Annotated in this window: 103 protein-coding genes (1 of these 103 cut by a window edge); 44 read left to right on the forward strand and 59 right to left on the reverse strand. The window is 63.3% G+C overall.

From position 1 onward, the window contains the following. From prpF to HWV67_RS29165, 5 genes are all read right to left on the reverse strand, one after another. Positions 1–1,115, reverse strand: a 1,115-nt coding sequence (gene prpF / locus HWV67_RS29145; protein WP_175653740.1) for a 2-methylaconitate cis-trans isomerase PrpF, incomplete at its 3' end; no start/stop codon positions are given. A 148-nt stretch (positions 1,116–1,263) separates the two neighbouring features. Further along, the gene (gene acnD, locus HWV67_RS29150; protein ID WP_175653741.1) at positions 1,264–3,849 is read right to left on the reverse strand and encodes a Fe/S-dependent 2-methylisocitrate dehydratase AcnD; all 2,586 of its coding nucleotides are present in this window, start codon (positions 3,847–3,849) and stop codon (positions 1,264–1,266) included. Positions 3,850–4,024: 175 nt separating this feature from the next. Beyond that, positions 4,025–5,152 (reverse strand): bifunctional 2-methylcitrate synthase/citrate synthase, encoded by a 1,128-nt coding sequence (prpC, locus tag HWV67_RS29155; protein WP_110972091.1) that lies wholly within the window; start codon positions 5,150–5,152, stop codon positions 4,025–4,027. 121 nt (positions 5,153–5,273) lie between these two features. After that, complete coding sequence (gene prpB / locus HWV67_RS29160; RefSeq protein WP_110972090.1) at positions 5,274–6,164, reverse strand: methylisocitrate lyase; 891 nt, start codon at positions 6,162–6,164, stop codon at positions 5,274–5,276. Next, entirely contained in the window at positions 6,161–6,871 is a 711-nt protein-coding gene (locus HWV67_RS29165; protein WP_110972089.1) for a GntR family transcriptional regulator, read from the reverse strand. Before HWV67_RS29165 ends, prpB begins: the two co-directional genes overlap by 4 nt. Before the next feature lie 285 nt (positions 6,872–7,156). Here HWV67_RS29165 and rloA point away from each other — a divergent pair, with 285 nt between their 5' ends. The 4 genes from rloA (at position 7,157) to pabB (ending at position 11,673) form a co-directional block, all read left to right on the forward strand. After that, on the forward strand, positions 7,157–7,693 hold the full coding sequence (rloA, locus tag HWV67_RS29170) for a retropepsin-like aspartic peptidase RloA (RefSeq protein ID WP_095157781.1): 537 nt from the start codon (positions 7,157–7,159) through the stop codon (positions 7,691–7,693). 5 nt (positions 7,694–7,698) lie between these two features. Next, positions 7,699–9,231: an osmotic stress tolerance membrane protein RloB gene (gene rloB / locus HWV67_RS29175; protein ID WP_095157782.1), complete on the forward strand. Its 1,533-nt coding sequence runs from the start codon at positions 7,699–7,701 to the stop codon at positions 9,229–9,231. Further along, on the forward strand, positions 9,231–10,211 hold the full coding sequence (locus HWV67_RS29180; protein ID WP_175653742.1) for an alpha-L-glutamate ligase-like protein: 981 nt from the start codon (positions 9,231–9,233) through the stop codon (positions 10,209–10,211). The genes rloB and HWV67_RS29180 overlap by 1 nt, the downstream gene beginning before the upstream one ends. A gap of 118 nt (positions 10,212–10,329) precedes the next feature. After that, positions 10,330–11,673 (forward strand): aminodeoxychorismate synthase component I, encoded by a 1,344-nt coding sequence (pabB, locus tag HWV67_RS29185; protein WP_175653743.1) that lies wholly within the window; start codon positions 10,330–10,332, stop codon positions 11,671–11,673. A 23-nt stretch (positions 11,674–11,696) separates the two neighbouring features. Here pabB and thrH read toward each other — a convergent pair whose 3' ends face one another. Further along, positions 11,697–12,314 carry a bifunctional phosphoserine phosphatase/homoserine phosphotransferase ThrH gene (gene thrH, locus HWV67_RS29190; RefSeq protein ID WP_095157788.1) on the reverse strand — a complete coding sequence of 206 codons (618 nt, stop codon included), beginning with the start codon at positions 12,312–12,314 and terminating at the stop codon, positions 11,697–11,699. Between the two features lie 146 nt (positions 12,315–12,460). On the opposite strand from thrH, the gene HWV67_RS29195 reads away from it, so the two are divergent. Beyond that, positions 12,461–13,195 (forward strand): phosphoadenylyl-sulfate reductase, encoded by a 735-nt coding sequence (locus HWV67_RS29195; protein WP_175653744.1) that lies wholly within the window; start codon positions 12,461–12,463, stop codon positions 13,193–13,195. A 159-nt stretch (positions 13,196–13,354) separates the two neighbouring features. On the opposite strand, the gene cysB is transcribed toward HWV67_RS29195, so the two are convergent. The 3 genes from cysB to HWV67_RS29210 all read right to left on the reverse strand — a co-directional run bounded on the left by cysB (position 13,355) and on the right by HWV67_RS29210 (position 15,941). Beyond that, positions 13,355–14,329 carry an HTH-type transcriptional regulator CysB gene (cysB, locus tag HWV67_RS29200; protein ID WP_009394496.1) on the reverse strand — a complete coding sequence of 325 codons (975 nt, stop codon included), beginning with the start codon at positions 14,327–14,329 and terminating at the stop codon, positions 13,355–13,357. Positions 14,330–14,450: 121 nt separating this feature from the next. Beyond that, entirely contained in the window at positions 14,451–14,948 is a 498-nt protein-coding gene (locus HWV67_RS29205) for a universal stress protein (protein ID WP_095157792.1), read from the reverse strand. A gap of 84 nt (positions 14,949–15,032) precedes the next feature. After that, a complete protein-coding gene (locus tag HWV67_RS29210; RefSeq protein WP_095157794.1) occupies positions 15,033–15,941 on the reverse strand; it encodes a 5'-nucleotidase in 909 nt (302 codons plus the stop codon). Between the two features lie 295 nt (positions 15,942–16,236). Here HWV67_RS29210 and HWV67_RS29215 point away from each other — a divergent pair, with 295 nt between their 5' ends. Then, complete coding sequence (locus HWV67_RS29215; protein ID WP_095157796.1) at positions 16,237–17,310, forward strand: 3-deoxy-7-phosphoheptulonate synthase; 1,074 nt, start codon at positions 16,237–16,239, stop codon at positions 17,308–17,310. A gap of 72 nt (positions 17,311–17,382) precedes the next feature. On the opposite strand, the gene HWV67_RS29220 is transcribed toward HWV67_RS29215, so the two are convergent. Then, the gene (locus HWV67_RS29220) at positions 17,383–17,664 is read right to left on the reverse strand and encodes a GNAT family N-acetyltransferase (RefSeq protein WP_175653745.1); all 282 of its coding nucleotides are present in this window, start codon (positions 17,662–17,664) and stop codon (positions 17,383–17,385) included. 513 nt (positions 17,665–18,177) lie between these two features. Here HWV67_RS29220 and oprI point away from each other — a divergent pair. Then, entirely contained in the window at positions 18,178–18,429 is a 252-nt protein-coding gene (oprI, locus tag HWV67_RS29225; protein WP_037058464.1) for an outer membrane lipoprotei OprI, read from the forward strand. A gap of 131 nt (positions 18,430–18,560) precedes the next feature. Here oprI and HWV67_RS29230 read toward each other — a convergent pair whose 3' ends face one another. The 3 genes from HWV67_RS29230 to HWV67_RS29240 all read right to left on the reverse strand — a co-directional run bounded on the left by HWV67_RS29230 (position 18,561) and on the right by HWV67_RS29240 (position 20,585). Then, positions 18,561–19,538 carry a L,D-transpeptidase family protein gene (locus tag HWV67_RS29230; RefSeq protein WP_095157800.1) on the reverse strand — a complete coding sequence of 326 codons (978 nt, stop codon included), beginning with the start codon at positions 19,536–19,538 and terminating at the stop codon, positions 18,561–18,563. A gap of 103 nt (positions 19,539–19,641) precedes the next feature. Beyond that, positions 19,642–19,923 carry a hypothetical protein gene (locus tag HWV67_RS29235; RefSeq protein WP_095157802.1) on the reverse strand — a complete coding sequence of 94 codons (282 nt, stop codon included), beginning with the start codon at positions 19,921–19,923 and terminating at the stop codon, positions 19,642–19,644. A gap of 56 nt (positions 19,924–19,979) precedes the next feature. Further along, positions 19,980–20,585, reverse strand: coding sequence for an arylesterase (locus tag HWV67_RS29240; protein ID WP_175653746.1), 606 nt, complete (start codon positions 20,583–20,585; stop codon positions 19,980–19,982). A gap of 10 nt (positions 20,586–20,595) precedes the next feature. Here HWV67_RS29240 and HWV67_RS29245 point away from each other — a divergent pair, with 10 nt between their 5' ends. The 3 genes from HWV67_RS29245 to greB all read left to right on the forward strand — a co-directional run bounded on the left by HWV67_RS29245 (position 20,596) and on the right by greB (position 24,352). After that, a complete protein-coding gene (locus HWV67_RS29245; protein WP_095157806.1) occupies positions 20,596–21,279 on the forward strand; it encodes an ABC transporter ATP-binding protein in 684 nt (227 codons plus the stop codon). Then, a complete protein-coding gene (locus HWV67_RS29250) occupies positions 21,280–23,787 on the forward strand; it encodes an ABC transporter permease (RefSeq protein ID WP_175653747.1) in 2,508 nt (835 codons plus the stop codon). 91 nt (positions 23,788–23,878) lie between these two features. After that, positions 23,879–24,352 (forward strand): transcription elongation factor GreB, encoded by a 474-nt coding sequence (gene greB / locus HWV67_RS29255; RefSeq protein ID WP_175653748.1) that lies wholly within the window; start codon positions 23,879–23,881, stop codon positions 24,350–24,352. Positions 24,353–24,376: 24 nt separating this feature from the next. Here the strand turns inward: greB and HWV67_RS29260 are convergent, their stop codons facing one another. The 3 genes from HWV67_RS29260 to HWV67_RS29270 form a co-directional block, all read right to left on the reverse strand. Further along, entirely contained in the window at positions 24,377–24,685 is a 309-nt protein-coding gene (locus HWV67_RS29260) for a hypothetical protein (protein ID WP_175653749.1), read from the reverse strand. A gap of 260 nt (positions 24,686–24,945) precedes the next feature. Continuing rightward, a complete protein-coding gene (locus tag HWV67_RS29265) occupies positions 24,946–25,380 on the reverse strand; it encodes a DoxX family protein (protein WP_175653750.1) in 435 nt (144 codons plus the stop codon). A 102-nt stretch (positions 25,381–25,482) separates the two neighbouring features. Further along, positions 25,483–26,907, reverse strand: coding sequence for a transglycosylase SLT domain-containing protein (locus HWV67_RS29270; protein ID WP_175653751.1), 1,425 nt, complete (start codon positions 26,905–26,907; stop codon positions 25,483–25,485). 165 nt (positions 26,908–27,072) lie between these two features. Here HWV67_RS29270 and HWV67_RS29275 point away from each other — a divergent pair, with 165 nt between their 5' ends. Together HWV67_RS29275 and HWV67_RS29280 are read left to right on the forward strand one after the other, a co-directional pair. Beyond that, positions 27,073–27,879, forward strand: a complete 807-nt coding sequence (locus HWV67_RS29275) for a TatD family hydrolase (RefSeq protein WP_175653752.1) — start codon at positions 27,073–27,075, stop codon at positions 27,877–27,879. 95 nt (positions 27,880–27,974) lie between these two features. Then, on the forward strand, positions 27,975–29,453 hold the full coding sequence (locus tag HWV67_RS29280) for a methyl-accepting chemotaxis protein (RefSeq protein WP_175653753.1): 1,479 nt from the start codon (positions 27,975–27,977) through the stop codon (positions 29,451–29,453). A gap of 403 nt (positions 29,454–29,856) precedes the next feature. Here the strand turns inward: HWV67_RS29280 and HWV67_RS29285 are convergent, their stop codons facing one another. The 3 genes from HWV67_RS29285 to HWV67_RS29295 form a co-directional block, all read right to left on the reverse strand. Further along, the gene (locus tag HWV67_RS29285) at positions 29,857–30,654 is read right to left on the reverse strand and encodes an acyl-CoA thioesterase (protein WP_175653754.1); all 798 of its coding nucleotides are present in this window, start codon (positions 30,652–30,654) and stop codon (positions 29,857–29,859) included. 84 nt (positions 30,655–30,738) lie between these two features. Continuing rightward, entirely contained in the window at positions 30,739–31,506 is a 768-nt protein-coding gene (locus tag HWV67_RS29290) for a CHAD domain-containing protein (RefSeq protein ID WP_175653755.1), read from the reverse strand. A gap of 14 nt (positions 31,507–31,520) precedes the next feature. After that, the gene (locus tag HWV67_RS29295; RefSeq protein ID WP_110972070.1) at positions 31,521–31,799 is read right to left on the reverse strand and encodes a hypothetical protein; all 279 of its coding nucleotides are present in this window, start codon (positions 31,797–31,799) and stop codon (positions 31,521–31,523) included. A gap of 165 nt (positions 31,800–31,964) precedes the next feature. On the opposite strand from HWV67_RS29295, the gene HWV67_RS29300 reads away from it, so the two are divergent. Further along, positions 31,965–33,029 (forward strand): patatin-like phospholipase family protein, encoded by a 1,065-nt coding sequence (locus HWV67_RS29300; RefSeq protein ID WP_175653756.1) that lies wholly within the window; start codon positions 31,965–31,967, stop codon positions 33,027–33,029. 12 nt (positions 33,030–33,041) lie between these two features. Here the strand turns inward: HWV67_RS29300 and HWV67_RS29305 are convergent, their stop codons facing one another. Genes HWV67_RS29305 through kdpF form a run of 6 tightly spaced genes read right to left on the reverse strand, consistent with a single transcriptional unit; the run spans position 33,042 to position 41,010 of the window. Then, entirely contained in the window at positions 33,042–33,740 is a 699-nt protein-coding gene (locus HWV67_RS29305) for a response regulator (protein ID WP_095157832.1), read from the reverse strand. Continuing rightward, positions 33,737–36,400 carry a sensor histidine kinase gene (locus HWV67_RS29310; protein WP_175653757.1) on the reverse strand — a complete coding sequence of 888 codons (2,664 nt, stop codon included), beginning with the start codon at positions 36,398–36,400 and terminating at the stop codon, positions 33,737–33,739. Before HWV67_RS29310 ends, HWV67_RS29305 begins: the two co-directional genes overlap by 4 nt. A 9-nt stretch (positions 36,401–36,409) precedes the next feature. After that, positions 36,410–36,970 (reverse strand): potassium-transporting ATPase subunit KdpC, encoded by a 561-nt coding sequence (kdpC, locus tag HWV67_RS29315; RefSeq protein WP_175653758.1) that lies wholly within the window; start codon positions 36,968–36,970, stop codon positions 36,410–36,412. A gap of 15 nt (positions 36,971–36,985) precedes the next feature. Next, entirely contained in the window at positions 36,986–39,040 is a 2,055-nt protein-coding gene (gene kdpB, locus HWV67_RS29320) for a potassium-transporting ATPase subunit KdpB (RefSeq protein ID WP_175653759.1), read from the reverse strand. After that, positions 39,037–40,746: a potassium-transporting ATPase subunit KdpA gene (kdpA, locus tag HWV67_RS29325; RefSeq protein WP_175653760.1), complete on the reverse strand. Its 1,710-nt coding sequence runs from the start codon at positions 40,744–40,746 to the stop codon at positions 39,037–39,039. Before kdpA ends, kdpB begins: the two co-directional genes overlap by 4 nt. Positions 40,747–40,755: 9 nt before the next feature. After that, a complete protein-coding gene (gene kdpF / locus HWV67_RS32325) occupies positions 40,756–41,010 on the reverse strand; it encodes a K(+)-transporting ATPase subunit F (RefSeq protein WP_371929356.1) in 255 nt (84 codons plus the stop codon). A gap of 109 nt (positions 41,011–41,119) precedes the next feature. Here kdpF and HWV67_RS29335 point away from each other — a divergent pair, with 109 nt between their 5' ends. Then, positions 41,120–41,905 (forward strand): sulfite exporter TauE/SafE family protein, encoded by a 786-nt coding sequence (locus HWV67_RS29335; protein WP_095157844.1) that lies wholly within the window; start codon positions 41,120–41,122, stop codon positions 41,903–41,905. Between the two features lie 314 nt (positions 41,906–42,219). Here the strand turns inward: HWV67_RS29335 and HWV67_RS29340 are convergent, their stop codons facing one another. From HWV67_RS29340 to HWV67_RS29350, 3 genes are all read right to left on the reverse strand, one after another. Continuing rightward, a complete protein-coding gene (locus HWV67_RS29340; protein ID WP_175653761.1) occupies positions 42,220–42,834 on the reverse strand; it encodes a hypothetical protein in 615 nt (204 codons plus the stop codon). Continuing rightward, complete coding sequence (locus HWV67_RS29345; protein ID WP_175653762.1) at positions 42,831–43,205, reverse strand: PAAR domain-containing protein; 375 nt, start codon at positions 43,203–43,205, stop codon at positions 42,831–42,833. The genes HWV67_RS29340 and HWV67_RS29345 overlap by 4 nt, the downstream gene beginning before the upstream one ends. A gap of 178 nt (positions 43,206–43,383) precedes the next feature. After that, positions 43,384–44,532: a DUF1624 domain-containing protein gene (locus HWV67_RS29350; RefSeq protein ID WP_175653763.1), complete on the reverse strand. Its 1,149-nt coding sequence runs from the start codon at positions 44,530–44,532 to the stop codon at positions 43,384–43,386. A gap of 142 nt (positions 44,533–44,674) precedes the next feature. Between HWV67_RS29350 and HWV67_RS29355 the strand changes: the two genes are divergently transcribed. Next, positions 44,675–45,961: an arsenic transporter gene (locus HWV67_RS29355; RefSeq protein WP_175653764.1), complete on the forward strand. Its 1,287-nt coding sequence runs from the start codon at positions 44,675–44,677 to the stop codon at positions 45,959–45,961. Here HWV67_RS29355 and HWV67_RS29360 read toward each other — a convergent pair. Continuing rightward, entirely contained in the window at positions 45,918–46,574 is a 657-nt protein-coding gene (locus HWV67_RS29360) for a DUF998 domain-containing protein (protein ID WP_175653765.1), read from the reverse strand. The genes HWV67_RS29355 and HWV67_RS29360 overlap by 44 nt on opposite strands. A gap of 128 nt (positions 46,575–46,702) precedes the next feature. Here HWV67_RS29360 and HWV67_RS29365 point away from each other — a divergent pair, with 128 nt between their 5' ends. The 3 genes from HWV67_RS29365 (at position 46,703) to HWV67_RS29375 (ending at position 48,791) form a co-directional block, all read left to right on the forward strand. After that, positions 46,703–47,590 (forward strand): LysR substrate-binding domain-containing protein, encoded by an 888-nt coding sequence (locus HWV67_RS29365; RefSeq protein ID WP_175653766.1) that lies wholly within the window; start codon positions 46,703–46,705, stop codon positions 47,588–47,590. A 2-nt stretch (positions 47,591–47,592) separates the two neighbouring features. Further along, positions 47,593–48,030, forward strand: coding sequence for an MAPEG family protein (locus HWV67_RS29370; protein ID WP_175653767.1), 438 nt, complete (start codon positions 47,593–47,595; stop codon positions 48,028–48,030). A 242-nt stretch (positions 48,031–48,272) separates the two neighbouring features. Then, positions 48,273–48,791, forward strand: coding sequence for a cysteine hydrolase family protein (locus HWV67_RS29375; protein ID WP_175653768.1), 519 nt, complete (start codon positions 48,273–48,275; stop codon positions 48,789–48,791). A gap of 39 nt (positions 48,792–48,830) precedes the next feature. On the opposite strand, the gene lysA is transcribed toward HWV67_RS29375, so the two are convergent. Beyond that, the gene (lysA, locus tag HWV67_RS29380; RefSeq protein WP_175653769.1) at positions 48,831–50,069 is read right to left on the reverse strand and encodes a diaminopimelate decarboxylase; all 1,239 of its coding nucleotides are present in this window, start codon (positions 50,067–50,069) and stop codon (positions 48,831–48,833) included. 128 nt (positions 50,070–50,197) lie between these two features. On the opposite strand from lysA, the gene HWV67_RS29385 reads away from it, so the two are divergent. The 4 genes from HWV67_RS29385 to HWV67_RS29400 all read left to right on the forward strand — a co-directional run bounded on the left by HWV67_RS29385 (position 50,198) and on the right by HWV67_RS29400 (position 54,853). Continuing rightward, positions 50,198–51,112 carry a LysR family transcriptional regulator gene (locus tag HWV67_RS29385; RefSeq protein WP_175653861.1) on the forward strand — a complete coding sequence of 305 codons (915 nt, stop codon included), beginning with the start codon at positions 50,198–50,200 and terminating at the stop codon, positions 51,110–51,112. 427 nt (positions 51,113–51,539) lie between these two features. Then, the gene (locus HWV67_RS29390) at positions 51,540–51,866 is read left to right on the forward strand and encodes a DUF485 domain-containing protein (RefSeq protein ID WP_175653770.1); all 327 of its coding nucleotides are present in this window, start codon (positions 51,540–51,542) and stop codon (positions 51,864–51,866) included. After that, positions 51,863–53,521, forward strand: coding sequence for a cation acetate symporter (locus HWV67_RS29395; protein ID WP_110973336.1), 1,659 nt, complete (start codon positions 51,863–51,865; stop codon positions 53,519–53,521). Before HWV67_RS29390 ends, HWV67_RS29395 begins: the two co-directional genes overlap by 4 nt. Before the next feature lie 87 nt (positions 53,522–53,608). Further along, a complete protein-coding gene (locus tag HWV67_RS29400) occupies positions 53,609–54,853 on the forward strand; it encodes an OprD family porin (protein ID WP_175653771.1) in 1,245 nt (414 codons plus the stop codon). Positions 54,854–54,907: 54 nt separating this feature from the next. Here the strand turns inward: HWV67_RS29400 and HWV67_RS29405 are convergent, their stop codons facing one another. Together HWV67_RS29405 and HWV67_RS29410 are read right to left on the reverse strand one after the other, a co-directional pair. Continuing rightward, a complete protein-coding gene (locus HWV67_RS29405; RefSeq protein WP_110973334.1) occupies positions 54,908–56,209 on the reverse strand; it encodes a cation:dicarboxylate symporter family transporter in 1,302 nt (433 codons plus the stop codon). 78 nt (positions 56,210–56,287) lie between these two features. After that, positions 56,288–57,643 (reverse strand): class-II fumarase/aspartase family protein, encoded by a 1,356-nt coding sequence (locus tag HWV67_RS29410; protein WP_175653772.1) that lies wholly within the window; start codon positions 57,641–57,643, stop codon positions 56,288–56,290. A 114-nt stretch (positions 57,644–57,757) separates the two neighbouring features. Here HWV67_RS29410 and HWV67_RS29415 point away from each other — a divergent pair, with 114 nt between their 5' ends. Continuing rightward, positions 57,758–58,489: a GntR family transcriptional regulator gene (locus HWV67_RS29415; protein WP_175653773.1), complete on the forward strand. Its 732-nt coding sequence runs from the start codon at positions 57,758–57,760 to the stop codon at positions 58,487–58,489. Between the two features lie 61 nt (positions 58,490–58,550). On the opposite strand, the gene HWV67_RS29420 is transcribed toward HWV67_RS29415, so the two are convergent. Further along, entirely contained in the window at positions 58,551–60,374 is a 1,824-nt protein-coding gene (locus HWV67_RS29420; protein ID WP_256680230.1) for a putative bifunctional diguanylate cyclase/phosphodiesterase, read from the reverse strand. 6 nt (positions 60,375–60,380) lie between these two features. Beyond that, on the reverse strand, positions 60,381–61,136 hold the full coding sequence (locus HWV67_RS31850; protein ID WP_256680231.1) for a PAS domain-containing protein: 756 nt from the start codon (positions 61,134–61,136) through the stop codon (positions 60,381–60,383). A gap of 389 nt (positions 61,137–61,525) precedes the next feature. On the opposite strand from HWV67_RS31850, the gene HWV67_RS29425 reads away from it, so the two are divergent. Beyond that, positions 61,526–63,145: a sensor domain-containing diguanylate cyclase gene (locus HWV67_RS29425; RefSeq protein ID WP_175653774.1), complete on the forward strand. Its 1,620-nt coding sequence runs from the start codon at positions 61,526–61,528 to the stop codon at positions 63,143–63,145. Positions 63,146–63,169: 24 nt separating this feature from the next. Here the strand turns inward: HWV67_RS29425 and HWV67_RS29430 are convergent, their stop codons facing one another. Then, on the reverse strand, positions 63,170–64,129 hold the full coding sequence (locus HWV67_RS29430) for a DMT family transporter (RefSeq protein WP_175653775.1): 960 nt from the start codon (positions 64,127–64,129) through the stop codon (positions 63,170–63,172). Positions 64,130–64,232: 103 nt separating this feature from the next. Here HWV67_RS29430 and HWV67_RS29435 point away from each other — a divergent pair, with 103 nt between their 5' ends. The 4 genes from HWV67_RS29435 (at position 64,233) to HWV67_RS29450 (ending at position 69,253) form a co-directional block, all read left to right on the forward strand. After that, positions 64,233–65,117, forward strand: a complete 885-nt coding sequence (locus HWV67_RS29435) for a LysR family transcriptional regulator (RefSeq protein ID WP_095157875.1) — start codon at positions 64,233–64,235, stop codon at positions 65,115–65,117. A gap of 88 nt (positions 65,118–65,205) precedes the next feature. Beyond that, positions 65,206–66,216, forward strand: coding sequence for a tRNA dihydrouridine(20/20a) synthase DusA (dusA, locus tag HWV67_RS29440; RefSeq protein ID WP_175653776.1), 1,011 nt, complete (start codon positions 65,206–65,208; stop codon positions 66,214–66,216). A 118-nt stretch (positions 66,217–66,334) separates the two neighbouring features. Then, positions 66,335–67,261, forward strand: a complete 927-nt coding sequence (gene tal / locus HWV67_RS29445; protein WP_175653777.1) for a transaldolase — start codon at positions 66,335–66,337, stop codon at positions 67,259–67,261. Positions 67,262–67,351: 90 nt separating this feature from the next. Further along, positions 67,352–69,253, forward strand: a complete 1,902-nt coding sequence (locus tag HWV67_RS29450) for an alkaline phosphatase D family protein (protein ID WP_175653778.1) — start codon at positions 67,352–67,354, stop codon at positions 69,251–69,253. A 36-nt stretch (positions 69,254–69,289) separates the two neighbouring features. Here the strand turns inward: HWV67_RS29450 and rssC are convergent, their stop codons facing one another. From rssC to HWV67_RS29465, 3 genes are all read right to left on the reverse strand, one after another. Continuing rightward, positions 69,290–69,772 (reverse strand): anti-sigma factor antagonist RssC, encoded by a 483-nt coding sequence (gene rssC / locus HWV67_RS29455; protein WP_095157885.1) that lies wholly within the window; start codon positions 69,770–69,772, stop codon positions 69,290–69,292. Further along, positions 69,769–70,953: a two-component system response regulator RssB gene (gene rssB / locus HWV67_RS29460; RefSeq protein WP_110972653.1), complete on the reverse strand. Its 1,185-nt coding sequence runs from the start codon at positions 70,951–70,953 to the stop codon at positions 69,769–69,771. The genes rssC and rssB overlap by 4 nt, the downstream gene beginning before the upstream one ends. 317 nt (positions 70,954–71,270) lie before the next feature. After that, the gene (locus HWV67_RS29465) at positions 71,271–71,975 is read right to left on the reverse strand and encodes an MlaA family lipoprotein (protein WP_175653779.1); all 705 of its coding nucleotides are present in this window, start codon (positions 71,973–71,975) and stop codon (positions 71,271–71,273) included. 169 nt (positions 71,976–72,144) lie between these two features. Here HWV67_RS29465 and HWV67_RS29470 point away from each other — a divergent pair, with 169 nt between their 5' ends. Together HWV67_RS29470 and HWV67_RS29475 are read left to right on the forward strand one after the other, a co-directional pair. After that, complete coding sequence (locus HWV67_RS29470; protein ID WP_110972655.1) at positions 72,145–72,735, forward strand: phosphonoacetaldehyde phosphonohydrolase-related protein; 591 nt, start codon at positions 72,145–72,147, stop codon at positions 72,733–72,735. A gap of 122 nt (positions 72,736–72,857) precedes the next feature. Then, positions 72,858–73,121 carry a DUF4404 family protein gene (locus HWV67_RS29475; protein ID WP_095157892.1) on the forward strand — a complete coding sequence of 88 codons (264 nt, stop codon included), beginning with the start codon at positions 72,858–72,860 and terminating at the stop codon, positions 73,119–73,121. 223 nt (positions 73,122–73,344) lie between these two features. Here HWV67_RS29475 and queF read toward each other — a convergent pair whose 3' ends face one another. After that, complete coding sequence (gene queF, locus HWV67_RS29480; RefSeq protein ID WP_175653780.1) at positions 73,345–74,175, reverse strand: NADPH-dependent 7-cyano-7-deazaguanine reductase QueF; 831 nt, start codon at positions 74,173–74,175, stop codon at positions 73,345–73,347. A gap of 57 nt (positions 74,176–74,232) precedes the next feature. Further along, complete coding sequence (locus HWV67_RS29485; protein WP_175653781.1) at positions 74,233–74,724, reverse strand: cupredoxin domain-containing protein; 492 nt, start codon at positions 74,722–74,724, stop codon at positions 74,233–74,235. A 153-nt stretch (positions 74,725–74,877) separates the two neighbouring features. Here HWV67_RS29485 and HWV67_RS29490 point away from each other — a divergent pair, with 153 nt between their 5' ends. Both HWV67_RS29490 and HWV67_RS29495 read left to right on the forward strand, forming a co-directional pair. Next, positions 74,878–75,558, forward strand: coding sequence for a heavy metal response regulator transcription factor (locus tag HWV67_RS29490; protein ID WP_175653782.1), 681 nt, complete (start codon positions 74,878–74,880; stop codon positions 75,556–75,558). Next, entirely contained in the window at positions 75,555–76,898 is a 1,344-nt protein-coding gene (locus HWV67_RS29495) for a heavy metal sensor histidine kinase (RefSeq protein WP_175653862.1), read from the forward strand. Before HWV67_RS29490 ends, HWV67_RS29495 begins: the two co-directional genes overlap by 4 nt. Before the next feature lie 9 nt (positions 76,899–76,907). Here HWV67_RS29495 and HWV67_RS29500 read toward each other — a convergent pair whose 3' ends face one another. The 3 genes from HWV67_RS29500 to HWV67_RS29510 form a co-directional block, all read right to left on the reverse strand. After that, entirely contained in the window at positions 76,908–78,152 is a 1,245-nt protein-coding gene (locus HWV67_RS29500) for a lipoprotein-releasing ABC transporter permease subunit (protein WP_175653783.1), read from the reverse strand. A 66-nt stretch (positions 78,153–78,218) separates the two neighbouring features. Next, on the reverse strand, positions 78,219–78,902 hold the full coding sequence (gene lolD / locus HWV67_RS29505; RefSeq protein WP_175653784.1) for a lipoprotein-releasing ABC transporter ATP-binding protein LolD: 684 nt from the start codon (positions 78,900–78,902) through the stop codon (positions 78,219–78,221). Positions 78,903–78,909: 7 nt separating this feature from the next. After that, positions 78,910–80,160, reverse strand: coding sequence for a lipoprotein-releasing ABC transporter permease subunit (locus HWV67_RS29510; protein WP_095157907.1), 1,251 nt, complete (start codon positions 80,158–80,160; stop codon positions 78,910–78,912). Between the two features lie 94 nt (positions 80,161–80,254). Between HWV67_RS29510 and HWV67_RS29515 the strand changes: the two genes are divergently transcribed. Both HWV67_RS29515 and HWV67_RS29520 read left to right on the forward strand, forming a co-directional pair. Further along, positions 80,255–80,842 (forward strand): PilZ domain-containing protein, encoded by a 588-nt coding sequence (locus tag HWV67_RS29515; RefSeq protein ID WP_095157909.1) that lies wholly within the window; start codon positions 80,255–80,257, stop codon positions 80,840–80,842. Between the two features lie 27 nt (positions 80,843–80,869). Next, entirely contained in the window at positions 80,870–81,592 is a 723-nt protein-coding gene (locus HWV67_RS29520; protein ID WP_095157911.1) for a glycerophosphodiester phosphodiesterase, read from the forward strand. A gap of 42 nt (positions 81,593–81,634) precedes the next feature. Here HWV67_RS29520 and sthA read toward each other — a convergent pair whose 3' ends face one another. The 3 genes from sthA to HWV67_RS29535 all read right to left on the reverse strand — a co-directional run bounded on the left by sthA (position 81,635) and on the right by HWV67_RS29535 (position 85,777). Beyond that, the gene (gene sthA / locus HWV67_RS29525; protein ID WP_095157913.1) at positions 81,635–83,029 is read right to left on the reverse strand and encodes a Si-specific NAD(P)(+) transhydrogenase; all 1,395 of its coding nucleotides are present in this window, start codon (positions 83,027–83,029) and stop codon (positions 81,635–81,637) included. 174 nt (positions 83,030–83,203) lie between these two features. Then, positions 83,204–84,226 (reverse strand): FAD:protein FMN transferase, encoded by a 1,023-nt coding sequence (locus HWV67_RS29530; RefSeq protein WP_256680232.1) that lies wholly within the window; start codon positions 84,224–84,226, stop codon positions 83,204–83,206. 87 nt (positions 84,227–84,313) lie between these two features. Continuing rightward, positions 84,314–85,777 carry a glyceraldehyde-3-phosphate dehydrogenase gene (locus HWV67_RS29535; protein ID WP_095157917.1) on the reverse strand — a complete coding sequence of 488 codons (1,464 nt, stop codon included), beginning with the start codon at positions 85,775–85,777 and terminating at the stop codon, positions 84,314–84,316. A gap of 169 nt (positions 85,778–85,946) precedes the next feature. Here HWV67_RS29535 and mfd point away from each other — a divergent pair, with 169 nt between their 5' ends. The 3 genes from mfd to HWV67_RS29550 are packed head-to-tail and all read left to right on the forward strand — an operon-like array spanning position 85,947 to position 93,280. Beyond that, complete coding sequence (gene mfd / locus HWV67_RS29540) at positions 85,947–89,396, forward strand: transcription-repair coupling factor (protein ID WP_175653785.1); 3,450 nt, start codon at positions 85,947–85,949, stop codon at positions 89,394–89,396. A gap of 10 nt (positions 89,397–89,406) precedes the next feature. Continuing rightward, positions 89,407–89,979, forward strand: a complete 573-nt coding sequence (locus HWV67_RS29545; RefSeq protein ID WP_175653786.1) for a CsiV family protein — start codon at positions 89,407–89,409, stop codon at positions 89,977–89,979. Positions 89,980–89,983: 4 nt separating this feature from the next. Beyond that, positions 89,984–93,280, forward strand: coding sequence for a DEAD/DEAH box helicase (locus HWV67_RS29550; protein ID WP_175653787.1), 3,297 nt, complete (start codon positions 89,984–89,986; stop codon positions 93,278–93,280). A gap of 46 nt (positions 93,281–93,326) precedes the next feature. On the opposite strand, the gene nagZ is transcribed toward HWV67_RS29550, so the two are convergent. From nagZ to HWV67_RS29565, 3 genes are read right to left on the reverse strand one after another with little or no spacing between them, the layout of a single operon-like run. Next, on the reverse strand, positions 93,327–94,325 hold the full coding sequence (nagZ, locus tag HWV67_RS29555; RefSeq protein ID WP_175653864.1) for a beta-N-acetylhexosaminidase: 999 nt from the start codon (positions 94,323–94,325) through the stop codon (positions 93,327–93,329). Between the two features lie 22 nt (positions 94,326–94,347). Continuing rightward, entirely contained in the window at positions 94,348–94,872 is a 525-nt protein-coding gene (locus tag HWV67_RS29560; RefSeq protein WP_175653788.1) for a L,D-transpeptidase, read from the reverse strand. 45 nt (positions 94,873–94,917) lie between these two features. Then, a complete protein-coding gene (locus HWV67_RS29565) occupies positions 94,918–95,631 on the reverse strand; it encodes a TetR/AcrR family transcriptional regulator (protein ID WP_095157929.1) in 714 nt (237 codons plus the stop codon). Positions 95,632–95,836: 205 nt separating this feature from the next. Between HWV67_RS29565 and lexA the strand changes: the two genes are divergently transcribed. Next, positions 95,837–96,451 (forward strand): transcriptional repressor LexA, encoded by a 615-nt coding sequence (lexA, locus tag HWV67_RS29570; protein WP_095157931.1) that lies wholly within the window; start codon positions 95,837–95,839, stop codon positions 96,449–96,451. A gap of 13 nt (positions 96,452–96,464) precedes the next feature. Next, positions 96,465–96,938, forward strand: coding sequence for an SOS-induced cell division inhibitor SulA (sulA, locus tag HWV67_RS29575; RefSeq protein ID WP_095157933.1), 474 nt, complete (start codon positions 96,465–96,467; stop codon positions 96,936–96,938). Positions 96,939–96,995: 57 nt separating this feature from the next. On the opposite strand, the gene HWV67_RS29580 is transcribed toward sulA, so the two are convergent. From HWV67_RS29580 to HWV67_RS29610, 7 genes are all read right to left on the reverse strand, one after another. Then, positions 96,996–97,229: a hypothetical protein gene (locus HWV67_RS29580; protein WP_095157935.1), complete on the reverse strand. Its 234-nt coding sequence runs from the start codon at positions 97,227–97,229 to the stop codon at positions 96,996–96,998. A gap of 51 nt (positions 97,230–97,280) precedes the next feature. Continuing rightward, positions 97,281–97,802, reverse strand: coding sequence for a DUF6586 family protein (locus HWV67_RS29585; protein ID WP_175653789.1), 522 nt, complete (start codon positions 97,800–97,802; stop codon positions 97,281–97,283). A 157-nt stretch (positions 97,803–97,959) separates the two neighbouring features. Further along, positions 97,960–100,569 carry a type I DNA topoisomerase gene (topA, locus tag HWV67_RS29590; RefSeq protein ID WP_110972672.1) on the reverse strand — a complete coding sequence of 870 codons (2,610 nt, stop codon included), beginning with the start codon at positions 100,567–100,569 and terminating at the stop codon, positions 97,960–97,962. A gap of 100 nt (positions 100,570–100,669) precedes the next feature. Then, the gene (locus HWV67_RS29595) at positions 100,670–100,921 is read right to left on the reverse strand and encodes a DUF1653 domain-containing protein (protein ID WP_175653790.1); all 252 of its coding nucleotides are present in this window, start codon (positions 100,919–100,921) and stop codon (positions 100,670–100,672) included. 77 nt (positions 100,922–100,998) lie between these two features. Further along, a complete protein-coding gene (fadA, locus tag HWV67_RS29600) occupies positions 100,999–102,174 on the reverse strand; it encodes an acetyl-CoA C-acyltransferase FadA (protein WP_095157943.1) in 1,176 nt (391 codons plus the stop codon). Between the two features lie 31 nt (positions 102,175–102,205). Then, positions 102,206–104,353 (reverse strand): fatty acid oxidation complex subunit alpha FadB, encoded by a 2,148-nt coding sequence (gene fadB / locus HWV67_RS29605; protein WP_175653791.1) that lies wholly within the window; start codon positions 104,351–104,353, stop codon positions 102,206–102,208. 503 nt (positions 104,354–104,856) lie between these two features. Then, the gene (locus HWV67_RS29610; RefSeq protein WP_175653792.1) at positions 104,857–105,294 is read right to left on the reverse strand and encodes a hypothetical protein; all 438 of its coding nucleotides are present in this window, start codon (positions 105,292–105,294) and stop codon (positions 104,857–104,859) included. 109 nt (positions 105,295–105,403) lie between these two features. Here HWV67_RS29610 and HWV67_RS29615 point away from each other — a divergent pair, with 109 nt between their 5' ends. Beyond that, positions 105,404–105,847, forward strand: coding sequence for a universal stress protein (locus HWV67_RS29615; RefSeq protein ID WP_095157951.1), 444 nt, complete (start codon positions 105,404–105,406; stop codon positions 105,845–105,847). A gap of 42 nt (positions 105,848–105,889) precedes the next feature. Here HWV67_RS29615 and HWV67_RS29620 read toward each other — a convergent pair whose 3' ends face one another. Next, the gene (locus tag HWV67_RS29620; protein WP_175653793.1) at positions 105,890–107,809 is read right to left on the reverse strand and encodes an ATP-binding cassette domain-containing protein; all 1,920 of its coding nucleotides are present in this window, start codon (positions 107,807–107,809) and stop codon (positions 105,890–105,892) included. 205 nt (positions 107,810–108,014) lie between these two features. Between HWV67_RS29620 and HWV67_RS29625 the strand changes: the two genes are divergently transcribed. Continuing rightward, positions 108,015–109,940: a transglycosylase SLT domain-containing protein gene (locus HWV67_RS29625; protein ID WP_371864317.1), complete on the forward strand. Its 1,926-nt coding sequence runs from the start codon at positions 108,015–108,017 to the stop codon at positions 109,938–109,940. Positions 109,941–109,969: 29 nt separating this feature from the next. Here the strand turns inward: HWV67_RS29625 and HWV67_RS29630 are convergent, their stop codons facing one another. After that, on the reverse strand, positions 109,970–110,773 hold the full coding sequence (locus HWV67_RS29630; protein WP_175653794.1) for an MOSC domain-containing protein: 804 nt from the start codon (positions 110,771–110,773) through the stop codon (positions 109,970–109,972). A 73-nt stretch (positions 110,774–110,846) separates the two neighbouring features. After that, positions 110,847–111,782 carry a chemotaxis protein CheV gene (locus tag HWV67_RS29635; protein WP_095157957.1) on the reverse strand — a complete coding sequence of 312 codons (936 nt, stop codon included), beginning with the start codon at positions 111,780–111,782 and terminating at the stop codon, positions 110,847–110,849. A gap of 384 nt (positions 111,783–112,166) precedes the next feature. On the opposite strand from HWV67_RS29635, the gene HWV67_RS29640 reads away from it, so the two are divergent. The 3 genes from HWV67_RS29640 to HWV67_RS29650 all read left to right on the forward strand — a co-directional run. After that, positions 112,167–112,604, forward strand: a complete 438-nt coding sequence (locus tag HWV67_RS29640) for a histidine kinase (protein ID WP_175653795.1) — start codon at positions 112,167–112,169, stop codon at positions 112,602–112,604. A gap of 517 nt (positions 112,605–113,121) precedes the next feature. Then, the gene (locus tag HWV67_RS29645; RefSeq protein WP_175653865.1) at positions 113,122–114,012 is read left to right on the forward strand and encodes a sensor histidine kinase; all 891 of its coding nucleotides are present in this window, start codon (positions 113,122–113,124) and stop codon (positions 114,010–114,012) included. Continuing rightward, a protein-coding gene (locus tag HWV67_RS29650) for a response regulator (protein ID WP_175653796.1) crosses the window boundary here: on the forward strand, positions 114,009–114,619 show its 5' portion. It continues 43 nt past the right edge of the window; 611 of the gene's 654 nt are visible here — the first part of the coding sequence; the start codon lies at positions 114,009–114,011; the stop codon falls past the right edge of the window. The genes HWV67_RS29645 and HWV67_RS29650 overlap by 4 nt, the downstream gene beginning before the upstream one ends.

Consider the following 114,619-nt stretch of genomic DNA (forward strand, 5'->3'; position numbering starts at 1 on the left):
ACGGTCCACTGCCCGTTCACCTGCTGCGCCTGCGCACCCACCCGCAACGTCCCGGAAGGATGCCCGAAGCGCACCGCTTCGCGCTCGCCACCACCAGCCGCAAGGTTGACCAGCGTTCCCGGAATCGCCGCCGCCGTACCAATCGCAACCGCCGCAGTGCCCATCATCGCGTGGTGCAGCTTGCCCATGGACAGCGCCCGCACCAGCAGGTCGATTTCAACGGCCTTCACCTGTTTGCCACTGGACGACAGGTAGTCCGCCGGCGGCGCCACGAAAGCGACTTTCGGCGTGTGCTGCCGACCCGCGGCTTCGTCGATGTGCTTGATCAGCCCCATGCGCACCGCACCATAGGCGCGGATGGTTTCGAAACGGGCGAGCGCCGCGTTATCGCCATTGATCGCATCCTGCAGCTCAGTGCCGGTGTAACCGATGGCCTCGGCGTTGACGAAGATGGTCGGGATACCGGCGTTGATCAAAGTCACTTCGAAGCTGCCGACACCCGGCACATCGAGTTGATCGACCAGGTTGCCAGTAGGGAACATCGCCCCGCCGCCGCCGTCTTCATCAGCCGCCGGATCGAGAAACTCCAGTTGCACCTCGGCTGCCGGGAAGGTCACGCCGTCGAGTTCGAAGTCACCGGTTTCCTGCACCTCGCCGTTGGTGACCGGCACGTGGGCAATGATGGTCTTGCCGATATTCGCCTGCCAGATCCGCACGGTGGCGACGCCATTGGCCGGCACGCGGGCCGGGTCGACCAGGCCAGCGCTGATGGCAAAGGAACCCACCGCTGCCGACAGGTTGCCGCAGTTGCCGCTCCAATCAACGAAGGCCTTGTCGATCGACACCTGACCGAACAGGTAATCGACGTCATGCTCCGGCTTGATGCTGCGGGACAGGATCACCGTCTTGCTGGTGCTGGACGTCGCCCCGCCCATGCCGTCGATCTGCTTGCCGTAGGGATCAGGGCTGCCGATCACCCGCAGCAGCAGCGCATCGCGGGCGGCGCCGGGCAGTTGCGCGGCTTCGGGAAGGTCCTGGAGATTGAAGAACACACCCTTGCTGGTACCGCCACGGATGTAGGTGGCGGGGATTTTGATCTGGGGTACATGCGCCATGGATTTGTCCTGTCAGTTCAATAGGTGAAACCCCAATCGCTGGCAACGCCAGCTCCCACAAAGTTCGGCGTTCACCGTACCTGTGGGAGCTGGCGTTGCCAGCGATAGGGCCCGGGCAGCCAACATCACTGCCGGGCCCCTGCCGATATCAGGCCGCGCCTTCCAGGAAGTCCTGGGCAAAGCGCTGCAACACACCACCGGCCTCGTAGATCGACACTTCTTCAGCGGTATCCAGGCGGCAGGTCACCGGCACCTCGACGCGCTCGCCGTTGCGGCGGGGAATGACCCGGGGCAGGGGCGCTCGCGGGGTACGCTCGCCGACCACGTCATACAGTTCGCTACCGTCCAGGCCCAGTGTCTTGCGATCGACGCCCGGCTTGAACTCCAGCGGCAGCACGCCCATGCCGACCAGGTTGGTGCGGTGGATACGCTCGAAACCTTCGGCGACGATGGCCTCGACACCCGCCAGCCGTACGCCTTTGGCCGCCCAGTCACGGGACGAGCCTTGGCCGTAGTCGGCACCGGCGACGATGATCAGCGGCTGCTTGCGCTCCATGTAGGTTTCGATCGCTTCCCACATGCGGGTGACCTTGCCTTCCGGCTCGACCCGGGCCAGCGAACCCTGCTTGACCTTGCCGTCTTCCAGCACCATCTCGTTGAACAGTTTCGGGTTGGCGAAGGTGGCGCGCTGGGCGGTCAGGTGGTCACCGCGGTGGGTCGCGTAGGAGTTGAAGTCCTCTTCCGGCAGGCCCATTTTCGCCAGGTACTCGCCCGCAGCGCTGTCCAGCATGATGGCGTTGGACGGCGACAGGTGGTCGGTGGTGATGTTGTCCGGCAGCACCGCCAGCGGGCGCATGCCAGTAAGCGTGCGCGCACCGGCCAGGGCGCCTTCCCAGTACGGTGGACGGCGAATGTAGGTGCTCATTTCGCGCCATTCATACAGCGGCGGAACCTTCGGCCCCTTGTCTTCCTCGATGGCGAACATCGGGATGTAGACCTGGCGGAACTGCTCCGGCTTCACCGAAGCGCGGACCACCGCGTCGATTTCGGCGTCGCTCGGCCAGATGTCTTTCAGGCGGATTTCCTTGCCGTCGACCACGCCCAGCACATCCTTCTCGATATCGAAGCGGATGGTGCCGGCAATGGCGTAGGCCACCACCAGTGGCGGCGAGGCGAGGAACGCCTGTTTGGCATACGGGTGGATACGCCCGTCGAAGTTGCGGTTACCCGACAACACGGCGGTGGCGTACAGGTCGCGATCAATGATTTCCTGCTGGATCTGCGGATCCAGCGCACCGGACATGCCGTTGCAGGTGGTGCAGGCGAAGGCGACGATGCCGAAGCCCAACTGCTCCAGCTCGTCGGTCAGGCCAGCTTCGTCCAGATACAGGGCGACGGTCTTCGAACCCGGCGCCAGGGACGACTTGACCCACGGCTTGCGGGCCAGGCCGAGCTTGTTGGCATTGCGCGCCAGCAGGCCGGCGGCGATGACGTTGCGCGGGTTGCTGGTGTTGGTGCAACTGGTGATGGCGGCGATGATCACCGCGCCGTCCGGCATCTGCCCCGGCACCTCTTCCCAGGCCCCGGCGATGCCCTTGGCCGCCAGGTCGCTGGTGGCAACGCGGGCATGCGGGTTGGACGGGCCGGCCATGTTGCGCACGACGCTGGACAGGTCGAAACGCAGCACGCGCTCGTATTCGGCATTGATCAGGCTGTCAGCCCACAGGCCGGCTTCGCGGGCGTAGGTCTCGACCAGCTTGACCTGCTCCTCTTCACGACCGGTCAGGCGCAGGTAGTCGATGGTCTGCGAGTCGATGGCGAACATCGCCGCAGTGGCGCCGTATTCCGGGGCCATGTTGGAGATGGTGGCGCGGTCACCGAGGGTCAGGGCACGGGCACCTTCGCCGTGGAATTCAAGGTAGGCGCCAACCACTTTCTGCTTGCGCAGGAATTCGGTCAGGGCCAGCACCACGTCAGTGGCGGTAATGCCCGGTTGCGGCTTGCCGGACAGCTCGACACCAACGATTTCCGGCAAGCGCATCCAGGACGCGCGACCGAGCATGACGTTCTCGGCTTCCAGGCCGCCGACGCCGATGGCGATCACGCCCAGGGCATCGACGTGCGGGGTGTGGCTGTCGGTGCCGACGCAGGTATCGGGGTAGACAACGCCGCGCTCGGAGTGGATCACCGGCGACATTTTCTCCAGGTTGATCTGGTGCATGATGCCGTTGCCGGGCTGGATCACGTCGACGTTCTTGAACGCCTTCTTGGTCCAGTTGATGAAGTGGAAACGGTCTTCGTTGCGACGGTCTTCGATGGCGCGGTTCTTCTCGAACGCTTGCGGGTCGAAACCGCCGCACTCCACGGCCAACGAGTGGTCGACGATCAACTGCACCGGCACCACCGGGTTGACCTGGGCCGGGTCGCCGCCTTTATCGGCAATGGCGTCACGCAGGCCGGCGAGGTCGACCAGGGCGGTCTGGCCAAGGATGTCGTGGCAGACCACACGCGCCGGGAACCACGGGAAGTCGAGGTCGCGCTTGCGCTCGATAAGCTGGCTCAGCGAGGCGTTGAGGGTCGCGGGATCGCAACGGCGCACCAGGTTTTCTGCCAGCACGCGGGAGGTATAGGGAAGCCGGTCGTAAGCGCCCGGCGCGATCGCGTCGACTGCCGCGCGGGCATCGAAATAGTCCAGGCCGGTGCCTGGCAGGGACTTGCGGAATTCGGTGTTCATGGTCAGGTCGGCTCGGTCACGGTGTTCGGTGGATAGACCCTGTCTGCCCTGCCCGGCCCTGTAGGAGCGAGCTTGCTCGCGATAGCGTCAGCGGGATCAACCCACTGACAGATTCATCGCCATCGCGAGCAAGCTCGCTCCTACAGAAACAGAGTCAGGTGCGGCGGGCTCTTTATCAGCGCTGTTCGATCGGCACGTACTTGCGCTGCTCAACGCCGGTGTATTCGGCGCTCGGACGGATGATGCGGTTGTTGGCGCGCTGCTCGAAGACGTGCGCAGCCCAGCCGGTCAGGCGCGAGCAGACGAAGATCGGGGTGAACAGCTTGGTCGGGATACCCATGAAGTGGTACGCCGAGGCATGGTAGAAGTCGGCGTTGGGGAACAGCTTCTTCTGCTCCCACATGGTCTTGTCGATGGCTTCGGAAACCGGGTACAGCACGGTGTCACCCACTTCATCGGCCAGCTTCTTGGCCCAGCCCTTGATCACTTCGTTGCGCGGGTCGGACTCTTTGTAGATGGCATGGCCGAAGCCCATGATCTTGTCCTTGCGCTCGAGCATTTTCAGCAGCTCGGTCACGGCTTCCTGCGGGCTCTGGAAGCGTTCGATCAGCTCCATCGCCGCTTCGTTGGCGCCGCCGTGCAGCGGGCCGCGCAGCGAACCGATGGCAGCGGTGACGCAGGAGTACAGGTCCGACAGGGTCGAGGCGCACACCCGTGCGGTGAAGGTCGAGGCGTTGAATTCGTGCTCCGCGTAGAGGATCAGCGAAACGTTCATCACCTTGACGTGCAGCTCGCTCGGCTTCTTGCCGTGCAGCAGGTGCAGGAAGTGGCCGCCGATGGTGTCTTCGTCGCTGGTGCAGTCGATACGCACGCCGTGGTGGCTGAAGCGGTACCAGTAGCACATCACCGCCGGGAACAGCGCCAACAGGCGGTCGGTCTTGTCACGCTGCTGGTCGAAGTTCAGCTCTTGCTCGAGGGTGCCGAGCACCGAGCAGCCGGTACGCATGACGTCCATCGGGTGGGCGTTGGCCGGAATCCGCTCCAGCACTTCTTTCAGCGCCTGCGGCAGGTCGCGCAGGGTTTTCAGGCGGGCCTGGTATTCGGCCAGTTGCGCCTGGTTCGGCAGTTCTCCGTAGAGCAGCAGGTAGGCGACTTCTTCGAACAGGGCGTTGGCCGCCAGGTCACGGACGTCATAGCCGCGGTAGGTCAGCCCGGCGCCCGCCTGACCGACTGTCGACAGTGCGGTCTGCCCGGCCACCTGGCCACGCAGGCCGGCTCCGCTGAGTACTTTTGCTTCGGCCATGGGATATCTCCTTTCTTGAATTTGTTATGGAAGCTTTGGCTAATCGTGTTTCGGATCCTGAGGACGCTGCGCCCTGGTTGGCGCCTTCGCGAGCAAGCTCGCTCCTACAGGATCATGTGAGTCAGGCTTTTTTCTGGGCGAACAGGGCGTCGAGGCTCTGTTCGAACGCGTGGTAGTTGATGGCGTCGTACAGTTCCATGCGGGTTTGCATGGTGTCGATCACGTTCTTCTGCGTGCCGTCGCGGCGCAGGGCGTTGTAGACGTTCTCGGCGGCCTTGTTCATGGCACGGAACGCGGACAGCGGGTACAGCGCCAGGGAGACGTCGGCGGACGCCAGTTCCTCGGTGGTGTACAGCGGGGTCGCGCCGAATTCGGTGATGTTGGCCAGGATCGGCGCACGCACGCGATCGGCGAAGGTCTTGTACATCGACAGTTCGGTGATGGCTTCCGGGAAGATCATGTCGGCGCCGGCTTCGATACAGGCGGCGGCACGATCCAGCGCGGCCTCCAGGCCTTCGACCGCCAGGGCGTCGGTACGCGCCATGATCACGAAGCTGTCATCGGTACGGGCATCGACGGCGGCCTTGATACGGTCGACCATCTCTTGCTGCGAGACGATTTCCTTGTTCGGGCGGTGGCCGCAACGCTTGGCGCCGACCTGGTCTTCGATATGGATAGCGGCGGCACCGAACTTGATCATCGACTTCACAGTACGGGCAACGTTGAACGCCGAGGAGCCGAAGCCGGTGTCGACATCCACCAGCAGCGGCAGGTCGCAGACGTCGGTGATGCGGCGCACGTCGGTGAGCACGTCATCCAGGCCAGTGATGCCCAGGTCCGGCAGGCCGAGGGAGCCGGCCGCGACACCGCCACCGGAGAGGTAGATGGCCTTGAACCCGGCACGCTTGGCCAGCAGCGCGTGGTTAGCGTTGATGGCGCCGACAACCTGCAACGGGTGCTCGGCAGCTACTGCATCGCGAAAACGCTGGCCGGGACTGCTTTTCTGACTCATGACTCACCTCGTGGGCTAGTGGCGTCCAGGTAGTGACGCTCGATGTTGCGTTTGGAAGCGCCGATGTGGCGGCGCATCAGGAGTTCCGCCAGTTCGCCGTCACGGTCGGCGATGGCGTCGAGAATCCGGTGGTGTTCGGTAAAGGCCTGGCGCGGCCGATTGGGCGTGGCCGAGAACTGGATGCGGTACATGCGCACCAGTTGATAAAGCTCGCCGCAGAGCATTTGCACCAGGGTGCGGTTGCCGCTGCCCTGGATGATCCGGTAGTGGAAGTCGAAGTCGCCTTCCTGCTGGTAATAGCCGACCCCGGCCTGGAACGCGGCGTCGCGCTCGTGGGTGTCGAGCACCCGGCGCAGCTCATCGATCTCGGCTACGCTCATACGCTCGGCGGCCAGGCGGCAGGCCATGCCTTCGAGGGATTCGCGGATCTCGTACAGCTCGATCAGTTCGGCATGGCTCAGTGACACCACCCGTGCGCCGACATGCGGCACCCGCACCAGCAGGCGCTGGCCTTCCAGGCGGTGGATGGCCTCACGCAGCGGTCCGCGGCTGATGCCGTAGGTGCGCGCCAGTTCCGGCTCGGAGATCTTGCTGCCCGGGGCGATCTCACCCTTGACGATCGCGGCCTGGATGCGCCGGAAGACGTTTTCGGAAAGGGTTTCCGAGTCATCCTGGGTTACGCCGGGTGCTTGAGCTGTGTCCAGCATGATTGTCGACACCTTGAAAATCCAATGCGCTGAAATTAGCTAAATACGCCATTGCAGTCAAAGACAAATTCAATATTGTCGACAATCGTCTAAGAACGAACTTCAAGGGACCGCGTGTTGTCTGAGTTGCGCCGCTGGCGCCGGAATACCAGCGTGATAGAATGCCGCCGCCTCTTTGGGGTATGGATAGTGTGTCTGTCATGTTTTTCTGTCAGACCAACGAGGAGCTTGCGCAGAACTGCCAGTGGCCTTGACCTGAACACCCACAGCATTGCGCCAGGATCTATGAGACTTTCGCCCCTTCTACTGTTGCTCAGCCTCTGTTTGCTACCGGCCCTGGGCCAGGCGGCGGGCAAGACCGTCTACGGCCTGAACGAATACGCCCGGCTTGCCGATATCAACCTGGAAGTCGCCGCCAAACTCGACACCGGGGCCAAGACCGCCTCCCTCAGCGCCCGCGACATCAAGCGTTTCAAGCGTAACGGCGAATCCTGGGTTCGCTTCTACCTGGCCATTGACGCCGCCCATTCCCACCCGATAGAACGCCCTCTGGCGCGCGTCAGCAAGATCAAGCGACGCGCCGGCGACTACAACCCGGACGAGGGCAAGGGCTACACCGCCCGTCCGGTGATCAGCCTGAATATCTGCATGGGCACCGCCCTGCGCAGCATCGAAGTGAACCTGACCGATCGCAGCGCCTTCCAGTACCCGTTGCTGATCGGCTCCGAGGCGCTCAAGCACTTCGATGCGCTGGTCGATCCAAGCCTTAAATACGCTGCCGGCAAACCCGCCTGCGCCACTGACGCTCACACCGCAGAGTAACCCCGATGCGCTCTCTTACCCTTCATCTGAAAGTCCTGATCACCGTACTGGTGCTGCTGGGTATCCTGATCACGGCTTATCAGATCTTCTTCCTGGGCATCCCGGTGACCGAGGACGAAACCGACGACCTATGGAACATCGACGCCAAGGTCGAGTTCGTCGCGAGTCCGAAAGACCCGGTCAAGGTCCAGATGTACGTGCCGCCGCTGAGCCGTGACTACGTCAGCCTCAACGAGAGCTTCATCTCCAACAACTATGGCGTGAGCGTCAACCGCGTCGACGGCAACCGCAAGGTGACCTGGTCGGCCCGTCGCGCCAGCGGCAACCAGACGCTCTACTACCGCCTGGTGCTGACCAAGCGCTACAGCACCGAGAAGCCCAAGATCAAGGGCCCAACCTTCCGCGACAGCCTGCCCGTGGAAGGCCCGGAGAAGATCGCCGCCGAAGCGCTGCTGGCGCCGATCCGCCAGCATTCGGCGGACGTCGAGACCTTCGTCGGCGAAACCATCAAGCGTGTCAACAATCTCAACGACGACAACGTCAAGCTGCTGCTGGCCGGTGACACCTCGGTGCAGAAGAAGGCCAAGGTCATCGACCTGCTGTTGTCCATCGCCCACGTTCCGCTCGAACGCGTGCAGACCATCCGCCTGGTGGCAGACCAGCCGCAAACCCCGGAACTCTGGCTGCGCAGCTTCAACGGCAACGACTGGCTGTACTTCAACCCGGATACCGGCGAGCAAGGCCTGCCGAGCGACCGCCTGCTGTGGTGGACCGGTGACGACAACCTGATCACCGTCGACGGCGGCAAGAAAGTCAGCGTCAGCTTCAGCCTGAACAACAGCGAGATGAACGCCATCCGTCTGGCCAAGCTGACCGACGAGAACACCGACGCCGACTTCCTCGAATACTCGCTCTACGGCCTGCCGCTGCAGACCCAGCAGACCTTCATGATCATGGTGATGATCCCAATCGGCGTGCTGGTGATCCTGATCCTGCGCAACCTGATCGGCGTGCAGACCCTCGGTACCTTCACCCCGGTACTGATCGCCCTGGCCTTCCGCGAAACGCAGTTGGGCTTCGGCATCATGCTGTTCACCGTGATCACCGCGCTGGGCCTGTCGCTACGCTCCTACCTCGAACACCTTAAGCTGCAGATGCTCCCGCGACTGTCGGTGGTACTGACCTTCGTCGTGGTACTGATCGCCGCCATCAGCCTGTTCAGCCACAAGCTGGGCCTGGAACGTGGTCTGTCGGTGGCGCTGTTCCCGATGGTGATCCTGACCATGACCATCGAACGCCTGTCGATCACCTGGGAAGAGCGCGGTGGTGGCCATGCGATGAAAGTCGCCATCGGCACCCTGTTCGCCGCCTCCCTGGCGCACCTGCTGATGACCGTGCCGGAACTGGTGTACTTCATCTTCACCTTCCCGGCGGTGCTGCTGATCCTGGTGGGCTTCATGCTGGCGATGGGTCGCTACCGCGGCTACCGCCTGACGGAGCTGGTTCGCTTCAAGGCTTTCGTGAAGGCTGACGCCTGATGTTCGGACTCTGGAAGACATGGAAGGCCCTGGAAGCCCGGGGCATCATGGGTATCAACCGGCGCAACGCGGACTATGTCCTCAAGTACAACAAGCGCCACCTGTACCCCATCGTCGACGACAAGATCATCACCAAGGAACGGGCGATCCAGGCCGGCATCCATGTGCCGGAGATGTACGGGATCATCTCCACCGAGAAAGAGATCGAGAAACTCGACCAGATCATCGGCGGGCGCAGCGACTTCGTCATCAAGCCGGCCCAGGGCGCCGGCGGTGACGGCATCCTGGTGATCGCCGACCGCTTCGAGAACCGCTACCGCACCGTCTCGGGCAAGATCATCAGCCACGAGGAAATCGAGCACCAGATTTCCAGCATCCTCACCGGCCTCTACTCCCTGGGCGGTCACCGCGACCGTGCACTGATCGAGTACCGGGTGACCCCGGACCAGATCTTCAAGAGCATCAGCTACGAAGGCGTGCCGGATATCCGCATCATCGTGCTGATGGGCTACCCGGTGATGGCCATGCTGCGCCTGCCGACCCGCCAGTCAGGCGGCAAGGCCAACCTGCACCAGGGCGCCATCGGCGTCGGCGTCGACCTCGCCACCGGCGTGACCCTGCGCGGCACCTGGCTGAACAACATCATCAGCAAGCACCCGGACACCACCAACGCGGTGGACGGCGTGCAACTGCCGAACTGGGACGGCTTCATGAAGCTGGCCGCCGGCTGCTATGAATTGTGCGGGCTGGGCTACATCGGTGTGGACATGGTGCTGGACCAGGACAAGGGCCCGTTGATCCTCGAACTCAACGCCCGCCCCGGCCTGAACATCCAGATCGCCAACGACTGCGGCCTTACCCAGCGCACCCATGCCATCGAGGCACACCTGGAAGCGCTGGCGAAAGACGGTGTCCAGGAAAGCGTCGAAGACCGCGTGCGTTTCGCCCAGAACCTGTTCGGCCACGTGCCGGCCCAGTGAACCTCGACCGCCCCGTCGCTTTTGCCGTCGGGGCGGTCGGTTTCTTCCTGTAGGACCTCTAGGAGCATTTCCTACACGGGTCTACAATGCCTCCCCCGCCTACAAGCCGTTCAAACGAATGCCAACCTGCACACTGCACCCCCTGCCCTACCAGGCCGACCCCGCCCGCTATTTCGATTGCATCCGCCACGCCCCCGGCGCCGTGCTGCTCGACAGTGCCCGTCCGGGTGCAGAACGTGGCCGTTTCGACCTGCTCAGCGCCTGGCCGCTGCGCAGCCTGGTGGTGCAAGCGGGTGAGTCGGGCGACCACTACCTGCAACGGCTGCGCGACAGCCTTGCCGAGTTGGGCCCAGCGGAGTTGCCGGAAGGCGTGGAGCTGCCCTTCGCCGGCGGCGTGATCGGCTACCTGAGCTACGACTTCGGCCGACGCCTGGAGCAATTGCCGGAACTGGCGCGGGACGACCTCGGTCTGCCGGACGCGACCCTCGGCCTGTATGCGTGGGCACTGATCAGCGACCACCAGCAAGGCACCAGCCAGTTGCTGTTCCACCCGACGCTGGCGCTGGCCGAGCGCCAGCGCCTGATCGCACAGTTCAGCCAGGTCTCGCCGAGCCGCAGCGAACCTTTCCACCTCGACGCGCCGATGCGCGGTGACATCAGCGCCGAGCAGTACCGCGAGGCCTTCGAACGGGTCCAGCAGTACATTCAGGCCGGTGACTGCTACCAGATCAACCTGACCCAGCGTTTCCGCGCGCCCTGCCAGGGCGATCCGTGGCACGCCTACCAGGCGCTGCGCGCGGCGTGCCCGACGCCCTTCTCCGGCTTCCAGACGCTGGACGACGGCAGCACCCTGCTGAGTTTCTCGCCCGAGCGCTTTATCCGGGTCAGCGCCGGCCAGGTGGAAACCCGCCCGATCAAAGGCACCCGCCCGCGCAGCGCCGATCCGCTGCAAGACCGCGCCAATGGCGAAGAACTGCTGGCCAGCAGCAAGGACCGCGCGGAAAATCTGATGATCGTCGATTTGCTGCGCAACGACCTCGGCCGCACCTGCGAGATCGGCTCGGTGCGGGTGCCGGAGCTGTTCAGTCTGGAGAGCTACCCGAACGTGCACCATATGGTCAGCGCAGTGACCGGGCGACTGGCGGCGGACAAGGACGCGCTGGACCTGATCGCCGGCAGCTTCCCTGGCGGCTCCATCACCGGCGCCCCGAAAATCCGCGCGATGCAGATCATCGACGAGCTGGAACCCAGACGTCGGGCGCTGTATTGCGGGTCATTGCTGTATGTGGACGTGCGCGGCGAGATGGACAGTTCCATCGCCATCCGCAGCCTGCTGGTGAAGGACGGGCAGGTCTGCTGCTGGGGTGGTGGCGCGGTGGTGGCGGACTCGGACTGGGAGTCGGAGTATCAGGAGTCGATTACCAAGGTGCGGGTGTTGCTGGAAACCTTGCAGGGTCTTTGAGAACCTCAAAGACCCAACATTTCTTACAGGCTCAACGAGCGATTCGAAGCCTTGATGAACTCTTTCTTCAACGCCTCGAAATCATGCACCGCCGGGAACTGCGGGAATTCGCGGATCACGTTTTCCGGCGCATGGAACAGGATGCCAGCATCCGCTTCGCCCAGCATGGTGGTGTCGTTGTATGAATCACCTGCTGCGATCACCCGGTAGTACAGGCTCTTGAAGGCCAGGACCGACTGACGCTTTGGATCTTTCTGACGCAGTTGGTAGCTCACCACGCGATCGGTCTCATCCGTGATCAGGCGATGGCACAACAGCGCGGGGAAGCCCAGTTGGCGCATCAGCGGCTGGGAAAACTCGTAGAAGGTGTCGGAGAGGATCACCACCTGGAAGCGCTCGCGCAGCCAGTTGACGAATTCGACAGCGCCGTCCAGCGGCTTGAGGGTGGCGATAACCGCCTGGATATCCGACAGCTTCAGGCCATGCTCATCGAGAATCCGCAGGCGCTGCTTCATCAGTACGTCATAGTCCGGAATATCGCGGGTGGTGGCCCGCAGCGATTCGATTCCGGTTTTCTCCGCGAAGGCGATCCAGATTTCCGGGACCAATACGCCTTCCAGATCGAGACAGGCAATTTCCACAACACACTCCTCGAACAACGCCAAAAAATGGGAGCTGCACTCTAGCAATGCTTGTCTGGCATTGCGACCCGTCTGGCCGGGCATTTTTTGGTAACATCTGCCCCACTACGAGCGCCAAGCGCCATTCAATGACCGGAAGCCGCCTGATGAGCCAATCCTTCGACGTCGCCGCACTGGCCGCGACTTACGCCAACAAGTCCCCCCAGGACATCCTCAAGCTCGCCTTCGAACACTTCGGCGATGACCTGTGGATTTCCTTCAGCGGCGCCGAAGACGTCGTGCTGGTGGACATGGCCTGGAGACTGAACAAGAACGTCAAGGTGTTCAGCCTCGACACCGGGCGCCTGCACCCCGAGACCTACCGCTTCATCGACCGGGTCCGCGAAGAGTACAAGCTGCCGATCGAGCTCCTTTCGCCGGATCGCGCAAAGCTCGACCCGTTCGTCAAGGACAAGGGCCTGTTCAGCTTCTACAAGGATGGTCATGGCGAATGCTGCGGCATCCGCAAGATCGAACCGCTGCGCCGCAAGCTGAGCACCGTGAGCGCCTGGGCCACCGGCCAGCGCCGCGACCAGAGCCCTGGCACCCGCAGCCAGGTGGCTGCGCTGGAAATCGACAGCGCCTTCTCCACCCCGGAGCGCACCCTGTACAAGTTCAACCCGCTGGCCCAGATGAGCAGCGCGGAAGTCTGGGGTTACATCCGCATGATGGAAATCCCCTACAACAGCCTGCACGAACGCGGCTTCATCAGCATCGGCTGCGAACCCTGCACCCGCCCGGTGCTGCCGAACCAGCACGAACGCGAAGGCCGCTGGTGGTGGGAAGAGTCGACCCAGAAGGAATGCGGGCTGCACGCCGGCAATCTCATTTCAAAAGGCTGACAGCTTTTTAGCTGCAAGCTTCAAGTGGCAAGCTACAAGTAGAAGCGGTCCTTATCAGGGCCGCTTTTTCTTTGCGGCTTTCAAAGGCCAAAAAAGAAAGCGGCCCGCATGCGGACCGCTTTTCTCTTGAAGCTTAAAGCTTACAACTTGGAGCTGCCGTCAATGGACAGGCAGTTCCACGCCCTCGAACAACTCCTCCAGCTCTTGCTTGTTGTGGCACTGGATCGCCTTGGCCATCACTTCGCGGGTCAGGTGCGGCGCGAACTTCTCGATGAAGTCGCACATGAAGCCGCGCAGGAAGGTGCCGCGACGGAAACCGATCTTGGTGATGCTGGATTCGAACAGTTCGCTGGCATCCAGAACCACCAGGTCGCTGTCCAGTTTCGGATCCACTGCCATCTTGGCGACGATGCCGACACCCAGGCCGAGGCGCACGTACGTCTTGATGACGTCGGCGTCGGCGGCGGTGAACACCACTTTCGGCGTCAGGCCGCGGTGGCTGAAGGCTTCGTCCAGCTTGGAACGGCCAGTGAAACCGAATACGTAAGTGACGATCGGGTATTCGGCCAGCACTTCCAGGGTCAGCTTCGGCAGCTTGGTCAGCGGGTGACCTTGCGGGACCACCACGCAACGGTTCCAGCGGTAGCACGGCATCATCACCAGGTCACCGAACAGCTCCAGCGCCTCAGTGGCGATGGCGAAGTCGACGGTGCCGTCAGCAGCCATCTCGGCGATCTGCATCGGCGAACCCTGATGCATGTGCAGGGCGACTTCCGGGTACTGCTTGATGAACGAGCTGATCACCGGCGGCAGCGCATAACGCGCCTGGGTGTGGGTGGTGGCGATCGACAGGGTACCCTTCTTCTCGTTGGAGAATTCCTGGGCAATCTGCTTGATGCTCTCGACCTTGCGCAGGATTTCGCCCGCGGTATTGATGATGCGTTCGCCCGCCGGGGTCACGCGGGTCAGGTGCTTGCCGCTACGGGCAAACACTTCCACGCCCAGCTCGTCTTCCAACAGGCGAATCTGCTTGCTGATCCCCGGTTGGGAGGTGTACAGGCTCTGCGCTGTCGCGGAAACGTTGAGGTCGTGGTGCGCCACTTCCCAGATGTAGCGCAATTGTTGAAGCTTCATAGGTATCCCTCAGATGCTGGGCGTCACCGGCAACAGCGACGAGTTATAACTATATTAGTGGTCAGGAGAATAAATCTAGAACAATTTCATCAGTTTTCTTACAAGCACCGCGGAAAATTCCTCAAACCTTTCTGCGACCGAGGTGCTGGGCGAGGGGCACCATGTACACAGGCACCGGGGACAACTGCAGAATGCGCACCGCCGTGCGCCCGATCGGAATCTCCACCCCGGCCCCGTGGGTGTGACTGCCGACGATGAGCAGATCGACACTCAACCGTTGGGCCTGCTCGAGAATCACCTGGGCCGGATCTCCCTGGCGCACCCGCACCGCGCGTATCAGCGCCAGATCTTCCTGGTCCCCCAACTCTTCGCGAAAGTTTTCCAGCACCCGCTGCTCGATATTGGCCATGACGGTGTTCACGCCCTGACTGTGCAATTGGTCGAGGGTTTGTTCATCCAGGTAACTCTGCAGCAGTGATTCGGCGAATTGCCCCATCGGCTCCACGGCATGGATCACATAGAGCTCCGCATTGAAAGTCCGCGCCAGGGCCAGCGCGTGTTGCATGACATAAGGCGCGTACACACCAAGGTCCGTGGCATACAGCATCGAACGGATCATTGAGCCTCCTCCGACTGCCGAAACGGCAGAGCAAGCTTCAGCTTAGCAGCGCCCTGTTGATGCGCAGGCCCCGTCCGGCGGGGCTCAGCCGGGCGTGCGTTCGTTGCTGATGCCGTGCGGAACATGGCCGGTAGCCACAACCCGACTGGCCCGGTCGCAGTGTCCGGCCTGGTCATCGAAGAACACATCCGCAGCGAAGGCTTCGAGGAACGCCGACTTGTCCAGGCCGCCGAGAAACAGCGATTCATCGAGGCGGATATCCCACTCGCGCAGGGTGCGGATGACCCGCTCGTGCGCCGGCGCCGAACGCGCGGTGACCAGCGCAGTGCGGATCGGGCAGGCGCCACTGGGAAACTCTTGCTGCAGTTGATTGAGTGCCGCCAGGAACGGCTTGAACGGCCCGCCGCGCAACGGGTCGCGGGCCGATTGCCGCTCGCTGGCCTGAAACGCTTCCAGACCACCCGACTGATAGACCCGCTCGGACTCATCGGAAAACAGCACGGCATCGCCGTCGAAGGCGATCCGCAGTTCGGTGATGGCATCCCGCCGGGCGCCGCCGGAAAGAATGGTGGCAGCAGCGAAGCCAGCCTCCAGGGCGCTGCGCACGTCATCGGCATCGGTGGACAGGAACAGGTGGCAACCAAACGCTGCCAGGTAAGGATACGGACTACGCCCGCCAGCGAACGCCGCGCGGGAAATACCCAGGCCGTAATGCTCGATGGAATTGAACACCCGAAGGCCCGTGTCGGCGCTGTTGCGCGACACCAGTATCACCTCGACCCGTTGCTGGCCGAGGGCGGCATTGAGGCCCAGCAGCTTTTCCACCAGCAGGAAAGCATCGCCTGGCTCAAGGTATTCGTCTTCATGCTCGATCTGGTATTGCCGATAAGCCTCGACGCCCTCGGCCAGGTACAGCCGGTGGCTCTCGCTGAGATCGAACAGCGCTCGCGAGGAAATCGCCACTACCAGTTTGTCACCCAACCCCTTGCTCATGACTCGCCCCCGCTACCTGTCATTACATCCACTGCACCAGGGCTGCCGCACAGACCCCATGGAACATTCGATTCGCACCCGATTATGCCTTCCATCGCAGGTCCAGCCACCCTCCAGCCACTTTAGTCGTAAAAAGGCGCACTCAAAGGCCCATCCCCTGCCGGAAACGGGCCCATACCCATTGTCGAGCCAAGGGTTTACGCGCTAAGGTTCCGCTCCCCGCTGAGCTCAATCATGCTGCTCCGCCGCACGGGGATCGCTGGCGGCCGGCATCCGTGACCTGACGAGTAACACGATGGCTGATTTACCGATCGACGACCTAAACGTTGCCTCCAACGAGACCCTGATCACGCCTGATCAGCTCAAGAAGGAGATTCCACTCAGCGCCACCGCGCTTCAGACCGTGACCGCGGGCCGTGAAGTGGTGCGCAATATCCTCGACGGCAAGGATCACCGCCTGTTTGTCGTGGTCGGCCCCTGCTCGATCCATGACATCAAGGCCGCGCATGAATATGCCGAGCGCCTCAAGGTTCTCGCTGCGGAAGTCTCCGACACTCTTTATCTGGTGATGCGCGTCTACTTCGAGAAGCCGCGTACCACCGTGGGCTGGAAAGGCCTGATCAACGACCCGTACCTGGACGACTCCTTCAAGATTCAGGACGGCCTGCACATCGGTCGCCAACTGCTGCTGGACCTGGCGGAAATGGGCCTGCCCACTGCCACCGAAGCTCTCGACCCGATCTCCCCGCAGTACCTGCAGGACCTGATCAGCTGGTCGGCCATCGGCGCCCGTACCACCGAATCCCAGACCCACCGCGAAATGGCCTCCGGCCTGTCTTCGGCGGTCGGCTTCAAGAACGGCACCGACGGCGGCCTGACCGTGGCCATCAACGCCCTGCAATCGGTTTCCAGCCCGCACCGTTTCCTCGGCATCAACCAGGAAGGTGGCGTGTCCATCGTCACCACCAAGGGCAACGCCTACGGTCACGTGGTGCTGCGCGGTGGCAACGGCAAGCCGAACTATGATTCGGTCAGCGTCGCCCTGTGCGAACAGGCGCTGAACAAGGCCAAGATCAAGCCGAACATCATGGTCGACTGCAGCCACGCCAACTCCAACAAGGACCCGGCCCTGCAGCCGCTGGTCATGGAGAACGTCGCCAACCAGATCCTCGAAGGCAACCAGTCGATCATCGGCCTGATGGTCGAAAGCCACCTGAACTGGGGCGCCCAGGCCATTCCGAAGGACCTGTGCGAATTGCAGTACGGCGTTTCCGTGACCGATGCCTGCATCGACTGGGACGCAACTGCCACCACCCTGCGCAACATGCGCACCAAGCTCAAGGACGTGCTGCCGAAGCGTCGCGGCTGATATACGCCACACACGAAAACGCCGGGCAATTGCCCGGCGTTTTCGTGTCTGTAGGGTGCAAGCCTGGAAAGGTCAGGCCTTGGAAGAATGCTTGTGGTGTCGTTCCATGTAACGTTCGACATAAGAGCAGGAAGGAATGACGGTGTAGCCACACTCTTCGGCGTAGGCCAGCGCCCGCTCGGTCAATGCCGCGGCAATACCGCGACCACGCAGGGCGTTGGGCACGAAGGTGCGATAGATATCCAGAGTCTGCTTACCCAGGTCCATGTAAGTCAGGTAAGCACGATGACCGTCCACATTGGTCTCGAACTGATGACCCTGTTGGTCATGGTGGATGGACAACGCCTCGCTCATCACTACTCCTCGCGGGTCTTGTAATAAAACCCTACCTTAACCGATGTTTGTCCGGCGAAGGAACCTCTACGCCACCCCGTGCCCCGTTGGACAGCGAGAAGAGCCTGATCGTTCTCGGGCAACTGAGCACGTAACAAATAGTAGGCGCCCAACGCGGGGATGCTCAAGGTACTGGTCGGAAAATTTCCGCACTTGAGACCGGCCGACGATGCCAGCGGGCAACGTCCTGAGAACAGCAACCGGATGATCTAGTGCTTATGACGCAACCTGACATTTAAAGTCACCATTAGTTCAAGAAAAACTACTTTTACAAGAATGCGTTACAGCCTCCAGACGCAACAATTGCACGGTTTTCGCGGCTCCTGACTGTCAAGAGCAAGCGCGGCGCAATTTTTTTCCAATTCTTGCGCTCAGTCAGTTTACTTACTACAAGTAATGGGTACTATGTACGCCGGCCAGTTTCTCTTTGTTGAGAGATGGCTCTTTAATAGAAAGTCCTTGAAGGGGAACACGATGAACAACGTTCTGAAATTCTCTGCTCTGGCTCTGGCCGCAGTTCTGGCTACCGGTTGCAGCAGCGTCTCCAAAGAAACCGAAGCTCGTCTGACTGCTACCGAAGACGCAGCAGCTCGTGCACAAGCTCGTGCTGACGAAGCGTATCGCAAAGCCGACGACGCTCTGGCTGCCGCTCAGAAGGCTCAGCAAACTGCTGACGAAGCCAACGAGCGCGCTCTGCGTATGCTGGAAAAAGCCAGCCGCAAGTAATAATCCTTCGGGGTTGTTATTTAGAAGCCGACCCACTTGTGGGTCGGCTTTTTTATTGCCGGCAAGATAACAACACCCTCAAACGACAAGGCCCGCCATTAAGGCGGGCCTTGGTGTAACACCGATGAAACTTACTGCTCTTGGTAAGGTGCGCTGGAAATGATTGGCACTTCGCCACCTACCCCGTTCGGTACGGCAATTTCAACCGGCATGCCATCTTCGGTCGCGACCACATCGCGAACCATGTCCCAGTTCATCTGTACGTTCTTGGCCAGGTCTTCACGCTTGAGCAGCGCGTTGATCACCGCGGTGTGCTTGTCCACCACCGACGGATCGCCCTTGTCGTCCAGCGGAGTGTGCGCCTCGAGGTAAACCTTGCCGCCACTCATGCCGAACTTGTACGGCTCGTTGATGATCCGCACTGGCGTACCCACTGGCGCCATCTTGGCCAGTTCCAGCACGTTGTTGTTGAACATGCGGAAGCAGCCGTGGCTGGTGCGCATGCCAATGCCGAACTTCTTGTTCGAGCCGTGGATCAGGTAGCCCGGCACGCCCAGGGTGAACTTGAACGGACCCAGCGGGTTATCCGGGCCGGCCGGCACCACGTTCGGCAGCGGGTCACCGTCAGCAGCGTGTTCGGCCTTGATCGAGGCCGGCGGGGTCCAGGTCGGGTTCGGCGTCTTGGCCGTCACCTTGGTCTGGGCGATGGGCGAACCCCAGCCTTCACGACCGATGCCCAGCGGGTAGGTATGCACCACGTTCTCCCCTTTCGGGAAGTAGTACAGGCGGTACTCGGCGAGGTTGATGACGATGCCTTCGCGCGGGCCCGGCGGCAGGATGAAGCGGGTCGGCAGGATGATCTCGGTGCCGGCGCCCGGCAACCAGGGGTCGACGCCCGGGTTGGCCGCGACCATTTCCAGGTAGCCCAGGTCACTGGCCGTGCCGATATCGGCGAAGGTGTCCTCGTACTTGGCCTTGATCACCTGGACCTGGCCAATGATGTCTTCGCCAGGTGGCGGCAGTGGGAACTCCAACGCGGCAACGGGACCTGCCGACAGCAGGGCGGCCAGGGACAGGCAACGGGTGACGGCGGGAAAGCGCGGCAACATCCGGGAAATCCTTCGCAAATTCGGGGTGAAGGCGGCAATTGTACACCTCTGCCGAAACAATCGGGAGGCATGGCCGCTGGATGGTGAGAGAGCGGATCGGTGCTTAAAGTTCCGGCCAGACAGGTCGCGTACCGCGGCGCTGGGCCTCGAGGATGGCCCGGCACAACGGGCACAGGCGGCGATCACGGTAAATCGTATTCGGCACCCCCGACCAGCGCGGCTGCGCCGGTAGCAGGGTGCCGCACAGGGTGCGGTCGGCCGAGCCCGCCAGTTCGAGTTGACGGGCGACCAGATGCACACGGATTTCCTGGCAGGCGAAGAGATCGAGCTGTTCGTCAGGTTCGATCAATTGATAGGCATACAGGGACCAGGCGGGACGCGGCATCGGGGGCTCCAAATCGGGGGCGCAACATTAGCCGAAAGCCGGTCACTATAAAAGCGTCAAAGCAGCGGTTTTATTGCCGGCCAGGCATTTTCCAGCAACCTGGACTGGCCCCCTTGCGCCGGATGGATGCCATCCGCCTGCATCAGTTCGGGAACACCCCCGACGCCCTCCAGGAAAAACGGCACCAGCGCGATGTTTTTCTGGGTAGCCACATCGGTATAGACCTGAGCGAAGGCCTTGGTGTAACGCTGGCCATAGTTGGGCGGCAGTTGCATGCCCAGCAGCACGACCTTGGCCCCAGCCTTGCGGGACTGGTCTACCATCGAAGCAAGATTTTGTTGCAATTGCGCAGGAAGCTGCCCGCGCAGGCCGTCATTGCCTCCCAGTTCCAGCACCACCAGGCTCGGCTTGTGCGCTGCAAGCAGCGCCGGCAGCCGCGCCTGGCCTCCGGCACTGGTATCACCGCTGATCGAGGCATTGACCACTTTGTCGCTGTAACCCTCGTTGCTGAGCCGCTGTTCCAGCAGCGCGACCCAGCCCTGTCGGGTATCCAGGCCAAAAGCGGCACTGATACTATCGCCGACGATCAATACCGTACCCGCCGTTGCGCTCTGCGCCATGCACAGCAAGGCCAGACCAGCACTCAATAACCACACTCGCATCGGATTCTCCATGGGCCCCAGCATTCTCACTGCGCGGAACCTTAGCAAAGTGGTTCCCAGCGCGGAAGGCAACCTCACCATCCTCCACGAACTGTCCCTGGACCTCAACGAAGGCGACAGCCTTGCCATCGTCGGCGCGTCCGGCTCGGGCAAGTCCACCTTGCTCGGACTGCTGGCCGGGCTCGACCAGCCCAGCGCAGGCTCGGTCACCCTGGCCGGCCACGACCTCGGGCCGCTGGACGAAGACCAGCGCGCCAAGGTGCGCGCCGAGCACGTCGGCTTCGTGTTCCAGTCGTTCCAGTTGCTCGACAGCCTCAACGCCCTGGAAAACGTCATGCTGCCGCTGGAGCTGGAAGGCCGCCGCGACGCCCGCGAGCACGCCCGCACCCTGCTGGAGCGCGTCGGCCTGGGCCAGCGCCTGAGCCACTCGCCGCGCCAGCTCTCTGGCGGCGAGCAGCAACGGGTGGCGATCGCCCGGGCCTTCGCCGCCGAGCCGGATGTGCTGTTCGCCGACGAACCCACCGGCAACCTCGACAGCCATACCGGTGAACGCATCAGCGACCTGCTGTTCGAACTGAACAAGGAGCGCGGCACCACCCTGGTGCTGGTGACCCACGACGAACGCCTGGCCCGGCGCTGCCGCCGCCAGATCCGCCTGGACGCCGGCCATCTGGTCAGCCCGATGGAGCCCTAGATGGCACGCCTGTCCTTTCTGCGCCTGTTCAATCTTGCCCTGCGCCAACTGCTGCGCGATGCCCGCGCCGGTGAACTGCGGGTGCTGTTCTTCGGCCTGCTGATCGCCGTGGCGGCGAGCACCGCCATCGGCTACTTCGGCGCTCGCCTCAACGGCGCCATGCTGCTGCGTGCGACCGAATTCCTCGGCGCCGACCTGGTGCTGCAAGGCAGCTCGCCGGCCAGCGCCGAGCAGATCGAGCGCGGTACAGCGCTGGGTCTGGCCCATGCGCGAGTGGTTGAATTCTCCAGCGTGATCGCCACCGACAACGGTATCCAGTTGTCCAGCGTCAAGGCCGCCGACGCCGCCTATCCATTGCGCGGCGAGCTGCGCAGCGCCCCCGAGCCCTACGCCGCCGAAACCACCGGCGGCGGCCCGGCCTCCGGCGAAGCCTGGGTCGAGCCACGCTTGCTGGCGGCCCTCGACCTGAAGATCGGCGACAGCGTCGACGTCGGCATGAAGACCCTGCGCCTGAGCCGGGTGCTGACCTACGAGCCGGACCGCGCCGGCAATTTCTACAGCCTGACCCCACGGGTGATGATCAACCTCGCCGACCTCGACGCCACCGGCGTGGTCCAGCCCGGCAGCCGGGTGACCTACCGCGAGCTGTGGCGCGGCGACAACCTGATACTCGCCGACTACCGCCAGGCGCTCGAAGCCACCTTGGCGCCCAACCAGCGCATCCGCGACGCCCGCGACGGCAACCAGCAGGTCGGCGGCGCCCTGGGCAAGGCCGAGCGTTACCTGAACATGGCCAGCCTGGTCGCGGTGTTGCTGGCCGGTGTGGCCGTGGCGCTGTCCGCCAGCCGCTTCGCCGTACGCCGCTTCGATGCCAGCGCCTTGCTGCGCTGCCTGGGCCTGTCGCGGCGCCAGGCGCTGAGCCTGTTTTGCCTGCAACTGGCGATCCTCGGCAGCCTCGCCGCCCTGGCCGGCGCCCTGCTCGGCTGGCTGGCGCAACTGGGCTTGTTCGCCCTGCTCGACGGTTTACTGCCAGCGGAGATTCCCGACGGAGGCATCACCCCGGCGCTCGCCGGGATCGCCACCGGCCTGGTCGCCCTCGCCGGCTTCGCCCTACCCCCGCTCGCCGCGCTGGGCCGGGTTCCGCCGCTGCGGGTGCTGCGCCGCGATCTACTGCCAGTGCCGGCGAGCAGTTGGCTGGTCTACGGCGCGGCAATCCTCGCCCTCGGCCTGATCATGTGGCGCCTGAGCCTCGACCTGCTGCTGACCTTCGCCCTGCTCGGTGGTGGCCTGATCGCCGCGCTGCTGCTCGGCGGCCTGCTCCTGCTCGGTTTGCGCAGCCTGCGCCGGTTGCTCGCCGGAGCGCCGCTGGCCTGGCGACTGGGCCTCGGGCAACTGCTGCGCCATCCGCTGGCGGCGGCCGGCCAATCGCTGGCATTCGGCCTGATCCTGTTGGCGATGGGCCTGATCACCCTGCTGCGCATCGAGTTGCTGGACACCTGGCACAACCAGTTGCCCGAAGATGCGCCCAACTATTTCGTGCTGAATATCCTGCCGGACGACAAGGCCAGCTTCGCCACTCAACTGGAAGGCTTCTCCAGCCACGCCGCGCCGCTCTATCCGGTGATCCCCGGCCGCCTCACACAAATCAACGACGAGGCGGTGAACCAGATCGTCAGCAAGGAATCCACCGGCGACCGCGCAGTACAGCGTGACTTGAGCCTGACCTGGGCCGCCGACCTGCCCGAAAGCAACAGCCTCAGCGCCGGGCAGTGGTGGCAGGGCCAACCGGCGGCGCACGCGCTGCCCGGTGTGTCGGTGGAGTCGGAGCTGGCCGAAAGCCTCAAGCTCAAGCTAGGCGACCGCCTGACCTTCGTCATCGGCGGCGAAGAGCGCGAGGCCCAGGTCAGCAGCCTGCGCACGGTCAACTGGGACAGCTTCCAGCCGAACTTCTACATGATCTTCCAGCCCGGCACCCTGCAGGGGCTGCCGACCACCTACCTGACCAGCTTCTACCTCGCACCGGGCAACGACCAGCAAGTGGTGGCCCTGTCCCGGGCCTTCCCGGCGACCACCATCCTTCCGGTCGATACCTTGCTGGAGCAACTGCGCAGCATCCTCGCGCAGGTCACCCTGGCGGTGCAGTACGTGCTGCTGTTCGTGCTCGCGGCGGGGCTGGCGGTGTTGTTCGCCGGCCTGCAGGCGACCCTCGACGAGCGCATCCGCCAAGGCGCCCTGTTACGGGCGCTGGGTGCTGGCCGGGCCTTGCTGGTCAAGGCGCGGCGGATCGAGTTCGGTTTGCTTGGCGCCGCCAGCGGCCTGCTCGCGGCGATCGGTTGCGAGCTGATCACCTGGGTGCTCTACCGCTTCGCCTTCGACCTGCACTGGAGCCCGCATCCGTCGCTGCTCCTGCTGCCGCTGGCCGGCGCGCTGCTGGTCGGCGGTGCCGGCGTGGTCGGCACCCGCCGCGCGCTCAACGCCAGCCCGCTGACGGTGCTGCGCGAAGGCTGAGCCCTGCGTGCCCGCCACCGGCAGCCTGTACCGCTGCCGGTTCGGCGGGTACTCTTTGCGGCCTGACGTATCGCCCGCCCAGGAGAAGGCATTGGCTACCAACATCATCACCCGAAAAGGCCACGAGGCGCTGAAGACGGAGCTGGACCACCTCTGGCGCGTGTACCGTCCCGAAATCACCCAGAAAGTCACCTGGGCCGCCTCCCTTGGCGACCGCAGCGAAAACGCCGACTACCAGTACAACAAGAAACTGCTGCGCGAAATCGACCGCCGCGTGCGCTACCTGCGCAAGCGCCTGGAAGACGTGAAAGTGGTGGACTACCGCGCAGAGCAGGAAGGCAAGGTGTTCTTCGGTGCCTGGGTGGAAATCGAGAACGATGCCGGCGAGCAGATGACCTTCCGCATCGTCGGCTATGACGAGATCTATGGCCGCAACGACTACATCTCGGTGGACTCGCCCATGGCCCGCGCCCTCCTGAAGAAAGAAGAAGGCGACGAGGTGGTGGTGCAGACGCCGAGTGGCGAGGCGGTCTGGTACGTGAACAGCATCAGCTATCCACAGTGACGCTTCGCCGCTGCGGGAACGGCCTCAGGCGCGGGTAATCAGCCCCTGGCGAGCGATGCGGGTCAGGTGGCCGATCATTTCGGCGGCGTCTTCGCGGGCTGGCGACTGCACCACGGCGAGGTCGAAACGGTCATTGGCGTAGTCGGCCAGCGACGCAACGTCATCGACGAACTGGATCAGCAAGGCGGTAGCGCGGCCTTTGCGACGAGGCCAGCCATCGAGCAAGCGAACGAGAGTGGGTTGGTGCGGGCCGATCAGCAGGACGCGCGGGGCGCGGGCCGACTGGCTGGAAGACAGGGGTGTCAGACAGACAATGGAACGTGGGCAACTCATGGAGTCATATTCTCCGCCTCGCAGATCCCGCTGGGCTGCGGTGGGAGGCATCACCGAACCAGCGTTTTAGCGGTATTCGGATCACCACGAAGGGCTCTCCTGCGCCCCGCAAGTAGCTGTTTAAATCGGCGCAAGTGCGAATCCTAGAGAAGCGGCTGGCGAACTGTCAACACGACCAATGGCAAAATCGCGAGCAAGCTCGCTCCTACAAGGTCCGTAGGAGCGAGCTTGTCGGGGCGCCGAACCGTCGCGATTTCCCCTCAACTCTTGGCGATGGCCGCATCCACCGAAGCCCGCCCTGCCCCTTCGAACAGCACCGCCACCGCGCCACCCAGCAACGCCAGGGCGAACTCGTAGCCGTTGTTCTGCATGAACAGGCCGTTGTGGATATGCACCGAGAAGATCGCCACCAGCAACAGGCCGATCAGTGCTACCGCCGCTGGCCGCGCCAACAGGCCGATCACCAGGGCCAGGCCACCGAAGAACTCGGCGCCACCCGACAGGGCCGCCATCAGGGTGCCGGGGGTCAGGCCGAGGCTTTCCATGAACTGCGCGGTGCCCGCCAGACCACCGCCGCCAAACCAGCCGAACAGCTTCTGCGAACCGTGAGCCATGAAGATGATGCCGACGATGATGCGCAGGACGGTCATACCCCAGCCAGCGCGGGTGGTCATTACGGAATGGAGGGCGTTCATGCTGTGTTCCTTACAAGGTGTGATGGTGTGTTGGCGCCATAATAATCATATTACTCAATATGAAAATCGCAATTAACCCATCATTAGAATCGAATAATTTGATTATTTGCGATTCGCCACCTTTTGCGTCCGGGAGGACTCCAGCGTTTCCCGCTCCCGGTCGAAGGCCAGAAAGTACTTGTTGACGCTATTAACATAGCTGACCGGCCCCATTCCCACCTGCTCAAGGGCCACCCGCTCCACCTGGAAGAACCACTGGTTGTGATTGAGGCCGCGGCGGCGGGCCTCGGCGCGCATCGCCTGGACCCGCTCGGGGCCAAGGTTGTAGGCCGCCAGCACGAAGGCCATGCGTTCACGCTCGTTAAGCTGGTTGCTGGCGAAGAACTTCCGGCGGATCAGCGCCAGGTAGCGGGCGCTGGCCTGGACATTGCCATCGACGCTGTTGATATCGCTGACCCCGACCCGCTGCGCGGCACCCGGAGTCATCTGCATCAGGCCGTGGGCACCACCGGCACCGCGGGCGGCGGGATTGAGCGAAGACTCTTTGAACGCCAGCGCGGCGAGATTGAGCCAGTCGAGGTTCTGCGCCTCGGCGTGCTTCTGCAGGACCGGACGCAGGTTGTCGAGGCGCTGGCGGTTGGCCTTGGCCAGCGGGTAGTGAACCTTGTACAGACGGCGGTAGATGCGCTCGAAGGCCACGTCCTGGTCCGCGGGCACGCGGTATTCCTGAAGGAAGCGGTCGATACTGGCGTGCAGCATCACCGCGTCGCGGCGCATGTACCAGTGCATGTTCTCCGGCGCGGTCAGGCTGACCCGACGCTGGATCTGCAACTTGGGCATGACCTTGCTCCAGCGCTCGGCGATCGGCTGCTCCACCACGGTGAGCGGCAGGATCCCGGCCTGGACCATCTCCAGCACGTCTTCGACCGCCAGGCTGGGGTCGATCCATTCCACCTTGATTGGCGCCAGCTTGCGCAGGGCCAGTTTCTGGTTGATCTCGTGCAAGGTGTCGCCGGCAGCGCTGGCACTGGGCAGGGCGATGCTGCGGCCGGCAAGCTGCTCGACCTTGCCGTACACCCGCTCGCCCTTGCGCCCCACCAGCACCAGCGGCACCTGGGTCATCACTGGGTCGCTGGAGCTGACGCCGCGGATCGACACCGGATCGAGCAGTTCACCCGGCGCGACCAGATCGCCTTCGCCGCGCTGCAGGGCGCTGATCAACTGGTCCTTGGCCTTGGGAATCAACTTCAGACGCAGTTCCTGGCCGTCACGGGCGCGGGCATTGAGGTAATGTTCGAAGGCGCGCAGGCGATGGTACTCGACGCCATAGGACTGGCCCTTGACCTCGCCGGAGCTGTTGCGGCTCTGATTGACCAGCACGCGCAGCTCGCGGCTGGCGCGGATTTGCGCGAGGTCGCGGGTCTTGTCGTTGCTGACCACCTGCGGCGGACCGGGCAGGCGCGCGCTGGCCGACCCTGGCAGCAGCAGTCCGGTACACAGCAGAATCATCAGTAACGCTCGCGTCATCCGGGCTCCGGCAACAGGCCGCGATGGGGTGTCGGGGGTCATACTCTGCAGCAGGTCCATGACAATTGACCGCAAAAGACCGTGACAACTCATTGAAGTTCTTGTGTTTATTGATATTTTTTGGCGCAACCAGCGCCCATCTGCGGCAAATTCCGAGGTAGCACCATGCAACTCATCGACATCGGCGTCAATCTGACCAACTCCAGTTTCGCCGGCAAACACCAGGCCATTCTCGAGCGCGCCGAGGCTGCGGGCGTGCGGCAAATGCTGCTGACCGGCACCAGCCTGGCGGGCAGCGAAGAGGCGCTGGAGCTGTGCCAGCAGCTGGACGAGAGCGGTCAGCGGCTGTTTTCCACTGCGGGTGTTCACCCCCACGACGCCAGCCACTGGGACGCCGAAAGCCCGCGCCGCTTGCGTCAGTTGCTGGAGCAACCGCGGGTGCAGGCGGTGGGCGAATGCGGACTGGATTTCAACCGCGATTTCTCGCCGCGCCCGCAACAGGAAAAAGCCCTCGAAGACCAACTGGCCCTGGCGGTCGAGCTGCAGATGCCGGTGTTCCTGCATGAGCGCGACGCCAGCGAGCGCCTGCTGCATATCCTCAAGGACTACCGCGACCACCTCACCGCCGCGGTGGTGCACTGCTTCACCGGCGAGCGCGAGGCGCTGTTCGGCTACCTCGACCTCGACCTGCACATCGGCATCACCGGCTGGATCTGCGACGAACGCCGCGGCACTCACCTGCATCCGCTGGTGGGCAGCATTCCCGAAGGCCGGCTGATGCTGGAAAGCGATGCGCCCTACCTGCTGCCGCGCAGCCTGCGGCCGAAGCCGAAAAGCGGGCGCAACGAACCGGCCTTCCTCCCGGAAGTACTGCGCGAAGTCGCCCTGCACCGGGGCGAGTCCGTGGAGCAGGTGGCAGCCCACACGACCCGCTGTGCACAGCGCTTTTTCAGCCTGCCCGAGCTGGCTTGACACATATCAAGATTTATTGCTGATTAGTCGAACAGAATGCTGGCACCTTGCCAAAAAACTTTCCGCTTAAACGCTTAACTCAGAGAAGACCTACCATGGGTGCCTGGCTTAGCAATATCTCCCTGAAGTACAAGTTCTGGGCTGTCAACGCGGTCGCTTTCGTCACCACGCTGTTCCTGGTGTTGTACGCGGTGTTCCTCGAACAGCAGGCGCGGGTGGAAGAAGTCCAGAGCCGGGCCGTCGCCGAAGCACGCTTGCTGGCCGCCTGGCCGGCGGGACAGGCGTTGCCGCAGAGTCCGCACGTCCTGACCTTCACCCCCGGTCAGGTGCCCAACTACCAGGGCAAGCCCCTCGAATCCGTGGCCAACGCCAGCGGTTGGGTGACGATCGAGCCCTATGCGGTCTTCGGCGATGATCCGCTGGCCGGTGCCCAGGTCATCAGCCGCGACGGTCAGCGGGTCGCCGTGCTGGCGCCTTCGCCGAGCTTTGTGCAGGTGTATGGCGACCGCTTCGGCAACTACGCGGTGTGCGTGCTGATCCTGATGCTGGCAATGCTCTGCGCCTCGCAGTTGCTGATCCGCTTCCTGCTGGCTCAGCTCAACATCCTCAAGGACGTGATGCTGCACGTCGAGAAGACCGGCGACCTGTCGGCGCGGGTGCCGCTGGCCTGCCACGACGAGATCGGGCAGATGGCCACGGCCTTCAACGCCATGCAGACCACCTACCACCGCGTGGTGAACACCGTCGCGCTGACTGCCGCGCAACTCGACTCCGGTGCCGCGCGCCTGGCCTCCAGCATGAGCGATGTGCGCCACGGCATGCTTGGCCAGCAGAGCGAAACCGACCAGGCGGCCACGGCGATCAACGAGATGTCCGCGACCGTCTACCACATCGCCCAGCATGCCGGCGCCACCCGCGACCTGTCGCAGACCGCCGACACCCTGGCCGGCAGCGGCCAGCAAGTGGTCAGCCGGGTACAGACTTCCATCGCCGGGCTGTCCAGCGGCGTGCAGCAGACCGCCGAGATGATTCGCCAACTGGCCGAGGACAGCCAGAAGATCAACGGCGTGGTCAATGTGATTCACAGCATCGCCGAACAGACCAACCTGCTCGCCCTCAACGCCGCCATCGAGGCCGCCCGCGCTGGCGACCTGGGCCGTGGTTTTGCGGTGGTGGCGGATGAAGTGCGCAACCTGGCCAAACGGGTGCAGAGCTCGACCGACGAAATCACCGACATGGTTTCCGCCTTGCAGGCCGGGACCCGCGACGCGGTGGAGTTCATGACCGAAAGCTCGTTCAAGGCCGACGATTGCGTCAAACAGGCACAGGAAGCCGGCGAAGCCTTGGCGGAAATCACCGCAGCGGTGGCGCAGATGCGCGAGAGCAACACCCAGATCGCCGCGGCGGCCGAAGAACAGAGCCATGTCGCCGAGGAAATGAACCGCGCCGTAGTGAGCATTCGTGACGTGACCGAGGACACCGTGCAACAGACGGTTTCGTCGGCGACCACCAGCGATGAACTGGCGACCCTGGCCGGGGAATTGAACAAGGTGATCGGGCAGTTGAAGTTGTAGAGCGTTCGAGGGCGTCACCGCCGGCAAGCCCAGAGCGTCAGGTCACCGCTAACTGTGGGAGCGGATTCACCGGACGCCGGACCGCCGCGAAGGGCCGCAAAGCGGCCCTAAATCCATCCAGCACCCTGTCTCTGGCTGGTCTGGATTTCACATTCAGGCATCACGAAGGTCGAAAGGAATATCAGGCATAGACAGCCACCTCGTGCGGGATGGTTTTAGGGCCGCTTTGCGGCCCTTCGCGGATAAATCCGCTCCCACTGGATCGCATGCGGCTGACGGTTTGCGATTGCCTGCGAGATGTGTAGACACCCATCCAGCGATGAGGCCGACCGGAACGACGGTGTTGCCGGGCCTGGCCCTATCGCTGACGCCGTGCATGGTGGCGCGCCACCGTCACTGACACTCAAGCGAACACAGTCACCGTCTGCCGACTGATCGCCAGCAGCTCGCCGCGCGCGTCCCACATAGCTGCGGCGGTGTGGCCGTAGCCATCGCGGGCGTGCTCGATGTCCGCGCAGTATTGGCACCAGTCCAAAGTGCTGAGGCTGGCCACCGGCTGGACGAATTCGATGGTCCAGGTCAAGGTGCTGCCCGCTGCCGGCTTGCTCAGGTGTGGCAATAATGCCGGCGGCCAGGCATCCACCAGCGCCAGCAGGTGTGCTTCGGTCACCGGCTCTTCCACCGCGTCCTTCAAACGCACCCAACCGCCCATGCTGCGCAGCGGCTTGTTGCTGAACGGCATGGCACCGATGCCCCAGCGCATGGACAGGTAGCGGATGTATTCCGGGGTCGCGCCGGGGATGTACGGCAGTTCCGGACTGGAGTCTTCCAGGCTTTTCATTTCCCTCGCCGGCAACGCCGGCACATCGATGACCGAGGTACGCCCGGCGCCGAAGCTGCCCTGGATCAGGGTCACGGTCTGGCCGTTCTGGACTGCCCGGCCCAGCAGCGAACTCACTGCGCGGCCCTCGCGGAGCATTTCCACTTCAAAACTGATGGGCACGCCCGGCTCGGCGGGGCCGACGAAGGTGATGGCCAGCGAACGCACCGGACGCTCCGGCGACACCTTGGCGTGCATGGCCTCGTAGACCAGCGCCGCCATCAGGCCGCCGAAACAGGCGCGACCTTGTGCCCACTCGGCGGGAATGACCACTTCCTGCGGGCGCTGACGGACAGCGGTGAGCAGTTGGGAAAAATTCATGCGGACCTCGCCTACGGAAAAGTCCCACGATCTTAAGAGGAGATAGCCCGCCCCAGCAGGCCGCATAACTGCCAATTCAGCGCATTATCGTTCGTCGATATGCTTCAGCAGGGCGTTCAGGGTCTTGTCCGCGCGCTGTTCGGCTTCGACAAGCTGCGCCTGCCACTGCGGCACGAGGGCGGCCAGGTCAGGCTGCTTTTCGGCCTGGGTCAGCCATTGCAGCAGGTCATGCCAGTGGCCGAGGTCATCCTGGGCGCGCTTGAGCGAGGCGCGCATCGAACGCTTCAGCCGCCCCAGTTGCGGGTAGGCTTCGGCGCCGTAACGCGAGCGCTTGATCAGCAGACGCAGGCGATGGCGGTCGTGGGCCGGGTCGTGCATGGCTTTGACGATGTTCTTCCATTGCTTGTCCAGGCGCGTCTCGATGCGCTTGCGCAGGTCCGGCACCAGCTTCTGATGTTCGATGGCGCGGAGGAAAGCCGGGAAGGCATCGATGATCGCCAGCAGTTTGTGCAACTGAGTGCTGGACGCCACGGCGGCGAAGGTCGCGCCCTCGCCCGCCAGACGCCGCTGCGCCGCATCCGGCTGCTGGCGTTCGAACAGTTGCTCGGCGAGCACTTCACGGTCGCGCAGCGGCGTGGTCATGTCGCCCACCGCCTTGGCCGCACTCTCCAGTTGATCGACTCCGGGCAAGCCGCGCAGCGGTCGCAGCAGGCTGCGCAGGCGTCGCACGTTGGTGCGTAGGTCGTGCAACGCTTCGCTGTCAGTGTTTTCCGCGAGGCGTGCCTGACAGGCCAGCAGATGAACGTGCAAGCCAAGCACCTGGGCAACGACATGATCGAACATCTGCGACATGGGGCCTTACCTCATCAACGTCCGGCGCGGGACTCACGGATATAGAAACGGGCTTTCTCGGCTTTCTTGGTGCAACCTTCGAAGGCTTCGAACTGCTGTTGGGTCTTGGCGCCGGTCAGCAGCGACAGGGCCTTGGAATAACTGACGGTGCCGGCGAAGCCCTCGGCCTTGGCCAGGTCGAGTTCCTTCCACGCGGCGTCGAGCTGGCTGCCGCAACTGTCGCGATAGGCCGTCTTGCCCGCGCAACCTGCCAGGGCCACAACAATCAGGGACAGGGTGATCAGGGCTTTCATCGGTGTTACCTCGAAGATGGGAAAAGTCGTGTCGGCATGTTCGACGGCGGGCGTACGCAAAAGTGCCCTGTTCAGCGTAGCCCAGCGCAGACGACGATTGAAGCGCAACCCGAAACAGGCGCATTCTCGGGTCATCAAAACGGCGATCGACCTAGGGGCGCAATCATGAAAAAGCGCGTAGCGCTGGTGTTGGGCTCGGGCGGTGCCCGGGGGTATGCGCATATCGGCGTGATCGAGGAAATCGAACGGCGCGGTTACGAGATTTCCTGTATCGCCGGTTGTTCCATGGGCGCGGTGGTTGGCGGGATCTACGCCGCCGGCAAGCTGGACGAATACCGCAACTGGATCGAGAGCCTGGACTACCTCGACGTGCTGCGCCTGGTGGACGTGAGTTTCCGCCTGGGCGCGATCCGTGGCGACAAGGTTTTCGGACAAATCCGCAAGATCGTCGGCGAAATCAATATCGAGCAGTTGCGCATTCCCTACACGGCGGTGGCCACGGACCTGACCAACCAGCAGGAAATCTGGTTTCAGGAAGGCTGCCTGCATCAGGCGATGCGCGCCTCTGCAGCGATTCCCAGCCTGTTCACCCCGGTGGTCCAGGGCAACCGCACGCTGGTCGATGGCGGCATTCTCAATCCGCTGCCGATCATCCCGGTGGTGTCCAGCCACAGTGACCTGATCATCGCGGTCAACCTCAACTCCACCAACCAGAAGCAGTACCAGTTGCCGGTGATCGAACGGCCGCCGGCGTTCAAGCTGCGCTTCGACAACCTGATCAGCTCGCTCGGCTCGCGCCTGCCGTTCCGGCGCAAGCAGGCCGAGGTGCTGCTGGGGCTGGAAAAGGAACTGGCGCAAGAGATGGAACAGGACCTGGCGATCGAAGCGACGCAGGTGCCCAATCCCTGGCTGGCAGACGCCGCCAGCCCCAAGGCCCAGCAACCCTCGGCGGCGCCGGAACGCGACGGCGCGCCGAAGTCGGCGACCGGCTCGTTCATTGTCGATAACGTCGGGCCAGCGTCATTGCTGGACCTGATCAACCAGAGTTTCGAGGTGATGCAGACCTCGCTGGCGCAATACAAGATCGCCGGGTATCCGCCAGATGTGCTGATTAACGTGCCGAAGCGGGTGTGCCGGTTTTTCGAGTTCTACAAAGCGCCGGAGCTGATCGCGCTGGGGCGGGAGATTGCGCGGGATACGCTGGATAACTATGAGGCGGAGCGGCGCTGAGGCCGCCAAGCCTCAAACCGGCTCCTGCCCTACCAACCGATACCCCACCCCCGGCTCGGTCACGATAAACCGCGGCGCCGTCGGGTCATCCCCGAGTTTCTGCCGCACATGGGCCACGACGATGCGCAGGTAATGCGTGTCGTCGACATGGGTCGGTCCCCAGATGTCCTTGAGCAACTGCTGCTGGGTGATGACCCGCCCCGGATGCCGTGCCAGTTGCGCCAGCAAGGCGTATTCCTTGCGGGTCAGCGCCACTTCTTCGCCGTCGAGGGTCACGCGCCGGTACGCCAAGTCCACGGTCAACGCGCCGAAACTGCACGCTGCCTGCGGCGCAGCCGCCTGGGGCACCTGGCGCAGCAGCGCGCGGACCCGGGCGAGAAACTCCTGGATGCCGAACGGCTTGGTCACGTAGTCATTGGCGCCGCTGTCCAGCGCCCGGACTTTCTCGCCCTCGCTGGCCCGCACCGACAACACCAGCACCGGCACCGCGCTCCATTCGCGCAGTTCGCGCAATACGTCCTGGCCGTCCATGTCCGGCAAGCCGAGGTCGAGCACCACCAGGTCCGGGCGGGACAGCGCCGCCTGGCTCAGGCCCTCGGCGCCGGTCCCCGCTTCGAGCACTTTGTAGCCCTGGGAGCTGAGGCTGATACGGAGGAATTTGCGGATCTGCGGTTCATCGTCGATGACCAGCAGGGTCGCGGTCTGGCTCATGGGGTCTCGCTGTCCAGTTCGGGTTGGGCCGGAAGCGGCAAGCATAGTGTGATGCAGGTGCCGTGACCATCGAGGCCGTCATCGACACGGATATGCCCGCCATGCGCGCCGATCATGCCCTGGCAGATGGCAAGCCCGAGCCCGGTGCCCTGCCCGCCGCGATCACCGCGGGCGGCGGTGTAGAACATGTCGAAGATGCGCTCGCGGTCCTGCGGGGCGATGCCCGGCCCTTCGTCGGCGACGGCCAGGCACAGGTGCTCGTCCTCGACACTCACACGCATCTCCAGCCGGCCATTGAGCGGAGAAAACCGCGCGGCGTTTTCCAGCACATTGACCAGCGCCTGCTCGATCAACGCCGCATGCACATAGAGCAGCGGCAAGTGGGCCGGCACCTCGGTGTGCAGGTGCAGCGGCGCCAGCACCACGCGCAGGCGGTTCAGGGCGCTGCCGACGATGTCCGCTGGCGCGACCCAGTCCCGCGCCAGCTTGAGGCCGCCGTGGCCGAGACGGGTCATGTCCAGCAGGTTCTGAATGTAGCGGTCCAGCCGTTCGGCTTCGTCGCGGGTGCCTTCCAGCAGTTCGCGGCGGTCTGCGGCGGGAATCGCATCGCCCAGTGCCAGCAGGCTGTCGATACTGCCGCGCATGGCGGTCAGCGGCGTGCGCAGGTCATGGGACACCGACGCCAGCAAAGCGCTGCGCAACTGCTCGGTTTCGCCGTGCAGGCGCGCGGCTTCCAACTGGTCCGCCAGCCGCGCCCGAGCCAGCGCCTGGGCCAGCGGCTGGCTGAGCGCCTTGAGCAGGCGACGACGTTGCGGCGCCAGCGCTTCGTCGCCCGCACGGGCACGCACGCCGAGCAAGGCCAGCGGGCCTTCGTCCACCGACAGCGGCCACCACCACCAGCGGCCATTGGGCAGCGTGTCGCTGCCCTGCCCCGCGGCCTGGTCGTGCTGCCACGCCCACTCGGCGGCGGCGCGTTCGTTGTCGCTGAATTGCAGCACGCCGCCGCTGGCCACCTGCAAACGGCCTTCGGCGTCGCGCTCCAGCAGGCAGGCCTGCAAGTCCGACCAACCTTCCAGGTGTTGCCCCGCGGCGCTGAACACCGCCTGGCGGTCAGTGGCCGCAGTGAGTTTGCGCGACAGGTCGAGCAGTTGCCCGGTCTGTTCCTGGGTCTCGCGCAACGCCTTGAGTTGCCGGCGTTGCCGCGCGGCGAGGTTGCCGGTGAGCACCGCCATCAACAGGAAGAACAGCGAGGTCAGCACGTCTTCTTCGCGCTGGATGGCGAAGGAGAAATTCGGCGGGATAAACAGGAAGTCATACGCCAGGAACGACATCGCCGCACAGGCCAGCGCCGGACCGATGCTGCTGCGCACCGCCACCAGCAGGACTGCGGCGAGGAACACCAGCGAGATGTTCGGCAGGTCCATGACCCGCGCCACCGCCGAGGCCAGCCCGGTGGCGAGCAAGGTAGCCAGCAAGGCCAGGGCGTAGTGACGCCAGACCCAGACGCGAGGCGCGACCGTCCGCGTCGGCTCCGGCTGGGCATCGCGGTCAAGAACGTTGATTTCCAGACCGTGGGCCTCGCGCAGCAAGCGGGTCGCCACGCCCGCGCCGAACAGACGGCGGCGCAGGCGATCCCGCGACTGCCCCACCAGCACCAGGCTGGCGCGGCGTTCGATGGCATGCTGAATCAGCGTGCGCGCCACTTCCCCGGCGCGCAGCACCACCACTTCGCCACCCAGGCGCTCGGCCAGTTGCTGCGCCGCTTGCAGGCGCTGGCGAGCGGTTTCGTCGCGCAGGCGACCGTTGTCGACATGCACCAGGCTCCACGGCAGATGACGGCGCTGGGCGACCCGGCTGGCATGCCGCACCAGCCGCTCGGCCTGGGCATCCCCATCCACACCCACCAGCAAGCGCCCGCGCAGCGCCGGGGCATCCTGACCCAAGCGGCGATAGCCGTGAGCAAGGTCGGCATCGACCTGGGCCGCGGCGGTCTGCATCGCCAGTTCGCGCAACGCGGTGAGGTTGGTCTGGGTGAAGAAGGCATCGATCGCCGCCCGCGCCTGTTCCGGCACGTAGACCTTGCCGTCGCGCAAGCGCTCCAGCAGTTCCCGTGGCGGCAGGTCGATCAGCACCAGTTCGAAGGCTTCCTGCAGGACCCAGTCCGGCAGCGTTTCGCGCACCTGCACGCCGGTGATGCCGCGCACATGGTCGTTGAGACTTTCCAGGTGCTGGACGTTGACCGTGGTGTAAACGTCGATGCCCGCCGCCAGCAGTTCCTGCACATCCTGCCAGCGCTTGGTGTGTCGGCTGCCGGGGGCGTTGCTGTGGGCCAGTTCGTCCACCAGCACCAGCTCCGGCGCGGCCTTGAGCAGTCCGTCGAGGTCCATTTCCTCAAGGATCACGCCGCGGTATTCCGAGCGCACCAGCGGCTGCTGCGGGATGCCGCCGAGCAGCGCTTCGGTCTCGCTGCGGCCGTGGGTTTCCACCACCCCGGCGAGCACCCGCACGTTATGCCGCAGGCGCGCATGGGCGGCCTGCAGCATGGCGTAGGTCTTGCCCACCCCCGGGGCGGCGCCGAGAAACACCTTGAGCCGGCCGCGCCCTTCGCGCGGCAGTTCGGCAAGCAGCGCGTCGGCGCGCTGCGAATCACTGTGGGTCACGCTGTGTCCTTATTTCGAGAGCGGGGCGAGCCGGTCGAGGGCCGCGTTCAGCGCCAGGACGCTGACCACCGGTGGGCCGACCAAGGGTTGCAGGGTGGCCTGCTCCACCAGACCTTGCAACGTCTGTTGCGAGATCTGCCGCGCCGCCGCCACCCGTGGCAGTTGATAGGCCACCGCCGCCGGCGGCAGGTGCGGATCGAGGCCGCTGCCGGAGGTGGTCAGCAAGGCCAGCGGCACCGGCCCCTGCGCCTCGCGATAGAGACCGCCGGCGGCCTCGTCGATGCGCGTGGCCAGGGCCGGGTTGCTCGGCGCCAGGTTGCTCGCGCCGCTGGCCACGGTAGCGTAGTCGGCGGCGGACGGCCGCGACTGGAACCAGGCGTCGCCGCTGAACGGCTGGGCGATCAGCCAGGAGCCGCGGACCTGGCCCTGCTCGTCGCGCATCAGGCTGCCATTGGCCTGCTCGGGAAAGGCCACCTGGGCGATGCCGGTGACCAGCAGCGGGTAACCGACCCCGGTCAGCAGGGTCATCAGCAGCAACAGGCTCAAGGCCGGACGAAGATGAGTAGTCATGGGTAATTCCTCGGTTCAGACCAGGTGTAGGGCGTTGAGCAGCAGGTCGATCAGCTTGATGCCGGCGAACGGCACCAGTAGACCGCCAAGGCCATAGATCAGTAGGTTGCGCCGCAGCAGGTGGGCAGCGCTGGCCGCCTTGACTCGCACCCCGCGCAAGGCCAGCGGGATCAGCACGACGATGATCAGCGCGTTGAACACGATGGCTGAGACGATGGCGCTCTGCGGGCTGGCCAGGTGCATCAGGTTGAGCACGCCCAGTTGCGGGTAGATCGCGGCGAACAGCGCCGGCAGGATGGCGAAGTATTTGGCCACGTCGTTGGCGATGGAAAAGGTGGTCAGCGCGCCACGGGTGACCAGCAGTTCCTTGCCGACCTGAACGACATCCAGCAGCTTGGTCGGGTCGCTGTCGAGGTCGACCATGTTGGCCGCCTCGCGGGCCGCCTGGGTGCCGTCGTTCATCGCCATGCCGACATCGGCCTGGGCCAGCGCCGGGGCATCGTTGGCGCCGTCGCCGCACATGGCGACCAGGCGACCGTCGTCCTGCTCCTGGCGGATGCGCGCCAGTTTCTTCTCCGGCGTGGCTTCGGCCAGCACGTCATCGACACCGGCTTCGGCGGCGATGGCAGCGGCGGTCAGCGGGTTGTCGCCGGTGACCATGACCGTGCGGATGCCGAGCTTGCGCAGTTCGGCGAAGCGCTCGCGGATACCCGGCTTGACCACGTCCTTGAGGTGGATGACGCCGAGCAGGCGCTTGTCCACGCAGACCAGCAAGGGCGTGCCGCCGCTCTGGGCGATCTTGTCCACTTCACGGGCCAGCGGCGCCGGCATTTCCAGGCGTTGCAGACCGACAAAGGCCAGCAGCGAATCCACCGCGCCCTTGCGGTAGCGACGCGCACCGAAATCGACACCGGACAGCCGCGTCTCGGCGCTGAAGGGCACCGGCACCAGCTCCGCCATCGACGGCTCGGCAAAGTCATGCAACTGACGCAGGTACTCGACGATGGACTTGCCTTCGGCGGTGTCGTCGGCCAGCGAGGCGAGCAAGGCACCCTCGGCCAGCTCCCGCGCGGTGACGCCTGGCGCGGCGAACACCGCGCTGCAACGACGGTTGCCGAAGGTGATGGTGCCGGTCTTGTCGAGCATCAACACATGCACATCCCCCGCCGCTTCCACGGCACGGCCGGAGCGGGCGATGACATTCAGGCGCACCAGGCGGTCCATGCCGGCGATGCCGATGGCCGAGAGCAGGCCGCCGATGGTGGTGGGGATCAGCGTTACCAGCAGCGCCACGAGGAACACCATGGGAATGTTGCCGCCGGCGAAATGGGCGAACGGCTGCAGGGTGACCACCACCACCAGGAAGATCAGGGTCAGGCCGATCAGCAGGATGTCCAGGGCGATTTCATTGGGCGTCTTCTGCCGCTTGGCGCCTTCGACCAGGGCGATCATGCGGTCGAGGGTCGATTCGCCGGGGTTGGTAGTGATCTGCACCAACAGCCAGTCGGACACCAGCCGGGTGCTGCCGGTGACCGCCGAACGATCGCCGCCAGACTCGCGGATCACCGGCGCGGATTCACCGGTAATCGCTGCTTCGTTGACTGCGGCGATACCTTCGATGACCTCGCCGTCGCCGGGGATCATCTCGCCGGCTTCGACCCGCACCACGTCACCCTTGCGCAGGGCTGTGGCGGCGACCACTTCGAAACCACCGCTGCTGGTCCGGCGCCGAGCACTGAGGCCCTGGTTGCCGGCCTTGAGGCTGTCGGCGCGGGCCTTGCCGCGGCCCTCGGCGAGGGCTTCGGCAAAGTTGGCGAACAGCACGGTGAACCACAGCCACACCGCGATCTGCACCGACACGCCAGTGGGCACACCGCTGTCGGGCAACAGGCACAGTACCGTGGTGAAAATCGCGGTCAGCTCCACCACCAGCATTACCGGGGCGCGCTTGAGCTGGCGCGGGTCGAGCTTGACGAAGGCCTGCAGCAACGCCGGACGCCACAGTGCGGCGAACGAGGTCCGGGGGCTGCTTTTGGCTGCCGTGTTCACTTCGGGAATCGGCATGTTCATGGATTCACTCCTTGCAAGCCCAGGCTCAGGAATTCAGCGACCGGACCCAGGGCCAGGGCCGGCAGGAAGGTCAGGCCACCGACCAACAGGATGGTGACCACCAGCAGGGTGACGAACAGCGGGCCGTGGGTCGGGAAGCTGTTCAGGCCCACCGGCGCAGTCTTTTTCAGCGCCAGGCTGCCGGCCAGGGCGAGCACCGGGAGGATGTAGCCGAAGCGACCGATCAACATGCCCAGGCCGATCATCAGGTTGTGGAACGTGGTGTTGGCACCCAGCCCGGCGAAGGCCGAACCGTTGTTGGCGCTGGCCGAGGTGTAGGCATAGAGCAACTGGCTGAAACCGTGGGCGCCGGGGTTGCTGACGCTCGCCGCCGGACCGGGCAACGCGGTGGCGAGGGCGCCGAGGATCAGCACACCGACCGGCATCACCAGCAGCGTCGCGACCAGCAGTTGCACCTCGCGGGCCTGGAGTTTCTTGCCGAGGTATTCCGGGGTGCGGCCGATCATCAGGCCGGCGAGGAACACCGCGATCAGCACGTTCAGCAACATGCCGTAGAGCCCGGCACCGACGCCGCCGAAGATCACTTCGCCGACCATCATGTTGACCAGCGCGACCATGCCGGTCAGCGGGTTGAGGCTGTCGTGCATGGCGTTGACCGAGCCGTTGGAGGCGGCGGTGGTGGTCACGGTCCAGAGCACGCTGCCGGTGGTGCCAAAGCGGCTTTCCTTGCCTTCGAGCGGCGCGCTTTGCTCGACCTGCGGGTTACTCAGGGTCGGGTTGGCCTGGTACTCCGACCACAGCGCCGTGGCGCCGCCGATCAGGAACAGCGCCAGCATGCCGGCGATGATCGCGCGGCTCTGGCGCAGGTCCTTGACGTAATGGCCGAAGGTGAACACCAGGGCCACCGGAATGAGGATGATCGACGCGACTTCGAACAGGTTGCTCCAGGCCGTGGGGTTCTCGAACGGGTGCGCCGAGTTGACGCCGAAGAAGCCGCCACCGTTGGTGCCCAGTTGCTTGATGGCGATCTGGCTGGCGGCCGGGCCGAGCGGAATGACCTGATCGGCGCCTTGTAGGGTGATCGCGTGAACGTAGTCACTGAAGGTCTGCGGCACGCCCTGCCAGACCAGCAACAACGCCAGCACCAGGCACAGCGGCAACAGGCCGTAGAGGGTGGCGCGGGTCATGTCGACCCAGAAGTTGCCGAGGGTGCCGATGGAACGCCGGGCGATGCCGCGGCACAGCGCGACCAGCACGGCCAGGCCGGTGGCGGCGCTGACGAAGTTCTGCACGGTCAGGCCGATCATCTGGCTCAGGTAGCTGACCGAGGCTTCGCCACTGTAGGACTGCCAGTTGGTGTTGGTCATGAAACTGACCGCAGTGTTGAACGCCAGCGACCATTCCTGGCCCGGCAGGTGCTGCGGGTTCAGCGGCAGGAACGCCTGCAGACGCAGCACGGTGAACAACAGCAGGAAGCCGGCAAGGTTGAACGCCAGCAGCGCCAGGGCGTACTGCTTCCAGTTCTGCTCCTGTTCGGCCTTGACCCCGGCGATGCGGTAGCAACCGCGCTCGACCGGCCCCAGAACGGGCGTCATCCAGGTGCGCTGGCCTTCCATCACCTTGTAATAGAAGCGCCCGAGCCAGGGTGCCGGCAACAGCACCAGGGCGAAGAACACCAGCAGCAATGCGTAATCGTAACTGTGCATGGCTGCTCCCTAGCCGCGATCGGCGCGCAGCAACGCGGCCATCAGGTACACAAACAACGCCACTGCCAGCAGCAGTGACACCCCGTCCAGAATGCTCATGAGAAATCTCCGTCCAACGGCACCTGCCGCGTAGGGAAATTCTCTGGCTGAGGCGAGTAAAGGGACGAGAGCGAGGATGCGTGTTGCGCATAAAGAAAGCGTAAAACCAGCGCCGGCCGGGCATTTTGATGCATCACACACAATCGACGTAGGTCGCGTATGCATAGACCGAATCGATATCGGTTATAAGCTAATTCGATATGAATATATTTAGGTATAAAAAAAGTGGTTATGCTGCGCGCGCCCTTCGATTCAAGAGCGTGTCAGGTAACGTATGGATGTCGGTTCTTTTGGCTTCACCATTGCTGGTCTGGTAGTCGGTTTCATTGTCGGTATGACCGGTGTCGGCGGCGGCTCGCTGATGACCCCGATCCTGCTCTGGTTCGGCATCAACCCGGCCACCGCGGTCGGCACCGACCTGCTCTACGCGGCCATCACCAAGGCCAGCGGCGTCTGGGTCCATAGCAAACAGAAAAACATCGACTGGGCGATCACCGGTTGGCTGGCCCTCGGCAGCGTGCCGGCGGCGGCGGCGACCTTGTGGTTCCTCAGCACCCTGCACACCGACACTGCGGCGCTGAACGCCATCATCAAGCAGGGCCTGGCGGTGGTGCTGATCCTCACGGCGCTGGCGATCCTGTTCAAATCCCGTCTTCAAGCCTTCGCCAGCAAGCATGCCGGTGACCGTTACCACCTGAGCGGGCGCAGCCTGAATGTGCTGACCGTGATCACCGGCGTGGTCCTCGGCGTGATGGTCTCGCTGACCTCCATCGGTGCCGGCGCGCTGGGCACCGTGGCGTTGTTCCTGCTTTATCCGTACCTGGTGACCCGCCGCCTGGTCGGCACCGAAATCGCCCACGCCGTGCCGCTGACTCTGGTCGCCGGCCTTGGCCATGCCAGCATGGGCAACATGGACTGGTCGCTGCTGGGTTATCTGCTGCTGGGCTCGTTGCCGGGGATCTACATCGGCAGCCACCTGACCGGGCGGATCTCGGACAACGTGCTGCGCCCTTGCCTGGCGACGATGCTGTTGTTGATTGGGTACAAGTTGGCGTTTTGAGATGCCGCAGATGTGAATAAGCGATCACCGCCTGTTGGTGGCTAGGCTCTGTATGAAAAGCCTTGAGACGAAGGTCAGGCAAGGCGAAAACAGCCGAGGAACGGCCGGGTCGCGCTCGACGTTTACGGGTTGTAAATGAGCATTCCGACCGGGCTGGTCGAAGCCGTGGTCGAGGGCTGACTGTGTCTCGGCGCCATGACGCTGTTGGGGGACTCGTAAGAGAAGCCAAGGCTACTGATCGGGGTCTACACGGGGTTTGGTTTTCTGTTCCATTACGCCCCTAACCCCGTTTTGAACTCGGAAACGATACCGGCTTATAGATACCCCCATGGGGTGGCCAGTTGTAGCGTGATGAGGTAACGCTCCTCTGTTGGGCGACTATCATCTCTGAAGCGTCCAACTACCAGCATCACTTCATATTTGTTACTCGCTCGCCAGTAAGCACTACCGCCTCGGTTGACGTCTCGCAATCGGGCACGCCACTCAGGCGTGTCGGCGAACGGAGGGTCTTTTTCTGTCCCGATGGAAATCCAACCAGCCTTGCGCCATTGCTCCTGCAAATCCAGCACGACTCTTAGGGTGTCGTCGAGCACTAGCGGCTCAATTTGAGGGGACATGCGGATGCCGTCGACCAGTCCATCAGTGAAACCTATCGTGAAGAAGCGGGCCAGAGGGGTTACAAATCCATATTGAGGGTCTATGAGTCGCAGTCGGGCATCAGTCTTTGGCACCAAGAACCAGTGATGCCCAGGAATGGCGGGGTCGATCGCTGCGCTGGAGCGCTGACGCATGTCTTCCCAAGGTTCGCCAGGCGTCAATGCGATTTCGGGTTCATCTGCAAAAAGACGCACGCCCCCAAAGACCAGAAGTGCGGCAACGAATAGACCAAGCCCGCCACGTTGCCAACCTATCGGCCCGAGCCGGTTCATCGGACACCCAGGCCTTTGGCGATATCGTCAATGGCCTGTTCGATTCGATGCCGCTCAGTGCTGTGCAACAATCCTTCAAACTCCGCAGCTGCTTTAAGCACGAAAGTCATGCGTTGGTCCGAGGGAATCAATCCGGCGTAACACGGACAGCCACTGAAGCTGTCCAGGCTTCCCGCGACCAGTACGCCTTCATTGATAAATGACGGAATGCCGCCGTGGATCTGATAGGTCTTCCCGGTCACGCCGCACGTCACCGAGTCACCCTGACGGGCCGAAGGCAAGCCCTCGATGATAAATTCGCTGTCGCCGGTTAGAACCTGGCCGCCACAGGTGGTCTTGTCGCCAATGCGTATGAGGTAGCCCAGCACCATGAATCTGCGTCCTTGTAGGTTTGCTCAAGAGCTCCCGGGAAAGGGTTCACCGGGCAAAGGGCAGATACTTGCTGGGCGCAGGCTGGCAGTCAGCAGGGCGATTCTTAGTGATATGTAGGATGTTTCTGAGATAGCAATCACTGACGGCCCTGGCCCCATGGACCGTCAGTGATCCCGCTTATAAATACTTCAACCAGGCAATATCCCGCCGCCGTGCCTTCAGCCGGGCAAACCAGCGCACCGGCAGGTACAACGCCAACGCCAGCAGTGCTGCCGCGATCCACACCGCCAGCACCGAATCAAAGCCGAAATACTGCCCATGGTTGGTGCCCCAGATCGCCACGCTGGCGAGGTACAGCAGCTTCAGCACATACAAATGCAGCAAATAGAAGAACATCGGCGCCGCACCGAACACCGCCAGCCAGCGCACCGCGCGTCCGTCGTTGCGGCGCTCGAACAGCACCAGCAACAGCAGGCCGATCCCCAGCGTCAGGGCGAGGAACAACAACGACGGCGGGGATTTGGTGATGTTGAAGAAGCTCATCAGCGTCTGCACCGCCGTGTCACCGCTCAACCAGGGCTTCTCGCCATAGCCGTTGAGCAAGCGCAACACCAGGAATAGACCCAAGGCCCCGATGGCAGTCCCCAGCAATAGCTGACGACGCTGCCCCGCCTCAGTGCTCCGCGCAAACCACGGACCGATGGCATAGCCCAACGAAATCACGCCGATCCACGGCAACAGCGGATATGACGTGCGCAACCGCAGGCCCTCGGACACCTCGATCCAGCCACGGTCATGCAGCACCGCCCACGGCACATGGGCCCAGTGCCCGACCGCGAAATGCAGTCCGTCGAGCAGGTTGTGCCCGGCCACCAGCAGCACGCCGAGGGCGATCAGCAAACCGCGCGGCAGCCACAACAGCGCGCTCAGCGCCAGCATGCTCAGGCCAATGGCCCAGATCACTTGCAGGTAGATCACGCTCGGCGGCAACTGGAAGGTCCAGGCGAAGTTGACCAGGGTGAATTCCAGCACCACCAGGAACAATCCGCGCTTGAACAGGAAGGCCGAGACGGCCGCCTTGCCCTGGTATTTCTCGCCATAGAGAAACGCCGACAAACCGGTGAGCAAGATGAACACCGGCGCGCACAGGTGCGCCAGGGTACGGCTGAGGAACAAGCTCGGGTCGATCTGGGTCACATCCATCGGGTCGGCGACCTGCAGGTGCAGGTAGAAGGTTTCCCGGACGTGGTCCAGCAACATGAAAAGGATCACCAGCCCGCGCAGGGCATCGATCGAGTGGAGACGCGTTGAAGGTAGGGGCGACATGCGACAGGATTTCTCATTCATGCAATGTAATAGTGTTACACATGATGGCACGTAGCCGCGCAGCCTGTCACTTTGACGATTGCCCGATCCCCGCTACATTGGCCGGCGTTGCGCCCATCACTCACCCCGCCGAGCCCACGCCATGCTGATCGCCGTCTCGATTTTCGTCCTCACCCTGGTGCTGGTGATCTGGCAACCGCGGGGTTTGAGCATCGGCTGGAGCGCCAGCGGCGGCGCGATCCTGGCGCTGCTCGCAGGCGTCGTGCATCCGGGCGATATCCCGGCGGTCTGGGCCATCGTATGGAACGCTACCGCGACCTTTATCGCGCTGATCATCATCAGTCTGCTGCTGGATGAAGCCGGCTTCTTCGAATGGGCCGCGCTACACATGGCGCGCTGGAGCAAGGGCCGCGGCGCACGCCTGTTCACCCTGATGGTGCTGCTCGGCGCGGCGGTGTCGGCGCTGTTCGCCAACGACGGCGCGGCGCTGATCCTTACCCCGATCGTGGTGGCGATGCTCCAGGCTCTGCGCTTCTCGCCGGCGGCGACCCTGGCCTTCGTCATGGCTGCGGGCTTTATCGCCGACACCGCGAGCCTGCCGCTGGTGGTGTCGAATCTGGTGAATATCGTTTCGGCGGACTTCTTCGGCATCGGCTTCGGCGAGTACGCCTCGGTGATGTGGCCGGTGAACCTGGCGAGCATCGCCGCCACTCTCGGCATGCTCTGGTGGTTCTTCCGCAAGGACATCCCGCGCCACTTCGAGCCGACCCTGAAAGCCCCGCGCGACGCCATCCGCGACGTGCACACCTTCTACGCCGGCTGGGTGGTGCTGGTATTCCTGCTGCTGGCGCTGTTTGCCCTGGAGCCGCTGGGAATTCCGGTCAGCCTGGTATCGGGCGTGTGCGCGCTGGTCCTGCTGCTGGTGGCCGGGCGCGGCAAGGTGATTTCCACGCGCAAGGTCATGCGTCATGCGCCCTGGCATATCGTGGTGTTCTCGCTGGGCATGTACCTGGTGGTCTACGGTTTGCGCAACGCCGGGCTGACCGAGCACATCAGCGGCCTGCTCGACCTGCTCGCCAGCCATGGCCTGTGGGCCGCGACCCTCGGCACCGGGCTGCTCGCGGCGCTGCTGTCTTCGGTGATGAACAACCTGCCCAGCGTGCTGGTCGGCGCCCTGTCGATTCACGGCGCCGAGGCCAGCGGGGTGATCCGCGAGGCGATGATCTACGCCAACGTGATCGGCTGCGACCTCGGCCCGAAGATCACCCCGATCGGTAGCCTCGCCACCCTGCTCTGGCTACATGTGCTGGCGCGGCGCGATATCCGTATCACCTGGGGTTACTACTTCAAGGTCGGCAGCCTGCTGACGCTGCCGGTGCTGCTGGTCACGCTGGTCGCACTGGCGCTGCGCCTGAGCGTGCCGGGCTGAGCGAAAGACTCAGCCAGGCCAGCACCGCCAGCCACACCACTGCCGTGCCGTAGTTGAGCCGCTGGTACAGACCAAAACCGTGACCACTCTCCAGCGCCTGGCCCATCAGTCCGACGCTGACCAGCGCCAGCACCGTGCACAGCGTCGAAAATCCTGAGAACGCAGGCGAAGCCAACAGGCGCTTGCCAAGAAAGATCCACAGCGCACTGGCCAGCGTCAGCGACAGGAACATCACCAGCCCGGACAGGTTATGCACCTGCTGCGAGACCGACGGCTGCGCCGGGGCGCAGCCCTGGTCGCAGGCAAACAGTCCCGTGCCGATGCTGGCCAGGCCATGAATCAGCACCAGCACCGCGCTGAGCCGTGCCAGCCGCGAGCCGGCGAAGCGCCGCCACAGCCCCACCGCCACCAGCACGAACAGCACGCCCAGCGGGAAATTGTTCACCCAGGCGGAAAAGCCGTGGGTCGCCGCGCCCTGCTCGCCGAGGCGGCTCATGGCGAAGTCAGCATGGTTGTAGCCGGGATACTGGCTGGCGGTCAGCAGCACGCCGAACAACAGCCAGACGGGAATCAGCACGCCTGCTCGAAGCAATAAACGGTCGGTGGTCGTCATGTCCTGCGCTCCTTTCTTGTCAGGCCTCGCACGCTACGCAGCGAGGCCAGCAAGTGTTACCGATTTTTTTGCAAGGCAGCTTGCCCTTGGGTCATCCTGTCGCCCCGATGCGCCAAGGATGGATGTTCGTGACCCGCCGCCTGCCCAGCACCACCGCCCTGCTCGCCCTCGAAGCCGCCGCCCGGCACCAGAGCTTCGCCCGCGCCGCGCAGGAGCTGTCCGTGACCGAAGGCGCCATCAGCCGGCAGATCGCCAAGCTGGAAAGCCAGTTGAACGTGCGCCTGTTCCTGCGCATCGGCAACCGCGTCGAACTGTCCGAACTTGGCGCCCGCTATGCCGCCGACATGCGCGACGCCCTCGACCTGATCGAACGCAAGACCCGCCAACTGCTCACCAGCGCCCGCAGCGACGCGACCCTGGAAATCGGCGTGATCCCCACCCTCGCCAGCCGCTGGCTGATTCCGCGGATGGCGCGTTTCCAGCAGCGCCATCCGCATATCCAGGTCAACCTGCGCGAGCGCACCGAACCCTTCGCCTTTACCGACAGCGCACTGCATGCGGCGATCAACTTCGAGCACCCGGCCTGGGCGGCCATGCAGGTGCAGCCGCTGTTCGAAGAACCGCTACTCGCGGTCTGCCACCCCGACCTCGCCGCGCGCCCGCCCGCCGAGCAGCCGCTGCTGCACAAGCACGACCACGGCAACCTCTGGAACGAATACGCCCGGCACGCCGGCATCGACCTGCCCGATGCTGGCAGCGGCCCGCGCTTCGACCGTTTTTCCTTGCTGATCGACGCCGCCAAGGCCGGTATCGGCATGGCCCTGGTGCCGCGCTTTTACGTCGAAGACGAACTGCAACAGGGACGCCTGCACGCGCCCTGGCCGGAGGTTTCGGCGCTGACCGAGCGCTATGTGCTGGTCACCCGCCCCGGCGAGCAGCCGCCCGCGCTGGAACTGTTCAAACACTGGCTGCTGGAAGAAAGCAGCAGCCAGGCCCGATGTGTCTCAAAGGAGTGAAGATGAACCTTGCCCTGTCGGTTTATGCCCTGTGTGTCGTGGTCCTGTTCCTGAAAATGCTCGGTATCTCTTGCTACCAAGGCTTTCATCGCATCAGCCGGTTGACCTTCGCCAACCCCGAGGACGCCCGCTTCGTGGGGCGCGCCGCCAGCCCGCAGGAACTGCCCGAGGTCACCCGGGCGGCGAAAGCCTGGGGCAACGACCTGGAAAACATCCCGCTGTTCTTCGTCCTCGGCGGCTTGTGCGTGGTGCTCAAGACCAGCGTCAGCGCCACTATCCTGTTGTTCTGCGTGTTCACCCTGGCGCGGGTGGCGCACACCCTGGCGTACCTCAACCAGTGGCAGCCGTGGCGAACGATGTTCTACGCCGTAGCGCTGGTTTGCCTGCTGGGGATGGCCGGGATGATCGTGGCCAGTGCCAGCGAAGCGCTGCTGGGTTGATCGCTCATCTGATGGGCTGTCCCACAGATATTCAGCGCACTTGCCATCTCCCCGCCAGTAGCGCTACTGTCAGCCCCATGAATCGGTTCCGCAGCACCTCGACCACCCTGACCACCACCGCCACCGGCGGGCCGTGCGGGTGTTCGTGAGCGTCTGACGCCAAACCCGAAAGGCCCCGCCAGCGATGGACGGGGCCTTTTTCGTTGCCCCGTGTCGCTGGCTCATCACAAGGAGCGACACCCATGCATGCACTCTTGATTCTCGATCTGCAGGTCGGCCTGTTCCACGGCCCGGAACAGCCGTGGCGCGGCGAAGCGCTGCTGGCGACGGTGAACAGCCTGCTGGCCAAGGCCCATGCGGCCGGCGCGCCGATTTTCCTCGCCCGCCATGTCGGCCCGGCCGGCTCGCCGCTGGCGCCGGACAGCGCGCTGACCCAACTGATCCCGGAACTGGACCTCAACGGCAGCGAGACGGTTTTCGAGAAACAGCGCCCCAGTGCCTTCGCCGGCACCGGGTTGCTGGAGAAACTCAAGGACGCCAGCGCCAGCGGGCTGGTGATCGCCGGGATGAAGACCCAGTACTGCGTCGACAGCAGTTGCCGCGTGGCACGGGATCTGGGGCTGGATGCGGTGCTGATCGAGGACGGCCACACCTGCTCCGACACGCCGCAGCTGAGCGCCGAGGCGATCGTCGCCCATCACAACGCGACGCTGGCGGGGCCGTTCTGTCGCGTGGTGAAGGCGGCTGACTGGCAGTTCTGACGAAACGCCGATCAGCGCGCTTCTACAGGGGGCTTGGGGTTAGAGACCCTGTTCCAGCGCCAGCAGATCCGACAGCGGCTGGGCCCGGCGAATCAGCCGCGCCTCGCCGTTGTCCAGCAGCACTTCGGCCAGCAGCGGCCGGCTGTTGTAGTTGGACGACATCGACGCGCCGTAGGCGCCGGTGTCGTGCATCACCAGCAGATCGCCCACCTGGGGTTGCGGCAGCAGACGCGGGACCAGGCCCTGGTCGTCCTGGGTGAAGACATCGCCGGACTCGCACAGCGGACCGCCCACCACGCATTCCACCAACGGCCGCTCGACCGCCTGGCCCTGGGCATCCAGCACGCTCATGTGGTGATAGGCGCCGTACATGGCCGGGCGCATCAAGTCGTTGAAGCCGGCGTCCACCAGCACGAACTGGCGGCTGCCCGCGCGTTTCACCGCACGCACTTCGGTCACCAGACGGCCCGATTCGGCGACGAGGAAACGCCCCGGCTCAATTTCCATGCGCACCGGGTGCGCGAGAAAGGCTTCGATCTCTGCCTTGGCTTTCTGCCAGGTGCTGGCATAACGCTCGACATCCACCGCTACATCGCCTTCGCGGTACGGCGTGGACAGGCCGCCACCAATCGAGAACGCCTCGATATCGTGGTCCAGGGCCTTGATGACCTCGACCATCGCCCCGCCGACCTGGGCCAGGTGACCGTAATCGACACCCGAACCGATGTGCATGTGCAGGCCCACCAGATGCAGGCCCGTGGCACGGATCACCGCCAGTGCATCGGCGATTTCGTCGTGCCAGATACCGTGCTTGCTGTTCTCGCCGCCGGTGTTGGTCTTGCGGCTGTGGCCGTAGCCGAAGCCGGGGTTGATGCGCAACCAGACGCGGTGGCCCGGCGACTGCTCGCCCAGTTGACGCAGCATGTCGATGGAGCCGCAGTTGACTTCAACCTTGAGTTCCACCACCCGGCGCAGGGTCGGTTTGTCCAGCAGGTCGCAGGTCAGGACTACACCGGCCGGGTCGCCTTCGGGGCTGTAGCCCGCCAGCAGTGCCCGCTCCAGTTCACCGACGGACACCGCGTCGACGCGCACGCCGTGCTCGCGCATCAGCCGCAGGATGTGCAGGTTGGAGCTGGCTTTCTGGGCGAAACGAACCACGTCGAAGCAGCGCAGTTGCTCGATGCGGTCACGGATGATGGCGGCGTCGTAGGTCCAGAACGGCGTGGGGAACTGCTGCGCGGCGGCAACCAGGGTCTGCTGGGCGAAAGAAAGGGTCATGACGCGGGAATCCTGCGGGCGATGAGAATGACGCCATCATGCCCAACGCCTTCCATTCAGAAAAATATCTATTCTTTGTCAGTCGATTCAGTTTTGATATGACTACTTTCCCAGAGCAGGCCATCGCCGTGAGCATCCCCGTCCGCCACATCGAAGTGTTCCGCGCCATCATGCTGGCTGGCAGCGTCACCGGCGCGGCGCGTTTGCTGTTCACCTCGCAGCCGACTTTGAGCCGGGAACTGGCGCGCCTGGAAAGCCTCAGCGGGCTGAAACTGTTCGACCGCCAGGGCGGTCGCCTGCTGCCGACGGCACAGGCGTTGATGCTGCTGGAGGAAGTCGAGCGCTCCTACGTCGGGCTGGAGCGGATCAACAGCCTGGCGCAGTCGATCCGCCGCTTCGAGCACGGCCAGTTGCACCTGACCTGCCTGCCGCTGTTTTCGCAGACCCTGCTGCCGCGGGTGTGCAAGCAGTTCCAGCGCCAGCAGTCCGGCATCAGCCTGTGCATCAGCGCCCAGGAATCGCCGCTGCTGGATGAATCCCTCAGCGCCCAGCGCCATGACCTCGGCCTGACCGAGGGCGAGCAGGTGCCGCGCGGCACCCGCGGCGAGTCGCTGTTCAGCGCCGACATGCTCTGCGTGCTGCCCGAGGAGCATCCATTGTTGGCGCGGGAGCAACTGGCGATGAGCGATTTTCACGGGGTCGACTTCATCAACCTTGCCGGTCGCGACATCTACCGTCAGCGCCTCGACGAGCACTTTCGCACCGCTGCGGTGGAGCGCCACACGGTGATCGAAACCACCAACGCCGCCTCCGTCTGCGCCATGGTCCGCGAAGGCCTTGGCGTGGCGATCATCAACCCGCTGAGCGCCTTGCAGGAAGCTGGCCGCGGCCTGGCGGTGCGGCGCCTGACGGTGTCGATCCCCTACCGGGTGATGCTGATCCGCCCGGACTTTCGCCCGTCATCGGTGTTCGTCGAAGCCTTCTGCCAGGCCCTGCACGACGAGGCGGCGAGCCTGATGGCGCGGTTGGCGCAACTCGACTGATCACAGTGAAGCGCTCCGGCTAGCGACTAATCCATTCAGCATCCACGCTCGCACTCAAATCCGCGTAAAAATCACGAGCGAATATAGTACAAATACCATACCAAACAGGTAACACTTCCATACCCACACTGGAATGTTATATAAAGCCCCCGGAGCCATCTGCGCCGCCTCCTCTCGACACGGAAGCGGCAAACATCAAGAGCTAACAATCAGCCGCCGGGTGCCACACATGTCGATACTTGCCGTACAGGGCCTCGCCCCTGCCGTTCGCTGCCCTCGCCTTATCCCACCGATCCCCGACGATCCGCCTCGCCGCGAATAGCCGCGCGCGCTTTCCGCTTTCAGTTCCACCGGTGACGGGTCCGCCCGCCGCCACGGTGCCGTGCACCCCGAAAAAAACCACAAGAACAATCCAAGGAGCCCTCCCATGACTTCAGCAGAGCTGTCCCATAGCCAGCGATGTGCGCGGATCCGCGCCAATCCGAAATTCCAGCAACTGGTGCGCAGCCGTTCACGGCTGTCCTGGTCACTCAGCGCCGCGGTGCTGACCGCCTATTACCTGTTCATGCTGGTGGTCGCCTTCCAGCCGCAATGGCTGCACACCCCGCTGGCCGAAGGCCGCCAACTGACCCTGGGGATTCCCGTGGCGGCGTCGCTGATCGTGCTGTCCTGGCTGCTCACCGGCTGGTATGTGCGCAGCGCCAACACCCGCTTTGACGCGATGAGCGCCGACCTGCTGGAGGAGTTGAAATGAACCCACGCCTGCTCGCCCTCGGCGCCCTGCTGCTGGCCCCGGCCCTGGTCTTCGCCGCGCCCATCGTCGCCGAGAAACAACCGGTCAACCTGCACGCCATCGGCATGTTCTTCGTCTTCGTCCTCGGAACCCTGGCGATCACCTGGTGGGCCGCCCGCCAGACCCAGTCCACCTCCGACTTCTACACCGCCGGCGGCGGTATCAGCGGTTTCCAGAACGGCCTGGCGATCGCCGGTGACTACATGTCCGCCGCCACCCTGCTGGGCCTCTCCAGCCTGGTCTTCGCCAAGGGTTACGACGGTTTCATCTATACCGTGGCGTTCTTCGTCGGCTGGCCGATCATCACCTTCCTGATGGCCGAGCGGCTGCGCAACCTGGGTCGCTTCACCTTCGCCGACATCGTTTCCTACCGCCTCGACCAAACCCGCATGCGCACCTTCGCCGCCTTCGGTTCGCTGACCGTGGTGTGCTGCTACCTGGTGGTGCAGATGGTCGGCGCCGGGCAACTGATCAAGCTGCTTTTCGGTCTCGACTACCGCACTGCGGTGATCGTGGTCGGCGCGCTGATGCTGGTGTACGTGATCTTCGGCGGCATGATCGCCACCACCTGGGTGCAGATCATCAAGGCGGTCCTGCTACTCGCCGGCGGCACCACCCTGGCGATGCTGGCCATGGCCGAGTTCGGCTTCAGCTTCGAAACCCTCGCCACCCGCGCCGTCGAAGCCCACGCCATCGGCTGGAACATCATGGGCCCGGGCTCGATGCTCGCCGACCCGATCAACGCGGCGTCGCTGTCCCTCGGCCTGGTGTTCGGCATCGCCGGCCTGCCGCATATCCTCATGCGCTTCTTCACCGTGCCGAACGCCAGGGAAGCACGTAAATCGGTGTTCTACGCCACCGGTTTCATCGGCTTCTTCTTCCTCGTGGTGATGGTGCTGGGCTATGCCGCCATCGTCATCGTCGGCACCGACCCGCAGTTCTATGTTGGCGGCGACCTCAAGGGCGCACTGATCGGCGGCGGCAACATGGTCGCCATGCACCTGGCCAAGGCCGTGGGCGGCAACCTGTTCCTCGGCTTCCTCTCGGCGGTGGCCTTCGCCACCATCCTCGCAGTGGTTTCTGGGTTGGCGCTGGCCGGCGCTTCGGCAATTTCCCACGACCTGTACGCCACCGTGCTGAAGAAAGGCACCGCCAGCGAAGCGCAGGAAATGCGCGTCACCCGCTTCGCCACCGTGGGCCTGGGCGTAATCGCCATCCTGCTGGGCTTCCTCTTCGAGAACCAGAACATCGCCTTCCTGGTTGGCCTGACCTTCGGCATCGCCGCGTCGACCAACTTCCCGGTGCTGATCATGGCCATGTACTGGAAGAACCTGACCACCCGCGGCGCCCTGGCGGGCGGCTTCGCCGGTCTGATTTCGGCGCTGGTGCTGGTGATCCTGTCGCCGGCCGTGTGGGTGACCGTGCTGGGCAATGCCAAGGCGATCTACCCCTACGACCACCCGGCGCTGTTCTCGATGCCGCTGGCGTTCCTGGTCACCGTGGTGGTGTCGCTGCTGGACACCAGCGCCCGCGCCGCCCGTGAACGCGACGCCTTCGACGACCAGTTCGTCCGCGCCCAGACCGGCCTCGGCGCCGCCGCCGCATCCAACCACTGATCCCATCACTCCCCACCCGTAGGAGCGAGCTCGCTCGCGAAGGCCTGCCCCAGGCAGGCCCCTCAAATAACAACAAGAGAACCGCACATGCTCCGCACCCTGACCCCACTGGCCCTGGCCATCCTCTGCTGCAACGCCAACGCGGCCTTCCTCGACGACAGCAAGGCCAGCGTCGAAGCCCGCAACTTCTATTTCAACCGCGACTTCCGCCAGGACGGCGCGGCCCAATCGAAAGTCGAGGAATGGGCGCAAGGTTTCATCCTGCGCTATGAATCCGGCTTCACCGAAGGCACCCTTGGCTTCGGCGTCGATGCCATCGGCCTGCTCGGCCTCAAGCTCGATTCCAGCCCCGACCGCGCCGGCAGCGGCCTGCTGCAACGCGACCGCGAAGCACCGAAGCGCGCCCAGGACAGCTCCAGCGACCTCGGTCTGACCGCCAAGGTCCGCGCCTCCAACAGCGTGCTCAAGCTCGGCACCTTGATTCCCAAACTGCCGGTCTTGATGCCCAACGACTCGCGCCTGCTGCCGCAGGTTTTCCAGGGCGGCCAGGTGACGGTGCAGGAAATCAGCAACCTCAGCCTGGACCTGGGCCGGTTGCGCCAGGTCAACCAGCGTGATTCCCAGGACTACGAGGACATGAGCGTCACCACTGGCGCGGCGAAGAACATCGTCGTGCGCCAGACCACTACCGACCGCTTCGACTTCGGCCACGCGCTGTACAAGTGGAACGACAGCCTGAGCACCAGCTACAGCTACGGCGGCCTGGAAAACCTCTATCGCCAGCACATGCTCGGGCTCACCCACACCTGGGCGCTGGGCGACGGCCAGACGCTGAAAAGCGACCTGCGCTTCGCCCGCTCGCTGGACGACGGCGGCAGCAATATCGACAACAAGGCGCTGGGCGCAATGTTCACCTACGGCCTCAAGGGCCATGCCTTCGGCCTCGGCTACCAGCGCATGAGCGGCGACACCGGCTTCGCCTACATCAACGGCGCCGACGCGTACCTGGTGAACTTCGTGCAGATCGGCGACTTCGCCAACAAGGACGAGCGCTCGTGGCAGGCGCGTTATGACTTCAACTTCGCCAGCGTCGGCATTCCCGGTCTGACCTTCATGACCCGCTACCTGAGCGGCGACAACGTCGACCTCGGCGCGTCACGGCCGAATGGCAAGGAATGGGAACGGGATATGGATATCGGCTACGTGATCCAGAGCGGACCGCTGAAAAACCTGGGGGTGAAATGGCGCAACGCGACCGTGCGCTCGACCAACTTCGGCAATGACCTGGATGAAAACCGGCTGATTGTGAGTTACACCGTGGCGCTTTGGTAAATCGCGACAACCTCATCGCCGGCTTGCCGGCGATGAGGTCTTGACAGAGAAACCTCAGAGCGCGGCCGCCGGCCTGCGGCCCAGCACGCGCTCATACTCCTCCTTTGCCGTCTGCTCGGAAAACTCTCCGGCCCACTTCGCCACCACCACCGTCGCAACACTGTTGCCGATGGTGTTGCAGGTGGCGATCGCCATCGACATGAAGCGGTACACACCGAACAGCAACGCCAGCCCTTCCACCGGCAACACGCCGATGGCGGTGACGGTCGCGGCGAACACCACGAAGCTGCCGCCGGATACCGCTGCCGCACCCTTGGAGGTCACCAACATGATCGCCACCATGCCCAGTTGCTGTTCCCAGGTCAGCGGCACGCCGTAGGCGTTGGCGATGAACAGCACGCACAGCGACATGTAGATCGAGGTGCCGTCGAGGTTGAACGCATAGCCGGTGGGCAAGACCAGGCCGACGCTCTGCTTCGAGCAACCGAACTTCTCCAGCTTGAGCAACAGCCGCGGCAGCGCGCTTTCCGACGAGGCGGTGCCGATGACGATAAACACCTCATCCTTGATGTACTTGAGGAAGCGCCACAGGCTGAAGCCGGACAGCCGGCACACCGCGCCCAGTACCACGGTGACGAACAGGAACACCACCAGGTAGAACATCAGCACCAGGTTGGCCAGCGACATCAGCACCGCGGTGCCGTTGCTGCCCACCGCGTAGGCCACCGAACCGAAGGCGCCGAGTGGCGCGAACTTCATGATCAGGTTGATGAATTCGAAGAAGCATTCCGAAACCCGATTCAAGCCGTCCTCGATCACCTCACGACGCTCGTGCTTCAGCGCCAGCAGGGCGAAGCCGAACAGCACCGCAATCACCAGCACCTGCAACAACTGCCCGCCGGCGAAGGCACCGACGAAGTTGTCCGGGAAGATGCCGTAGATGAACTCCATGGTCGAACCCGGCGCATGCCCCTTGGCCAGGGCCGCGGCTGCGGCGCTGGCGGTAGCGCTGTTGGGGTGGGCGTCGTGCATGCCGGAACCGATTTCCAGCAGGTTGCCCCAGATCAGACCAATCGCCAGGGCGATGGTGGACACCACTTCGAAGTACACCAGCGCACGCCAGCCGACCTTGCCGACTCGCTTGATGTCACCGGCCGAGGCAATGCCGTGGACCACGGTGAAGAACACCAGCGGGGCGACGGCGGTCTTGATCAGCTTGAGAAAGATGTCGCCGAGGATCTTGAAGCTGGCGGCCAGCTCCGGGGCGATGAAGCCGAACGCGATGCCCAGGAGCATGGCGGCGACCACCTGGAAGGTCAGGTCGCGGTACAGCGGTTTTTTCGTGGAAGCAGTCATGTTCGCGATCTCTTATTGTCTTTATGGGTACGGCGAGACAGACAGGGAGCGCCGGCGCGACGCCCCCTGCGAACGGATTCAGCGTTTGACCGCGCCTTCGCGGGCCAGGGCGCGATCGACCATTTGCGGGGCCAGGCCGAGGTAATTGGCCGGGTCGGTGAGGCGCTCGAGTTCGGCGCGGTCCAGGCGATCGGTCACGTCCGGGCGGGCCAGCAGGGCATCGAGCAGGCTGACGCCTTCGTCGTTGGCAACGCGGCAGGCGGCATACACCACGTCGTGGGCGACCTGGCGGCCCAGGGCCGGGGCCAGGCCCATCATCACCGCCTCGGCGACGATCAGGCCGCGGGTCATGTCGAGGTTCTGGCGCATGCGCTCGGTGCGCACCTCCAGGCCGGCGAGCATGAACTTGGCCTGGCCGAGGGACGCCGCCGACAGCGCGAAGGCTTCCGGAATGGCGATCCACTCGGCCTGCCATGGGCCGGTGGAGCGCTCGAAGTCCTGGATCATTGCGTCGAGCATCAACCCGGCCTGCTGACGTACGCCCTTGGCGGCGGCGTACATCAGCTCGCAGGAAATCGGATTGCGCTTCTGCGGCATGGTGCTGCTGGCGCCGCGGCCCTTGACGAAGGGCTCGTACACCTCGCCCAGCTCGCTGGTCATCATCATCATCACGTCGAGGGCGACCTTGCCCAGCGAGCCGGTGACCAGGCCGAGGAAGTTCAGGGTTTCCGCCAGGCCATCACGGGCCACGTGCCAGGTGGCCTGCGGCACGCCCAGACCGAGTTCGGCCATCAGCGCTTCCTGCACTTCCAGGCCCTTGTCGCCCAACGATGCCAGGGTGCCGGCGGCGCCGGCGAACTGACCGATCTCGACCCGCGGACGCAGTTCCACCAAGCGCTCGGCGTGGCGGTCGAACATGCTCAGCCACACCGCGACCTTGTAGCCGAAGGTGATCGGCAACGCGTGCTGCAGGTGGGTACGGCCGGCCATCGGCGTGTCGCGGTAACGCAGCGCCAGCCCGGCGAGCAGGCCGCGCACGGCCTGGATGTCGCGCTCGACGATGGCCAGGGCGGCGCGCACCTGCAGGACGACGGCGGTGTCCATGATGTCCTGGGTGGTCGCGCCCCAGTGCACATAGCGTCCGGCCTCGCCACACAGCTTCGACAGTTGCTCCACCAACGGCAGGATCGGGTAGCCGACGATCTCGGTCTCGTGCTGCATGTGGGCCAGGTCAAGGGATTCGAAACGTGACAGCTCGGCGATCTGTACAGCCGCTTCAGCAGGGATCACGCCACAACGGGCTTCGGCTTTGGCCAGGGCGATTTCGACTTCGATGTAGCGCTCGATCAGCGCCTGATCGGAGAACACCGCGCGCATCTCGGCGGTGCCGAACATATCGCGGAAAAGGGCTGAGTCAAAGACAGTGGTAGACATGGCGTGGTCCTGAATTGATTGTTATGTACGTACATATTAAAATGTACGGACATATGAATACGCCGAGACTGTTACACTGTCAATCCATTCGATGTTTCAGGACTGACCAACGGCATGAACGAGGCTCGCTACGCGCTGGTAGCCAGGGATTTGAAGGACAAGATTGCCAATGGCGGATACCCGGTGGGCTCACTGCTACCGACCGAGCTTGAGCTCTGTGACCTGTATGAAGTGAGCCGGCACACCGTGCGCGCGGCCATTACCCAGTTGCAGAACCTGGGCATGGTGTCGCGACGCAAACGGGTCGGAACGCGGGTGGAAGCGTCAGCGCCCAGTGGCGGATACCGGCATTCGCTGGCGTCGGTGGAGGATCTGGTGCATCTGGCAGAAACCCAGGTGCGCAGTATTCAGGAGGTCCGGCACTTCGTCGCCGACATCGCCGAGGCCGAGCGCCTGGGCCTGCAGCCGGGCGTGCATTACTTCTGCATTTCCAGCATTCGCGTGGACGAGGATCGCGAGCGGGCGCCGATGTGCTGGACCGACGTCTATGCGGACGCGGCCTATACCGACGTGATCGACCTCGCCCGTGAACATCCGGACGCCTTGGTGGCGGCCTTGATCGAGCAGCACTATGGCCGGCGCATCAACGTGGTGGACCAGCAGGTCCGGGCGGTATTGCTGACGGCGCAGATGGCCGAGAAACTCGATGCCCCGGCAGGCGAGCCGGGACTGAAGATCACCCGCCACTACCGGGATGAACAGGGCAAGCTGGTGGTGGTTTCCGAGACGGTCCACCCGGACGACCGCTTTACCCTGGTGATGCAGATGAAGCGGGAGACGCCCTGATCATCGCGTATGGCATCCGCGGCCCTCATCGCTGGCACGTCCGCGACAAGGGCCTGAAAGCCTACCCGACGACCTCTTCCTCCAGCACCGCCCTCTCCTCCAGCCACTGCGCCAGCGCATCCGGCGCCAGTGGCGGCGAGAACAGATAGCCCTGGGCCACCGGGTAACCCTGTTCCTGCAGCCAGACACTCTGCGAGTCCGTCTCGATGCCCTCGGCCACCACGGTCAGGTGCAGGCTTTTGCCGATGCCGAGAATGGCATTGCTCAACGCCCGCGCCGCTTCGTCATGTTCAAGATCCGCGACAAAACTGCGGTCCAGTTTCAACTCCGACACCGGCAAGCGCCGCAGGTAGCTGAGGCTGGAATAGCCGGTGCCGAAATCGTCCATCGACAGGCGAATGCCCTGGGCATGCACTTCCTCGATGGTCTTCATGGTGCTGGGGTTGGTGTCCAGCAGGATGTTCTCGGTCAGTTCCAGGGTCAGGTCCGCCGGCGCCAGATGATTGCTACGCAAGGTGTCGGCGATCATCTGTGGCAGGTCGAGGTTGTGGAAACTGGTCGGCGACAGGTTCACCGCCACCGCCGGCACCACCAGGCCACGGGCGCGCCATTCGGACAACTGCCGGCACGCCTCGCGCAACGCCCAGCGACCCAGTTCGGCCACCAGGCCACACTCTTCGGCCAGCGGAATGAAGCGCGCCGGCGATACTTCGCCGAGCTGTGGATGGGTCCAGCGCGCCAGCGCCTCGACGCCGTACAGGCGCCCGGTGGACATCTCGATCTGCGGTTGGTAATGCAGGCGCAACTGGCCTTTCTGCAGGGCCTCGCGCAGGGCGTTTTCCAGCGCCAGACGCTCCTGCGCCAGCTTGTTCATTTCGCTGCTGAAGAAACTGAAGCAGCCGCGGCCACTGCTCTTGGCCTGGTACATCGCCATGTCGGCGCGGTGCAGCAGGGTTTCCACATCGCAGCCATCGGACGGGTACATCGCAACGCCCACGCTGGCGGAAATCGACAGGTTGGTGTTGGCGATGGTCATCGGCTGGCACAGCAGCGTTTGGATGCGCTCCACCGCGTCGGCGGCGTGGTCGCCGTCGCACTGCGGCAGGATCACCACGAACTCGTCGCCCGACAGCCGCCCGGCAATATCCGAGCCGCGCAATTCACGGCGCATTTTCGCCGCGACGTTGCGCAGCAACTCGTCGCCGGCCGGATGGCCGAGGGAATCGTTGACCTGCTTGAAGCGGTCGAGGTCGATGAACAGCACCGCCAGTTGCTCGTTGTTGCGAGCGGCGGTGGCGATCGCCTGGTCGGCCTTGGCTTGCAACAGGCTGCGGTTGGGCAGGCCGGTCAGGGCATCGTAATAGGCCAGTTGGCGAATTCGCTGACGCGAGTTTTCCCGCTCCAGCGCCAGCGAACAGAGGTGCGCACAGGCGTCCACCAAACGCTGGTGGAACAGCGCCGAGGCGACATTGCGCGGCTGGCGGAAATAGAACGCGAAGGTGCCGATGGCTTCGCCCTGGCTGTTGCGGATCGGCGTCGACCAGCAACTGCGAAAGCCCAGCGGTCGCGCGAGTTCCTGATAGCCCGCCCACAGCGGGTCGCTGGCAATGTCGTCCACCAGCACCGATTCGTTGCGCCAGGCGGCGGTGCCGCAGGAACCCACCATCGGGCCGATGCGCACACCATTCAGTTGACGGCTGTAATCGCTCGGCAGGCTCGGCGCAGCGAGGGAATGCAGTTGCCCTTCTTCGTCGACCTTGAGGATCGAGGCGGTGATTTCCGGGGCAATGCGCTCCACTTCCAGGCAGATCAGTTCCAGCACTTCGGTCAGCGGCTGCTCCCGGGCCATGGACTCCAGCACCCGGTGCTGCAGGGCTTCGTGCATCTTGGCCTAGGTGATGTCGGTGAACAGGGTCACGGTGTGCTGCAACTGGCCGGCGCTGTCGAAGATCGGGTTGCTGACCACCTTCGCCCAGTAGCGCTGGCCATGCTTGCCGGTGACGATTTCCTCGCGCTGCATGGCGCCGGCGGCGTACATCTCGGCGTAGTACTCGGCGATGGTCTGCTCGTCCCGGTCCGGCACCAGCAGCGCCATCGGACTCAGGCCTTTGACCTCGTCGCCGCGCCAGCCGAACATCCGCCCGAAGCCGGCGTTGGTGTAGGCAATGCGTCGCTGGCTGTCGCTGATCATCACCGCGGTGTCGCTGGCATCCGCCACCAGCGACAGCATGCGCAGGCGCTCCTGCTGGACCCGTTCCTGCTCCAGCCGCGCGGTGATATCGGTGGCCAGCTTGAGGACCTGGACCACCTTGCCGTTGCCGTCGAACACCGGCGTATAGGTCGCCTCCAGCCAGCAACTGCTGCCGTCGCTGCGCACCCGTTCCTGGATCCCGGAACGTCCGCTGCCTTCGCGCAAGCGTGGCCAGAACAATTCGTAAGCCGGGCTCTCCACCAGCTTGCGCGGGCAGAAGAAGCTGTGGTGGCGGCCGCGGATCTCCTCCAGCGAGTACCCCAGCAGCACCAGGTAGTTCTGATTGGCCCGCAGCAGCGTGCCATCCGGGGTGAACTCGGCGATGGACATCACCCGGTCGAGGGCGGCCAGTTGAGCCAGCGACAATTCGATGGAACGGTTGTCGTGAGACGTCATGTTCTACTCAAGAAAATCCAGCCAGGCAGTGGCCGGGATAGACCAGGAACCTGTGCCCACCACGGCGTCCGAAACCGGTTGCCGCGTCCATGGCACATGCATTGATGTCAGCATGATATTACCCCTCCCGCCTGGCGGTCCATCTCTCCACCGTGCAAACAAGCCCTTCGGCACGGCTGCCGGCCTCACCGAAACAACACAACTGTCTGAATCGGCGTGGTTTTCGGTTCACGGCGTGACCCATCAGTCAAATTCATGTCCACGTATACACTGTGGCTATTCGACCAAAGTCTCATTACCCTTGGCGCGACAACTTCGGGCTGCAGGCGCAGTATGCCGCGCTTCGTCACCGCCCCACGGCACTTTGCCAGGGCCGTGCACACCTTCAAATGATTCAGGATCGAGGCAAGGGGACTTCGGTGCAGTTGAGAAATTTCTTCCGATGGGACCTGCGCAGCCTGATTCTGCTGCTGACGCTGATCACCGCCCTGGTCACCCTGCTCAACAGCTTCTACGCCAGCTATCGCGTCCAGTACCAGTTGCTGATCGACAACGCTCTGGAAGCCAACCACGCCTATGCCTCCAAGCTGGCGTCCAGCACCGAGACCTACCTGCAAGCCTCGCAGCAACAACTGGCCTACGCCGCCGACCTGCTCGGCGAGCACTTCGACGACCTCGCGCAACTGAACCACGAAGCCGTGCGCCTGCGCCTGCAGACCAACACCTTCAACTCCATCGTCATCACCGACGACGAAGGCGTGGTGCGCTCCACCTCGCCCGACACCCTGCAGATCCTCGGCAAGAAGCTGCAATCAGAGGGCGCCCTGGCGGCCCTGCGCGAGCGCCGGCCACTGATTTCCAGCCCGTACATGTCGGCAGCGAACAACCTGATCATCTTCATCTCGCAACCGGTGTTCGACAAAGCCGGGCGCTACCGCGGACTGATCGGCGGCAGCATCTACCTCAAGCACAAGAGCATCCTCAACGAACTGCTCGGCGAGCATTACTACAAGAACGGCTCCTACCTGTATGTGGTCGACAGCAACCGCCGCCTGCTCTATCACCCCGATGCCGACCGGGTTGGCAGCATCGTCGGTAGCAACAGCCTGATCGACACCCTCGGCACGCGGGACAACGGCACCCAACGGGTGATCAACAGCCAAGGCATGGACATGCTCGCCGGTTTCGCCTCCGTGCCCTCGGCGCATTGGGGCATCGTCGCCCAACGCTCCACCGAGTCGACCCTCGAAGGGCTCGACCAGTTACAGATGAGCGTCATTTTCAAGACCATCCCGCTGGCGATCGTCAGCTTCATCCTGATCTGGTGGTTCTCGCGGATCATCGCGCAGCCGCTCAGGCAACTGGCCGCGGGTGCGAAAAAGATCAACGAGCCAGAAACCAGCGCGCAGATCGAGAGCGTGCGCTCCTGGTACTTCGAATCGTCGGAACTCAAGCGCGCCCTGTTGATCGGCCTCAACCTGCTGCATGAACGCCTGGGCAAGCTCAATCACGACATCCAGACCGATCCCCTCACCGGCCTGCGCAACCGCCGCGGCCTCGACCTTGCAGTGACCCTGTGGCAGGCGGAAAAACGCCCGTTCTCGGTGATCGCCATCGACATCGACCACTTCAAGCAGGTCAACGATACCTTCGGGCACGCCGCCGGAGACGAGGTGCTGCAAGCCCTGGCAGAGCTGATGCGTAGCTGCTCGCGGGACCACGACGTGATCTGCCGCTCCGGTGGCGAGGAGTTCATCATGCTGCTGCCGGGCACCAGCTCCGACACGGCGGCGCGGGTCGCGGAGCGCTTGCGCCATCGAGTCGAGCAGACGACGTTCGAGACCATCAGCCACCTGACCCTGTCGATGGGCGTGGCCAACTGGCCGCTGCACTCGGAAAACGCCGCGCGGGTCTTCGAAGTGGCTGACGAGCAGCTCTATCAAGCCAAGATCGGCGGGCGCAACCGGGTCCGCGTGGCCAGCGCGAAAGAGCTTTCCCCTCAGGTCTGAGCCCCTGCCCCGCCGACCCTGGTTTCAGGCCGCGGCATCCTTGGCATGCGGCTGCAGCGCAACCCTGGCCTTGCCCGGCTTCAACCGCGACACACCGAACAGCACCAGCGCCAGCCCGGCGATCTGATACGCGGAAATGTCCTCGTTGAGCAGCGCCCAGGACGCCAACACCGTCAGCACCGGCCCGAGATTGCCCACCGCCGCCGTTTGCGTGGCGCCCATGCGCTGGATCGCCAGCGCCACCCAGTAGATCGGCAACACCGTGGAAAACAGCGCCATCAATCCGGCATTCACCCACACCGCCGCGGGCAACTGGCCCAGTTGCGAGAAATCCCCGGTCAACAGGTAATGACCCAGCACCATCAGCGATGACGCCGTGCCCGCGAGACCGGCCAGGCGCATCGAACTCATGGTCTTGAGCATCACCCCGGTGCCCGAGTAGTACAGCGCGTAGGTCACGGCGCTGGCAAACACCCACAGCGAACCGAGAATCACCTGATCGCCCACTCCCGAAACGCTGACGTCATGAACAAAGGCCACGCCCAGGCCGAGGTAGCAGAGACCCATCGCCAGCAATACGCGCGGGGTCGGCCGCTCGCGCAGGGCTACCGCCTGGAAGATCAGCACCAGGGTCGGATAAGTGAACAGGATCAGCCGCTCCAGCCCGGCACTGATGTATTGCAGGCCGTAGAAGTCGAACAGGCTGGCCAGGTAATAGCCGAACAGGCCGAGCAACAGCACCCGCCCGGCGCTGCCCCAGGTCAACGGTGCGCTGACCTGGCCGCGACTGAACCACACCAGCCAGAGAAACAGCGGCAGTGACAGCGCCATGCGCAGCGCGAGCAAGGTGATCGCATCCACCGGGCCTGCCGCGTAGGCGAGCTTGACGAAGATCGCCTTGAGGCTGAAACCCAAGGCCGACAGCACCGCGAACAGGCTGCCGTTATCGATGTAACGCTGAATCCGGGGAGGAAAGGTGATCATGGAGGTCCGCACCAAAATGTGACAGGCTTTATTCTGAACAGAAAGCCAGTCCGCCAGAATCGCTTTTTAACGAAGCAGGCTTTCTGAATTGGAGAAACCCCTGATGCACTTCGACCTGCCCGACCTGCGCCTGATCGCCGCCATCGCCGAAACCGGCAGCCTGAGCAAGGCAGCGGCGAGCTTCCCGGTGGCGGTGTCCGCCGCCAGCACCCGCCTGCGGTTGTTCGAGGAACGCAGCGGCCTGACCCTGTTCGTGCGCAAGGCCGACGGCATGCACCTGACACCGGCGGGCCGGCTGGTGCTGGAATCTGCGCGCGGCGTCCTAGGCGAAGCCCGCAAGCTGCATGACACCCTCAAGGAACTGGCCGGACAGAAACGCATCAATCTGCACCTTGCGGCGTCCACCGTGACCAACAGCACCATCCTGCCGACGGTGCTCGGGCCGTTCCTCTTCGACTACCCGGAAATCGACCTGCAACTGGTGGAACACAAGAGCGTCGACATCCTGCGCATGGTGCTCGCCGGCGAATGCGAGATCGGCGTGTACGACGGAAACCTGGTCAACGACGGCGTGGTGTCCCTGCCCTTTCGCACCGAGCGCCTGGTGCTGCTGGTGCCGCTCGACCACCCCTTGACCGAACGGACCGCCTTGCGCCTGCGCGACGCCCTCGACTACGCCTTCGTCTGCCTGCCGGCGGAGCGGGCCATGCAGCGCTTCGTCGAAGAACTGGCGATCAACCTGTCCATGCCCCTCAAAGTCCGCGTCCGCGCCCCCGGCTTCGAAGCCATCGCCCAACTGGTGGCCCAGCGCGCCGGCATCGCCATGCTCCCGGAAACCACCGCACGCCGCCTGGAACAGGAACTGCCCGTACGCTGCCTGCCCCTGGAAGAACGCTGGGCGACACTGGAGTTGCGGATTTGTTTTCGTGAGTGGGAGAAGCTGAGTTCACATGGGCGGCAGTTGGTGACGTTTTTGTCGGGGCGATAAGCCGGCAAAGCGCATTCCTGTTAAACTCCGCCGCCTTTTTTCAGGGTGCGTAATGCATCCGAAGACGGCAGCAGACGAGACCACCGGCATGCACAATACCCCCGCGGAAAACCCGAGCAATCCTTCGAGTCCGGTACTCAGGAGGTTTTCCGTCGCCCCGATGATGGACTGGACAGACCGCCGCTGCCGATTCTTCCTGCGCCTGCTGTCCCGCCATGCCCTGCTCTATACCGAAATGGTCACCACCGGCGCCCTGCTCCACGGCGATGCCGCGCGTTTTCTCGGCCACGACGCCGCCGAGTACCCGCTGGCCCTGCAACTGGGCGGCAGCGTGCCGGCCGATCTGGCCGCCTGCGCGAAGCTGGCCGAGGTGGCGGGCTATCAGGAAGTGAACCTGAACGTCGGCTGCCCCAGCGACCGGGTGCAAAACAACATGATCGGCGCCTGCCTGATGGGTCACCCGGCACTGGTGGCCGATTGCGTGAAGGCGATGATGGACGCGGTGTCGACACCGGTGACGGTCAAGCACCGGATCGGCATCAACGGCCGCGACAGTTACGCCGAGCTGTGCGATTTCGTCGGCCAGGTCCGCGATGCCGGCTGCCGCAGTTTCACCGTGCATGCCCGGATCGCCATCCTCGAAGGGCTGTCGCCGAAGGAAAACCGCGAGATCCCGCCGCTGCGCTATGACATCGCGGCGCAGCTGAAAGCGGACTTCCCTGACCTGGAAATCATCCTCAACGGTGGGATCAAGACCCTCGAGGAATGCCACGAGCACCTCAAGACCTTCGACGGCGTGATGCTCGGCCGCGAGGCTTACCACAACCCCTATCTGCTGGCCGAAATCGACCAGCAACTGTTCGGCAGCGATGCTCCGGTGATTTCCCGCAGCGAGGTGCTGGAGAAGTTGAAGCCATACATCGCCGCCCATCTGCAGGCCGGCGGCGCCATGCACCACATCACCCGGCATATCCTCGGCCTGGCCCAGGGCTTCAAGGGCGCGCGCAAGTTCCGTCAGTTGCTTTCCGTGGATGTGCACAAGACCAACGACCCGCTGGCCCTGCTCGATCAAGCTGCTGAATTGTTAAAGGGCCACTAGGAACCGGCGCGCTCCGCGGCACTCGAAGACATACCCTCCCGACGCCCGCCGGCACGGCCCTTGAGCCGCTGACGGCGCTCGGGTAATGTCGTCGCACCGCACAGGACAGAGCACGCTCATGACTTCCAAGCTGGAACAACTCAAGCAGTTCACCACGGTCGTCGCCGACACCGGCGATATCGACGCGATCAGCCGCCTCAAGCCGGTCGATGCCACCACCAACCCTTCCCTCCTGTTGAAAGCCGCCGCCATGCCCGGCTACGCCGACCTGCTGAAACAGGTTATCGCCAGCAGCAAGGGCAATGTCGACCTGGCCTGCGATGCCTTCGCCGTCGCGGTGGGCAGCGGCATCCTGAAAGCCATCCCCGGCCGTATTTCCACTGAAGTGGACGCGCGCCTGTCCTTCGACGAGCCGGCGCTGCTGGCCAAGGCCCGTCAACTGATCGAGCTGTACGACAAGGCCGGCGTTGGCCGTGATCGCGTGCTGATCAAGCTGGCCTCCACCTGGGAAGGCATCCGCGCCGCCGAAACCCTGGAGAAGGAAGGCATCCAGACCAACCTGACCCTGCTGTTCTCCTTCGCCCAGGCGGCCGCCTGCGCCGATGCCGGGGTATTCCTGATCTCGCCGTTCGTGGGCCGCATCTACGACTGGTACAAGAAGTCCAGTGGTCAGGACTATGTCGGCGCCGAAGATCCGGGCGTGCAGTCGGTCACCCGCATCTACAACTACTACAAGGCCAATGGCTACGACACCGTGGTCATGGGCGCGAGCTTCCGCAACCTCAGCCAGATCGAAGAACTGGCCGGCTGCGATCGACTGACCATCAGCCCGGACCTGCTGCAGAAACTCAGCGAAGACCAAGGCACCCTGGTGCGCAAACTGGCCCCCGGTGCTACCGCCGAGCCACGCCTGACACTGAGCGAAAGCCAGTTCCGCTGGGCCTTCAACGAAGACGCCATGGCCACCGAAAAACTCGCCGAAGGCATTCGCCTGTTCGCCCGTGACCAGGAAAAACTCGAAGCCCTGCTTTCTGCAAAGGCTTGATACAAATATCGGTTTGCCAGTAGTCGCGACAGCGCGGAAAGTCCCGCCTCTTCCGCAACTACTGGCAAACAGCCTCGTGTTCCCGCATTGATGTCCGACTCTTCTCTTTTGCCGTTGGTCCTGGCCGGGCCGCTGCTTCGCCGCCTGGAGCCGACGCGCATGGTGTTCTGGCTGGTCGCCTCGCAGCCGCTGAACGCCGAACTGCACCTTCATGTTGCCCATTTCGATCCGCTGGTCCTGCCACTGGACGCTGCTCGCTGCCAGGTCATTCCGGTGGGTCGCCAGGCGTTCGTGCACCTGATCGATGTGTCTCTGGACACGCCGCTGCCTTGCGACACCCGAATCGACTACGACCTGCTGCTCGATGGCCACGGCATCGCCGAGTGGGCGCCGCATCTGCTTTATGACGGCGCACAGCGTGCGAACTTCGTCGTCCGCGAACGGCTGGATCAGTTGCTCCACGGCTCCTGCCGCAAACCGCACTTTCCCGCCGAAGACGGCCTGCTCTGCGCCGACCGGCTGCTGGCCAGCCCGCATGAGCCCGCACAGCGCCCGGCCTTGTTGATGATGAGCGGCGATCAGGTCTACGCCGACGATGTCGCCGGGCCGATGCTGCGCGCCATTCATGCGCTGATTGCACGGCTCGGCCTGTTCGAGGAATGCCTGGACGGCGCGGTAATCCGCGACAGCGTCGAGCTTTATGGCCATCCCGCCAGCTACTACCACCGTGGCGACCTGCTGCCAGCGCTGAAAAGCAACGAAACCCTGCGCGAGCGCTTCTTCGGCGGCGTGCGCAAACCGATCTTCACCAGCAGCAATGCCGACAACCACCTGGTGACCTTCGGCGAAACCGTGGCTATGTACCTGCTGGTCTGGTCGCCCGTGCCTTGGACGCTGATCGCGCCGGACATGCCGCCGCTGAACGCCGAACATCAGGCCCGCTACCGGCTGGAACAGGGTTGCCTGGAGGGCTTCGTCGCCGGGCTGGGCGGGGTCGCCCGGGTGTTGGCGCATTTGCCGAGCCTGATGATTTTCGACGACCACGACATCACCGATGACTGGAACCTTTCGGCGCAATGGGAAGAAACCGCCTACGGCCATCCGTTCTCGCGCCGGATCATCGGCAACGCCCTGCTGGCTTACCTGCTCTGTCAGGCCTGGGGCAACAATCCGGACGTGTTCGGTGATCTCCTGGAAAAGTGCCGGCAACTGTTCGCCAGCACCGGGGACGACCGCCACCTGGACAGCCCGCTGCAGGATCAGTTGATCAACGACTTGCTGCGCTTCCAGCAGTGGCATTACCAGCTACCGACCAGCCCGGCCCTGCTGGTGCTGGACACCCGCACCCGGCGCTGGCGCAGCGAAAACAACCTGAAAAAGCCCTCGGGTCTGCTGGACTGGGAAGCGCTCTGCGAATTGCAGCAAGCGTTGCTCGACCACCCGTCGGCGATCATCGTTTCGCCCGCACCGATATTCGGCGTCAAGCTGATCGAGACGGTGCAGAAGGTGTTCAGCTGGTGCGGTTATCCGCTGCTGGTGGATGCGGAAAACTGGATGGCCCACCGCGGCGCGGCGCAGGTGATCCTGAACATCTTCCGCCACTCGCGCACGCCGGGGCACTACGTGATCCTCTCCGGCGATGTGCACTATTCATTTGTCTACGAAGTGCTGATCCGCCACCGCCAACGCAGCCCACACCTGTGGCAGATCACCAGCAGCGGCATCAAGAACCGCTTCCCCGCGCGCCTGCTGGACACCTTCGACCGCCTCAACCGCTGGCTCTACGCGCCGCGCTCGCCCTTGAACTGGTTCACTCGCCGGCGACTGATGGAAGTAGTGCCGCGCATACCCAGCCGCAGCAAGGCCGGCGAGCGGTTGTGGAACAGCGCGGGCCTGGGCCAGGTGTTTTTCAATGAGCAGGGGCAACCGGAGCGGGTGTTCCAGTTGAATGCAGACGGGTCAGAGACGACAGAGTTTCCGCGGCGGGAATGACAAGGGCCTCATCGCGGCGATGAGGCCCTGAAGGGGTCAGCTACGCTCGAGCGCGTTCACCAGGTCATGGAAGGCTTCACGATTGGAGTCATTCAAGCCCATCAGGATCTTGTGCGCCTCCAGCACCTTGGCCCGCACCACCTCTTCGTCCTGGTCCTGGGACGGCAGGTCGGTCAGGCATTCCGGGCACGGAATTGGCCGATCAACGATGTTGAACACCTGATCGAAGCCCATCGACTGCAACAGGCGAGTGATGTCGGCGTGGGTGGTCACCACGGTCGGCAGCAGGCCAACCTTCTGCCGCGACAGGATCGACAGCTTGGCCAGCAGGCCGAGCGTGGTGCTGTCGATGCTCTGGGTTTCTGTGAGATCGATGACGATCGCCGAGAAATTCAGCGCGGTGAAGATCTTCTCAATAGTTGCATCCAGCGCCGAACACAGGGTCAGACGCACTTCACCGACAAACTTCAGAACAAAGGTGCCGCTCTGTTCGGCGAACTGGATTCTACCGGTACTCATTGAAGGTTCCTGCTCAACACCAATAGGGCGATATCATCCGGCATCTCCCCAAGCGTAGCCAATCCGAATCGTTGCCGCAGGCCATCCAGGCTGCCGCCCGCATCCCTGACAATCTCAGGCAGGGATGCTTCTTTTTCTTTGAGTGTTGCGCCGGGCAAAAGGTCCAGAATGCCATCAGATAGCAGGGTCAGGCTGAACTGCGACGGCAGCTCCAGGACGTGGTCCTGGTACGTTGCTTCGTCGAACAGACCGACCGGCAATCCTCGGCCTTCCAGATAAAGGCTCTGCTCCGGGGTATACAGTACCGGCAGCGGCAGGTGGCCGCCGATGGCATAGGTCAGCAACCCGGTGTCTTCGTCGATGACACCGCCAACCATGGTCACATGCTTGCCCAGCTTGCAGTTGATCAGGCCGCGGTTGATGTGCCCGAGCACTTCCGACGGCTTGAAGTCCCGCAGGGTGCCGCTGCGCTTGAATTCGAACAGCAGGCGGGTGGTCATGAACTTCAGCAGTACGGTCACGAAGGCCGAGGACGCGCCATGGCCGGACACGTCCGCCAGATAGAAGGCGATCCGCCGCTCGTCGACGCGGAAGTAATCAGCAAAGTCGCCAGAGAGATACAGCGACGGGATGATCTGGTGTTCGAAGGAAAACTCGCCAATGCTCCACGGGCTTTCCGGGAGCATGTTCATCTGCACCTGGCGACCCGCTGTCTGGTCTTCCTGAAGCAGGTGGAGGCTGGCTTCCAGCTCGCGGTTGGCGGTTTCGAGCTTTTCCCGGTAACGCTGGTTTTCCTTGATCAGGTACGCACGATCAAGCGCGCGGCGAACCGAGTGCTCGAGCACTGCGAGGTCTTCAAGCGGCTTGATCAGGTAATCGGCAGCGCCCAGACGCAGGGCTTCGACAGCATCGTTCATCACGCCCGCACCGGAAACCACGATCACCGGCAGGTCAGGCGCACGTTCGGTCACTTGTCGGATCAGCTCCAGACCGCCCATTTGCGGCATGCGCAGGTCACAGAGCACAAGGTCGGGACGATCCTGCTCGAAGACTTGAAGGCCCTGCTGGCCATTGCTTGCCTGCAGGACACTGAAACCGCTGTCTTCCAGGTAGGCGGCGAGGCTCTCGCGCACCACGTCGTCGTCATCGATTATCAGCAGCGTTGCACTGGTTTTCTGCATGTGGGCAAACGGCGCCAGAAATAGGTTGGCGTAAGCGGCTCGACAGGTTGGAGCACACGTACTGGATTCTCTTCTAGCCACTCTGTCTATCTGAGTTGTAGGTCAGAAAAAGCCGACCGGCAACTTGCAGAGGTGCCCTGTAAGGCGCAGACGGTACTCCCATCCGCCAGGCGTTTCAAGCATGCACCGCCGCTCGCGTGCGGCTGTTCGCAGTGCAAATCACCGGTGGTTATAAAAACCCGGTTTGTGGCAACTCAATGGAAGGATGCCCCAATGAAAAAGGCGACCCGGAGGTCGCCTTTTCTACTTGCCGACGATCAGAAATCGTCTTCGACTTCGCCGTCCTTGACCTTGAACTCGCGGTTCTGCAGGTAGGCGTTGCGGATGAAGATGTACTTGTCGCCCTGAATCATCTTCTCCGCCGACAGCAGGCTGGCGCGGGTATCGACCAGATCGACGCCGAGCGCGGTGTTGCGGGTCGGCACGTGATTCACGTAGCGGTAGGGTTCGGTGTAGATGTCCGGGTACTTGCCCAGCGCATCGCGCACGGTGCTCGGACCGAGCAACGGCAGCATCACGTAAGGACCGCTGTGTACACCCCAGTAGCCCAGGGTCTGGCCAAAGTCTTCATCGCTGCGCTGCAGGCCCATTTTGGTCCCCACATCGAAGAAGCCGCCGAGACCGAAGGTGGTGTTGACGATCAACCGCGCGGTATCGACACCGGCCGCATGCGGCTTGAGCTGGAGGATGTTGTTGGCCAGGTTGGTCACATCACCCAGGTTGAGGAACATGTTATGAATGCCGTCTTCCACGAACTGCGGCGTTACAAACCGGTAGCCCTGGGCGATCGGCTTGAACGCATAGGTGTCGACCGTGTCGTTGAAACGGAAAATCGGCCGGTTGATGCTTTCCCAAGGGTCTTCCTCGGTCGCCGCCTGAGCCGCGAAAGGCGCCAGCAGCGCAGTTGCGCACACGCTGGCCCGGAACAAACGATCGAGCACGCTCGCACCGATCCCACGCATAGATGTTCTCCTGATGAACGCAACGCGCGAAACAGCTCCGCGCCAAAGTGGACGAGTATAAAGCCTAGTAACGTTTGCGTCGCAAATAGTTGACGCCACAAGCGTCAAGCACCCGTCACCAAACTGTCACGAACGGCAAGTAGTGTCCTGATATTTCAGGGATGTTGCCATGCCTCACGCGCCCGCCTTCACCGCGCTCCTGTTCGGACTCCGTGGCTGCCTGGTCGACTTCGGCGGCCGTAGCCTGGACAGCGCCCCGGACCTCCCCGTTCTCCCCACCCCCGGTGCCCTCGACGTACTCGACTGGCTACGCCGCCATCGCGTGCCCTGCGCCTGGCTGGACGAAGTGCCGGCGCACACCGGCCAACACCTGAGCCGCGCTCTGCCCGACTGGCTGGCGGCAACGCCGCACCACGACGCCAAGCCCTGGCCCGCGCCGGACGCCTGTTGGCGGGCCTTGATGGCCATCGAGGCCAGGCAACTGGATGGCTGCGTGTTGATCAGCGGCGAACCGCGTCTGCTCCAGGCCGGGCTCAATGCCGGCCTGTGGACCATCGGCCTGGCGGCCTGCGGCCCGTTGTGCGGGTTATCCGAAACGGAGTGGCAGGCGCTGGACGACAAGCAGCGCGAGCACAAGCGCGGCAAGGCCACCCTGCAACTGTTCAGCCTCGGCGTGCATTCGGTGATCGATCATTTGCAGGAACTGGCCGACTGCCTCGCCGATATCAGCCAGCGCCGGCTCAAGGGCGAAAAACCCTGATCACACGCGCTTGATCCGGATCATGCAAAGCCGGCCCGCGTGGATTAATCTGTCAGCCATGCATGGACCTTTCGCACAAGGCAGGGGTCCATGGCTGTGCCTACTGATAAAGGGAGATCACCATGCCTGCCCGCGAACTGCAAGAACAGCTCAACACCCTGCGCGAGCAACTGGAGCAAAACCCGCCGCTGTCGCTGGAAGAGCGTGAGCAACTCCAGGTGCTGATGCAGCAAATCGATGCCCAGATCAAACTGGAAGCGGCAACCCAGGACACCAACCTGGTCGACGGCGTCAACCTCGCCGTGGAACGCTTCGAGGTCGATCACCCGGGCCTGACCGCCACCTTGCGCAATATCGTTCAGAGCCTGCAAAGCATGGGGATCTGAACCCACCCCGCTCAAATAAAAAGCCCTGTCGAGACTAATGCCAGTCAGTTAAACCAGTTGGGGCCGCTTTGCGGCCCTTCGCGAGCAAGCTCGCTCCCACACAACCTACAACTTGGCTAGGTCCTGTGGGAGCGAGCTTGCTCGCGAAGGGCTGCAAAGCAGCCCCAACATAGGCGCCAAAACGCTAACTGACTGGCATTACCGTCGAGACGGGGCTTTTTCGTTACTGCCGGACCAACCGACGGTTATCCGGGGTCACCGGGCCGAGGCTGCGGTACGGGTTGATGTCCAGCCCGCCACGGCGCACATAGCGCGCATACACCGTCAGGTGCTGCGGATCGAGCAGACGCTTGAGGTCGAGGAAGATGCGCTCCACGCACTGCTCATGGAAGTCCGCATGCTGGCGGAAACTGATCAGGTACGTCAGCAGGCTTGCCGCATCCAGCTCCGGGCCGCGGTATTCGACGACCACGCTGCCCCAGTCCGGCTGACCGGTGACCGGGCAGTTGGACTTGAGCAAATGGCTGTGCAGGGTCTGCTCGACCACCTTGTCCTTGTTGCACCGCAGCAGTTCAGGTTGCGGTTGCTCGTAGTTGCTGATGCTCACGTCCAGCGCGTCGATGCACTGACCTGGCAGCCCGGCCACGCCTTCTTTTTCCACATCACCCAGACTGCGGATGCGCACGCTCACCGGCTTGCCGGCGGCCGCACCGAGGTCTTTTTCCAGACAGGCCTGCAGCGCCTGTGGCGAGTCGAAGGCGGTCTGGTTCAGCGAATTGAGGTAGAGCTTGAAGGACTTGGATTCGATGATGTTCGGCGAATTCGCAGGAATGGCGAACTCACCAATGGCCACCACTGGCTTGCCCGACGGCAGCAGCCAGGACAGCTCGAAGCAGTTCCAGAAATCGGTGCCGTACCACGGCAGGGTCTCGGCGCTGACGCCCAGCTCGGCCCACTTGGCGGTACGCGGGATCGGGAACAGCAACGAAGGCGTGTAGGTGGAAACGTATTCGCTGGATTTACCCAGCGGGGAATGTTCTGCAGCGGGGTGCATGGCTCAAACCTGAAGGACGAAATTGCCGTAGTTTATCGGGTTTGAGCCTGCCTTTGGTCATTGCGCGATAGTCAGCTTGCCAACCATCCCGGCCTGATAGTGCCCCGGCACGTTGCAGGCGAACTCGATCGGGGTCGACTGGCTGAAGGTCCAGGTCAATTCACCGCGCTGGCCCGGCGCGACCATCACCATGTTCGGCTCGTCATGCTGCATCGCACCGTGGTCCATTCCCCCATGGCCCATGCTGGCGTGATCCATCGTCGCCATCGCCAGCATTTCCTTCTGGTGCTGCGCATGCATGGCCGCATCGCCAAGGTTGAACTCGTGGGCGACCTGGCCCTTGTTGATCACCACGAAGCGCACCGTCTCGCCGGCCTTTACTTCAAGGTTGCGCGGTTCGAAGTACATGTCGCCCAACACCACCTCGACGGTGCGCGTGGCCTTGGCCGCTGGCGCCGGCTGGCCAAAGGCGAACCCGTGTGCGTCCGGCGCGGCCATGGCCGGAAGGCTGAGCAGCGCAAGGACGGCAGCGGTCATCAGGGATTTCATCGGGGTGTTCCTCATCATCGATTGCTTCATGCCGCCATTGTGTAAACCCGGCGCTGGCGTCCACCTGACGAAAAGATTACAACTTTGTCAGCTTCGCCCTGCCTGAATGCAGGAAAGGTATAACGTCATCGCCCCACCGCCACCGAGAACCCCATGAAACTGTTGATCGTCGAAGACCAGGCCAAGACCGGCCAGTACCTGCGCCAGGGCCTCAGCGAGGCCGGGTTCAGTACCGAGCTGGCCAGCGACGGCGACACCGGCCAGCACCTGGCGCTGACCGGCGACTACGACCTGCTGATCCTCGATGTGATGCTGCCCGGTCGCAATGGCTGGCAGATTCTCCAGGCTGTGCGTGACGCCGGCCTGAATGTGCCGGTGTTGTTCCTTACCGCCCGCGATGCCGTGGAAGACCGGGTCCACGGCCTGGAACTGGGCGCCGACGATTATCTGGTCAAGCCGTTCGCCTTTTCCGAGCTGCTGGCGCGGGTGCGAACCCTGCTGCGTCGCGGCCTCAACCCGGCCCAGGAAACCACCCTCGGCCTGGCCGACCTGCGCCTGGACCTGATCCGTCGCCGGGTCGAACGTGGCGGCCAGCGCCTGGACCTGACCGCCAAGGAGTTCGCCCTGCTGGAACTGCTGCTGCGGCGCCAGGGCGAGGTGCTGCCCAAATCGCTGATTGCGTCGCAGGTCTGGGACATGAATTTCGACAGTGACACCAACGTCATCGAAGTGGCGATCCGCCGGCTGCGCCTGAAGATCGATGATGCCCACGATAACAAGCTGATCCACACGGTACGCGGCATGGGCTATGTGCTCGAAGAGCGTCCGGCCTGATGCTCCGGCTGTCCCTTGGCGCCCGCCTCGCCCTGCTGTTCGCCGGCTGCACCGCCGTGGTGTCGCTGCTGGCGGGGATTCTGTTCAGCCGCGCCAGCGAAACCCACTTCATCGAACTCGACCAGCAATTGCTCAACAGTCGCCTGCCGGTCCTGCAGCGCATGCTCGAGGGCGTGCACAGCAGTGCCGACCTCGCCTTGCGCCTGCCGGCCCTGCAGAGCGAATTGAGCCACCAGTCCGATCTGGCCCTGCGTATCCGTGGCACCGACGGCGAGATCTGGTTTGACAGTCGCGCGGGCCTGCCCGATGCGCCGGCAGGGCCTGGCCTGAACACCCTGCGCGCCGAGCATGCCGACTACCGCACCCTCGGCGTGCAACTGCCGGACCTGCAACTGACGCTGCTGCTCGACATCACCCACCACCAGCATTTCCTGCAACGCATGCAGCGGCTGATCTGGCTGACCGTCGGCTTCTGCGCCCTGGCCACTGCCCTACTCGGGGTCTGGGCTGCGCGCAGCGGCCTGCGCCCGTTGCGCCAGATGGGCGAGATTGCCGCCAGCGTTTCCGCACGCTCGCTGACCACCCGCCTGCCGGTGGGACAGATGCCAGTGGAGCTGGCGGAACTGGCAACCACGATGAACGCCATGCTGGAGCGCCTGGACGACGCCTTCCAGCGCCTATCGGCCTTCTCCGCCGATATCGCCCATGAATTACGCACGCCGCTGTCGAACCTGCTGACCCACACTCAGGTCACCCTGACCCGGCCGCGCAGCCTGGACGAATACCGCGAAGCGCTGCACGGCAACCTCGAAGAGCTGCAATGGATGGCGCAACTGGTCAACGACATGCTTTACCTGGCCAAGGCCGACCACGGCCTGCTGATGCCCAACCGTGAGCCATTGGCGTTGCATGAAGAGGTCGATGCGCTGCTGGAGTATTACGCGCCACTGGCCGAGGACGCCCAGGTCCGGCTGGCGCGCAACGGCGCCGCCACGCTGGACGGCGACCGGCATATGCTGCGCCGCGCCCTGTCCAACCTGCTCGACAATGCGCTGCGCTACACCGCACAGGGAGGGGATATTCAGGTAGGTATCGCGGAAAGTGGCGGGCAACTGCGCCTGGAAGTGGCCAACCGCGGCGAGCCGATCGATCCTGCGCTGCTGCCGCGGCTGTTCGATCGTTTCTACCGCGCCGACCCGGCACGCCGGGCCGGCAGCAGCGAACATGCGGGGCTGGGCCTGGCAATCACCCAGTCCATCGTCCGAGCCCATGGCGGGACGCTGCGCGCCGAATCGGCCAATGGCTGGACGCGTTTCATCATCCAGCTACCGGCCGCCTGACAACGCCGTTTACTCGTAGCGCAGCGCCATGGCCGGCTCGACCTGCGATGCACGCCAGGCCGGGTAAATCGTCGCGAGGAAGCTCATCACCAGGCCGGCGCTGCAGATCAGCGCCACATCGCCCCACTGCAATTCCGACGGCAGCGAGCTGATGAAATACACGTCAGAGGTGAAGATATGCTGGCCGCTGATGCGCTCCAGCCAGCCCACCAGCGCGCTGACATTCAACGCCGCTAACACCCCGAACACGCCGCCGATCAGGGTGCCGACCACGCCAATCAGACTGCCCTGAACCATGAACGCGCCCATGATCTGCCCAGGTGTAGCGCCGATGGTGCGCAGGATGGCGATATCCGCGCCCTTGTCGTTCACCACCATGATCAGCGTGGCGATGATGTTGAACGCCGCCACCGCGATGATCATCAGCAGCAACAGACCGATCATGGTTTTTTCCATCTTCATGGCGCTGAACAGGCTGCCCTGGGTGTGGGTCCAGTCATCGGCGCGGTACTGATCGCCAAGCCCCGCGACAATCGCGGCAGACACCGCCGGCGCCGCGTACAGGTCCTTGAGCTTGAGGCGCACGCTCTGCACCTGGTTCGGCTCCCAACGCTGCATCTGCGCGGCGTCGGCCACATGGATCATGCCCATGGAACCGTCCAGCTCGGCGCCAACCTTGAAGATCCCGACCACATTCAGGCGCTGCATGCGCGGGGTGATGCCACCCGCTTCGCTGCTGACCTCGGGGACGATCAGGGTCAGCTTGTCGCCGACGCTCAGGCGGAATCGCCGTGCGGTGATTTCACCGATGACCACGCCGAACTCGCCTGGTTTGAGGTCTTCCAGACGCCCCTGAATGATGTGCTCGGCGACGATCGAAACCTTGCCTTCCTGCTCCGGGTCGATGCCGTTGATCTTGATCGGCTGCATCGAGCCCTTGTAGGAGAGCATCCCTTCCATTTCGGTGAAGGGCACTGCAGCGATGACTTCGGGGTTCTTCAGCGCGGCGGCGGCCACCGGCTGCCAGTCGTCCAGCGGCTTGACGCCAACGATGGTGGCGTGCGGCACCATGCCGAGGATGCGCGAGCTCATCTCGCGCTGGAAGCCGTTCATCACCGACAACACCACGATCATCGCCAGCACGCCCAGGGACAGGCCGATCATCGATGTCATGGAAATGAACGAGATGAAATGGTTGCGGCGCTTGGCGCGGGTGTAGCGCGCGCCGATGAAAATAGACAAGGGTCTGAACATGAACGGATGCACCCAGCAAGAATAACGGCCAGGGCGCCCGGCAACGGCACGGGCGCCCTCCTCGAATCAGATCGGAACCAGGTGACCCTCTTCCAGGCGCAGCACACGATCCATCTGCCGCGCCAGGTTCAGGTCATGGGTTACCACCAGGAACGCGGTCTGCGACGAGCTGCTCAGCTCGCGCATCAGGTCCTGGATGCCTTGGGCGGTGTGCTGGTCGAGGTTGCCGGTGGGCTCGTCGAGCATCACCAGGCCCGGGCGGTTGACCAGGGCGCGGGCGATCGCCACACGCTGGCGCTCTCCACCGGACAGTTCGGACGGCTTGTGGCTCAGGCGGTGACCGAGACCGACGCGCTTGAGCAGCGCTTCGGCACGCTCGCGGGCTTCCGGGATCGGCGTGCGGCCGATCAGCAGCGGCATGCACACGTTTTCCAGCGCGGTGAATTCCGGCAACAGGTGATGGAACTGGTAGACGAAGCCCAGCGCGCGGTTGCGCAGCAGGCCGCGGGCACGCTCGCCGAGGGCCGAAAGCTCCTCGCCGGCCAGCCAGACGCTGCCCTGGCTCGGCGTATCGAGGCCGCCCAGCAGGTTGAGCAAGGTGCTCTTGCCCGAACCGGAACTGCCGACGATCGCGACCCGCTCACCGGGGAGCAGCTCCAGTTGCAGGTTCGACAGCACCTGCACCGACTCCGGGCCTTCCTCATAGGATTTGCCCAGGTTGCGGCAACTCAGTACGGCTTTATCACTCATGCCCAACTCACTCATAACGAAGCGCCTCCGCAGGCTGGGTACGTGCCGCACGCCAGGCCGGATACAGGGTGGCGAGGAAACTCAGGACCAGCGCCGCACCACAGACCATCCACACGTCTTCGGCCATGATCCGCGACGGCAGGTAGTCGATGAAGTAGACATCGGCGTTGAGGAACTTGTGACCGATCAGCCGCTCGAGGCCGGCGATGGCGGCGCTGACATTGAGCGCCGCAAGGATTCCGACCGCGGCGCCGATGGCCGTGCCGACCACGCCGATCACCGTGCCCTGGACCATGAAGATCGCCATGATCTGCCGCGGCGTCGAACCGAGGGTCCGCAGGATCGCGATATCGCCGCGCTTGTCGTTCACCACCATCACCAGCGTGGAAATGATGTTGAACGCCGCCACCGCGACGATCAGCAGCAGCAACAGGCCGATCATGGCTTTTTCCATGCGGATCGCCTGGTACAGGTTGCCGTAGCTGCGGGTCCAGTCGCGGGCGTAGAACTCCTGCTCGCCCAATTGCCGGGCAATGTTGTAGGCGTTGCGCGGGGCCTCGAACAGGTCGTCGAATTTCAGCCGCAGGCCCTGGACCTGATCAGCTTTCCAGCGGTGCAGGCGGGACAGGTCGGAGAGGTTGGTCAGGCCCAGGTAGCCGTCGATTTCACCGGCGCCGACATGGAAGATGCCGGTCACGGTGAAACGCTTCATGCGCGGGAACATCCCGGCCGGGGTGACGGTGACCTCGGGCGCGACGAAGGTCAGCTTGTCGCCGACGCTGACGCCCAGTTTGGCGGCCGCCTTGTCGCCGATCATGATGCCGAAGCTGCCGGGTTCCAGGTCTTCGAGACGGCCTTCGCGGATGAAGTCGCCGATAATCGATACCTTGCGCTCTTGCGCCGGGTCAACACCGTTGAGCAGTACCTTCTGTACCTTGCCTTCGTGGGTCAGCAAACCCTGCATCTGAGTGAACGGCGCCACCGCCAGCACGGACGGATTCTGCTTAACTCTATCGGCAAGGGCTGGCCAATCGCTCAGCGGTTGACCGGTCTCCAGCGTGGCATGAGGGACCATGCCCAGTACGCGGGTACGCATCTCATGATCGAAGCCGTTCATGACCGAGAGCACCACGATCATCACCACCACGCCGAGGGCGAGGCCGATCATCGAGGTCAGGGAAATGAACGAAACGAAGTGATTGCGCCGCTTGGCACGGGTGTAGCGCGTACCGATGTATACGAAAAGAGGTCTGAACATGTCGGGGCTTGTTCGGATGAAAGAGGAACGTCCTTGTGGCGGGGCCAGGACGGCGGATTTACACTCAGACCACCGCCGCTACCATGGGTTCGCCATGTCGACAATAGATGAAGAAGATCGCCGCGAATACTACCGTATCGAGGACCGGATCGCACTGGAAATTACCCCTCTGAGCGCGGCTGAAGCCCTTGGCACAGACTTGTTGCAGGATGATTCACCGCTGTTCAATCTGCTGAGCGAACTGCACCTCAGCGAGTTCGAATCCCAGCACCTGCTACGCCAGCTCAGCGAAAAGGATCGCACCCTGGCGGCCTTCCTCAAGGCCCAGAACAAACGCATCGACCTGCTCAGCGCAGTGGTGGCGCAGACCCTGATCGGCGAGATTGGCGCGCCGCAGCCGGTCATCCTGTCCGAAGGCGGTGTCGAGTTCACGCACGCCAGCGCGTTCACGCCCGGCAGCCGCGTGGCACTGAAAATGGTGCTGATGCCGCGAGCCTCGGGCTTGCTGTTGCGAGCGAAGGTCACGCACTGTGACAAGAAGGCCGACGGCCATTACGAGATCGGCACCGAATTCGTCGATATCAGTGACGCCCAGCGTCAACTGCTGGCGCGCTACATCCTGCAACGGCAGGCGCAACAGCGCCGCCAGGCCCTGGAACAGAACGGCCCGGCAGCCTCCTGAGCTTCAGTCTTTCTTGAAGGAACAAACGTGACCCAGATTTACGGCCATCGTGGCGCCAAGGGCGAAGCCCCCGAGAACACCCTGACCAGCTTCCAGCAGTGCCTGAAACACGGCGTGCGGCGTTGCGAACTCGATCTGCACCTGTCAGCCGACAACGAGCTGATGGTGATCCACGATCCTACCCTCAAGCGCACCACCGGCCGTCGCGGCAAGGTGGTGGAGCACAGCGCTGCGGAGCTTGTGACCTACGACGCACGCAACGGTGGTCCGGGCTGGGTGCAGCCGTGCCCGATTCCGCGCCTGGAAGAGTTGTTCGAGAAATGCCCGTTCGAGCACTGGCAACTGGAGGTCAAGAGCGCCTCGCGTACCCGCGCCGCCACCACGGTCCTGGCCATCCGGGAAATGGCCCAGCGTTTTGGCCTGCTCGACAAGGTGACCATCACCTCCAGCTCGCGGGAAGTGCTCGCCGCCGCCCTGGAACTGACGCCGGACATCTCACGTGGACTGGTGGCGGAATACACCTGGCTCGACCCGCTGAAAGTCGCGCAGAACTATGGCTGTGAACTACTGGCACTGAACTGGACGCACTGCAGCCCCGAACGCCTGGCCAAGGCCCAGCGCCAGGGGCTGCATGTGTCGGTGTGGACGGTCAACGAACCGGCGCTGATGCGTCGGCTCGCTGACTTCGGCGTAGACAGCCTGATTACAGACTTTCCCGGTTTGGCCACTGCCACCCTCGAGAATCGCTGAAATCGGTCTCCCCGGCCGGCTCAGGCCACCGGCCGGAGCCGCTCAAAAAAGCCGGTTGAGGCCGTCGTACGCAGCCACCCGATAGGCTTCGGCCATGGTCGGGTAGTTGAAGGTGGTGTTGACGAAGTACTTCAGCGTATTGCGCTCACCCGGCTGGTCCATGATGGCCTGGCCGATGTGGACGATCTCCGACGCCTGGTAGCCGAAGCAGTGCACGCCGAGGATTTCCAGGGTTTCGCGGTGGAACAGGATCTTCAGCATGCCTTGCGGCTCGCCGGCGATCTGCGCACGCGCCATGCTCTTGAAGAACGCCTTGCCGACTTCGTAAGGCACCTTGGCCTGGGTCAGCTCCTGCTCGTTCTTGCCGATCGAGCTAATCTCCGGAATGGTGTAGATCCCGGTCGGCACGTCGTTGACGAAGCGCCAGCTACCGTTATCGACAATGCTGCCGGCCGCCGAGCGACCCTGGTCGTGGGCAGCGCTGGCCAGGCTTGGCCAGCCGATCACGTCACCGGCGCCATAGATGTTAGGCACCTGGGTCCGGTAGGCTTCGTCGACTTCGATCTGGCCACGGCTGTTGACCTTGATACCGATGTTTTCCAGGCCCAGGCGGTCGGTGTTGCCGGTACGGCCGTTGCACCAGAGCAAGGCGTCGGCCTTGATCTTCTTGCCCGATTTCAGGTGCAGGATCACACCGTTGTCCAGGCCTTCGACACGCTCGTAGTCTTCGTTGTGACGAACAGTGATGTTGTTGTTGCTGAAGTGGTAGCTCAGGGCCTGGGAGATTTCCGAGTCCAGGAAGCTGAGCAACTGGCCACGGTTGTCCACCAGTTCCACCAACACGCCGAGACCACTGAAGATCGACGCGTATTCGCAGCCGATCACACCAGCGCCGTAGACGATCAGTTTGCGCGGGGTGTGGCCGAGGCTGAGGATGGTGTCGCTATCGTAGATACGCGGGTGGTGGAAATCGATATCGGCCGGGCGATAAGGACGCGAGCCGGTAGCGATGATGATGTGCTTGGCCACCAGTTTCTCGACCACACCGTTGGCGCAGACTACTTCGATGGTCTGCTCGTCGGCGAAGCTGCCGGTGCCGACGAACACGTCGACGCGGTTACGGGCGTAGTAGCCGGTACGCGAAGCGACCTGCTTGGAGATCACCTTTTCCGCACTTTTCAGCACGTCAGGGAACGAGAACCAGCGCGGTTCACCAATGGCCCGGAACATCGGGTTGGTGTTGAACTGCATGATCTGGCGCACCGAGTGACGCAGGGCCTTGGACGGGATGGTGCCCAGATGGGTGCAGTTGCCGCCGACCTGACGACGGCTATCGACCATCGCAACCTTGCGTCCTGCTTTGGCGGCATTCATTGCCGCCCCTTCTCCTGCGGGGCCGGAACCCAGCACCACTACGTCGTAGTTGTAGACAGCCATGCGTACTCCTTCAGAACAGGCCCGGGCGCCACGCCGGCGGCCGGGGCTTCGATCATGACGCCTCGGGGGGCGCCATGAAAAAATTCGGGTGCAGTCTAATCAAGCTTGAACGGCGCGCACATTAACCCTTGGTCGCGTCGTAGGCTATTTTTCTCTGCACTACATGCAAGACATTCATTTCTCGTTCGTTGCGTCGCCCGTTCCGACGATTCGCTCGAATGCCGGGGTCACACGGGCAATGAAACCCGTCTCGGCCCGCACCACAAACACGGCGGCGAGGTCCTGTGCCACGGCAAACTCCCAGCCCTGCTCCGGACCCAGTATCAGCAACAGCGTGGAATAACCATCAGCCACCAGCGCGGAGGGATCGAATACCGTCACCGCCGCCAGCGCATGCGCGACCGGCCGGCCAAGACGGGCGTCGAAGGTGTGGGAAAAACGCTGGCCATTCTCCTCGAAATAGTTGCGGTAGTCACCCGACGTCGACACACCAAGGCCGTCGATACTGAGCACCTGCTGGGCAATCTGGCGGTCTTCGCGCGGCAGCTCCAGGGCGACCCGCCAGGGACTGTCGTCAGGCTTGTGCCCCACGGCCTTGAGCTCTCCCGTGACCTCCACCAGCATATTGTCGATGCCCAGGGCGCGCAGGTGCTCGACGATCAGATCAACACTGTAGCCGGCGGCGATGCTGTTGAAGTCCAGCTCCAGGGCGATGTCCTTGCACAACTGCTCGCCGTCGATGCGCAGATGGCCTTGGCCAATACGCCGGCGCACCTCTGCCAGCCGGGCCGGATCGGGGATCTTTTCCTCCCGCGCCTGGGGACCGAACCCCCACAGGTCCAGCAGCGGCTCGACACTCAGGTCGAACGCCCCGCCACTTTCGCGCCACAGCGTGTCGCCCAGCCGCACCAGTTTGAGCACACCTTCCGGCATGACCTGGCAACTGCCTGCGGGCAGACGATTGAAGCGGGCAACCATGGAATCGCTACGGTAGGTGGAAAACTGCTGGTCGATGCTCGCGAGAATGCCCTCGATCTCGCGCTGTACCTGCTCTGCATCCGGACCCTCGGCGGGCCGCACGTACTGCACGGTGTAGCTGCTGCCCATGGTGGGGCCGCTGATGCGCTCGACCGGGTCGTCCTTTTCGCAGCCAGCCAACATCAACACAGCACAGAGGGTGCCCAGGGCTGCTTTCAAAACGCTCCTCCTTACCCGGCCGGCTTCACAACGCTCAAAAAAAACGGGAACCCGTAGGCTCCCGTTCTTTTCAACACACCAAGAAGCTTAGCGTGGGAATGCAGGCGGGTTCACACCAGCCATGTCTTCCATCACGCGCACTACCTGGCAGCTGTAACCGAACTCGTTGTCGTACCAGACGTACAGAACAACGCGGCTGTCGTTGCAGATGGTCGCTTCGGCGTCGACCACACCCGCGTGGCGGGAGCCGACGAAGTCGGTGGAGACCACTTCCTGGGAGCTCACGTAGTCGATCTGCTTGTGCAGTTCCGAGTGCATGGCGGTCTGACGCAGGTACTCGTTGATCTCGTCGCGCGAGGTCGCCTTTTCCAGGTTCAGGTTCAGGATGGCCATGGAGACGTTCGGCGTCGGAACGCGGATGGCGTTGCCGGTCAGCTTGCCCTTCAGGACAGGCAGAGCCTTGGCGGCGGCGGTAGCAGCGCCAGTCTCGGTGATCACCATGTTCAACGGCGCGGCGCGGCCACGACGGCTGCCCTTGTGGAAGTTGTCGATCAGGTTCTGGTCGTTGGTGAACGAGTGAACGGTTTCGACGTGGCCGTTGATGATGCCGTACTTGTCATTCACGGCTTTCAGCACCGGCACGATGGCGTTGGTGGTGCAGGAAGCGGCGGAGATGATCTTGTCGTCGGCGGTGATTTCGCCATGGTTGATGCCGTGAACGATGTTCTTCAGCGCGCCCTTGCCAGGTGCGGTGAGGATCACGCGGGCAGCGCCCGGGCAGGCCAGGTGCTGGCCCAGGCCGTCGGCGTCACGCCATACACCGGTGTTGTCGACGATCAGGGCATTGTTGATGCCGTACTGGGTGTAGTCGACTTCACTCGGGCTCTTGGCATAGATCACCTGGATCAGGTTGCCGTTGGCGGTGATGGTGTTGTTTTCTTCGTCGATGGTGATGGTGCCATCGAACGGACCGTGAACCGAGTCACGGCGCAGCAGGCTGGCACGCTTGACCAGATCGTTCTCGGCGCCTTTGCGCACAACGATGGCCCGCAGGCGCAGGCCGTCGCCGCCACCGGTTTTCTCGATCAGGATGCGCGCCAGCAGGCGGCCGATACGACCGAAGCCGTACAGGACAACGTCGGTGCCTTTACGTGCGGAGGCGTTCTGCTGACCGACGACTTCAGCCAGTTCTTCGCGAACGAACTGCTCGGCGCTACGGCCATTGCCTTCCAGCTTGAACTTGTTGGCCAGCTTGCCGAGGTCAACCGAGGCAGCGCCCAGTTTCAGCTCGCTCATGGCCTTGAGCAGGGGGAATGTCTCGTGGACGGACAGTTCGGTTTCGTCAGTCTGGCGATGGCGAGCAAAGCGGTGAGCCTTGAGGATCGCGATCACCGAACGGTTGATCAGGCTACGGCCATAGATCGAGCTCACCACGTTGTTATTGCGGTAGAGCTGACCGATAAGCGGGATCATCGCTTCTGCAAGTGCTTCACGATCGATCCACTCACCAAGACACTGGTCGGGCTTCTGAGTCACGGGAACCTTCCACATGTAGGGACAGAAAAAAGGGGCTACATTATGACGCCGCATATCGCTTCGAGCAATGAGCGCCTGTCGACAGTCCCACCTGAAAGGATTTTGCCCGCTGCACGCCTGACAGCACGGGCATTGGCCCGTTACAATCGGCCTCTTTGTCGCAACGCTTGGAGCTCGACCTCCCGTGCCTGTTCTGCGTCTACCGCACCTTCCGGCCACTGCCGGCAAACAAACCTGGGGCAACCTGCCCGGCGCCGCACTCAGCCTGGCCATCGCCGAAGCTGCCAGTGCCGCCAAACGCTTCACCCTGCTGCTGACCGCCGACAGCCAGAGCGCTGACCGGCTGGAGCAGGAGCTGCGTTTCTTCGCGCCTGAACTGGCGGTATTGCCGTTCCCCGACTGGGAAACCCTGCCCTACGACCTGTTCTCGCCGCACCAGGACATCATTTCGCAGCGGATCGCCAGCCTGTACCGGCTGCCGGAGCTGGACCACGGCATTCTCGTGGTGCCGATCACCACCGCCCTCCATCGCCTGGCGCCGACCCGCTTCCTGCTGGGCAGCAGCCTGGTGCTGGACATCGGCCAGAAGCTCGACGTCGAGCAAATGCGCACGCGCCTGGAAGCCAGCGGCTACCGCTGTGTCGACACGGTCTACGAGCATGGCGAGTTCGCCGTCCGCGGCGCGCTGATCGACCTGTTCCCGATGGGCAGCAAGCTGCCCTACCGGATCGACCTGTTCGACGATGAAATCGAAACCCTGCGTACCTTCGACCCGGAAACCCAGCGTTCCATCGATAAGGTCGAGTCGGTGCGCCTGCTGCCCGCGCGGGAATTCCCGCTGCAGAAGGACGCCGTCACCCGCTTCAAGGCGCGCTTTCGAGAGCGCTTCGACGTCGATTTCCGCCGCAGTGCGATCTTCCAGGACCTGACCAGCGGGATCATCCCCGCCGGCATCGAGTACTACCTGCCGCTGTTTTTCGATGAAACCTCGACCCTGTTCGACTACCTGCCCCAGGACACCCAGGTGTTTTCCCTGCCGGGCGTGGAACAGGCCGCCGAACACTTCTGGAACGATGTGCGTGGCCGCTATGAAGAGCGCCGCATCGACCCGACCCGCCCGCTGCTGCCGCCCGCCGAGCTGTTCCTGCCGGTGGAAGACTGCTTCGCCCGGCTCAAAGGCTGGCCGCGCATCGTCGCCAGCCCGGACGACATCGAGGGCGGTGGCGGCCGTGAGCGCTTCCCGGCGCGCAAGCTGCCGAACCTGGCCATCGAAGCCAAGGCCAGCCAGCCGCTGGCCGCGCTTTCGGCGTTCCTCGATGATTTCCCCGGCCGGGTGCTGTTCACTGCCGAGTCGGCGGGTCGCCGTGAAGTGCTGCTGGAACTGCTCGAACGCCTGAAGCTGCGCCCGCAGACCGTGGAAGGCTGGGAAGACTTCGTCACCGGCAAGGACCGCCTGGCGATCACCATCGCGCCGCTGGACGACGGCCTGGTACTCGACGACCCGGCCGTGGCGCTGGTCGCCGAAAGCCCGCTGTTCGGCCAGCGCGTCATGCAGCGCCGGCGCCGGGAAAAACGTAGCGACGTCAACAGCGACGCGGTCATCAAGAACCTCACCGAACTGCGCGAAGGCGCGCCGGTGGTGCATATCGACCACGGCGTCGGCCGCTACCTGGGCCTGGCGACACTGGAAATCGACAGCCAGGTCGCCGAGTTCCTCACCCTCGAATACGCCGAGGGCGCCAAGCTCTATGTACCCGTCGCCAACCTGCACCTGATCGCCCGCTACACCGGCAGCGACGATGCCCTGGCGCCGCTGCACCGGCTCGGCTCCGAGACCTGGCAGAAAGCCAAGCGCAAGGCCGCCGAACAGGTCCGCGACGTTGCCGCCGAATTGCTCGACATCTACGCCCGCCGCGCCGCGCGCAAAGGCTACGCCTTCGCCGACCCGGCCGCCGACTACGCCACCTTCAGCGCCGGCTTCCCCTTCGAGGAAACCCCGGACCAACAGTCCGCCATCGAAGCCGTGCGCGAAGACATGCTCGCCGCCAAGCCGATGGACCGCCTGGTCTGCGGCGACGTCGGCTTCGGCAAGACCGAAGTGGCGATGCGCGCGGCGTTCATCGCCGTGCACAGCGGCCGTCAGGTGGCGATCCTAGTGCCGACCACCCTGCTCGCCCAGCAGCACTACAACAGCTTCCGCGACCGCTTCGCCGATTGGCCGGTGAGCGTGGAAGTGATGAGCCGCTTCAAGTCGGCCAAGGAAATCAGCAGCGCCATGGCCGAGCTGGCCGAGGGCAAGATCGACATCGTCATCGGCACCCACAAGCTGTTGCAGGACGACGTCAAGTTCAAAGACCTGGGCCTGGTCATCATCGACGAAGAGCACCGCTTCGGCGTGCGCCAGAAAGAGCAGCTCAAAGCCCTGCGCAGCGAAGTCGACATCCTCACCCTGACCGCCACGCCAATTCCGCGCACGCTGAACATGGCGGTGTCGGGCATGCGCGACCTGTCGATCATCGCCACCCCGCCGGCGCGGCGCCTGTCGGTGCGGACCTTCGTCATGGAGCAGAACAAAAGCACCATCAAGGAGGCACTGCTGCGCGAGCTGTTGCGCGGCGGTCAGGTCTACTACCTGCACAACGACGTGAAGAGCATCGAAAAATGCGCCGCCGACCTCGCCGAGCTGGTGCCTGAGGCGCGCATCGGTATCGGCCACGGGCAGATGCGCGAGCGCGAACTCGAACAGGTGATGAGCGACTTTTACCACAAGCGCTTCAACGTGCTGATCGCCTCGACCATCATCGAGACCGGCATCGACGTGCCGAGCGCCAACACCATCGTCATCGAGCGCGCCGACAAGTTCGGCCTGGCGCAATTGCACCAGTTGCGCGGCCGGGTCGGACGCAGCCACCACCAGGCTTACGCCTACCTGCTGACGCCACCGCGCCAGCAAATCAGCGCCGACGCGGAAAAGCGCCTGGAAGCCATCGCCAACACCCAGGACCTGGGGGCCGGCTTCGTCCTGGCAACCAACGACCTGGAGATCCGCGGCGCCGGCGAGTTGCTCGGCGAAGGCCAGAGCGGCCAGATCCAGGCCGTCGGATTCACCCTGTACATGGAAATGCTCGAACGCGCGGTCAAGGCCATCCGCAAGGGCACCCAACCGAACCTCGACCAGCCGCTGGGCGGCGGACCGGAAATCAACCTGCGGTTGCCGGCACTGATTCCCGAGGATTACCTGCCCGACGTCCATGCCCGTCTGATCCTGTACAAGCGCATCGCTTCGGCGATGGACGAGGAAGGTCTCAAGGACCTGCAAGTGGAGATGATCGACCGCTTCGGCCTGTTGCCCGAGCCGACCAAGAACCTGGTACGCCTGACCCTGCTCAAGTTGCAGGCGGAAAAGCTCGGCATCAAGAAAGTCGATGCCGGCCCCAATGGCGGCAAGATCGAGTTCGAGGCCGAGACACCGGTCGATCCGCTGGTGCTGATCAAACTGATCCAGGGTCAGCCCAAGCGCTACAAGTTCGAAGGCGCCACGCAATTCAAGTTCATGGTGCCCATGGAGCGCGCCGATGAACGATTCACCACACTGGAAGCGCTGTTCGAGCGCCTGACACCGAAAACCGCTTGAAGGAAGATCCATGCGCGCCATTCGTAACCTGAGCCTGCTGCTGGCGCTGTGCTCGCCAGCAGCCTTTGCCGACACCCAATACCTGATCGAGATGATCCTGGTGCGGCAGAACGCCGTGCCTGCTGTCACCAGCCAGTTCGCCCCGGAAAACTGGAGCGATGGCGCCAAGCCGGTCGCCGACTACGACATTCGCCAGCCGCTCCTCACCGAGCAGGCCGAACGCCTTGCCGCCGACAGCCAGTACACCGTGCTGCTGCACAAGGCCTGGCAGCAGAACGTCGGCGCCGAAGGCTCGAAAATCGCCTTCAGCGACGGCCAGGAACAGTTCGGCCACTTCCCCATCGAGGGCAACCTGAGCGTGAGCGAAGGCCGCTTCATCGGCGTCGAAGCCACTCTGTGGGTCAACCAGTTCGACGCCAATGGCGGCGTACTCCAGAGCGAGCAGTTCAAGCAAAGCAACAGCAACGTCAAGAACGCCGAGCTGACCTACCTCGATGGCGGACACCTGGCGCTGGTGTTGAAGATTCGCAAGGCCGGTACTCCCGCCAACGCAGCGCCCGACCCTGCACTGATGGAGCAGTAACGGAATGCCGGGGCCGCTCGATTCGCTGCTTGCCGACGGCAAGTGGAAAGAGGGATTCAGCCACAACGCCCTGAGTCGAGGACTACGTTATGCAGAAGATCAGCGTGTCAGCATCAAGAGCAACGGCGGCGACATAATCCTCGCCACCTGCGCAGGCTCAGGCGGCAATCGTTACCAGCAGACCATTTCCGCCTTCACTCGCGCGGGACGTCCCGGGCTTGTCTGCCGCTGCTCGTGCCCGGTCAGCCAGAGCTGCAAGCACTGCGCCGCCGTGTTGTTCCATGCTCAGCAAAAGCTCACGGCCGGCACAGGGCAGGAAATGCCCAGCGACCTGCAAACCTGGCTGGACGGCCTCGAGAAACCTCGCGCGGACAGCGGCGCGGCCAAACCGGACCGGCAGGGTCGTGGCGTCTACTACTTCATCCGGCTCGAAAACGGTACGCCCTTCCTCAATGTGAAGAAGGGCACGCGCCAACCCGATGGCCGCATCCAGGTTGCCCGGCTGCAATCGATCTATGACCTGCTGTACGAACCGCCGAAGTACGTGATGCCCGAAGACCGCGAGATTCTTCTGCGGCTCAACCGCAAGCCCGGCAGCTACCAGATGAGCTTCCCGCTAGACGATCCACATGACGGCGAACTGTTCCAGCAAGCCCTGGACACCGGCCGACTGATGATCGACGAGGACATGCCTCCCGTGCAGCCCGGCCCTTCCCGGCACGGGGAGTTTCGCTGGGTACGCATGAACAACGGCAACTACCGCGGCGACTGGTATGACGGCGAGGAGCCCGTGGGCATGACACTCCCCTTCCAGCCGCTGTATTACCTAAGCGGACTGACCTTGCAGGCCGGCCTGCTCCAGCACGACCTGGACCCTTACGTCGCCCTGCAACTCACCCGCGCCCCGGACGTTCCGGAACCGCTGGTGGCACAACTCAGCCACCGCCTGAGCGCGCTGAATCAGCAGGTCCCGACCCCGACAAAATTGCAGGAAGAAACAATCGACCATCTAAGCCCCGCTGCCCACCTGATCCTGGGCAGCCACGAATTCAGCGCCTACGCCCCGAAAACCGGGCGCATGCAACGGCAACTGCAACACCGCGCCGCGCTCTCTTTCAACTATGACGGCGTCCGCGCCAGTGGCACCGACGGAAAATCCCCGACCCGCCTGGTCGGCAGCACCACCCAACATATTCAGCGCGACACACAGGCCGAACAGGCGTTCAGGAAAACCCTGCAACGCTGGGGCTTCAAGGTCGCCACCCGGCAAAGCAAGGCGCTGCCGGAGACTGCCGGGGAACTGCTCCTGCTCGACACCGACCAGCAGTGGCTGGCATTCGCCCGCGAGGGCATCCCGGCGTTGCGCGAGGCCGGCTGGGAGCTGGAGATCCACGATGACTTCGCGTTCATCCTGCAGGAGGTCGACGACTGGTACGCCGATATCGAGGAGAACCCCAGCCAACAGTGGTTCGACCTGGAACTGGGCATCGTCGTCAACGGCGAGCGTCACAGCCTTCTGCCGATCCTCCTGCACCTGCTGCGCAGCAACCCCGAACTGCTTCGGTCCGGCGAACTGGCCAGACGCGGTGACGACGAACACCTGCTGATCGACCTGAATCGCCACCGCCATGGCAGCGCCGCAGCCCGAGTCGCCCTGCCCTACGCGCGCATCAAGCCGCTGATGGCCACCTTGGGCGAGCTGTACCTGACCGAAAATGATGGCCGCTCACTGCGTCTTGCCGCACCGGATGCGGCGCGCCTGAGCAACCTGGACGAGGTGCCCCTCACCTGGCTCGGCGGCGAACGTGTACGCGACTTTGCGACGCGCCTGAAAAGCGCCCAGTACACCGAAGTCCAGGCACCGGAAGGCCTCAATGCAACACTGCGCCCCTATCAACTGGAAGGCCTGAGCTGGCTGCAAACACTGCGCAGCCTGGACATCGGCGGCCTGCTCGGCGACGACATGGGCCTGGGCAAGACCCTGCAGACCCTCAGCCACGTGCTGACGGAAAAGAACGCCGGCCGCCTGCAGAGCCCGGCACTTGCCGTCATGCCCACCAGCCTGATCCCGAACTGGCTGGACGAAGCCGAGCGCTTCACCCCGCAACTGCGCGTGATCGCCCTGCACGGGCCGGGTCGCACCAAGCACTTCGCCAACCTGAAGGACTACGACCTGGTGCTCAGCACCTACGCGTTGCTGCCCCGGGACCTGGAGCACTTCACCCCGATCGACTGGCACCTGGTGATCCTCGATGAAGCGCAAAACATCAAGAACGCCACCAGCAAGGCCGCACAAGCCGCGCGCGAGCTAAAGGCCACCCAGCGCCTGTGCCTGACCGGCACGCCCATGGAAAACAACCTCGGCGAACTCTGGTCGATCTTCCACTTCCTGATGCCGGGCTGGCTGGGCGACAGCAAACGCTTCGCCCGCGACTACCGCACCCCGATCGAAAAACATGGCGACGGCGAGCGCATGAGCCATCTGGCCGGCCGCATTCGCCCGTTTCTGCTGCGCCGTACCAAGGAGCAGGTGGCCAAGGAACTGCCAGCCAAGAGCGAGATCATCCACTGGGTCGACCTCAGCGATGCCCAGCGCGATACCTATGAAACGGTGCGCGTGGCCATGGACAGCAAGGTCCGCGCCGAAATCACCCGCAGCGGTGCGGCGCGTAGCCAGATCGTCATCCTTGATGCCCTGCTGAAGCTGCGCCAGGTGTGCTGTGACCTGCGCCTGGTGGCCAACGCCAATGTCAAAGGTCCGCAGTCCGACAAGGGCAAGCTGGGCAGCCTGATGGACATGCTCGATGAGCTGCTCAACGAAGGCCGGCGCATCCTGCTGTTCTCGCAGTTCACCTCGATGCTGGCGCTGATCGAAGAAGAACTGCAAAAGCGCAAGGTGAGCTACAGCCTGCTGACCGGCGACACCAAGGACCGCCGCACGCCCGTGCAGCAGTTCCAGAACGGCGAAACGCCCGTGTTCCTGATCAGCCTGAAAGCCGGCGGCACCGGGCTGAACCTGACCGCAGCCGATACGGTGATCCACTACGACCCCTGGTGGAACCCGGCCACGGAAAACCAGGCCACCGACCGCGCCTACCGCATAGGTCAGGACAAGCCGGTATTCGTCTACAAGCTGATTACCCGCGGAACCGTGGAAGAGAAGATCCAGAAGCTGCAAAAAGACAAAGCCGCCCTGGCTGCGGGGTTGCTTGAAGGGAATGAGGCGGGCCAGTGGAAGCTGGCGGCGGACGATATCGAAGCGCTGTTCGCGCCGCTGCCGGAAAGCAAGAAAGCCAAGTGATGAAGGCAACAGCCCGCCGTCTCTCGACGGCGGGCATGCTCGGCGGTCAGTCGACCAACTGGGCCTGCTTCAAGGCGCCCAGCGCTTCCAGCCAACGCGGCTGCTGGCGGTAGTCGGTACGGGCAAAGCCCTGGCCGCGCATGGCGGCGATGCGCGGCGATGGCGTGACCTTCAAGCGCTGGGCAGCACTCAAGGCCAGCTCGGCCGCCGCGCGGTCATTGCACACAAGGCCCATGTCGCAACCGGCCGTCAGCGCGGCCTCGATGCGACTGGCCGCGTCGCCGACCACATGGGCGCCGGCCATGGACAGGTCATCGCTGAAGATAACCCCGTCGAAGCCCAACTCGCCACGCAGGATGTCTTGCAGCCAGCGGCGGGAGAAGCCTGCCGGCTGGTTGTCGACCTGTGGATAAATCACATGGGCCGGCATCACTGCGGCCAGTTGACCGCTCAGGCGAGTGAACGGCACCAGGTCCGCCGCACGGATCTGCTCCAGGCTGCGCTCGTCGGTGGGAATTGCGACATGAGAGTCGGCTTCCGCCCAGCCGTGGCCGGGGAAGTGCTTGCCACAGGCGGCCATGCCGGCGGCGTTCATGCCGCGGATAAACGCGCCGGCGAGCGCGGTCGCCCGCTCAGGATCGCCTTCGAAAGCACGGCTGCCGACCACGGCACTGCGCTGGTGGTCGAGGTCCAGCACCGGCGCGAAGCTCAGGTCCAGGCCGACCGCCAGGACTTCGGTGGCCATCAGCCAACCGCACTGCTCCGCCAGGTACTCGGCATTGGGGTTGTCGGCAATTGCACGCATCGCCGGCAGGCGCACGAAGCCCTGGCGCAGGCGCTGCACGCGGCCGCCTTCTTGGTCGACGGCAAGGATCAGCTCAGGGCGAATGGCGCGAATCGACGCGGTCAGCTCGCGCACCTGGCGCGGGCTGTCGATATTGCGCGCAAAAATGATCAGGCCGGCCACTTCGGGCTGGCGCAGGAGGTGGCGGTCTTCGGCGGTCAGCCAGGTACCGGCGATATCCACCATCAGGGAGCCTTGCAGGCTGGCACTCATAAATGATCCTTCAGTTGACGGGGGCGCTGGCCCACTGCGGGCAGGCGGCTTCTTCAATTTGCACCGGACAATGCGCCGGAACCCGCTCGAACAGACTCACCAGATCGGCATTGCGCAGGCGCACGCAGCCATGGGACAGCGGCACGCCCATAGGTTCGGTGTCCGGTGTGCCATGCAGGTAAATATAACGACGGAAGGTGTCCACCGCGCCGAGGCGGTTGCGGCCGGGCTCGCAGCCGCTGAGCCAGAGAATCCGCGAGAGGATCCAGTCGCGTCCGGGAAATTGTGCGTGCAGGGCGGGGGTCCAGGTTTCACCGGTCCAGCGTCGCCCGCGAAGCACCGCGCCTTGAGGCAGCCCGGCGCCGATCTTCGCGCGCACCTGATGCCGGCCGCGCGGCGTGCAGCCGGAGCCGTTGTTTTCACCTGGACCATTGAGCGCCGTGGACACCGGCAGACGCACGACCAGACGGCCTTGGGAGAACCCGTAGAGGCATTGGTCGGCGAGGGAAATGTGCAGCAGATCGAGAGTAGACATGGGGCGCTAGCTTAGCCGAAGCCAGTCGTCGCGCCCAGTCGCGAATCAGGCCTTGGCCGGTGCCGGCGCGCTACCTGACTTGTTGCGCGGACGCAGTTGCGCGGCAGCCATCGCCTCGTCCGTGACACCGCTGTCGGCACGCATGCCGGCGGCAAGAAACGGCACCATCAGGCGCATGACTTGCTCGATGGAGGTGTTGATGCCGAAATCGGTTTCCGCGATGGCCCGCAGCGCCTTGATCCCCGACATGCTGAACGCTGCGGCGCCGAGCATGAAGTGCACGCGCCAGAACAGCTCGATAGGCGGGATGCGCGGAGCGGCTTCATTGACCAGCAGCATGTAACGGCGGAACACTTTGCCGTACATGTCTTCCAGGTAACGTCGCAGGTGCCCTTGGCTCTGGCTGAAGGCCAGGCCCAGCAACCGCATGAAGATGGACAGGTCGTTGCCGCTGCGTGGCTGCACCACCAGCGCCTGCTCTACCAGCATCTCCAGCAGTTCTTCCAGGTTCGGCTTGTGCTCGGGACGCGCCTGTCGGCGATCCAGTTCACGCTCGAGGCTCTGGCAGAAAGGCCCGAGGAAACGGGAGAAGACCGCTTGGATCAGCGCCTTCTTCGAACCAAAGTGATAGTTGACCGCAGCCAGATTGACTCCGGCTTTGCTGGTGATCAGCCGCAACGACGTTTCAGCGAACCCTTTTTCCGCGAACAGCTGCTCGGCAGCATCGAGAATGCGTTCAACGGTTTCCGATTGGGCCATGGGTAATCCACCTGACAAACAGTTGTTTGAAACATACGTTTCATGGTCGTGACTGTCAAGTCAGGCGGGCAATTAGATCACAGCTTCAGGCGCCAGGCGGGCAAAGTTCACGCGGCTTTTTCCGGCTGCTTGCAGCTTCATGCTTGCAGCGACACTTCTACTGTATATAATCCCAGTCACTGTATAAAAAGACAGAGCCATCGACATGCTAAAACTGACGCCACGCCAAGCTGAGATTCTGGCTTTTATCAAGCGCTGCCTGGAAGACAACGGCTTCCCCCCTACCCGGGCTGAAATCGCCCAGGAACTGGGCTTCAAGTCTCCCAACGCCGCCGAGGAGCACCTCAAGGCGCTGGCGCGAAAAGGCGCCATCGAAATGACCCCCGGTGCTTCCCGCGGTATCCGCATCCCCGGCTTCGAAGCACGCCAGAGCCAGGACGACAGCTCGCTGCCGATCATCGGTCGCGTGGCCGCCGGCGCGCCCATCCTCGCCCAGCAACACATCGAGGAATCCTGCGCCATCAACCCCACCTTCTTCCATCCTCGCGCCGACTACCTGCTACGCGTGCACGGCATGAGCATGAAGGACGTCGGCATCTACGACGGCGACCTGCTGGCCATACACACCTGCCGTGAAGCGCGCAATGGTCAGATCGTCGTAGCCCGACTGGGTGACGAAGTGACGGTCAAGCGCTTCAAACGTGAAGGCAGCAAGGTCTGGCTGCTTGCGGAGAACCCCGAATTCGCGCCCATCGAGGTGAACCTGAAAGAACAGGATCTGGTGATCGAGGGTTTGAGTGTCGGCGTCATTCGCCGATAAATCAGGAGGCGTCATGCAGTTTCCACACGCACCACAGCAAGTACAGTTAACCCTGTTCGAGGCGTTCCTGGCCCAGCCGGTCCTGCCGAAGCTGAAAACCGAAGCGCCCGCACGCGTCAGCAGCACTCCGGACGCGTTCAGCGAGTTGTCTTTCCGTGGTGCGCTGGAGCACTGCCAGAATCTGCTGGCGCCGATCCTGCGTGAGCTGAGCGAAGAACAGGATGCCCGCTGGCTGACCCTGATCGCCCCGCCCGCCAGCCTGACGCAGACCTGGCTGCGCGAAGCCGGGCTCAACCGCGAACGTATCCTGATCCTGCAACCACGCGGCAATCAAAGCGCGATGCAACTGGCCTGCGACGCCCTGCGCCTGGGCCGCAGCCACACCGTGGTGAGCTGGCTGAACCCGGTCAGCGCCGCCGCGCGGCAACAACTGACCCGCGCCGCACGCGCTGGCAGCGCGCAAAGCCTGAATATTCGTTTGGGCTGATACTTGAATTGACCCGCGAGAGTCCGGCTTCCTCATTGCGAGGAAGCCCGGTCACCATCAATGAAGGACCCGCGGACCTTCGTCCCGCTCGATCTCACCTTCCACCAGACGACCTGCCATCTGCACGCCAACGCTGAGCATGGCCTTGGCCACCTCTACATGCTGGCCCTGCAGGAACGCCTTGGCGTCTTCGGAGAAGTTCAGGGTTACCAACGAACCCTCGTCCTCGGCACGGCGCAGCTCGATCCGGCCATCAGGCAACTCGACAATTTCTAGAAAGGACGTGGGCATATCAGGAATGTTCTCCAGGAAAGACCGGCATTGTAACAGTGACCGTTACGATCAGCACTCACTCAACCCCTCGCGAAAACGGACGGTCAGTTTCTTCAGATTCTGCCGCCACTCCTCCAATTCCTTCCGAGAAAGCGGCGCCACCTCGGGTGCGTCGAGGCTGACAGCATGAATCAACGGCTGAGTGACATCGCCTTTCGGGGCTTTTGTTGCGACCGGCGGTTTGAACAAATCGGAATAAGCTTTTAACAGTCGTGCCAGCCAGGTCTCTGATTGCTGGGCCAGTTCCACCAGTTCGGCCATTTCCGGAATGGCGATCGCTTCCAGCACCTCAGGGGTCAGCAAAGCCTCAGCCCGCGGCGCGGCGGCCTGTGGCAAGCGATAGAAGCCGGCGATTTCATGGCACAGCCCCAGCAGTGCACCGTAGAGGTGAAACAACGCTGATTCGCGCTCGGCCTGGAGCAGCGCCTGGGCGTTCATGGCTCGACTCTCCTGAGCCTTGCCCATACCTTCGAGCGCAAGGCCAGCGAAGAAAATTTTCTGATTGGTACGGGTATAGAGTTCCTGGGCCATGAAGGCGCTCTCCGATGAGGCTGCGGGGCGAGGTCTGCCAGTTTCGGGGAAGCGTTTCCCCCGCGCAAGGATCTGTTATGGATAAGGTCCGTCCAGACAAACAAAAAGGCCGTGCCCGACACTGTCAGACACGGCCCTCGAACGCGAAGATCAGCGCTTAGCGCTTGTCTTCGACCTTCCACGCATTGCCGTCATAGAACGCACGCCAGCCGGTCGGCTTGCCTTCCACTTCGGTCTGCACGTACTGCTCCTTGGTCTTGCGGCTGTAGCGAATCACCGCCGGGCGACCATCCGGATCCTTTTGCGGCGCTTCGCAAAGGAAGTGGTACTTCGGATCGATCTCATCCTTGTGCGGGATGATCTCGAGCACCAGCGGCGCACGGGTTTCGCGGTTTTTCGGGAACTGGCTGGCCGCCAGGAAAAGACCGGAAGCGCCGTCACGCAACACGTAGGTGTCGTTGACCTTCTCGCACTTGAGTTCCGGCATGTCCACCTTGTCCATCTTCGGTGGTGCCGCTTCGCCGTTCTTGAGCAGTTTGCGGGTGTTCTTGCACTCCGAGTTGGTGCAACCGAAGAACTTGCCGAAACGCCCGGTCTTGAGCTGCATTTCACTGCCGCACTTGTCGCATTCCAGGCTCGGACCTTCGTAGCCCTTGATCCGGTAGTTGCCTTCCTCGATCTCGTAACCCGTGCAATCCGGGTTGTTGCCACAGATGTGCAGCTTGCGCTTTTCGTCCAGCAGGTAGGCATCCATCGCCGTCGAGCAGATCGGGCAACGGTGCTTGCCAAGCAATACGAGGGACTCGGACTCGCCTTCGTCATCCGCGGCAATCTCGTCGCCCGGCACCAGGTTCACGGTGGCCTTGCAGCGCTCTTTCGGCGGCAGGCTGTAACCCGAGCAACCCAGGAACACACCGGTGGACGCGGTGCGGATCATCATGTGCCGGCCGCATTCCTTGCACGGAATGTCGGTCGGGGTCGGCTGGTTGGCGCGCATGCCGTTTTCGCTGGCCTCGGCGACCTGCAGTTTCTTGCTGAAATCACCGTAGAACTCGTCCAGCACGTTCTTCCAGTCACGCTCGCCATGGGCCACGTCATCGAGGTTCTCTTCCATGCCGGCCGTGAAGCCGTAGTCCATGAGGTTGGAGAAGCTCTCCGACAGGCGCTCGGTGACGATGTCGCCCATCTTCTCGGAGTAGAAGCGGCGGTTGTGCAGGGTCACGTAGCCGCGGTCCTGGATGGTGGAAATGATTGCCGCGTAGGTCGATGGACGACCGATACCGCGCTTTTCCATTTCCTTGACCAGGCTTGCCTCGGAGTAACGCGCAGGCGGCTTGGTGAAGTGCTGGCTCGGATCAATCTGGATCAGCTTGAGCACTTCGCCCTGGTTCATTTCCGGCAGAACGTCGTCATCGCCCGGCTTGCTTTGCTGCGGCAGCACACGGGTGTAACCGTCGAACTTGAGGATACGACCCTTGGCGCGCAGCTCGAAATCACCCGCTGCAACGCTGACAGTGGTCGACAGGTACTGCGCCGGTGGCATCTGGCAGGCCAGGAACTGACGCCAGATCAGTTCGTACAGGCGCTCTGCATCACGCTCCATGCCGCTGAGCTTGCTCGGATGGGTATTTACATCGGAAGGACGAATCGCTTCGTGCGCCTCCTGGGCGCCTTCCTTGCTGCCGTAGACCAGTGGGGCCTCGGGCAGGTACTTCTTGCCGAATTCGCTTTCGATGTAGCTACGCGCCATCTCCAGTGCGTCCGTCGACAGGTTGGTCGAGTCGGTACGCATATAGGTGATGTAGCCCGCTTCGTAGAGCCGTTGCGCCATCATCATGGTCTTCTTCACGCCGAAGCCGAGGCGATTGCTCGCCGCCTGCTGAAGGGTCGAAGTGATGAAGGGTGCCGACGGCTTGCTGCTGGTCGGGCGGTCTTCGCGCTTGGCCACGGTGTAGCTGGAAGACTTGAGCTTTTCCAGGGCCGCCATGGCCTGGGCTTCGTTCAGCGGCTTGAAGGCCTCGCCTTTTTCCCGGGCAACCTCGAAGCGCACCTTGGCGTTCTTGGCGGTGCCGAGGTCAGCGTGGACTTCCCAATATTCTTCCGGGATGAAGGCACGGATTTCCCGCTCACGCTCCACCACCAGCTTCACGGCTACCGACTGCACGCGACCGGCCGACAGGCCCCGGGCAATCTTCTGCCACAGCAACGGCGAGACCATGTAACCGACCACGCGGTCGAGGAAGCGGCGGGCCTGCTGCGCGTTGACCCGGTCGATATCCAGCTCGCCTGGCTGGGAGAAGGCTTCCTGAATGGCCTTCTTGGTGATTTCGTTGAACACCACGCGCTTGTAGCGGCTGTCATCCCCACCGATGGCTTCCCGCAGGTGCCAGGCAATGGCTTCCCCTTCGCGGTCCAAGTCGGTTGCGAGATAGATGGTGTCGGCATCCTTGGCCAGACGACGTAGTTCCTCGATCACCTTCTCCTTGCCCGGGAGAATCTCGTACTTGGCTTTCCAGCCATGATCGGGATCGACACCCATGCGGGCGACCAGTTGCTTGCGCGCCTTTTCCTTGGGCGACAGCGCCGGAGCCTCGCCCGCGGTCTTGCCACGCTTGGCAGCCGGTTCCTTGGTGGCACTGGCCGAACCGCTGGTGGGCAGGTCTCGGATATGGCCGATACTCGACTTCACCACGTACTGGTTGCCCAGGTACTTGTTGATGGTCTTGGCCTTAGCCGGGGATTCCACAATGACCAGCGATTTGCCCATGGATCGGAAAATTCCTGAATACTGAAAATAAAAACACGGCAGGTACCTGACGCGGCACCGCTATATATAGTGGCTATAGAATGAGGTCAAGCGCGGGAGTTCAGCGGCCTGCACCATCCTGACGGGAAAACAGTGTCGTTTCAGCCTTGACCAAAGCAAAGCGTGGCACCTGCTCGCCGTCAACTTCGACCGACTCGAGAAACATCGAAAGAGGCCTGACCCAAAGGCCGAATTCGCCGTACAGGGCTTGGTAAAACACCATCCACTCCTCGGTCTCGGAATGCTGTGCAACGCTGAAGACACGGTACTCAGGCCCCTTGTAGTGCCGGTATACGCCTGGTTGTATCTGCATGCCGCTGGCCCTCTTGAAAAAAAATTCCGAAAAAACAAAAACCGGGGCACCAGGCCCCGGTTTGGTCAACCACGCGATCAGACGCGCTCGAAGACCGTGGTGATGCCCTGGCCGAGGCCGACGCACATGGTCGACACGCCGAAGGTACCGCCGTTCTGCTTCATGACGTTGAGCAGAGTGCCGGAAATCCGTGCACCCGAGCAACCGAACGGATGGCCCAAAGCAATCGCGCCGCCGTGCAGGTTAACCTTCTCGTCCATCTTGTCGAGCACTTTCAGATCCTTCAGCACCGGCAGGGCCTGTGCGGCGAAGGCTTCGTTGAGCTCGAAGAAGTCGATGTCGGCAATGCTCAGACCCGCGCGCTTGAGCGCTTTCTGGGTCGCCGGGACCGGGCCGTAGCCCATGATCGCCGGGTCGACACCAGCCACCGCCATCGAGCGGATCACAGCCAGCGGTTGGATGCCCAGGTCCTGGGCACGCTGGGCCGACATCACGATCATGCACGAAGCGCCATCGGTGATTTGCGAGGAAGTACCCGCAGTCACGGTGCCGCCTTTCGGGTTGAACGCAGGGCGCAGTGCGGCCAGGCTTTCCAGGGTGGTGTCCGGACGAATGGTTTCATCGTAGTCGAAGACCTTGAGGAAGCCATTCTCGTCGTAACCCTGCATCGGGATGATCTCGTCCTTGAACTTGCCTTCCACGGTCGCCTTGTGGGCGAGCTGGTGAGAGCGCAGACCGAACAGATCCTGCTGTTCACGGCTGATGCCGTGCATTTTGCCGAGCATCTCGGCGGTCAGGCCCATCATGCCCGAGGCCTTGGCGGCGTACAGCGACATGTGCGGGTTCGGATCGACGCCGTGCATCATGCTGACGTGGCCCATGTGCTCGACACCACCGACGACGAACACATCACCGTTGCCGGTCATGATCGCTTGAGCTGCGGTGTGCAGCGCGCTCATGGACGAGCCGCACAGGCGGCTGACGGTCTGGCCCGCAGCGGTGTGCGGGATCTGGGTCATCAGCGACGCCATGCGCGCGATGTTCCAGCCCTGCTCCAGGGTCTGGTTCACACAGCCCCAGATCACGTCCTCGACTTCAGCCGGGTCGACCTTGCTGTTGCGCTCCAGGACTTTGCTGATCAGATGCGCGGACATGTCTTCGGCGCGGGTATTGCGGTGCATGCCACCCTTGGAGCGGCCCATCGGTGTGCGACCGAAGTCGACAATCACCACGTCTCTTGGATTCAGGCTCATATATTTTCTCTCGCTCTATACCGTTGGGCGCTTAACCGAAGAAGCTCTGACCATTTTTGGCCATTTCACGCAGCTTCGCGGTGGGGTGGTACAGCGGGCCCAGATCGGCGTACTTGTCTGCCAGGGCAACGAATTCGGCCACACCGATCGAATCGATGTAACGCAGCGCGCCGCCACGGAAGGGAGGGAAACCAATGCCGTAGACCAGACCCATGTCGGCCTCGGCCGCGGTTTCGACGATGCCGTCTTCCAGGCAGCGCACGGTCTCCAGGCACAGCGGGACCATCATCCAGTTGATGATGTCTTCATCAGTGACTTCGCGTTGTTCGAAAATGACCGGCTTGAGCACTTCGAGCACCGAGGCGTCGGCGACTTTCTTCGGTTTGCCACGCTTGTCGGTTTCGTAGGAGTAGAAGCCCTTGCCGTTCTTCTGGCCCAGGCGATTGGCTTCGTACAGCGCGTCGACAGCCGAACGACGATCGTCCTTCATGCGGTCCGGGAAGCCCTCGGCCATTACGTCGCGACCGTGGTGGCCGGTGTCGATGCCGACCACGTCCATCAGATACGCCGGGCCCATCGGCCAGCCGAATTTTTCCATGACTTTGTCGATGCGGACGAAGTCCACACCAGCGCTGACCAGCTTGGCGAAACCGCCGAAGTACGGGAACAGCACGCGGTTGACCAGGAAGCCCGGGCAGTCGTTGACGACGATCGGGTTCTTGCCCATTTTCTTGGCGTAGGCCACGGTGGTGGCGACGGCCACTTCACTGGACTTCTCGCCACGGATGACTTCGACCAGCGGCATCATGTGCACCGGGTTGAAGAAGTGCATGCCGACGAAGTTTTCCGGACGCTTGAGCGCCTTGGCCAGCAGGTTGATGGAGATGGTCGAGGTGTTCGAGGCGAGAATCGCATCGTCCTTGACCTGACCTTCGACCTCGGCCAGAACGGCCTGCTTAACTTTCGGGTTCTCGACCACGGCTTCGACGACGATGTCGACGTTGGCGAAATCGCCGTAGGACAGGGTCGGACGAATCGCGTTCAGCGCCTCGGCCATCTTGGCCGGGGTCAGACGACCTTTCTCGACGCGCTTGCCGAGCAGCTTGGAGGCTTCGTTCAGGCCCAGCTGGATGGCTTCTTCGCGGATATCCTTCATCAGGATCGGCGTGCCCTTGACCGCGGACTGGTAGGCGATACCGCCACCCATGATGCCGGCGCCGAGTACGGCGGCCTGCTTCACGTCATGGGCGATTTCGTCGTGGGCCTTGGCTTTGCGCTTGAGTTCCTGGTCGTTCAGGAACAGACCGATCAGGCTTTCGGCAACCGAAGTCTTGGCCAGTTTGGCGAAGCCGGCGGCCTCGACTTCCAGCGCCTTGTCCCGACCGAAGTTGGCGGCTTTCTGGATGGTCTTGATCGCTTCGACCGGCGCTGGGTAGTTCGGGCCGGCCTGGCCAGCAACGAAGCCCTTGGCGGTTTCGAAGGCCATCATCTGCTCGATGGCGTTGAGCTTGAGTTTTTCCAGCTTCGGCTGACGCTTGGCCTTGTGGTCGAACTCGCCGCTGATGGCGCGCTTGATCAGGTCCAGAGCTGCTTCAGCCAGCTTCTCGGGGGCGACAACAGCGTCGACAGCGCCAACTTTCAGTGCGTCTTCAGCACGGTTTTCCTTGCCCGATGCGATCCACTCGACCGCGTTGTCGGCGCCGATCAGGCGCGGCAGGCGAACGGTACCGCCGAAGCCCGGGTAGATACCCAGTTTGACTTCCGGCAGGCCGATCTTGGCGCTGCTGGACATGACCCGGAAGTCGGCCGCGAGGCACATTTCCAGGCCGCCGCCCAGAGCAATGCCATTGATGGCAACGACGGTCGGCACGCCGAGGTCTTCGAAGTCGCTGAAAATGCGGTTGGCTTCCAGGTTGCCGGCAACCAGCTCGGCCTCGGGCAGCTTGAAGTTATCGACAAACTCGGTGATGTCCGCGCCGACGATGAAGACGTCCTTGCCACTGCTGACAATCACGCCTTTGATCGATGCGTCGGCCTTGATGGTGTCCACCGCCTGACGCAGTTCGTTCAGGGTAAGACGGTTGAATTTGTTGACGGACTCACCCTTGAGGTCGAACTTCAGTTCGACGATGCCGCTTTCAAGAGCCTTAACCGTGATGGCTTTACCTTCGTAAATCATCAACTGATCTCCACGATATGGAAGCTGAACTGTACACGCTGATCGCTGTGACGACGGTCGACCGGCTCATGGCCGTTGGATGTCGATCCGTTGTCCCAGACATACCCGTCAGCGCGATAGTCGGGATTCTGTACGAGCTTTCTGACGATACAAACGCTCAATTCATACGCCCGTTTGATTCGGGTGTGCACACAGTCACCGAAAAGGTCGGCTTTGTCAAACCCCCATGAGCGCTGGACAAACGCGACTTTCCAGTCATTTCTGGTTGAGACTTGAGCAACTCGCCATGACGGTGATCCACCATCATTCACGTAAGCGATTAGACGTTGCGCGCGGCAAATGGATCCGGCGCATAAACAGCGTGGAGGAGAAAAAAGAAGGGCGTTTTACCGGGCACGAAAATAAATCGCGCACTACACTGCGAGCTACTGAAGCACTTCCCGGCCTGCCTGGCCTTTTTTTTCGATGCATACAGCCCGCCCGGGAAACCTGGCGGGCTTTTTTCATGCGAGGGTTTTCAACGCCTCAGCAACATTCTGCAACACCGAGGCATCCTCACGCTCGCCCCAGCAGAGGGCGACCATCTGCGCAGTGGCCTCGACTTTATAAACACTCGGCGGCAACCGCTTGAGCTGTTCCAGCACCCGCTCATCGACGCAGGGCTCGCGCCACTGGTTGAGCCAGGTGCCCGGCGTGGTCTGCCAATAACACCAGACATCGCTGCTGCCACGGCGTCGGGCCTGATGGTATTGCGCACAGGTGCCCGGTGGTTCTTCCGGCAGCCAGTGCGGCCAGGTCTGCGGTGCAAGCTGCATCGCCAGCCCCATGCGTCGAGCCTCCAGACGCAGCGCCATACGCCCGCTCATCCGCCGCGAAGGCAACAGCCAGGCCAGCGGACTGAGGATCAGCGCGAGGATTGACACTACTACCCAGACCGTCATATCTGTTATTCCTATCAAGACTTTGCAAATGAGCTGGTTAGCCGCACTGGATGCGATCAGCCTGAAACGGACCATACTTTAACTATCGCGATTGTCAGGAGAGCCTCTCATGCCCTACGAACACATACTGGTCGCCGTCGACCTGACCGAAGAATGCGACCCGGTCATCAAACGCGCCCGCGAGCTGGCCACCCCGGGCAATGCCAAAGTGTCGCTGGTGCATATCGTCGAGCCGATGGCCATGGCGTTTGGTGGCGACGTGCCGATGGACCTGTCGCAACTGCAACAGCAGCAGTTCGACCAGGCCAAGGAGCGCCTGGAGCGTCTGTTTAACAAATACCCGGAAATCAATCGCGGCGATTCGCACCTGACCTATGGCCAGCCACGCCAGGAGATCCACCAGTTGGCCAAGGAGCAGAAATGCGACCTGATCGTGGTCGGCAGCCATGGCCGCCACGGCCTGGCCCTGCTGCTTGGCTCCACCGCCAATGACGTGCTGCATGGCGCGCCTTGCGATGTCCTGGCGGTCCGCCTGCAGAAGAAAGCCGAGTAACGCAAAAAGGCCCGGAGCATTCGCTCCGGGCCCCTTCCCGCCTCAACCGTCCAGTTCGGCCCAGCGCTCGACCAGCACGTCCAGCTCTGCCTGCATTTTCTCGAGGTCACCCAGCACCTTGCTGGTGTGCTCGCTGGACTTCTGATAGAAGCCCGCATCGGAAATCTGCAGCTGGATCGCGGCGATCTTCTGTTCAACCGCCTCAATCTGGCCCGGCAGGGCTTCCAGCTCGCGCTGGAACTTGTAGCTGAGCTTTTTCTTGGTATCCGCAGGCGCCGCAACCGGTGCAGGCTCGGCCGCAGGTGCGGTGACCACCGCAGTGTTCAGCTCGGACTTGCCGGACTTGCTCTCGCTGACGCCCAGCAGACGCGGCGAACCGCCCTGACGGATCCAGTCCTGATAGCCGCCGACATACTCACGTACCTTGCCCTCGCCCTCGAACACCAGAGTGCTGGTCACCACGTTGTCGAGGAATGCCCGGTCGTGGCTGACCATCAGCACGGTGCCCTTGTAGCCCGCCAGTACTTCTTCCAGCAGCTCCAGGGTTTCCACGTCGAGGTCGTTGGTCGGTTCGTCGAGTACCAGCAGGTTGGCCGGCTTGCTGAACAGCTTGGCCAGCAGCAACCGCGCGCGCTCGCCCCCGGACAGCGCCTTGACCGGCGTGCGCGCACGCTGCGGGCTGAACAGGAAGTCACCGAGGTAGCTCAGGACATGGCGGCTCTGGCCGTCGATATCGATGAAGTCGCGACCTTCGGCGAGGTTGTCGATAACGGTCTTTTCCAGCTCCAGCTGGTTACGCAACTGGTCGAAGTAAGCCACTTCCAGACGCGTACCCGAATCAACCTTGCCGCCGGTCGGCTCCAGGTCACCGAGCATCAGCTTGAGCAGCGTGGTCTTGCCGGTACCGTTGGCACCCAGCAGGCCGATACGGTCCTCGCGCTGCAGGACCATCGAGAAATCCTTGACCAGGGTCGGGCCGCCGGGGTGAGCGAAGCTGACGTTTTCCAGCACCATTACCTGCTTGCCGGACTTCTCCGCGGACTCGATCAGGATATTGGCCTTGCCCTGGCGCTCGCGACGTTCGCTACGCTCGACCCGCAGCGCCTTCAGCGCACGCACACGGCCTTCGTTACGGGTACGCCGGGCCTTGATGCCCTGGCGAATCCAGACCTCTTCCTGGGCCAGGCGCTTGTCGAACAGCGCGTTGGCGGTTTCCTCGGCGGCCAGTGCGGCCTCCTTGTGCACCAGGAAGCTGGCGTAGTCGCCGTTCCAGTCGATCAGGCCGCCACGGTCCAGTTCAAGAATGCGCGTGGCCAGGTTCTGCAGGAAAGAACGGTCGTGAGTGATGAACAGCACCGCGCCGCCGAAACCGCTGAGGGCATCTTCCAGCCAGGCGATGGCACCGATGTCCAGGTGGTTGGTCGGCTCGTCGAGAAGCAGCAGGTCCGGCTCGCACACCAGCGCCTGCGCCAGCAGTACGCGGCGGCGCCAGCCACCGGACAGCTCGGCCAGGGTCTTGTCGGCCGGCAACTGCAGGCGGCTCAGGGTGCTGTCCACCAGTTGCTGCAAGCGCCAGCCGTCGCGGGCTTCCAGGTCCTGCTGGACGTGCATGAGTTTTTCCAGATCGGCATCGGTATGGATGTTCTGGCTCAGGTGGTGGTACTCGGCGAGCAATGCGCCGACGCCGGCCAGGCCTTCGGCAACCACGTCGAATACGGTACGGTCGTCGGCTACCGGCAATTCTTGCGGCAGCTCACCGATTTTCAGCCCCGGCGCACGCCAGATTTCGCCGTCATCGGCCTTTTGGTCGCCCTTGACCAGGCGCATCATGCTCGATTTGCCGGTGCCGTTGCGGCCGATGATGCAGACCCGCTCACCACGGGCGATCTGCCAGGACACCTTGTCCAGTAAGGGCATGGTGCCAAAAGCGAGGGACACATCGCTGAATTTGAGCAGGGTCATGTTGTTCTCCAGAAAGCGGGCGCGCATTCTACCTGACTTGACCGGGCAACACAGTACACATGGCCGTCCGCCAGCCCGCAGCGCGTTACATCCGGATGCAAGCACAATGCTTTCATCCGGCGCGGGCAAACGGCTAAGCTTAAGCCCGTGAACCCACAGTGCTGGCGACGCCGACACTCGTTTTGGTCAACTGTCTGGAAGTATCATGCGCCGCCTGCTCAACATCGTTTCCTGCCTGCTCCTCTCGGCCTCCGTGGCCGGTGCCGTGCAGGCTGCCGACCTCGCCCAACAACGCCAGATGTACGACGAAGCCAAGCGCGCGCTGGCCAAGGGCGATACCGGGCCCTACCGACGTTACGCCGCGGCCCTGCAGGACTATCCGCTGGAGCCGTACCTGGCCTACGACGAGCTGACCGCGCGACTCAAGACCTCCAGCAACGCCGAGATCGAGAGCTTCCTGGCCAAGAATGGCGACCTGCCCCAGGCCAACTGGATGAAGCTGCGCTGGTTGCGCTGGCTCGCCGAACGCGGCGAGTGGCAGACCTTCATCAAGTACTACGATCCCAAACTCAATTTCACCGAACTGGACTGCCTCAACGGCCAATACCAGTTGGGCCACGGCCTGCGCGCCGAAGGCTTTGCCACTGCGGAAAAACTCTGGCTGGTGGGCAAATCGCAACCGGCCGCCTGTGACGTACTGTTCGACCAGTGGGCTGCCCAGGGTCAACTGACCGAAGCCAAGCGCTGGCAGCGCACCAAGCTGGCAGCCCAGGCGCGCAACTACGCGCTGGCCACCAATCTGGTGAAGACCCTGCCGACCCTCGGCGAACAAGGCCGCCTGTTGATCGATGTCGCGCAGAAGCCCGAACTGCTCAATCAGCCGTCGCGCTTCGTGCCGGTCAACGAAGCGATGTCCGATGTGGTCAGCCTCGGCTTGCGCCGCCTGGCCCGTCAGGACCCGGACCGGGCCATGGCGCTGCTGGACGACTACGCCACCCGCATGCATTTCTCCAGCGACGAAAAAGTCGCCATCGCCCGCGAAATCGGCCTGACCCTGGCCCGCCGCTACGATCCGCGCGGCCTCGACCTGATGACCCGCTACGACCCGCAACTGCGCGACAACACCGTCAGCGAATGGCGCCTGCGCCTGCTGCTACGCCTGGGTCGCTGGGAAGATGCCTACGAGTTGACCAAGCGCCTGCCGCAGGATCTGGCCACCACCAACCGCTGGCGCTACTGGCAGGCCCGCAGCCTGGAGCTGGCCCAGCCGCAGAACCCGCAAATCCCGTTGCTGTACAAGACCGTGGCGCGCGAGCGTGACTTCTATGGTTTCCTCGCCGCCGACCGCGCACAAACGCCGTACCAGTTGAACAACAAGCCGCTGGTGATCAGCCAGCAGCTGATGAACAAGGTGCGTAATACCCCGGGCGTGCGCCGGGCACTGGAATTCCATGAGCGCGGGCAGATCGTTGACGGTCGCCGCGAGTGGTACCACGTCAGCCGTCACTTCAACCGTGACGAAATGGTCGCCCAGGCGCGCATCGCCTACGACCTGCGCTGGTACTTCCCGGCCATTCGCACCATCAGCCAGGCGCAATATTGGGATGACCTGGATATCCGCTTCCCGATGGCCCACCGCGACACGCTGGTGCGCGAAGCCAAGGTGCGCGGCCTGCATTCAAGCTGGGTATTCGCCATCACCCGCCAGGAAAGCGCGTTCATGGACGACGCCCGCTCCAGCGTCGGCGCCAGCGGCCTGATGCAACTGATGCCGGCCACCGCCAAGGAAACCGCACGCAAGTTCAGCATTCCGCTGGCTTCGCCGGCCCAGGTGCTCAACCCGGACAAGAACATCCAGCTCGGCGCGGCGTACCTGAGCCAGGTCCATGGTCAGTTCAATGGCAACCGGGTGCTCGCCTCGGCCGCGTACAACGCCGGCCCGGGCCGCGTGCGGCAGTGGCTGCGCGGCGCGGACCACCTGAGTTTCGACGTCTGGGTCGAATCGATCCCATTCGACGAAACCCGCCAGTACGTGCAGAACGTGCTGTCTTATGCGGTGATCTACGGGCAGAAGCTCAATTCACCGCAGCCGCTGGTGGACTGGCATGAGCGTTATTTCGACGATCAGTGATCGGATTCGGGGCCCGCTTTAGCGGGCCCTTACTCCAGCACCTCAACCGCCATCCCCACCTCTAGCGCACCTTCACCGTCGGCCACCAGGTTCTGGCCGAACATGGCCTCCCCTTCCTTCTGCCGATAATTCATCAGCGTGGCAAACGGCTCGCGGTCCGGGCTGCGTTCGCCGGTGGCCGGGTCGATGGTGGTGAGGATGCAGCGCCCGCACGGTTTGACCACACGGAAGGTTTGCTGGCCAATGCGAATACGTTTCCAGCCATCCTCGGCGAACGGTTCGCTGCCCTCGATGACCAGATTCGGACGAAAACGCATCATTTCCATGGGGCGACCGACCCGCTGCGTCAGGTCATCAAGCGACGCCTGACCAATCAGCAGCAATGGGAAGCCGTCAGCGAAAGCCACGCGATCACTGTTTTCGCCATAACCAGAAGGCAAGTAGCGTGTGCGCTTTTCAGGCACATGCACCAGACGCACCGCACGTCCCATAAAGGCGCTCAGCCACTCCGCCGCGGCATCGCCGGTATCCGGAACCTGGAGGGTATCGCGCCAGATGGTGACGCCACGCAGCGCATCGTCCGGGCTCGGCACCGCGACATGCAGCGTTGACTGGCCCGGTGCATTGAGCAGCAGTCCGCCGTCAGCCGCGTACAGCGCCGACAACTGGCTCATCTGTGGGAAAGCGCGCTGGGTCAGAAAACGATTGTTGCCAGCATCCACCAGCATCCAGCGACGATCACCGGCCAGGCCCAGCAGCCCGGCGGGCGACTGCTGCAGCGCTTCGCCCTGTGCGGATTTGACCGGGTAACGATAAAGCGCACTCAAACGCATGAGCCGATGCTCCCTGACGAAAAAGCGCAGCTTACACCCGATGCCCGGCAATGGCTGCCGGGCAGGTGTGGGGTCAGACGGTTGCTTCGTCGAGCATCAGGCGCTGGCGGACCACATCCACCAGGCGGTCAGGCTGGAACTTGGAGAGGAAGTTGTCGCAACCGACCTTCTTCACCATGGATTCGTTGAAGCTGCCGGACAGCGAAGTGTGCAGTACCACGTACAGCGCGCGCAGGCGCGGATCGTTGCGGATCTCCGTGGTCAGGCGATAGCCGTCCATTTCCGGCATTTCGGCGTCGGTGAAGATCATCAGCAGTTTTTCGCAGACATCCTCGCCAGCATCCGCCCAGCCCTTGAGCATTTTCAGGGCCTTGAGGCCATCGCTGGCCACGTGCAACTTCACGCCCAACTGGGAGAGGGTTTCACGCAATTGCGCCAGGGCCACAGTGGAGTCGTCCACCAGCAGCACTTCGCGGCCATAGGCGCGGCGCAGGACCGGATCGTCGAGCTTTTCCCGGGAAACCTTGGCGTTGTACGGCACGATTTCCGCCAGCACCTTTTCCACGTCGATGATTTCCACCAACTGCTCGTCGACCTTGCTGATGGCGGTGAGGTAATGCTGACGCCCCGCGCTGGTTGGCGGCGGCAGGATCGCTTCCCAGTTCATGTTGACGATGCGGTCGACGCCACCGACGAGGAAGGCCTGCACAGAGCGGTTGTACTCGGTGACGATGATGGTGCTGTTCGGACCCGGTTCCAGGGGGCGCATGCCAATGGCTTGCGACAGGTCGATAACCGGCAGGGTCTGGCCGCGCAGGTTGACCACGCCGCAGACATAGGTGTGGCGCTGGGGCATCAGGGTCAGCTTGGGCAACTGCAGGACTTCCTGCACCTTGAAGACGTTGATCGCGAACAACTGCCGCCCCGCGAGGCGAAACATGAGGATTTCCAGGCGGTTCTCGCCTACCAGCTGTGTCCTTTGGTCTACCGAGTCGAGAATGCCAGCCATTGAATCCCCCAGGCTTGTTGCAAAAGGTAAATATGCATCGGCCTTATATCGGCCGCTTATGCGACAGCTTGACCCTATGAAGAAAATGCTCCGTGAAGCGTTGATATCACTTTAGCATCATGCTTTACTGCACTCACAGTTTTTCCTGCCATCCTGCTCCGCAACGGGGCCACACCTTAAATTCTCCATCAGGGAAACCCCTACCATCAATCGGGCGGGACCTGATGTTCGTGAAATCAGTTAGCCATTAATGTGACGCCATTCTCAATGCATGAATGGAGTCAGGCCCTTGTTCGCTATCACTTCGCTGTGGCCAGCCTCTGTCCCTGACCTGTCACCCGTCTGCTTCCAGGCCTGTTGCCTATGCCAGCCAGGAGCCGACTGATGCTGAACGACTCACCGGATATGAGCCCGCTACACGATTTCCTGGATGACGCCCACGCACTCTTGAGCCGCGCCCACGACTGCTTGCAACATTTCCAGTTGATTGGCGAGGATGCGGATGCCAGTGATTGCCTGATTAGCACCCTCCGCACCCTTATGGAAAAAGCCGGGCCTCGGGAGCAGGTGCAGATCGCCGATTTCTGCGAGCAACTGATCGCCCTGCTGGAACCGAGCCCTCTGCGTAACCCGCTGCGCGGAACGGCGCTGGGTATCCTTGAAGCGTGCCTGAGCCTGCTGGCCTGGCAGATCGAGTTGATCGATCCGTTTACCGGCTCACTGAACCTGGACAGTGAAGAACAACAGGAGTTGCTCACACATCTGGACAAGGCACTCGATCCTGCGCGGACGCCGTGCAATCAATCCGTCGAAAACGTCTGATCAGCTCGCGCGCTGCATCCCAGAGCCTTCAGCAGCGCACGGAAAGATGATCGAAGACAAACAAACGACAACTAAGCGCACACGAAAAACTTGTCCGGCATACAGCATGCTAGTGTTTTGCGTGCACTAACGTGCAACTAAGCACAGCGTTCTAAAACAACTCTGTCGATTTGGAAAAAGTACATCCGACTTTTTAATGAAAGTTTAAGTTCGCCAGCCGTAGTGGCAAAGTGCTAGAATCCGCGCCAGGCGGAACGCCCGTACCAGCCCGCAAAACCTGACTATTCAGACCAATTATCGGCCCGCGACCATTCGACCCCGAAGTGATACCATGCGCCGCTCCGAGCCGGTTGCCGACTGTTGCCACTGCTGGAACATGGCGCTTTCAGCGCACTAAAAAAGTGCCTGACCGCCCGTTGCAACATGATGATAAAAGTTGTTGAAGGCCCCTCTAAAAAGCCTTTCAATCAACCCCGAACTGGCTTTGAAAAGTGATACTCCAGTGGCTTCATTTTCCGTGCACTCAAGCCTCAAGACCTTCACCCGGCACCCTCGCGGCACGGCCCTGTTGCAGCGTGCGATAGCACTGACTTGCCTGGCTTCGCTGGCGGTTGCCCTGGCCTGCTACTTCAGCGCCACGCCACTGCCCCCGATCCTGCTGGTGCTACAGGCCATCACCCTGCTGGGCGTGCTCGTCACGCTACGCAAACCCAAAGACGTGATCGTCATGACCCCGCAGGAGCTGGCCGACCGCCTGCTCAAGGTGCAGGAAAGCGAGCGGCTGCGCCTGAGCCGTGAACTGCACGACGACATCGGCCAACTGCTGACCGCCGCCAAGCTGCAGGCCGAATGGCTGCAACGGCGCCTGCCGGAAACCCTGCAGGATTCGTGCGCCGCCTTGCGCGATACCCTCGACGAAACCCTTTCCCACGCCCGCAGCCTGGCCACCAGCCTCGCTCCGCGCCAGCTCAACAGCCTCGGCCTGGAAGCCAGCCTGCGCACGCACCTCTCGCGCACGCTGGACAACACCGACGTGCGTTGGAGCCTCGAATGCAAAAGCCGCCTGGACGGCCTCCCGGAAGAGATGGTCATGGCCGCCTTCCGTATCACGCAGGAAGCGATAACCAACGTTTTGCGCCATGCCCGGGCGCAAAACCTGATCGTGCAGTTTCAGCGCAAGCCAGAAGGCCTGTCGCTATCGATCAGCGACGATGGCCAGGGTTTCCTGCCCTCTTCCCACCCCGGCGAGGAAGGCCAGTGCGGAATGGCCGGCATGGCCGAACGCGCGCACCTGCTCAATGGCAGCCTGACGGTCCACAGCGAGCCTGGCAAAGGCTCGCGGATCGACGCGCTCCTTCCCTGGGCACCCCGCTCGCGCGAGCGCGCCAACTCAAGTAAGACTTCATGACCTGTAAATTGCTGCTGGTTGACGACCATTCCCTGATCCGTGCCGGCGTCCGCGCCCTGGTATCCGATATTCCCGGCTACACCGTCGTGGGCGAAGCCAGCGATGGCAGCCAACTGGTCGATCTGGTCCATGAACTGGACCCGGACATCGTCCTGCTCGACCTGTCGATGCGCGCCATCGGCGGCCTTGAGGCCCTCAGCCACCTGCAGGCCGAAGGCAGCCGCTGCAAGGTGCTGATCCTGTCGATGCACACCGACCCCGACCTGATCATGCAGGCGCTGGAGACCGGCGCCCATGGCTACCTGCTCAAGGACACCACCGCCACCGAACTGGAACAGGCCCTCGCTGCCCTGAGCAATGACGAGCGCTACCTCAGCCCGGCCATCGCCCACACGGTGATCAACCAGGCGCTGCTGCGCACGCAGAAGGTGGAACCTGCGGAGAACCACAACCTCACCGCTCGCCAACTGGAAATCCTGCGCCTGATCGTACGCGGCAAGTCCACCCGGGAGATCGCCAACGGCCTCGGCCTGAGCGTCAAAACCGTGGAAACCCACCGTTCGCAGATCATGAAACGCCTGCAGATCTACGACGTGGCCGGGCTTGT

It is taken from the genome of Pseudomonas sp. Marseille-P9899, from assembly GCF_903166565.1.
Lineage (GTDB): Bacteria > Pseudomonadota > Gammaproteobacteria > Pseudomonadales > Pseudomonadaceae > Aquipseudomonas > Aquipseudomonas huaxiensis.

Bases quoted from the DNA above. Each gene is read 5' to 3' on its own strand.
- HWV67_RS29465 (WP_175653779.1), bottom strand. From the start codon at position 71,975: ATGCGTGGGATCGGTGCGAGCGTGCTCGATCGTTTGTTCCGGGCCAGC.
- HWV67_RS29220 (WP_175653745.1), bottom strand. From the start codon at position 17,664: ATGAGCGAGGCGTTGTCCATCCACCATGACCAACAGGGTCATCAGTTC.
- HWV67_RS29510 (WP_095157907.1), bottom strand. From the start codon at position 80,160: ATGTTCAGACCTCTTTTCGTATACATCGGTACGCGCTACACCCGTGCC.
- oprI (WP_037058464.1), top strand. From the start codon at position 18,178: ATGAACAACGTTCTGAAATTCTCTGCTCTGGCTCTGGCCGCAGTTCTG.
- pabB (WP_175653743.1), top strand. From the start codon at position 10,330: ATGCCAACCTGCACACTGCACCCCCTGCCCTACCAGGCCGACCCCGCC.
- HWV67_RS29180 (WP_175653742.1), top strand. From the start codon at position 9,231: ATGTTCGGACTCTGGAAGACATGGAAGGCCCTGGAAGCCCGGGGCATC.
- HWV67_RS29410 (WP_175653772.1), bottom strand. From the start codon at position 57,643: ATGTCTACCACTGTCTTTGACTCAGCCCTTTTCCGCGATATGTTCGGC.
- prpB (WP_110972090.1), bottom strand. From the start codon at position 6,164: ATGAGTCAGAAAAGCAGTCCCGGCCAGCGTTTTCGCGATGCAGTAGCT.
- kdpC (WP_175653758.1), bottom strand. From the start codon at position 36,970: ATGACTACTCATCTTCGTCCGGCCTTGAGCCTGTTGCTGCTGATGACC.
- HWV67_RS29610 (WP_175653792.1), bottom strand. From the start codon at position 105,294: ATGACGGTCTGGGTAGTAGTGTCAATCCTCGCGCTGATCCTCAGTCCG.
- HWV67_RS29195 (WP_175653744.1), top strand. From the start codon at position 12,461: ATGAGCCAATCCTTCGACGTCGCCGCACTGGCCGCGACTTACGCCAAC.
- kdpF (WP_371929356.1), bottom strand. From the start codon at position 41,010: ATGCATACGCGACCTACGTCGATTGTGTGTGATGCATCAAAATGCCCG.
- HWV67_RS29260 (WP_175653749.1), bottom strand. From the start codon at position 24,685: ATGAGTTGCCCACGTTCCATTGTCTGTCTGACACCCCTGTCTTCCAGC.
- HWV67_RS29580 (WP_095157935.1), bottom strand. From the start codon at position 97,229: ATGCCCACGTCCTTTCTAGAAATTGTCGAGTTGCCTGATGGCCGGATC.
- HWV67_RS29405 (WP_110973334.1), bottom strand. From the start codon at position 56,209: ATGACTGCTTCCACGAAAAAACCGCTGTACCGCGACCTGACCTTCCAG.
- HWV67_RS29640 (WP_175653795.1), top strand. From the start codon at position 112,167: ATGCTGAACGACTCACCGGATATGAGCCCGCTACACGATTTCCTGGAT.
- HWV67_RS29615 (WP_095157951.1), top strand. From the start codon at position 105,404: ATGCCCTACGAACACATACTGGTCGCCGTCGACCTGACCGAAGAATGC.
- rloB (WP_095157782.1), top strand. From the start codon at position 7,699: ATGCGCTCTCTTACCCTTCATCTGAAAGTCCTGATCACCGTACTGGTG.
- HWV67_RS29205 (WP_095157792.1), bottom strand. From the start codon at position 14,948: ATGATCCGTTCGATGCTGTATGCCACGGACCTTGGTGTGTACGCGCCT.
- HWV67_RS29625 (WP_371864317.1), top strand. From the start codon at position 108,015: ATGCGCCGCCTGCTCAACATCGTTTCCTGCCTGCTCCTCTCGGCCTCC.
- HWV67_RS29240 (WP_175653746.1), bottom strand. From the start codon at position 20,585: ATGCGAGTGTGGTTATTGAGTGCTGGTCTGGCCTTGCTGTGCATGGCG.
- rssB (WP_110972653.1), bottom strand. From the start codon at position 70,953: ATGCAGAAAACCAGTGCAACGCTGCTGATAATCGATGACGACGACGTG.
- HWV67_RS29430 (WP_175653775.1), bottom strand. From the start codon at position 64,129: ATGATCACCTTTCCTCCCCGGATTCAGCGTTACATCGATAACGGCAGC.
- HWV67_RS29560 (WP_175653788.1), bottom strand. From the start codon at position 94,872: ATGTCTACTCTCGATCTGCTGCACATTTCCCTCGCCGACCAATGCCTC.
- HWV67_RS29595 (WP_175653790.1), bottom strand. From the start codon at position 100,921: ATGCAGATACAACCAGGCGTATACCGGCACTACAAGGGGCCTGAGTAC.
- HWV67_RS29265 (WP_175653750.1), bottom strand. From the start codon at position 25,380: ATGAACGCCCTCCATTCCGTAATGACCACCCGCGCTGGCTGGGGTATG.
- HWV67_RS29230 (WP_095157800.1), bottom strand. From the start codon at position 19,538: ATGTTGCCGCGCTTTCCCGCCGTCACCCGTTGCCTGTCCCTGGCCGCC.
- HWV67_RS29305 (WP_095157832.1), bottom strand. From the start codon at position 33,740: ATGAGCCAGACCGCGACCCTGCTGGTCATCGACGATGAACCGCAGATC.
- fadA (WP_095157943.1), bottom strand. From the start codon at position 102,174: ATGAGCCTGAATCCAAGAGACGTGGTGATTGTCGACTTCGGTCGCACA.
- HWV67_RS29275 (WP_175653752.1), top strand. From the start codon at position 27,073: ATGCAACTCATCGACATCGGCGTCAATCTGACCAACTCCAGTTTCGCC.
- HWV67_RS29390 (WP_175653770.1), top strand. From the start codon at position 51,540: ATGACTTCAGCAGAGCTGTCCCATAGCCAGCGATGTGCGCGGATCCGC.
- HWV67_RS29585 (WP_175653789.1), bottom strand. From the start codon at position 97,802: ATGGCCCAGGAACTCTATACCCGTACCAATCAGAAAATTTTCTTCGCT.
- topA (WP_110972672.1), bottom strand. From the start codon at position 100,569: ATGGGCAAATCGCTGGTCATTGTGGAATCCCCGGCTAAGGCCAAGACC.
- dusA (WP_175653776.1), top strand. From the start codon at position 65,206: ATGCACAATACCCCCGCGGAAAACCCGAGCAATCCTTCGAGTCCGGTA.
- HWV67_RS29425 (WP_175653774.1), top strand. From the start codon at position 61,526: ATGATTCAGGATCGAGGCAAGGGGACTTCGGTGCAGTTGAGAAATTTC.
- sthA (WP_095157913.1), bottom strand. From the start codon at position 83,029: ATGGCTGTCTACAACTACGACGTAGTGGTGCTGGGTTCCGGCCCCGCA.
- HWV67_RS29250 (WP_175653747.1), top strand. From the start codon at position 21,280: ATGGCACGCCTGTCCTTTCTGCGCCTGTTCAATCTTGCCCTGCGCCAA.
- HWV67_RS29550 (WP_175653787.1), top strand. From the start codon at position 89,984: ATGCCGGGGCCGCTCGATTCGCTGCTTGCCGACGGCAAGTGGAAAGAG.
- HWV67_RS29515 (WP_095157909.1), top strand. From the start codon at position 80,255: ATGTCGACAATAGATGAAGAAGATCGCCGCGAATACTACCGTATCGAG.
- HWV67_RS29215 (WP_095157796.1), top strand. From the start codon at position 16,237: ATGGCTGATTTACCGATCGACGACCTAAACGTTGCCTCCAACGAGACC.
- HWV67_RS29290 (WP_175653755.1), bottom strand. From the start codon at position 31,506: ATGTCGCAGATGTTCGATCATGTCGTTGCCCAGGTGCTTGGCTTGCAC.
- HWV67_RS29435 (WP_095157875.1), top strand. From the start codon at position 64,233: ATGCACTTCGACCTGCCCGACCTGCGCCTGATCGCCGCCATCGCCGAA.
- lolD (WP_175653784.1), bottom strand. From the start codon at position 78,902: ATGAGTGATAAAGCCGTACTGAGTTGCCGCAACCTGGGCAAATCCTAT.
- HWV67_RS29400 (WP_175653771.1), top strand. From the start codon at position 53,609: ATGCTCCGCACCCTGACCCCACTGGCCCTGGCCATCCTCTGCTGCAAC.
- HWV67_RS29470 (WP_110972655.1), top strand. From the start codon at position 72,145: ATGCCTCACGCGCCCGCCTTCACCGCGCTCCTGTTCGGACTCCGTGGC.
- HWV67_RS31850 (WP_256680231.1), bottom strand. From the start codon at position 61,136: ATGACGTCTCACGACAACCGTTCCATCGAATTGTCGCTGGCTCAACTG.
- HWV67_RS29340 (WP_175653761.1), bottom strand. From the start codon at position 42,834: ATGAACCGGCTCGGGCCGATAGGTTGGCAACGTGGCGGGCTTGGTCTA.
- HWV67_RS29630 (WP_175653794.1), bottom strand. From the start codon at position 110,773: ATGCGTTTGAGTGCGCTTTATCGTTACCCGGTCAAATCCGCACAGGGC.
- HWV67_RS29565 (WP_095157929.1), bottom strand. From the start codon at position 95,631: ATGGCCCAATCGGAAACCGTTGAACGCATTCTCGATGCTGCCGAGCAG.
- HWV67_RS29355 (WP_175653764.1), top strand. From the start codon at position 44,675: ATGCTGATCGCCGTCTCGATTTTCGTCCTCACCCTGGTGCTGGTGATC.
- HWV67_RS29210 (WP_095157794.1), bottom strand. From the start codon at position 15,941: ATGAGCAAGGGGTTGGGTGACAAACTGGTAGTGGCGATTTCCTCGCGA.
- HWV67_RS29620 (WP_175653793.1), bottom strand. From the start codon at position 107,809: ATGACCCTGCTCAAATTCAGCGATGTGTCCCTCGCTTTTGGCACCATG.
- HWV67_RS29420 (WP_256680230.1), bottom strand. From the start codon at position 60,374: ATGCACGAAGCCCTGCAGCACCGGGTGCTGGAGTCCATGGCCCGGGAG.
- HWV67_RS29335 (WP_095157844.1), top strand. From the start codon at position 41,120: ATGGATGTCGGTTCTTTTGGCTTCACCATTGCTGGTCTGGTAGTCGGT.
- HWV67_RS29350 (WP_175653763.1), bottom strand. From the start codon at position 44,532: ATGTCGCCCCTACCTTCAACGCGTCTCCACTCGATCGATGCCCTGCGC.
- HWV67_RS29245 (WP_095157806.1), top strand. From the start codon at position 20,596: ATGGGCCCCAGCATTCTCACTGCGCGGAACCTTAGCAAAGTGGTTCCC.
- HWV67_RS29635 (WP_095157957.1), bottom strand. From the start codon at position 111,782: ATGGCTGGCATTCTCGACTCGGTAGACCAAAGGACACAGCTGGTAGGC.
- HWV67_RS29535 (WP_095157917.1), bottom strand. From the start codon at position 85,777: ATGTGGAAGGTTCCCGTGACTCAGAAGCCCGACCAGTGTCTTGGTGAG.
- HWV67_RS29415 (WP_175653773.1), top strand. From the start codon at position 57,758: ATGAACGAGGCTCGCTACGCGCTGGTAGCCAGGGATTTGAAGGACAAG.
- fadB (WP_175653791.1), bottom strand. From the start codon at position 104,353: ATGATTTACGAAGGTAAAGCCATCACGGTTAAGGCTCTTGAAAGCGGC.
- HWV67_RS29165 (WP_110972089.1), bottom strand. From the start codon at position 6,871: ATGCTGGACACAGCTCAAGCACCCGGCGTAACCCAGGATGACTCGGAA.
- acnD (WP_175653741.1), bottom strand. From the start codon at position 3,849: ATGAACACCGAATTCCGCAAGTCCCTGCCAGGCACCGGCCTGGACTAT.
- cysB (WP_009394496.1), bottom strand. From the start codon at position 14,329: ATGAAGCTTCAACAATTGCGCTACATCTGGGAAGTGGCGCACCACGAC.
- HWV67_RS29545 (WP_175653786.1), top strand. From the start codon at position 89,407: ATGCGCGCCATTCGTAACCTGAGCCTGCTGCTGGCGCTGTGCTCGCCA.
- queF (WP_175653780.1), bottom strand. From the start codon at position 74,175: ATGCACCCCGCTGCAGAACATTCCCCGCTGGGTAAATCCAGCGAATAC.
- HWV67_RS29475 (WP_095157892.1), top strand. From the start codon at position 72,858: ATGCCTGCCCGCGAACTGCAAGAACAGCTCAACACCCTGCGCGAGCAA.
- sulA (WP_095157933.1), top strand. From the start codon at position 96,465: ATGCAGTTTCCACACGCACCACAGCAAGTACAGTTAACCCTGTTCGAG.
- prpC (WP_110972091.1), bottom strand. From the start codon at position 5,152: ATGGCCGAAGCAAAAGTACTCAGCGGAGCCGGCCTGCGTGGCCAGGTG.
- kdpA (WP_175653760.1), bottom strand. From the start codon at position 40,746: ATGCACAGTTACGATTACGCATTGCTGCTGGTGTTCTTCGCCCTGGTG.
- HWV67_RS29490 (WP_175653782.1), top strand. From the start codon at position 74,878: ATGAAACTGTTGATCGTCGAAGACCAGGCCAAGACCGGCCAGTACCTG.
- HWV67_RS29450 (WP_175653778.1), top strand. From the start codon at position 67,352: ATGTCCGACTCTTCTCTTTTGCCGTTGGTCCTGGCCGGGCCGCTGCTT.
- HWV67_RS29300 (WP_175653756.1), top strand. From the start codon at position 31,965: ATGAAAAAGCGCGTAGCGCTGGTGTTGGGCTCGGGCGGTGCCCGGGGG.
- HWV67_RS29345 (WP_175653762.1), bottom strand. From the start codon at position 43,205: ATGGTGCTGGGCTACCTCATACGCATTGGCGACAAGACCACCTGTGGC.
- kdpB (WP_175653759.1), bottom strand. From the start codon at position 39,040: ATGAACATGCCGATTCCCGAAGTGAACACGGCAGCCAAAAGCAGCCCC.
- HWV67_RS29285 (WP_175653754.1), bottom strand. From the start codon at position 30,654: ATGAATTTTTCCCAACTGCTCACCGCTGTCCGTCAGCGCCCGCAGGAA.
- HWV67_RS29500 (WP_175653783.1), bottom strand. From the start codon at position 78,152: ATGTTCAGACCCTTGTCTATTTTCATCGGCGCGCGCTACACCCGCGCC.
- HWV67_RS29370 (WP_175653767.1), top strand. From the start codon at position 47,593: ATGAACCTTGCCCTGTCGGTTTATGCCCTGTGTGTCGTGGTCCTGTTC.
- rssC (WP_095157885.1), bottom strand. From the start codon at position 69,772: ATGAGTACCGGTAGAATCCAGTTCGCCGAACAGAGCGGCACCTTTGTT.
- HWV67_RS29270 (WP_175653751.1), bottom strand. From the start codon at position 26,907: ATGACGCGAGCGTTACTGATGATTCTGCTGTGTACCGGACTGCTGCTG.
- HWV67_RS29375 (WP_175653768.1), top strand. From the start codon at position 48,273: ATGCATGCACTCTTGATTCTCGATCTGCAGGTCGGCCTGTTCCACGGC.
- HWV67_RS29280 (WP_175653753.1), top strand. From the start codon at position 27,975: ATGGGTGCCTGGCTTAGCAATATCTCCCTGAAGTACAAGTTCTGGGCT.
- HWV67_RS29295 (WP_110972070.1), bottom strand. From the start codon at position 31,799: ATGAAAGCCCTGATCACCCTGTCCCTGATTGTTGTGGCCCTGGCAGGT.
- HWV67_RS29360 (WP_175653765.1), bottom strand. From the start codon at position 46,574: ATGACGACCACCGACCGTTTATTGCTTCGAGCAGGCGTGCTGATTCCC.
- HWV67_RS29395 (WP_110973336.1), top strand. From the start codon at position 51,863: ATGAACCCACGCCTGCTCGCCCTCGGCGCCCTGCTGCTGGCCCCGGCC.
- lexA (WP_095157931.1), top strand. From the start codon at position 95,837: ATGCTAAAACTGACGCCACGCCAAGCTGAGATTCTGGCTTTTATCAAG.
- HWV67_RS29235 (WP_095157802.1), bottom strand. From the start codon at position 19,923: ATGCCGCGTCCCGCCTGGTCCCTGTATGCCTATCAATTGATCGAACCT.
- lysA (WP_175653769.1), bottom strand. From the start codon at position 50,069: ATGACCCTTTCTTTCGCCCAGCAGACCCTGGTTGCCGCCGCGCAGCAG.
- HWV67_RS29485 (WP_175653781.1), bottom strand. From the start codon at position 74,724: ATGAAATCCCTGATGACCGCTGCCGTCCTTGCGCTGCTCAGCCTTCCG.
- tal (WP_175653777.1), top strand. From the start codon at position 66,335: ATGACTTCCAAGCTGGAACAACTCAAGCAGTTCACCACGGTCGTCGCC.
- rloA (WP_095157781.1), top strand. From the start codon at position 7,157: ATGAGACTTTCGCCCCTTCTACTGTTGCTCAGCCTCTGTTTGCTACCG.